The following is a 94121-nucleotide window of genomic DNA, read 5'->3' as shown; positions in this document are numbered from 1 at the left end:
CCCCGGGGTCGTCGCGCGGGGGCCCAGCGGGGCGCCCGGGGGGGCGGGGGGGCGGGGGGGGGGGGGGGGGGGCGGCCCCGGGGGCCCCCCCCCCCCCCCACCCTCCCACACCCCGTCACCGGGAGGTGCGCACCTTCATGCGCCGCATCCTCAAGGCCGCAGGAACCGCCCTGGCCGCCGTGGTCTGCCTGACCGCCGCGGTCCCCGCCGCCGCGGCCGCCCCGCCCAGACCCCACCCTGCCGCCGCCTGGGCCCCCGCCACCGCGTCCGCCAACCCCTTCGGCTACCTGGGGGCGCTCAGCACCGGCCTCGCCGCGATGGCCTCGCTGCCGGACCCCGACCGCTCCCCGGCCGGATCCAACGACTTCGGCTGCAAGCCCTCGGCCGCCCATCCCTATCCGGTGGTGCTGGTCCACGGCACCTTCGCCAACGCCTACGACAGTTGGAGCGGGCTCGCCCCGGTGCTCAAGAACGCCGGCTACTGCGTCTTCGCCCTCAACTACGGCGAGAGCAGGCCCCACGCCCTGATGAAGGCGACTGCCCATGTGCCGGTCTCGGCGAGGCAACTGGCCTCCTACGTCGACAAGGTGCTGGCCGCCACCGGCGCCTCGAAGGTCGACCTCGTGGGCCACTCCCAGGGCGGCGGTCTGACGCCCGAGTGGTATCTGCGCTTCAACGGCGGCGCCGCGAAGGTGCGTCAGCTCGTCGGCATCAACCCCAGCAATCACGGCACCAACGCATCCGGACTGGCCGACCTGCTGGACACGGCACTGGACGTGGCGGGCCGGGCCGGCAAACCGCTCGGCCTGGACAGCCCCGCCGTCAGGGACCAGACGACCGGCTCCCCGGTGCTCCAGCGGCTCTACGCCAACGGCGACACCGAGCCCGGCGTCACGTACACCACCCTCGTCACCCGCACCGATCTGGTGGTGACCCCCTACACCAACCAGTTCCTCAAGGCCGGCCCCGGCGCGACCGTCCACAACATCCTGCTGCAGGACAAGTGCCCGCTGGACCTCACGGGCCACGTGGGCGGCGTGTACGACCCGAACATCAACCGGCTGGTGCTCAACGCCCTGGACCCCGCGCACGCCGAACCGGTGCGCTGCGCGCTCATGCCGGTCCCGGTGTGAGCCCGACCGCGCCGCCGGGGCCTCGTCCGGGCCCCGGAGGCGTGCTCCGCGGCCGGGCCGTGACCCGTTGGACTGTCAGGGTGGTGGACGCGTCGCCCGGGCAGCGTGCGCCCGGGAAGCGCGGTGTCGGCTGCTAGCTTCCAGAGCTGTCGGAGGGTCCCGTCCATCTCGTACGGAGACGGGGCCATTGCTATGAGCTGAGGCGAAATTGACTGGTACGACAGAAGATTCGGACAGCCCGGCAGTTGCCCCCTTCAAGCGCAGGAGTTTCCTCGCCACGGCCGCCCTCGCGGCCGGCGCTCCGGTCGCGGCCACCGGCCCCGCACAGGCCGCGGCACGGCCGGCGAACACGGCGACCGCCGCACCCGGCCACCACTCCGTGGCACGTCTGCTGGCCGTACCCGAGGACGGCCGCGGAATGAGCTGGCTGCGCAACGCCCTCCAGGTCGCGGTCGCCCTCGAACTCGCCACGATTCCTCCCTACTTGTGCGGCTGGTGGTCCATCAAGGACCGCGGCAGCGAGGCGGCCCGGCTGATCCGGCGCATCGTCGGCGACGAGATGTTCCACCTCGGCGTGGTCTGCAACCTCCTGGTGTCCGTGGGCGGACGGCCGCGGATCAAGGCAGCGGCGTCCACCTACCCCGGCCCGCTGCCCGGCGGCGTACGGCCCGGAGTCACCGTGTACCTGTCGGGCCTGACCCGGTCCCTCGTGCACGACGTCATGATGGCCATCGAGGCCCCCGACCGACCGCTCGCCCGCAGCATCGCGGCCGAACCCAGCGTCGGGACCTTCTACGACGACATCCTGCGGGCCTTCCGCAGGGTGGCACCGGACCTCCAGGGACGAGGACAACTGTCCGCGCGCATCGGCTCCGACGTGCTGGAACCGGTGCGGACCCCGGACGACGTCATGCGCGCCATCGAGATCATCAAGGAGCAGGGCGAGGGCACCACCAGCTCACCCGCCACGGCCTTCGACGACGACTACCCCGCGCACTACTACGCCTTCGGCGAGATCTACCACGGCCGTCGGCTGCGCGAGAGCGACGGCGACTGGGAGTTCACCGGCGCGCCCGTGCCCTTCCCCGACACGCGCCCCATGGCCCCGGTCCCGGTCGGCGGCTGGTCCGACGCGCGGGGCGAGGTACGTCGGCTCCTGGACGGTTTCGACGCCACCTACCACGCCGTCCTGCAGAACCTGGAGATGGCCTGGGCCGGCGGTGGCCACCGCACCCTGCGCACGGCCATCCACACGATGCGCGGCCTGGAGCGCCCTGCCGTGGAGCTGATGGAGCGCTCGATCCCCGACGCGCCCGGCAACTACGGCCCCCAGTTCCGCCCCTTCTGACCGGTCCGGGCAACGCCTGCTCCGCCCGGTCCTGACCGGAGTCGCCCGCCCCGCTCTCTAGTGCTGCTCGCCGCCGACACGGCGGGTGCCGGTCGGAGCGGGGCGCAGCCGTGGCAGGAGCGCCGGGACGTCGGCGCGGTAGGCGTCGTAGGCGGCGCCGAACTGATGGGCCATCAGCTCGTCCTCCTTCCGCACCCGGCGCAGCAGCCACGGCACGGCGACCGCCACGCACGCCGTCCAGACGCCGAACCCGCAGGCCAGCATGGCGCCGACGAGCAGGCCGAGGAGGCCGGTGTATATCGGGTGCCGGACCAGCCCGTAGGGGCCGTCCGTACGCAGCTCGTGGTGCTCCTGGACCATCGGCACGCTGGCCCACATCGTGCCCAGGACCCAGCGGGCCCACAGCAGCAGAGCGGTGGACACGACGGCCAGCAAGCCGCCCAGAAGGGCGATTTCGGGCTGCCAGTACTGCAAGTGGTGCCAGAAGTCCTGCACGTGTCTGATCAGGGCGGCGAAGATCCAGGCGCCCGCGACCAGCGGTATCCGGCGTGGCAGCTCGCGACGCAGTCCGCGCGTCCAGCCCGGCAGACCGTGCCGGCTCTTCACGCCGAAGTACACGGCGCCCGTGAGCCAGGCCACGGCGAAGACCACGAAGCAGACGCCGATCAGGACGACGAGTGCCGAGTGCAGTGAACTCATGCCTCAAGGGTGCTCCGCGCGGTCGGCCGATCACCACCACCCACGGGTCGATGGACACGTCTCCACCCGGGGATGGAGGAAAACCCCCAGCCCCGGTGGCGGGCCCACCGGATGGTGACGATCACGCCGAGCCGGAACGCTGTACGTGATCGCTCCACGCGGCGTGATCACCACGCACGTACCGGCAACCGCCCACCGACCGGCGGCTGCGCTCGTGTCAGCCGGCTGCACTCACATCGACCAGCTGCGCTCGTATCGACCAAGGGGACCAGTCATGCAGACTCGCCGTTCCGTTCTGATGTCGGCCACCGCCGCCTTCGCCGCGTCCGCACTCCCGGCACGTGCCGCGTCCAGGCCACCGGCGTCCTCCGCGTCTCCCGCGACCCGCGCGTCGCGCGAGAACGGGCTGGTGCGGCTGACCCTGCCCGGGCCGAGTGGTCCGCACCCGGTGGGGACGGTCTCGCTGCACCTGGTCGACGGCACCCGTTCCGATCCCTGGGTCACCTCGCAGCCGTACCGGGAGCTCATGATCGACGTCCGCTACCCGGCCCGGACCGTCGCCGGACACCGGCGCGCGCCCCAGATGCTGCCCGGCGCGGCCGCCGGATTCGCCGCGCTGAACAGCTTCTCCGACGTGCCCGCCGACAAGGTCGACTGGGCGGCCACCCGCACCCATGCGCACGAAGGAGCCCCGGTCGAGCGCGGCAGCGGCCCGTTCCCGGTCGTCCTCCACTCACCGGGCGCCGGCGACCCCCGCACCCTGGGCACGACCCTCTGCGACGACCTCGCCTCGCGTGGCTACGTCGTGGTGAGCGTGGACCACACCTACGACGCGTCGGCCGTCGAGTTTCCCGGCGGCCGCGTCGAGGACTCCGTGCTGCCCGCCGCGTACGCCGAGGCATCCCCCGACGAGAAGCGCATCAGGGCGCTGCTCAAGAAGACGATCGGCGTACGGGTGGCCGACACCCGCTTCGTGCTCGACGCCCTGCCGAGCGCCCTGCCCCGGACCTTGCGCGGCATGCTGGACTTCGGTCACCTCGGCATGTTCGGCCAGTCGGCGGGCGGCTTCACCGCCCTGCAGGCGATGCACGACGATCCGCGCATCGCCGCCGCGGCGGACCTGGACGGCCTGCTCGCGCACCAGCAGGAGGACAGCACCCCCGGCCACCTCTCCACCGTGGCCGCCGACGGCGTCGACCGCCCCTTCCTGCTGATCGGCAAGGACGGCAACGACCTGCGGACCGTACCCTCCTGGAAGGCCGTGTGGCGGCACAGCCACGGCCGGCACCGGGGCCTGAGCCTGCGCGGGGCGGAACACGCCACGTACACGGACGCCGTGGCCCTGATCCCGCAGATCGCCCGCCGGCTGGGGCTGCCTCGCAAGACCGTCGTGAAGAACATCGGCACGATCGCGCCGAGCCACGCCATCGGTGCCGAACGGGGGTACATCGCCGCCTTCTTCGACCGCTGGCTGCGCGGCCGGGACGATCACGGGCTGCTGGACGGGCCCTCGGGCCGCTACCCGGAGGCGCGGTTCTTCTGACGGTCCGGGTCGCGCGAGAGCCGTTCAGGCAGTTCGAGCGGTTCGGGTCGTTCGAGCGGTTCAGGTGGTTCGAGCGGTTCGAGCGGGAGCCCCGACACGCCTCGCCGATCATCCGCCGGCCGCCATGTTGTGCTACGGTTTCCGAGTTGCAGTTGTGGTACCCATGAACCTATGTGCGCCTGACGGGAATGTTTCTCCTTCAGGCGCATAATTTGTTTTCCGGCATCTCCGGATGGGGCCATTGCCTACAGAAGGAGAAAGTCATGGCACAGGGCACCGTGAAGTGGTTCAACTCTGAAAAGGGTTTCGGCTTCATCGAGCAGGACGGCGGCGGTCCGGACGTCTTCGCCCACTACTCGAACATCGCGACCCAGGGCTTCCGTGAGCTCCAGGACGGTCAGCGGGTCTCGTTCGACGTCACGCAGGGCCAGAAGGGCCCGCAGGCGGAGAACATCGTCCCCGCCTGATCGCAGGACGCGTATCCGCTCACCGGGGTCCGCACCTTCATGGTGCGGACCCCGGTTTGTGCTGTTTCCAGGAAGGCAGACAACCGAATGTCCCGCAGGTCCCAGAAGCCGAATCGGCGCGCCTCGTCCCCCGCACCGTCCGCGCAGTCGCCGCGGGAATTCCGGCTGCCCGAAAGCATGACCCCCGCACTTCCCGCCGTCGAGGACTTCGCCGGTATGGACATGCCCGCGGGGCTGCTGAAGACCCTCACCGCACAAGGCGTGACGACCCCCTTCCCCATTCAGGCCGCCACCCTGCCGAATTCACTGGCCGGACGTGACCTGCTGGGGCGCGGACGCACCGGATCCGGCAAGACGCTCGCGTTCGGGCTGGCGCTTCTGGCCCGTACGGCCGGGCTGCGGGCGGAGCCCAAGGCGCCCCTGGCCCTCGTGCTGGTGCCCACCCGGGAACTGGCCCAGCAGGTGACGGACGCGCTGACCCCGTATGCGACGGCCGTGAACCTGCGGCTGGCCACCGTCGTCGGCGGGCTCTCCATCACCAAGCAGGCCGGTGCGCTCCGGCGCGGCGCGGAGGTGGTCGTGGCCAGCCCCGGCAGGCTCAACGACCTGGTGGAACGCGGTGACTGCGTGCTGGACCAGGTCGGCATCACGGTGCTGGACGAAGCCGACCAGATGACCGACATCGGCTTCCTGCCGCAGATCACCAAGCTGATGCGGCTGGTACGGCCCGACGGACAGCGGATGCTCTTCTCGGCCACCCTGGACCGCAACATCGACCGTCTGGTGAAGCAGTTCCTCAACGACCCCGTGGTGCATTCGGTGGACCCGTCCGCGGGGGCCGTGACCACCATGGAGCACCACGTCCTCCATGTGCAGGACGAGACCGACAAGAAGGCCGTCACCACGCGCATCGCGGCCCGTGACGGCCGGGTCATCCTCTTCCTCGACACCAAGAGGTCCGCCGACCGGCTCGCCAAGCGGCTGCTGGCCGTCGGCGTCCGTGCCGCGGCACTGCACGGCGGCCGCTCCCAGCCGCAGCGCAACCGCACGCTGGAACAGTTCAAGAACGGCCAGGTCACCGCCTTGGTGGCGACGAACGTGGCGGCGCGGGGCATACACATCGACGACCTCGACCTCGTCGTGAACGTCGATCCCCCCACCGACCACAAGGACTACGTCCACCGTGGCGGCCGTACGGCCCGGGCCGGCGGCTCCGGGAGCGTCGTCACGCTCGTCCTGCCCGAGCAGAAGCGGGACGTCACCCGGCTCATGTCGGACGCGAACATCCGCCCCCGGACGGCACGCATCAGATCGAGCGACGCCGAACTGGCCACCATCACCGGCGCCCGCGAGCCGTCCGGTGTGGCCGTCACCATCGAACTCCCCGAGCCGCCTCCGGCACCGAAGGCGTCCCGCCCGGACCGGAAGACCGGGACGAGGGCGAGCAGGCGGTCCGGCCGCCGCCGAAGCGGTGCGGCCGGGTCGATGACGAGTGCCGCCGCCGGTACGGAGGGCCGCGCGTCGGGCCGACGGGCCGCCGCCGGCACGGAGGTCCGGGGAGCGGGCCGGACCACCGGCGCCGGCGCCGACGGCCGCGGATCGGGTCAGAGCGCCGTCGCGGGCGGCGAGAGCCGCAGACCGGAACGGCGCACCACGGCCGACGCGGACAGCCGCGGAGCGGGACGACGCGCCGCTGCCGGTGCTGAGGACCGCGGGTCGGGGCGGCGCACCGCGGCCCGTGCCGAGAGCCGTGGATCGGGGCAGAGCGCTGTCGCCGGTGGCGAGAGCCGCGGCTCGGGGCGGCGCACCGCGGCCGATGGTGACCGCCGCGGAGCGGGACGTCGCGCCGCTGCCGGTGTGGCGGGGGGCGGGGGTGACTCCGCTCCCGGTCAGCGTGGTGCTGGACGCCGGGCGGGGGCCGGAGGGGGCGGTCGCGGCGCCGACCGCCAGGCCGCGGGCGACGCCGCGACCGGTGGCGCCACCGGCAAGGCCGGTCGCGGGTCCGGGCGGCGGCCGGCTGCCGGCGGGAGCGCGAGCGGTACCGGCAAGGCGGGCGGGCGCGGCACCGACCGTCGGGGCGGAAACCGCCGTACCTCCGCGACCTAGAGGGCGGAAGGCGGCGGCGCCGGGCTGGTCTGCCTTGGGCTCTGCGCCGCCGCGACCGGCAGGCCGCTCCCGCCGGAGCGGTCTGCCGGGAGCCGTGCCGCCGCGCCTTCCAGACGCAGCGGCGCGGCACCCGCGTCCATCGCCCGCACGCTCTCGCGGGCCCTCAGCTCCGGTCGAGCAGCCCCACGACCTTCCGGGCGGCCGACGATCCGGTGGTCGTCAGCCGGGCCCATGACCCGTCGCGGAAGCGGATCTTGACGTCGGACTCGTTCATGCTGAACGGCTTGACCTCCGCACCGGCCACGTCGTGCCGCGGCACCTCCCAGAGGACGGCCTCGGACCCCGGTACCCTGCCGCCGCCGCCCCATCCGAAGAAGCGGTTGCCGCGCGCCGTGTCCTCGTAGGACGTGATGCGTACGCACCCGTCGGAGTCGGCGAGTTCGAGCTCGGTGACGGTCCGCCAGGGCCGCCGGGAGGGATCGAGCTGCCAGGGCAGGGTGCGAGCCGTCTCGCCCCGGGCCGCCCACATCACGGGGAAGTCGTCTACCTCGTTCTCGCGTTCCTCCAGCCTTCCGCGCCTGTCGGGCGACGACGGGCTGTTGAAGAGGGCGGCGATGATGTGGAGAGGCAGCATCAGCGGGCCGCCGACGACGGTTCTCGTGTGCCGGCCCAGTCGGCCGAAGAACCCTCGGACCGCGAAGGGCCGTCCGGGGGGCCAGCCGGGCAGTTCCGCCTCTATGTCGTTGCGCTCGTGGTCGCGGAACGAGCGCCGATTCGCCACCGAGGCGGCCGTGCCGCCGGCGAACTCGATGCGGAACCGCTCGTGTTGCGCGTCCATCTGCCCCGTCTCTCCCCGGCCCGAAGTGGCGGGTCAACTATGCCAAGGAAAACGAGTTGCCTGCGGGGCCCGGCTTCGATCAGGATCGCCCGCATGGATCTGTAACCGCTGCCACGTACCCGCAGTCGACCTGTCGCGCGATCGCCTCGGAGCCTGACGACCCGGCCCCGGGGCGGCACCCGCGTCCTCGTGTGCACCCGTCAGATCCCAGGAGCCGCGGCCTGGGCCGCGTGAGCTTCTGCCGAGCCCGGAAATCAACCGCATCCATGAATACCGCCCGCAAGGCCCGCTGGGCCGTGCGTCAGTCCGCCCTGCCCACCGTCGTGAAACCCTGTCTGGACTGCGGCGGCACGCGTCACCGCCCCTCCGGCAAGTTCCGCGTCAACGCGAACGGCAAGCGCCTCGATGTCTGGCTGCTCCTGAACTGCGTTCTGTGCGACCGCACTTCGAAGGTGCCGGTCCATGAACGCACCCACGTGTCCTCGCTGGAGCCCGCCCGCCTGACGGCCTACGAGTCCAACGACCCCACCGCGGTGGGGCAATGGGCGATGAGTGCGGCGTTGGCCGCGAAGAACGCGTACCGCCTCGACTGGACCGGCACGTGGCACCTTCTGACCGACGCGCCTCTCCACGAACCCGACGCCCCGGCACCGCTCATGGTGACGGTCGGCTTCGAACTGCCCGCGCCGGTCCGCGTCGAACGGCTTCTCACACTCGGTCTCGGCGTCAGCCGGACCGAGGTACGACGGATGCTCGCCGCCGGCCGGATCCAGCTGCCGATGGCGCCCGGTGCCAGGACCCGTCGGGACTTCGAGTTCACCGTCGAGCGAGGTGGCACCGCCGGGCTCGCGGCGGACTCGGCGGTGACGGTCTCCGGCGCACCCCGGCGAGCCGTACCCGCGGCACACCACGCGAGTCCGCGTGCATCCGTGTGCCGCATGTGCAGCCGGGTGACGGGACTGCCCGGGGAAGGCGACCGATCGGCCGGCGGACGGGCGGGCAAGGGGCCGCCAAGATCCGGGAATCGGTGGCCCGAACCGACACCGCCCGCTACGTTGTCGCTTGCCACCAGCGGCGAGCAAGGAGCGTGTCATGCCTGAGGAGTCGGCCGACGATCGTGAGGCGGTGCTGGCGCGGCTGGATCTCAACACCCCGCATTCGGCACGGGTGTGGAACTACTGGCTGGGCGGCAAGGACAACTACGCCCCCGACCGCGCCATGGGCGATCAAGTCCTGGAGTACTTCCCGGAGATCGTCGACGCCGCGCGTGCCGACCGGGCGTTCCTCGGCCGGGCGGTGCGTCACCTGGTCGACGACGCGGGCATCCGCCAGTTCCTCGACCTGGGCACCGGCCTGCCCACGGCGGACAACACCCACGAGGTCGCCCAGCGGCTGGCACCCGACGCGCGGATCGTCTACGTGGACAACGATCCCCTGGTCCTGGTCCACGCCCAGGCGCTGCTCACCAGCAGCCCCGAGGGCGTCACGGACTACATCGACGGGGACGTCCACCACCCCGGCACGATCCTCGAAGGCGCCGCCCGCACACTGGACTTCGACCGGCCGGTCGCGCTCATGCTGCTGGGCATCATGCAGTTCGTGAACGACGACGAGGAGTCGTACGAGATCGTCGACCGCCTCGTCGCCGCCCTGCCGTCCGGCAGCTATCTGGCCCTCGCCCATCCCACCGCCGAGGTGCACACCGAGGCCATGACCGCGGCGGTCGCCAGCTGGAACGAACAGGGCTCGGCCCCGATGAAGCTCCGCAGCCGTGAGCAACTGCTGCGCTTCTTCCAGGGGTTGGAGCTGCTCGAGCCGGGTGTGGTGTCCTGCTCGCGCTGGCGTGCCGAGCAGCCGGAGATCGGCGAGATCGTCGACGTGACGCAGTTCTGCGGAGTGGCCCGCAAGCCCTGACGCACGTCGCGACGGCGAGCCGGCGGCCTCACACGGTGTGCGGGGCCGGGCTCGCCGTCGCGGCGGCCGTCGCGCGGTGGCTGCGGGTCAGCGCGCGGCGAGCAGTTCCAGCGTGTCGATGACGCGGTGGGAGAAGCCCCACTCGTTGTCGTACCAGGCGACCACCTTGACGTGGCGGCCGTCGACGCGGGTGAGGGCCGAGTCGAAGATGGACGAGGCCGGGTTGCCGGTGATGTCGGAGGAGACCAGGGGGTCCTCCGAGTACTCGAGGACGCCGGCCAGCGGGCCCTCGGCCGCGGCGCGGTAGGCCGCCAGGATCTCGTCGCGGGTCACGTCGCGGGCGACGGTCGTGTTGAGCTCGACGATGGAGCCGACCGGGACCGGTACGCGGATCGAGTCGCCGGACAGCTTGCCGTCGAGGCCCGGCAGGACGAGGCCGATCGCCTTGGCGGCGCCGGTCGTGGTCGGCACGATGTTGACGCCGGCGGCGCGGGCGCGGCGGGCGTCGCGGTGCGGGCCGTCCTGCAGGTTCTGCTCCTGCGTGTAGGCGTGCACGGTGGTCATGAACCCGTGCTCGATGCCCGCGAGGTCGTCGAGGACGGAGGCGAGCGGGGCGAGCGCGTTGGTCGTGCACGAGGCGTTGGAGACGACCGTGTGCAGCTCCGCGTCGTAGGCGTCGGTGTTGACGCCGTAGGCGAGGGTCACGTCGGCGCCGTCCGACGGCGCGCTGACGAGGACCTTGCGGGCACCCGCGTCGAGGTGGGCGCGGGCGGCCTTGGCCGAGGTGAAGCGGCCGGTGGACTCCAGCGCGATGTCGACGCCCAGTTCGGCCCAGGGCAGCTGCGCCGGGTCGCGCTCGGCGAGCACCTTGATGCGGCGGCCGTCGACGACGAGCGTGTCGCCGTCGACGCTCACCGGGCGGCCGAGGCGGCCGGCCGTGGAGTCGTAGGCGAGGAGGCGGGCGAGGGTGGCGGGCTCGGTGAGGTCGTTGACGGCGACGACCTCCAGGTCGCTGTCGCGCTCGAGCAGGGCACGCAGCACATTGCGTCCGATGCGGCCGAATCCGTTGATGGCGATGCGAGTCATGACTGTCCCTTGGTGTCCCTGTCATTCGGTACGTCACCAGCCTCGCGCGGCGGGTCCGGTCCTGGCCGTGGCGTGAGCGCCATGGTTCGCAAGGATCGCGCCAAGCCGCCGCCGGGCGGGCTACTCGCCGCGGGTGAAGGTGCGCCGGTACTCGCTGGGTGTCGTGCCGAGGATGCGCTGGAAGTGCATGCGCAGGTTGGCGCCCGTGCCGAGCCCGACGTCGTTGGCGATCTGCTCGACGCTGCGCCCGGAGCGCTCCAGCAGCTCGCGGGCCCGGTCCACGCGCGCCCGCATGACCCACTGCATCGGGGTGTATCCGGTGTCCTCGACGAAGCGCCGCGAGAAAGTGCGCGGTGAGACGGCCGCGTGCTGGGCGAGTGTCTCCAGGCCGAGGGGTTCGTCGAGGCGGTGCAGCGCCCACTCGCGGGTGGCGGCGAACCGCTCCCCGAGCGGCTCGGGCACGCTGCGCGGCACGTACTGCGCCTGGCCGCCGCTGCGGTAGGGGGCGGCGACCAGGCGCCGGGCCGCGTGGTTGGAGGCGGCCACTCCGAGGTCGGCGCGCAGGATGTGCAGGCACAGGTCGATGCCCGACGCGGCGCCGGCCGACGTCAGGACGCTGCCCTCGTCGACGAAGAGGACGTTCTCGTCGACCTGGACACGCGGGTGCTTGCGGGCGAGGGCGCGGGTGTAGTGCCAGTGCGTCGTGGCGCGCCTGCCGTCGAGCAGGCCCGTCGCGGCGAGCGCGAAGGCTCCCGTGGAGATCGCGGCGAGCCGCGCGCCCCGGTCGTGGGCGGCGATCAGCGCGTCGACGACGGTCCGCGGCGGGTCCTCACGGTCCGGGAACCGGTAGCCGGGCACGAACACGATGTCCGCCCAGGCGAGGGCGTCGAGACCGTCGGCGACGTGGTAGGCCAGCCCGTCACCGCCGGTGACCAGGCCGGGCGCCGCGCCGCACACCCGCACCTCGTACGGCATGCTCCGGCGGGTCGTGAACACCTGCGCGGGAATCCCGACGTCGAGCGGCTTCGCGCCCTCCAGCACCAGGACGGCGACGCGTTGCAGGCGGGAGGTGGGCACGAGGACAGGGTACGAGGGGTGCGGGGCGCAGACGATCATCCGGTGCCGGCCGCGGTCCGGCTCCGGCCGCCGTCCGGCACTCCGCGGTCTCGGCACTCCGCCACGGCACCCGGAGGCCGTGTCCGCGTGGCGCGGTCAGGACGTGCGGTCGCCCGCGTCGGCCGGCAGGCGCCGCAGGCTTCGGTCGACGACGGTGAGGAGGAGGTAGAGGACGCCCGCGCCGAGCATGATCCAGGCGAGGTGGTGCATGCCGGAGGTGCCGGCGCGCTGCCCGAAGGAGGCGGCGGTGGCGGACGAGGCGACCATCGAGCCCAGGTAGGCGAACGTCCGCAGCAGGCCGGCCGAGGAGGCGGTGCGCTCGGGGTCGGACTGGAAGTACACGGAGTTCTGCAGCGCCAGGCTGTTGGCGCCCTGCGGCACGCCGAAGATCACGGCCAGCAGGAGCAGCGTCCACACGGCGCTGTCCTCGGTGAGGGTGAGCATCAGGACGCAGGCGGCGATCTGGCCGGCGCCGCCGAGCAGGAGCTTGCCGAGGACTCCGTTGCTCCGGCCGACGGTGACGGAGACGGCGATGCCCACCAGGAACATCGGTATCTGGACCAGCCCGGCACGGAAGGGCGTGAGCCCGTAGCTCTCCTCGGTCCACTGGGTGAAGCCGTAGAGGAAGGCGTAGGAGACGACGTACGCCACGAGTGCGCGTCCGTAGGTGGCCAGCAGGGGTGGGTTGCCGCCCAGGACCCGCAGGTCGATGAAGGGGGTTTCGGCGCGCAGCTCCCGTACGGCGAAGCCCGTTCCGGCGGCGGCGGTGATCACCGGGAGGTACCAGGTGCCGGCGTGCGGGTTCATCAGGAACAGCAGGAGTGAGAAGAGCACGGCGGCGAACAGGGCCATGCCCGGCAGGTCGATCTGCGCGGCCAGGCGGCCCCGGACGGCCGCGCCGGTGCCCGGCTGCCCGGGCAGGCGCAGCGCGCCGAGGGTGACCGCGACGGCGGCGAGGGGGATGTTGAGGGCGAAGGTGGCGCGCCAGCCGCCCGCGCCGATCAGCAGGCCGCCGAGCAGGGGGCCGACCACGGCGATGGTCTGGTTGGCGACCGCCAGCGCGGTCAGCACGCCGGCGGGGCTGTCGCGCCCGGTGCGTGCGGCCTCGCTGCGCAGCAGGGCCATGGCGGCGGGGTAGCCGGCGCAGGTGCCGAAGCCGAGCAGGACCCGGGCCGCGATCAGGACGCCGAGGCCGGGGGCGAGGGTGCCGACGACTCCGGCGACGCCGACGAGGGCGGTGCTGAAGAGGAAGAGGCGGCGCGGCCCGAGGACGTCGATCAGGCGGCCGACGATCGGCTGCCCGAGGGCGGTGGCCAGGTAGAGGGCCGAGACCAGCCAGGCGGTCTGCGAGGGCGGCGCTCCGAACCCGGCGCCGATGGGCACGAGGGCGACCGCGATGACGGTGGAGTTGATCGGGTTGAGGACCGAGCCCAGGATCATCGGGGGTAGGAGCCGGCGGTCGAAGCCCGCCTTTCCGGTGTCCCCGCGTGTCGCGGTGGCCGGGTCAGTCATGGATGAGCCGCTTGAGTACGGCCATGGCGGCGATCACGCTCTGCCGCTCCTCCTCGGTGCACTTGCGCTGCAGCTGGTCGGCGAGCCATTCGCCGCGGGCCGCGCGGCCCTCCTCGGCCCGCCGGCGGCCGTCGGCGGTGAGCGCGATGAGCATGCGTCTGCCGTCGCCGGGGTCCCGGTGGCGTTCGACCAGTCCCAGGCCGTCCAGGGCGGCGACCGTGCTCGCCATCGACTGGTGCCGCATGCCTTCGACGGCGGCGAGATCGCTGACCGTGAGCCCCTCGGTGTCCGTCAGGCGGGCCAGCACCGACGCCTGGGTGAGGCTGATGTCCCCGGTGTCCGCGGCCGCGCGGATACGGCGGCGCAGGCGCCCGACGACGGACCGCACGTCCTGCGAGGCGCGGACGGCGGAGGGCGACGGCTCGGCGTGTGCGCTCACGGTCCCCACCGTAGAACCATCAGCTTTAACTGTCCAGTTTGCCTGCGCAGGTGACCTGTACGACTGCCGGACCGGAGCGGCACCCGGCGAACCCCTGACCACTTTCTTGCGGCGCTCTCACCTCCACCGGGTGAACCGGGCGCGCCCCGCTTACCTCTACATGCTGTAGTAGCCATGTGTGGAGAGGGCGGACATGAGGACGCACACCGTCGAGACCGACGTGCGGCAGCGCGACGCGCCCTCGTCCGCCGCCGCCCCGCCCTCGGCTGCCGCCGGCGAGGCGCCCCGGCAGTGGCACCGGGGCATGACCTTGCTCGCCACCATCAGCCTGTTCATCGGCACCCGCTCCGCCTGGACGCGGGCGATCCTCGACCACCCGCCCGCCGGCGCGGTCATCTCCGTCTGCTACGCCGGGATCCTCGTGTGCGGGGTGCTCGCCCTCGCGGTGCGCAGCCGGCGGGCCCTGGTCCGGGTGGACGCCGGCGTCCTGGTCCTCGCGATCGCGCTGGTGCTCTGCGGATACTGGCTGACCCACGGCGGCACCGACGAGGGAGTGCTGACCGCGCAGGCGGCGAACGAGATCTGGCACGGCCGGCCGGTCTACGGCCAGGCCTGGCCGTGGCTGTTCGGCACCGCGACGTCCGGCGTCACCAAGACCATGTCGGGCGGGGCGGATCTCACCTACGGATATCCGCCGCTGACCGCCCTGATCGCCGCGCCGGTCCACGCCGTGCTGCACTCGCCCGCGGCCGCCACCCTCGTCACCACCGGCACGCTGATCGCCGGCGCGGTCACGCTGTGGCTGCTCCTGCCGTCCCCCTGGCGGTCGGCGGCCACCGCCGTGTGCCTCGGCTTCGGCATCCTGCCGGGCTACGCCCGCTCCGGATACCCGGCCATCCTCGCGCTGGCCCTCCTCGTCCCGGTGGTGGTCCGCTGGCCGGCCACCGGCGCGGGCGGGCGGCTGGGACACCGCGGGGTGCTGCGGGGCGTGTGTCTGGGCGCCGCCTGCGCGGCCCAGCAACTCGCCTGGTTCTTCGCGCCGTTCCTGCTGATCGGCCTCCACGCGGTGCGGCGCTCCGAACTCGGGGCCCGGCCCGCGTCGGCCGTGGTGGCCCGGTTCGCCGGCGTCGCCGCCCTGACCTGGGCGGGCGTCAACGCCTACTTCGCCGCCCAGGGCTTCTCCGCCTGGCTGCACGGACTGCTGCTGCCGATCACCCAGAAGGCGATCCTGCACGGCCAGGGCCTGATGGGCATCTCCTACTACTTCACCGCCGGCAGCAGCCGCCTGGACTACTACTCCTACGCCAGCATGCTGCTCCTGGCGGGTCTGCTCGCCGCGACCGTGCTGTTCGCCCGGCGCCTGGGCACGGCCATCACCGTCCTGCCCTGGCTGTCGTTCTACCTGGCCACCCGCTCCCAGGACGGCTACTTCCTGATGATGACCCCGCTGTGGCTGGCGGCCGCGGCGACCGTCCCGGCCTCCTGGCTGGCCCACGCCTGGCAGCCCCGGCTGCCCCACCTCTCCGGCCGGCGCGCCAAGGCCGCCGTCGCCGCGGCCCTCCTCGTCCCGGCCCTGCTGTGCGCCACCGTCGCGGCCGCCAGCCCGCCCCCGCTGCGCATGACGCTCACCCCCCGGATCGGCGGCCGGACGCACTCGACCGTGACCGCCGTGACGGTACGCGCGGTCAACACCACCGGCACCGCCCTCGCCCCGCACTTCGCCAGCCGCGTCGGACAGGGCGCCTCCAACTGGTGGACGATCACCAGCGGACCCGCCACCCTCGCCCCGCACAGCAGCGCGGTGTACGTCGTGCGCCCGGCCGGCGGCCACCACTTCCTGCCCCACGGGCGCCGGCGCATGTACCTGATCGCGGTCACCGGAACGCCGATGACGATCAGCAACGCGCGTATCGAGGCCGCCGGATAGCCGCTCAGGTGCACGGCCGGGCGAGACCGTGGTCGTAGGCGAAGATCACCGCCTGGACGCGGTCGCGGGCGCCGATCTTGGCGAGGACGCGGCCGACGTGCGTCTTGACGGTGGACTCGGACAGGACGAAGCGGGTGGCGATCTCACCGTTGGTCCAGCCCCGGCCGATGGCGACGAGGATCTCGCGCTCGCGGTCGGTGAGGGAACCGAGCCCCGGGTCCTGGCCGGAGTCCGCGCGGTGGGCGGGAACGTAGCGCGCGAACTCGTCCAGGAGGCGCCGGGTCAGGGCGGGCGCGATGACCGCGTCCCCGCCGGCCACGGCCCGGATGCCGGCGAGGAGTTCCTCGGGGCGGGCGTCCTTGAGCAGGAAGCCGCTCGCACCCGCGCGCAGGGCGGCGTGCACGTACTCGTCGAGGTCGAAGGTGGTCAGCACGAGGACGCGTGAACGCCCGCCCGCGGCGACGATGCGGCGAGTGGCCTCGATGCCGTCCATGCCCGGCATGCGGACGTCCATCAGGACGACGTCGGGGCGCAGTTCGGCGGCCATGCGGACGGCCTCGGCACCGTGGGCGGCCTCGCCGACGACGTCGGTCTCGGGCAGGGACTCCAGCAGCAGGCGGAAACCGTAGCGCTGCAGCGGCTGGTCGTCGACGACGAGCACGGTGGTCACCGGACACCGCCTCGGGGGGTCAGGTCGAGAACGGCCTCGACGCTCCATCCCCCGCCGCCGGCCGGTCCCGCGCCGACGGTCCCGCCGTAGAGCGCCGCCCGCTCCCGCATGCCCACCAGGCCCTGCCCCTCCTCGTGCGGCCCGGGCCGCCGGTTCGGGCCGGTGTCCCGGACCCGGATGGTCAGCCGGGAGTCCGCCTCCACGATCGCCAGCCGCACCCGGGCGTCCGGGCCGGCGTGCTTGAGGGTGTTGGTGAGAGCTTCCTGGACGATGCGGTACGCCGCCAGCTGCACCCCGCTGTCGAGGGCGTCCATGTCGCCGGAGGTGCGGTAGACGACGTCCCGGCCGGCCGCGCGCACGGTGGCGCACAGGGCGTCGATGTCGCCGAGGCCGGGCTGCGGGCTGAGTTCGGGCCCGCCCGGAGCGGTGTCCGCGGGCTCGCGCAGCACGCCGAGCACGCGCCGCAGCTCGCCGAGGGCCTGGCGGCCGGTGTCACCGATGAGCTGGAGGGCTTCCTTGCCGCGTTCGGGTGCGGTGCCGGTGGCGCAGGCGCCCGCGTCGGCGAGCGTGATGATGACGGAGAGGTTGTGGCCGACGATGTCGTGCATCTCGCGGGCGACACGGGTCCGTTCGGTGGCCGCGGCCAGCCGGCTGCGCTGGTCGCGTTCGATCTCCAGCCGGGCGGCCCGCTCGCGCAGTCCGGCGAGCTGGGCCCGGCGGACGCGGACCATCAGGCCGAGCGCGACGGCCGCGGTCGTGGTGCTCAGCAGGAAGAACAGCGCGTCCCATACGGATACGGCCGGGGACACCCGTACGGCGACCAGCACCATGGCGCCCGCGGTGGTGGCGCACGCCCACGGCAGCTGCCGCAGCCGCCCGTGCAGGGTCAGGCTGTACAGGGCGACGAAGAGCGCGACGTCCGCGCGCAGCGCCGCGCCCAGGGACCACTGCAGGACGAACACCGCGGCGATGACGGCGAAGGCCGCCAGGGGCCTGCGCCGCCGCCACAGCAGCGGCAGGACGAGTCCCGCCTGCAGGACGAGCATGCCCGCGACGGGCAGCTGGGTGACGGCGAGCCGGAAGTGGCGTGGGGCGTCGCCGTCGCCGGCCCCGTCGTGCAGCAGGTCGGGCAGGCAGAACATCAGGAAGACCACGGCCACGACCGCGCTGTCCAGCACCCACGGGCGGTTCCGGTCGGACTGCCGCAACCGCCGGCCGCCCCGGGCGAGCCGGGCGACCAGCGGCTGCATCCCGCTGAGGTCTTCGGTGGTCACGGAGGTCACCTGTTCATGGTGCGGGGTACTGATTCCCGGTGCCGGGACCGATTCATGGTGCCGGGACCGATTCATGGTGCGGGGTGCCGACGGCACCCCCGGCGTGACGACGGTGCCGGGTCAGACGTCGCTGCGTGCCATCCGGTACGCCGCGCCGCCCAGCGCCAGCGCCGTCCAGCACAGGAAGACCAGCATTCCGGCGCCCGGCGACAGCGCGGTCGCGTCGTGGGTCAGGGCGAACATCGACTCCCCGGCGTTGGAGGGCAGGTAGGGGCTGATGTCGTCCTGCCAGGAGCTCGGCAGCAGCGAGACCAGTCCGGGGATCAGCATGAGGGTGGCCACCAGCACCGAGATCCCGCCGGCCACCGACCGCAGCAGGGCGCCCAGCGCGATGCCGATCACGCCGACCAGGCCGAGATACAGCGCGGCGCCCAGCAGGCTGCGCAGGACGCCCGCGTGCGAGAAGTCCATGGCCGCGGGCGTACCCGAGACGATCCCGCTGCCGAAGAAGAAGGCGACGAACGCCCCCAGGGCTCCCACCACCAGGGCGACCAGCCCGTACACGGCCGCCTTGGACCACAGCACGGGCAGCCTGCGGGGCACCGCCGCGAGCGTCGAGCGGATCATGCCGGTCGAGTACTCCCCCGCCGTGATCAGCACGCCGAGGACGCCCAGCGCCAGCTGCGCGAAGTTCGTGCCGAAGAGGGACAGGCTCACGGCCGTGGAACGGGCGAAGTCCCGGTCCATGCGGCCGGAGCCGATGCCCGACTTGTAGCGGGCGGCGGCGATCAGCCCGAAGCCCACCAGGAACAGCAGGCCCAGGCCCAGGGTGATCCAGGTCGAACGCAGGGACCACAGCTTGGCCCACTCCGAGGCCAGCACGCGCCGTCCCGTCACCCGGTAGGCGGGCCGGGCGGGGGCGGTCCTGGACTCCTCGGCGGTCGCGGTGAGTGTGCTCATGCCGGCCTCCCGACGGTCTCGATGCCGGTCGTGCCGTGGTACTCCACGGCATCCCTGGTCAGCTCCATGAAAGCCTCCTCCAGCGACACCGATCGCGCGGTCAGTTCGAACAGCGGGATGCCGTGCTCGGCCGCCGTCAGCCCGATCTGCCGGGCGGTCACGCCGGTCACGTGCAGTTCCTCGGAACCGATGCGGCCCGTGATGTCGACGCCGGGGCCGGCCAGCACCTCCCGCAGGCGCGCCGGGTCCTGCGTCGCGACCTTCACCGTGTCGCCGCCGGCGTCCCGGACGAGATCCCCCACGGTCGTGTCGGCCAGCAGCCGTCCCCGGCCCACGATGATCAGGTGGTCCGCGACCAGGGCCATCTCGCTCATCAGATGCGAGGAGACGAACACCGTGCGGCCCTCACCGGCGAGGGCCTTGAGCAGGTTGCGGATCCAGAGCACGCCCTCGGGGTCCAGCCCGTTGACCGGCTCGTCCAGCATCACCGTCTGCGGGTCGCCCAGCAGGGCGGCCGCGATGCCCAGCCGCTGGCCCATGCCGAGGGAGAAGGCACCGGCACGCTTCCTGGCCACACTGCCCAGCCCGGCCAGGTCGATGACCTCGTCGACCCGGCGGCGCGGAATGCCGTGGGTGAGCGCCAGGGCCCTGAGGTGGTGGTAGGCCGAGCGCCCCGGGTGGACCGACTTCGCCTCCAGGAGAGCGCCGACCTCCTGCAGCGGTGCGTGGTGGCGGGCGTAGTGCTGTCCGTTCACGGTGACGGAGCCGCTCGTCGGGGCGTCCAGGCCGACGATCATGCGCATGGTCGTGGACTTGCCGGCGCCGTTGGGCCCCAGGAATCCGGTCACCGTGCCGGGCTTCACCTCGAAGTCCAGCCCGTCCACGGCGGTCTTCTCGCCGTACCTCTTGGTCAACTGCCGTGCGTCGATCATGCGCGCTCTTCCTGTCGGCCGGCGGTGTCGGTCACCTGCGGCGCCTCACGACCACGCTAAGAGCCGGATCACCCCGAACCGGTGGTACCGGGAGGCTGGATTGCGCCGGGCGGGTGGTACCGCGGTACTACGCCGGTGCGGGCGCTGCGCGAGCGCCGGGCACGCAGCGGGGGGGGCGGGGTACTGCGCGGCGCCGGGCACGAGGGGGACCAAGCGGGGGCGGGCGGGGGGCCGGGGCCGTTCGCGCCCCGGCCGCGGGTGCCGCCCGTCGTGTCATGCCAGGGCGTCGCGCCGGACGTCCTTGCGGGAGGCGGCCACGTAGCCCACGAAGCCGAGGATGGCCACGGTCCAGGACAGCGTGACCGGTCCCAGGCCCAGGGCGAGCCCGCCGCGGGGGTGGCCGACGGCCATCCAGTCGGCGACGGAGGCACCGAGCGGGCGGGTGATGACGTACGCCGCCCAGAACGCGGTCACCGCGTTCAGGCTCCCCCAGCGGTGCGCGGCGGCCGGGACGGCGATCACGGCGGCGTACAGGACGGCGGAGCCCAGGTAGCCCAGGCCGATCGTGGCGGTGAGATCACCGGCGGCGGTGCCCAGTGCGAAGGTGGCCAGTACGGCGGCCCAGTAGAAGGCCTCGCGGCGGCGCGTGCGGATGCTGTGGATGGACAGGGTGCCTTCGCCGCGGTACCAGAGGACGAAGACGGCGGCGAGGGCCGCGAGGAAGAACGGGGTCGACAGCGTGTAGGGCACACCGAGGCCGACGTGCAGGACGTCGGCGGCCATCGTGCCGAACACGCTGACCATCACGATCGCCGTCCAGTAGATCCAGGCGACGTAGCGCCGGACGGCGAACTGCACCACCAGGGCGGCCGCCAGGGCGACGCCGCCGAGACCGACCGCGGGGACGGGGCCGAGCAGATGGGCCAGGAGGTCGGAGGCCGTCTCGCCCATCCCGGTCGTCAGCACCTTGATGATCCAGAAGTAGACGGTCACCTCCGGCACCTTGCTCGCCGCGTGTCGTACGGGGCGCGTGGGCCGGTCGTGCATGAGGTGATCTGTCGTCATGCGGGGCACGATGACACGGCGCCCGGTGATCGTCCCAGACCCCTTTGCCATTGTTTTGGCGCTTCCGGAGCGTGAGTTGGCCGAGGCGCCCACGGGCCTGAACGCAACCTGAACACCGAGGTCCGCGGGCTGGTCAGGGGCGTGCGGCGGGTGTTAGGGACGCTCGCCCGTCCTCATTCCCGCCGATGCCGCGCGCCGCCCCACGTCCGCTGGGATCCTGAGCGCACGGCGCGGAGCACACCCGCCGGCACGGCACACCGGCCGGAAGGAAGACACCCGGCGGGAAGGAGACAGCGATGGCGTACGACGAAGGACTCGCCGAGCGGATCCGGGAGCGGCTGCGTGCCGGTCCCGGGATCACCGAGAGACACATGTTCGGGGGCATCGCCTTCCTGTACCGCGGCAACATGGCCGTCGGAGTCTGGGGCGACGACCTCATGGTCCGGGTCGGCCCCGACGCCGCGGACGCCGCCCTGGCCCGGCCCGGCGCGCGGCGCTTCGACATGACCGGCCGGCCCATGCGCGGCTGGGTCGTGGTGGCGGGCTCCGTCGTCGCGGAGGACGAGGCGCTCGGCGGGTGGCTCGACGAGGGGCACGCGTTCGCGGCGGGCCTGCCGCCCAAGTAGCGCCGCCGCCAGGAGGCCGCGATGACTTTCGCCGGGGCCTCCGGTCTGCCCCTCCGACCCGTGCCCCGTACACGCGAGGAGATCATCATGACCGCCACCTACACCTTCGACGTCTTCTGCAGTCTCGACGGCTTCGGCGCCGCCGGCGGCGACTGGACCGGCTACTGGGGCAAGCAGGGCCCCGAACTCCTCGGCCACCGCCTCTCCTTGTACCGCGAGAGGCAACGGATGGTCTTCGGGGCCACCACGTACCGGGCGTTCGCACAGATGCTGGCCTCCAGCACCGAGGACTCCGAGGTGCGCGACCCCTGGGTCACCCGGATGAGGAACATGCCGGCCACGGTGGTGTCGTCCACCCTCGAAGGAGAGCTCGACTGGCCGGACGCGACCGTCGCCAGGGGCGACGCCGTCGACGTCGTCGCCCGGCTCAAGGAGGAGTCGGACGTGCCGCTGCGCTCGCACGGCAGCCTGTCGATGAACCGGGCGCTGATGGCCGCCGGCCTGGTCGACCGCGTCCAGGTCACGCTCTTCCCGGTCATCACCGGCGAGACCGGCCTCGACCCGATCTTCCGGAACGCGGCCGACTTCGACCTCGAACTGCTCGAAAGCCGCACACTCGACGGCCACATCCAAGAACTCGTGTACCGGCCCACCCTGCACGCCTGAGTCCGGCCGCGCGGGCGGTCACCCGCCGTGACGGCCGCGACGTCACCGTGAACGGCGCCGCCGCGGCGAGGCGCATCACCGTCGCCGTTGCGGGTAACCGCGGGTGCGTCACCACCCGTCCCCCTTCACCCCTACAGCGTGTAGGGTTCTCTGTGTCCTGCACGGTGTGGGGCGGGGCGGGTGGTGAGCGCACGGGAAGAGGCATGGACAGAGCGCCGGGCCCGGACGGCACGGTGCGCGCTCACGGGCCCGCGGGTGCGCGTGCGCCGGAATCATGCGTCGAGCCGTCGCCCGTCCGCCCTCCCCGGCCGGCCTCCGCATCGCGTACGGTGAGCCGGCCCCGCCTCGGGCATCGCGGACCTCCGTCCGGCGCTCTCCCGCACCGCGCCGCGCCGGAGGCCCGGCACGCGGCGACCCACCACGTGTCCCGTCCCCACCTGTCCCGAACCCTCCGCCCGCTCCCCAAGGTGACCGCCAGTCATGTCCGTCCAGCAGCAGTCGGCACCGATCCCCCGTCGGCGCACCGCTCCCGAACAGCCCTCCGCTCCCTCCCGAACACGAGCGCGGGCAGCCGCGTTCACCGTCTGGTACCTGCGGCTCATCGCCCTGGTCAACATCGCGGCGGTCATGTCGGTGCCCTTCCGCCGCGAGGTCGCCGAGCACAACACCGGCCGGATCTACGCCTCGCACACCGCCCACCGCTTCCACGCGCACCACGCGGGTGAGTTCTTCACGCCCTACCTGGCCACGGCCGGCCTGGTCTCGGCGGCACTCGCGATCTTCCTGTCGCTGGTGATGCGGCGCGGGAAGCGGGCCGCCTGGGTGGTCAACATGGCCCTGGCCGGGCCGCTGTTCGCGCTCTACGCCGTCGCCCTCACCCAGGACCCCTACCGCGCTCACCTCTTCAACTGGGTGTCCGCCGTGCTCACCGGCCTGTTCGTGGCCGCGCTGGTGATCGGGCGCCAGGACTTCGAAGCGGTCGGAGACCCGTCCAACCCGAAGCTGGCATTCGCCGTCGGCGCGGGCGGCCTCCTGGCCAGCGGCACCATCGGCACCCTGCTGGTCGGCGCGACCAACACGCTGCAGGGCGCCACCCTGTTCGACAAGGTCGCGTACACGCTGCTGCGGGGCATCAGCGTCGGCCCGCTCGCCGACCGCGTGTCGGCGGTGCACGCGCCGCGCTGGGTGGACGTGATCATCAACCTCCTGATGGCGGCGAGCTTCTGCCTGGTCCTGTACGCCGGATTCCGCTCGCCCCGCGGCCGCGAACTGCTCGGCGAGGACGACGAGGAGCGGTTGCGCGCGCTGCTCGACCGGCACGGCGAGCGGGACTCCCTCGGCTACTTCGCGCTGCGCCGCGACAAGGCCGCCCTCTTCTCCCCCACCGGCAAGGCCGCCGTCACCTACCGGGTCGTCGGTGGCGTCAGCCTCGCCTCGGGTGACCCGATCGGCGATCCCGAGGCATGGCCCGGCGCCATCGACGCCTGGCTCACCGAGGCCCGGCGGCACGCCTGGACGCCCGCCGTGATGGGCGCGAGCGAGGAGGGCGGCGTGGTCTACGCCCGGCACGGCCTGGACGCCCTGGAACTGGGCGACGAGGCCATCGTGGACGTCGCCGACTTCACCCTCGAAGGGCGCGCCATGCGCGTCGTGCGGCAGGCCCACAACCGGGTGCGGCGGGCCGGGTACACCGTGCGCATCCGCCGCCACGCCGACATCCCCGACGACGAGATGGCCACGCTGATCGACCGGGCCGACGACTGGCGCGACGGTGCGACCGAGCGCGGGTTCTCCATGGCACTCGGCCGCATGGGCGACCCGGGCGACGGGCGCTGCGTGATGCTGGAGTGCCGCGACGCCGAGGACCGGCCGCGGGCGCTGCTGAGCTTCGTGCCGTGGGGCGAGCGCGGGCTGTCGCTGGACCTGATGCGCCGTGACCGGGCCTGCGAGAACGGCCTGATGGAGTTCATGGTCGTCGAACTGCTCCTGCATGCAAAGGAGTTGGACGTACGGCGGGTGTCCCTGAACTTCGCCATGTTCCGCGCCGTCTTCGAGCGTGGCGCCCGGCTCGGCGCGGGGCCGGTGCTGCGGCTGTGGCGTTCGGTCCTCACCTTCTTCTCCCGCTGGTGGCAGATCGAGTCCCTCTACCGCGCCAACGCCAAGTACCGGCCCGTGTGGGAACCCCGCTACCTGCTGTTCGCCAAGAGCGCCGACATCCCGCGCATCGGTCTGGCCAGCGCCCGCGCCGAGGGCTTCCTCACCCCGCCGCGGCTGCCTCGGCTGGGGAACCGCCGTGCCCCGGAGGCGGGGGCGCCGGGCGGGGCCCACGGACCCTTCGCGCCGTAGGGTTTCGACATGGCAGGCACATCTCCCGGCGGCGGTGGGGAACGGCGCGGGGCCGGCGCGCTGGAGAGCGAGGTCCTCGCCACCCTCTGGTCGACCGAGGACGCGCTGTCCCCGGTCGAGATCCAGGACCGGCTCGGCGGTGGCCTCGCGTACAACACCGTGCACACCATTCTCAGGCGCCTGTACGACAAGGGGCTGGTGCGGCGGGACGTCGACGGGCGGCGCGGCGCGTACCGCCCGGCGAAGAACGCCGCCGAGGTCACGGCCGAGGCCATGCGCCGGGCCCTGGACCGCGGGCCCGACCCGATCGCCGCGCTGCAGCAGTTCGTGAGCGCGCTGACCCCGCAGGAGGAGCAGGTGCTGCGTGACCTGCTCGACGAGGAGCCGTGAGGGACCGGGCTCCCGCACCACGGCTCCGCGGCACCCTGCGATGTCACCCGACACGACGTAGGTTTGAGGGAGGGAGCCGGTGTCGTCCCGGTCCGGCAGCAGCGGAAGCCGCCGCGCCGTGGGCACCCGGGCACCGGCTTGCGCACCGGGGCGGTCCCGGCGCGCGCCCCGAGCCGGGAACGGCCGATGGGAACGGACCGATGCGAGACTTCGGACAGCAGGCGTCCCGGGTCGGACGCCGGACCGTGCTGCTGGCGGTGAGCGGTCTGGCGTTCGGCGCCGCGGGCTGTTCCACGTCCCGCCCGCGCGCCGCCGCAGCGGGTGCCCGCGGCACCGAGGCGCCCGGACGGCGGCCCTCCGCCGGGGCCGGCACGCCGACGGCGCTCCCGGGCACTCCGACCGCACTGCCGAGGGCCGTGGCCTGGCATCCGGGCCCCGGAGAAGTGGATCCGCAGGTCAAGCTCCGTGCCGTCCGGCTCGTCGAGGCACTGGGCAGCTGGCGCACCGGGGACGGCGGCACGGCCGCGGCACGGCGCCGGGTGTCCGCGCTCGGGCTCGATCCCGGCCTCGCCGACTCCGCGAAACCGCTGCTCGCCGCCGCCGACGAGGCCGTGCTGCGGGTGGTGGACGCCCAGTACGGCGGCATCCTCGCGGACGCGGGCAGCGTGCTGGTGGTCTGCCGGCAGTGGACCCGCGGCGCGGGCACCGTCACCGCGGGCGGCACCACCGTGGACGTACGGCTCAGCCGCGCCCGGCCGCGGTGGACGGTCACCGCCCTGCACCCGGCCGCCCCCGGCCCGGCCCTCTCGTCGCTGCCTGCGCCCGCGCGCAGGGTGCTGGACGACCCACGTGTCGGGCTGCCGCCCGCCGCACGGGCCGACGTGCGCAGCGGGCACATCCATCCCACCGTCCTGGGGGCACTGCTGGAGCTGTCGGGCACGTACCGGGTGAACGTGAGCGTGATCCGCTCCGGGCATCCGCTGTACGTCTTCGGCACCTCCCGCCGCAGCGACCATCCGCGCGGCCGGGCGTTCGACGTGTGGCAGATCAACGGCCGGTCCGTGGTCGATCCGGCCACCCCGCGCCGTCTGGTCGAGTCGTTCATGCGGGACGCGGCGGCGGCCGGCTCCTACAACGTCGGCGGCCCGGTACCGCTGAGCGGCGGGCCCCCGGGCCAGTTCTTCAGCGACCCCACCCACCACGATCATGTCCACGTCGGCTTCGTCACCTGACCGGCGACCGGGCCACCGCTCCCGTCGCACCCGCCGCGCCCTGACGGGCGAGATCGCGCGGTTCGCCGCGGTGGGCGGTCTCGGTGTGCTGGTGAACTTCGCGGTGTTCAACCTGTGCCGTGCGCTGACCCCGCTGCCGGTGGTGCGGTGCAGCGTCGTCGGCACCGTCGTGGCGCTGCTCGTCAACTACGTGGGCTTTCGCTACTTCGCCTACCGCGACCGCGACAAGCGCCGGCCGGCCCGTGAGTTCGCGCTGTTCCTCGTGTTCAGCGTCCTCGGCCTGGTCATCGAGAACGGTGTGCTGTACGCGGCGACGTACGGGTTCGGCTGGGACAGCGCCGTCCAGAGCAACCTGTTCAAGGCGGCGGGCCTCGCGATGGCCACCGCCTTCCGCTTCGCGGTGTACCGGACCTGGGTGTTCCGGCCGCGGGACCCCGGGGACGAGCAGGGACTCGGCCCGGGGGAAGACCCCGGCGGGGTCGGGGCGCGTCCGCGGTCGGCCGTACCGGCGCCACGGCCGGGTCAGGACGGTCGCCCCTGGCCCTGATCAGGGCCGCCCCCCTTCCCCGAGGGCGACGTGGAGCACCTGTCGGCGATGCGCGGCAGATCCGGTCCGCCGGGCGGCGCTGCGGCACGGCATGACGCGGTGACGCAGGTCACGCCCAGGGACCTGTCACAGGGCGTCGGTCCACCTGGTCAAGAGTGCGTATCCGCATCACGGCTAGGAGATCACCGTGGAACCACGTCTCGACTTTTTCACCCACCCCCTCGCGGGCAAGGTGCTGCGCCACATCAACTCCGCGAACAAGGTGGTGGCCGACTCGGCCCTGCCGCATGCGACGCAGGAGCTGGTGAAGATCCGCGCGAGCCAGATCAACGGCTGCGGCTTCTGCACCGACATGCACACCAAGGACGCCACGGCCGGGGGCGAGACCCAGCAGCGCCTCAACCTCGTCGCGGCGTGGCGGGAGGCCACGGTGTTCACGGAGGCCGAGCGCGCCGCCCTGGAGCTGGCGGAGCAGGGCACCCGCGTCGCGGACGCGGCCGGGGGCGTCCCGGACGAGGTCTGGGAGAACGCCGCCAAGCACTTCGACGAGGACCAACTCGCCGCGCTGGTGGGCCTCATCGCGATCATCAACGCCTACAACCGCGTGAACGTGGTCATCCAGCAGCCCGCCGGGGACTACCAGCCCGGCATGTTCGGCTAGGTGTATTGCCGAAGACCCGCCGCCGGAGGGACGGCGCACGCTCCCTCCGGCGGCGGGTCACGTCCCGGACCACCGCTGCCCATTGGCGGGGTCGACCGACCGCGTGTCCGGCAGCGGGCCGCACCTGCGTGAGGACGCGCCGTCCGCGTGGGCCACGTGGCGCCGCCCCTCACGTGCCGGGGACGGCTTGTAGCATGGTGATCCACTTCTGGAGGACTCACATGCGCGCCGGAGACGACCCGGACCCCCTCGCTCGGGCGACGAGGGAATTCATGGCCGCGCGCCCCCAGTTGTTCGGTATCGCCTACCGCGTGCTGGGCAGCGCCACGGAGGCCGAGGACGTCGTCCAGGAGGCATGGCTGCGCTGGCAGCGGACCGACCGCGCGGAGATCCTGGATCCGACCGCCTTCCTGGCAACGGTCACCTCGCGGCTGGCGATCAACGTCGCGCAGTCGGCGAGGAAGCGGCACGAGACGTACACCGGCCCCTGGCTGCCCGAGCCGGTCGACACCAGCAAGGACCCGCAGCTGGGCGCGGAACGGGCGGAGGCGCTCGACCTGGCGGTGCTGTTCCTCCTGGAGAAGCTGAACCCCGTCGAGCGCGCCGCCTACGTCCTCCGGGAGGCCTTCGACTACCCGTACCGGCAGATCGCGGAGATGCTGGAGACGAGCGAGGCCAACACGCGCCAGCTGGTCAGCCGGGCCCGCCGGCATCTGGCGAAGGAACGCAAGGAACCCGTGAGCCCCGAGGCCCACCGGCGGCTGCTGGAGGTGTTCCTCGCCGCCGCTCAGACCGGCGACCTGGCGGTCCTGGAGGACGTGCTCACCGCGGACGTGGTCAGCTACACGGACGGCGGAGGCATCCGCGGAGCGTCCAGGATCCCGGTCGTCGGACGTCTGCACGTCTCGAAGTACCTCGCCGCCTTCGCGCCGCGCTTCTGGCCGCGGTCGGAGGTCCGCCGGGTCGAGGCGAACGGCAGGCCGGCCGTCCTGGTCACCGTCGGCGGCGAGGCCGTGGCCCTGCTCAACATCGAGGCGTCGGAGCGCGGCATCGAACGCGTCATGTGGGTCATGAACCCGGCCAAGCTGGCCCCTTACGTGGCCTCGCTGGACAGCTGAGGCACCCCCTTACCCGGCCTTCCGCAGCAGGGCGATCGCCACCGAGCACGGCCCCGCCTCCCGTCCGCCGTACTGCCGCGGGTGCGGGGCGGCGGCGACCGCGGGACAATGTCACAGAAGCATCACCGGTTCGGTCGTACTGATGAAAGCGCAGGACAACCTCGGCGACCGGAGACGACCGTGGCTCTCACCGAACAACGTCTTTCGACCATGGTGCTGGTGATCGGCACCGGAGGAGCCGGCCTGCGAGCGGCGATCGAACTGGCCGAGGCCGGGGTCGACGTGCTCGCGGTCGGCAAGCGTCCCAAGGAGGACGCGCACACGGCCCTCGCCGCCGGCGGCATCAACGCCGCGCTGGCCACGATGGACCCCGAGGACAGCTGGCAGCAGCACGCGGCGGACACGCTCAAGGAGAGCTATCTGCTGGCCGATCCCCGGACCGTGGAGATCGTCACCCGGGGCGCCGCCCGCGGCATCGACGATCTGGAGCGGTACGGCATGGACTTCGCCCGCGAGGCGGACGGCCGGATCTCCCAGCGCTTCTTCGGGGCGCACAAGTTCCGGCGGACCGCGTTCGCCGGTGACTACACCGGTCTGGAGATCCAGCGCGCCCTCCTGGGACGCGCGCGGGAACTCCGCATCCCGGTGCTGGAGGGCGTGTACCTCACGCGGCTGCTGGTGCACGACGGCGCCGTCTTCGGTGCGTACGGCTTCGACCTGACGAGCGGCAGGCGCCACCTGATCCACGCCGACGCCGTCGTCCTGGCCGCGGGCGGCCATACCCGGATCTGGCGGCGCACCTCCTCGCGGCGCGACGAGAACACCGGCGACTCCTTCCGCCTGGCGGTGGAGGCCGGGACCCGGCTCCGGGACGCGGAGCTGGTGCAGTTCCACCCGTCCGGGATCATCGAGCCGGAGAACGCGGCCGGCACCCTGGTCAGCGAGGCCGCGCGCGGCGAGGGCGGCATCCTGCGCAACGCGCTCGGCGAGCGGTTCATGACGCGCTACGACCCCGAGCGCATGGAGCTGTCCACGCGTGACCGGGTGGCGCTGGCCTCCTACACGGAGATCAAGGAGGGGCGCGGGACGCCCAAGGGCGGCGTATGGCTCGACGTCTCCCACCTGCCCCGGCAGACGATCATGACGCGGCTCCCCCGGGTGTACCAGACGCTGCTGGACCTGCAGATGCTGGACATCACCCGCGAGCCGATCGAGATCGCGCCCACCGCGCACTACTCGATGGGCGGGGTGTGGGTGCGGCCCGAGGACCACAGCACCGACGTACGCGGCCTCTACGCCATCGGTGAGGCCTCCAGCGGGCTGCACGGCGCCAACCGGCTCGGCGGGAACAGCCTCATCGAGCTGCTGGTGTTCGGCCGGATCACGGGCCGGGCGGCCGCCGCCCACTCGGAGTCCCTGACCGCGCAGCCCCGGTCGGCGTCGGCGACCGCCGAGGCCCGCGCGGAGGTGGACGAACTGCTCGCGGCCGACGGTGCGGAGAACGTACGCGCCCTGCAGCGCGCGCTGCGCAACACCATGACCGAGCACGCCGGCGTCGTACGCGACGAAGCGGGACTGCGCGCCGGGCTGACGGAGCTCGCGGCGATCGAGAAGCGGATGGAGGACGTCGGCGTGCACCCGGACATCGCCGGCTATCAGGACCTCGCGCACGCCTTCGATCTCAAGTCCGCCGTCCTGGCGGCCCGGGCCACCCTCGAATCGGCCCTGGAGCGCCGCGAGACCCGGGGCTGTCACAACCGCGCCGACTTCCCCGGCCAGGACCCCGCGCTTCAGGTCAATCTCGTGTGGTCCCCGGACACCGGTGTCACCCGTGAGAGCATTCCGGCCGTTCCGGAAGAGATCTCCGCCCTGATGCAGGAGATCTCGACCGAAGGAAAGCTCGCCGAGTGATCCCGTCACAGGCACAGAGGCTGCCCGGTCTTCTCTTGTGCAGAGGATCGCTTTGTCCCTCCGAAAGGAATGCGTCATGAAGGTCGTAGTGATCGGTGGCACCGGGCTCATCGGCTCGAAGCTGGTCGCCCTGCTGAAGGAAGACGGGCACGAGGCGGTTCCCGCCTCCCCCAGGACCGGCGTCGACACCCTGACGGGCGAGGGCCTGGCCGAGGTGCTGGAGGGGGCTCCGGTCGTGGTCGACGTCTCCAACTCCCCCTCGTTCGCGGACGACGCGGTGATGGAGTTCTTCCGCACCTCCACCACCCACCTGTTGAAGGCGGAGGCCGAGGCGGGCGTGCGGCACCACGTGGCGTTGTCCGTGGTCGGTACCGACCGCCTCCTGGGGAGCGGCTACTTCCGTGCCAAGCAGGTCCAGGAAGACCTGATCAGGGCGTCGGACATCCCGTACACGATCGTCCACGCCACCCAGTTCTTCGAGTTCGCGAAGGGGCTGGCCGACGGGGTCACCGTGGGTGACACCGTGCGCCTGCCCGCCGCCAGGATCCAGCCCATGGTCTCCGACGACGTGGCCGCGGCCGTCGGCCGTGCGACGGTCGGCGACCCGGTGGGTGGCGTGGTGGAGGTCGGCGGCCCGGAGGCGTTCGAGCTCGAGGAGTTCATCCGCATGGGGCTGGCGGCCACGAACGACTCCCGCAAGGTCGTCACGGACCCGGACGCCACTTACTGGGGAGCCGAGTTGGAGGACGACACCCTCCTGCCCGGCCCGGACGCGCAGCTCGCCGGGACCAGGTTCGCCGACTGGCTCGCACAGCAGCGGTAAGGACACGGAGAAGTGGCCCCGGCCGGACGGTGGGGGCCACTTCTCCGTCCGCGGTTCACCCGCCGGCCGGCGGCGTGGGTCCGCCGGCGATCTCCCGGTGCTCCCTCGCGGGCGGCTCGTCGATCGGGATCTGGTCGCCGTAGAAGGTGCGGTTCAGCGCGGCGCGCACGCGGCGCACGGGACGGAATCCGCGGTCCGGTCCTCCCCCGTCGACCGCGCCATCGGGACCGTCGACCGCGGTGCCGGGACCGATCGGCTGGAAGGTGTCGCGCTGCGTGAGCAGGGCCAGCTCCTCCCGGCTGAGCGGCTCGTGGACCTCGACGAAGCCGCCGTTCGGCATGCGCTTGACGAGACCGGTCTCGCGGCCGTGCAGCACCTTGTCGCGGTCCTGGCGCTGCAGGCCGAGTGCCCAGCGCCTGGTGAGGACGTAGAGGAGGGGAGGTACGAGGACGAGGCCGATGCGCACCGCCCAGGTCACCGATTCGACGGCGACATGGAGGCGGGTGGCGATGATGTCGTTCGCGGCGCCGATCAGGGCCACCAGGTAGAAGCCGACCCAGGAGACGCCAAGTGCCGTGCGGACGGGGCGGTTTCGGGGCCGATCCAGCAGGTGGTGCTCACGGGTGTCCCCGGTCACCCATGCCTCGAGGAACGGGTGGACGCCCATGGCGACGAAGACGCCTACGCCCGCGAGCAGCGGGATCAGGTTGTCCAGCGCCAGCGTGTGGCCCCAGAAGGTGAGCTCCCAGCCGGGCATGACCCGCAGCAGGCCGTCGGCGACGCCCATGTACCAGTCGGGCTGGGAGCCGGCCGAGACCTGGTCGGCACGGTAAGGGCCGTACCGCCAGACGGGGTTGATCTGTGCGACCGCGGCGAGGGTGAAGATCACGCCGGCCACGAGGAGGAAGAAGCCCGCGGACTTCACGGCCCGCACCTTCGGCGGCAGGCCCACGACGTTCCTCTCGGTGCGCCCTGGGCCCGGGTACTGCGTGTGCCGGTGGGCGAACGCGAGGAACAGGTGGGCCAGCAGCAGTCCCACCATCAGGGCGGGGATGATCAGCACGTGGATCGTGTGGAACCGGGCCACCAGATCGGTCCCGGGGAACTCGCCGCCGAAGAGGAACATCGAGAGGTACGTGCCGACGATCGGGAGGGACAGGAGCGTGCCGTTCACGACGGCGAGCCCGGTGCCGGACAGCAGGTCGTCGGGCAGGTCGTAGCCGGTCAGTCCGGCGAACATGCCGAGGACCAGCAGCAGGAATCCGAGCACCCAGTTGAGCTCGCGGGGCTTGCGGAAGGCGCCCGTGAAGAAGACCCGCATCATGTGCAGCAGCAGGGCGGCGACGAAGACCAGCGCGGACCAGTGATGGGCCTGCCGGATGAGCAGGCCGCCCCGGACGTCGAAGGAGATGTGCATCGTCGAGTCGAAGGCCTCGGACACCGTCTGGCCGCGCAACGGTGCGTAACTGCCGTGGTATTCCACCTGGTTCATCGAGGGGTGGAAGAAGAGGGTCAGATAGACGCCCGTGATGACGACGACGACGAAGCTGTAGAGGCTGATCTCGCCGAGCAGGAACGACCAGTGGTCGGGAAAGGCCTTGCGCGCCTTTCCGCGCATCAGGCTGTAGAGGCCGAGGCGTCCGTCGGCCCAGTCGGCGGCCTTCTCGCCCCTGCCTCGTCCGGGTACGTCGTTTTCCCGGAGTCCGTCACCCACGCCCCCATCACCGCCATTCCGTGAAGTGTCAGAAGAAGTGCGCTCAGGCCGCAGCGGTGACCGAGTCCCGCGTCCGGCGAGCGTCGGGCCGGCTCATCGCCCGGCGTTCGCTCTCCGTGCTGCCGCCCCAGATGCCGTCCACCCGCCCCGCCTTCAGGGCCCAGCGGAGGCACTGCTCGGCGACCGGGCACCGGGCGCAGACGGCCTTGGCCTCGTCGATCTGGACGAGCGCGGGACCGCTGTCGCCCACGGGAAAGAACAGCTCGGGGTCCTGCCCCAGGCAGGCGGCCCGTTCGTGCCAGGGCAGGGTGGGGTCTCCTCGTACGGCCGTCATGGGAAGCGCGCCTCCAGCCTCGTCGGGGGTGGTACCGGTCTCTGTAGTGGAGACAGGCCGGCCGGCGCAGATGTGACACGGGGGCGAGTGTCGTGCGTCACCGAAGGGGTCACCCACGAGCGTCGAAGGGGGCGTCCGCGGGGAGACGCGTGTCACAACATGCGCCGGTGCCCGGTCAGACCCAGTGAACCGACGCGACGCAAGCGCGGTGCCGGCCGGACTCCGAGGCCGCCCAAGACCTGGTGCGGGAGGGAGGTGCGGTATGGACGAGGCGGACGCGATGCCGATCGCGGACCTGGTCGACGAACGCCGGTATCTGCTGGACGTGGCCCGCGGCATGCTCGGCGGCGCCGGGGAGGCGGAGCGGGTCGTCGACGAGGTCTACCGCCTCTGGTACGGGCTGTCGGACGAGGCGCGTCGGCGGATCGTCCGGCCGAGGGCCTGGCTGGCGGAGAGAGCGGGCCGCAGCTGCCTGCACCGCCTGGCCGGGACCGGGCAGGTCGGGGGCCGCGTCGGGCGGGGCGACGGCGGACCCGCCCTGGGCCGCGCGGCAGCGGAGGCGCTGTCGCCGCCCCCGCTGCGGGAGAGCGCGCGCAGGGGGCGGGCGCGCCGGACCGGCGAGCGGGAGCAGGATGCCGTGGTGCGCGCGGTGGGGCGGGCGTGTCTGGCAGGGAACGGCGAGCTGCTGACGTCGCTGCTGTGCGAGCGGGCGACGGCGTTCGTCGACGGGGGCGGCAAGCTCAGGGCGCCCGACCGGCCGGTCCACGGGCGCCGGCCGGTGGCCCGCACGCTGCTGGCGCTGCTCGCACCGCGGCCGCGCACCGCCTTGAGCGCGCAGTCCGTCAACGGGCGGACCGGTCTCGTCGTCCGCTACGAGCGCCGGGTCGCCGCGGTGATCTGCCTCGACGTCACGGATCACGGCGTCGCCCGGGTCTGGGTGGTCCTCAACCCCGACAAGCTCCGGTCGTGGAACCGGCCTCCGGGCCCCCGGCCCGCGCGGACGTGATTCCGCCCGCGCCGCCCGTCCGCTTCTCAGGACTCCGGGCGGCGTAGGAGTTCGGGCGCGGGGGCGACGCCGAGACTGCCCGTGGCGTGTCTCATGTGCTAAGGAAAGGGATGACCGATACCGAATCCGTGGAAACGCGGAGCGATCGCCCCTCGGGGCATCGCACGACGAACAACAGCAAGACCGACCTTCGGCGTATCGGGGCGCACCCCGACCACTGGTATCCCGTCGCGCTGTCCCGCGACGTGCGCACCGGGCGCGCCTTCGCGGCCACCTTCGCCGGTGAGCGCATCGCGCTCTACCGCGGGCGGAGCGGGACCGTCCACGCGCTGGAGGACCGGTGTGCGCATCGGCAGGTGCCGTTGAGCATGGGTGTCGTCGAGGGGGAGACGCTGCGCTGCTGCTATCACGCGTGGGCCTACCGGGGTGACGGCCGCATCTCGCAGATCCCGTATCTGTCGAAGGGCGACGGCAGGCCGCCGCGCGGGGTGCGCGGCTATCCGGTCCATGAGGCGTACGGCCTGGTGTTCGTCTTCCCCGGCGCCCCGGAGCGGGCGGCGGGCACGCCGCTGCCCGCGCTGCCGACCTTCGGCTCCGCGCGCTACCGGACCATGACGTACTCGCGGACCGTGCGCTGCCACTACTCGTTCATGCACGAGAACCTCCTCGACATGAACCACCAGTTCCTGCACCGGGGCGTGGTCGGCAGACTCCGCCCCGAGCTGCTGGAACACCGGGCGGACGCGCGCTCGGTGGAGGCCCGGTATCTGTTCACGCACGCGGGCGGGAAGCGGAATCGCGGGGCCGGCATCCTGGCCGGCGAGGGCCTCACCGGGCGTGGCTCCAGCGATGTCATGACCATTCGTACGGAGTATCCGTACCAGACGCTCGACCTGGTGCCTCAGGGCGCCGAGCGGCCGGCGTTCCGGCTGTGGGCCGCGTATGTGCCGCGGGACGCCGAGCAGCGGATCTGTCACACCTACGGCCTGCTGATGATCGAGAAGCCTCGGGTGCCGGGTGTGCTCCAGCTGGCCTGGCCGCTCATCAGGCGGTTCACCGAGCGGGTGTTCGCCGAGGACCGGATGGCCGTCGAGGCCGAGCAGCGGGCGTGGGACGAGCAGGGCGGGGACCGCAACCACGAGGTCTTCCCGCTGATCCTGGACGTCCGCGAGGTGCTGCGCGGCAACGGCGTCCCGCTCGGGGCCGCGGGCGGCCGAGCCGCCGCCCCGGTGTGCGGCGGCCCGGCGGCGGCCTGCCACCGGCACGGGGAACCGGGCACTCCGGCCGGCTGACGGCGCACGGCCCCGGACGACGGTCTGGGACGACCGCCGCGCACGACCGCCGCGCACGACCGCTCCGGACGGCCGCCCCGAAAGGCCGCTCCGGACGGCCGCCTCAGGCGACGAGGAAGTCCGCCTGGCCGGCCTTGGCCCCCCGCAGGAAGGAGATCATCTCGTCACGGGTGTAGACGAGCGCGGGCCCTTCGGGGTCCGCGGACTGGCGGAAGGCGACGCTGCCGTCGGGCAGCCGTTTCACCTCGACGCAACTGCCGCCGTTGGTCCCGCTCCAGGGCTTGTGCCAGCCCTCGGCTCCCAGGTCGGCGGCGGGCACACCACTGCGGACGCGGCTCTCGGCTCCCATGGTCACAGCTCCTTGCGCAGGTCACCCAGGATCTCCCTGGTCCGTGTGGCCGGCTCCGCCTGCACGGACATCCGGTCCAGGACGTCGAGATGGGCGGCGACGTCTTCGGGCCGGTCCACGTAGACGGCGCCGGTGAGGTTCTCGGCGTAGACGACGTCGGGCAGTTCGGAGAACTCGAAGCGGAAGTGCTGGAAGGGACCGAAGGCGCCGGGGTGGGCGCCCACGGAGAGGGGCATGATCTGGATACGGACCCCCGGCCGGGCCAGGGACTCGATCAGCCGGTCGATCTGAGCCCGCATCACCTCGGCCCCGCCGACGGGCCGGCGCAGCACGGTCTCGTCGAGGATGGCCCACACGGCCGGTCCCTCCGGCCTGTCGAGAAGGTCCTGGCGCCGGAGGCGCAGGGAGACGCGGCGGTCGATCTCCTCCGTCGACGTGCCGGGGAAGCCGGTGCGCAGGAGGGCGGCCGCGTAGTCGTGCGTCTGCAACAGGCCCGGGACGTAGTGGGGTTCGTACAGGCGGATGACGCCGGCATCGCTCTCCAGGCTCACATAGGCGCTGAACCACTCGGGCAGCACGTCCCGGAAGGCGTGCCACCATCCGGGGCGGTTGGCCTCCCTGGCGAGGGACGCGAAGGCGTCGATCTCCGCCACCGGGACCCCGTAGCGGCGCAGCAGTTCCCGCACGTACGGGATCCGCAGGCCGACCTCGGCCTTCTCGATCCGGCGGACCGTCAGCGACGTCACGCCGAGGACCCGCGCCGCGTCGTCGAACGACACACCGGCCCGCACGCGCAGGGTCCGCAGGCGTCTGCCGAGGACGATCCGCAGGACCGTCGGCGCGCTGCCGCCCGAACGGCTGTCCCCCACATCCACCTCCCGGAAGGGTGGTCACGCTCTGCAGTCTGCCACGGACGCCATGACGCCGACAGAACGATGCGATAGATCTGAAATTATCGGAACGAAGGTTGCGGGCTGCGTTTGCCGGACGTCATAGTGATCGGGTGACCTGTCGCACTGAGCGCTTACGTGGTGCCCAACTGCCGTTGGTGCCAAGGGAACTGATGTTCCGACGGGTCGGCCGGTTCACCTCACCTCCGGACCTCGGCACACCGGCCCGCCGCCGGCGCCGCCGACGGCCACCGGGGCAGCCACCCCACAACAGGGCTGCGTACGAAGGAGGTTCGATGACGGCCTTCAGGGCATCATCGCGCCACATGCCGTCACCCCCACCCGCACCCGACGCGGACACCGCCGTCGCCTCCGTGCCGACCGCTCAACTGCCGCCCTCCAGACCCGTGGTGGACGAGCTCCTGCGCTCCACCTTCCCGGCCGACCCCTCGTGGGGCACCGCGGTACGGCGCCTGGTCACCGAGCGTCTGGCCGCGCTGCTGCCGCATCCCGAGCGGCTCGACGACGCGGCGACGGCGACCGGCGAGCTCTTCGCCAACGCCGTGCGGCACGCCAGCCGCGGCCCGGACGACACGGTCACCGTCGCCATCGAGTGCACCGAGCACACGCTCCGCGTCCTGGTCGCCGACCGCTCCCCCGTGCCGCCGCGGCCACGGCCGGCGGACGAGGTGGCCGAGTCGGGCCGCGGGCTCGCCATCGTCTCCGCGCTGACCGACGGCTGGGGGACGGCGCCACCCGAACCGGGCGCACCGGGCAAGCGGGTGTGGTTCGCGATCGGACGAAGGGGAGCGGCACCGTGAAGGGCACGGCAGGGCGCGTGGGCAGCGGCGTGGACGGCCTCACGCACGGTGACGGACTCCGCGACACCGCACCGCCGAACGCCGCGGCGCCCACCGGGTCCGCCGCAGCCGCTCCCCTGCTGACGGCCTCGGACCTGGCCGCCGAGTTGTCGCGCCGGGCGGACGAGGACCGACGGCTGACGCGCCAGGCGCAGGCCGACCCGACACCGCTGCGCAAGCACCGCATCGCCCAGTGCCACCGGGACAACGCCCAGGCGCTCGCGGCGATCGTCGAGCACCACGGCTGGCCGCACGCCGCCCTGGTCGGCTCGCCCGCCTCGACGGCGGCCCTGATGATCCTGCTGCACGCCCCCGACCTGGGCTTCCGGCTGAGGTGCCGCGACCTGATCGCGCACGCCACCGCGGACGGGTACGTCCCGGCCATCCACCTCGCGTACATCGCCGACCAGTGCGCCGTCGACCTGGGGCAGCCGCAGTTCTACGGGACGCGGATCAATCCGCACACGCTGCGCCCGTACCCCATCCGCCGTCCGCAGAGCGTCGACGAGCGCCGCGGGGACGTCGGCCTGGGCCCGCTCCAGGAGCAGCTGCGGGCCCTGCGCGTCACGGGCTGACACCCGCCGGGCCGCCCGCCTACCACGCCGGGCCGGACACCCGCGTGCGGGGCCCGTTCGACCTGGGCGCCCCAGTTGTGGAGAATCAGGGCCATGAGCGAGAACGTTTACTTCGAGATTTCGGCCAATGGCGAGAAGCTCGGCCGCGTCGTCTTCCGGCTGTTCGACGACGTCGTGCCGAAGACCGCGCGTAACTTCCGTGAGCTGGCGACCGGCCAGCACGGCTACGGCTACAAGGGTGCGCCCTTCCACCGGGTCATCCCGGAGTTCATGCTGCAGGGCGGTGACTTCACCAACGGCAACGGCACCGGCGGCAAGAGCATCTACGGCGAGAAGTTCGCGGACGAGAACTTCCAGCTGAAGCACGACCGGCCGTTCCTGCTCAGCATGGCCAACGCGGGTCCCGGCACCAACGGTTCGCAGTTCTTCATCACCACCGTGGTGACGCCGTGGCTGGACGGCAAGCACGTCGTCTTCGGTGAGGTCGTCGAGGGCGAGGACGTCGTCAAGGCCGTCGAGGCCCTCGGCAGCCGCTCGGGAGCGACCGCCAAGAAGATCATCGTCGAGGACTCGGGCGTCGTCGCCTAGGGCGGGTTTCGAGAGCGGCGTCGCCCGCCCGCCGGGCAGACGGGACTTTCGAAACCCATTCCGGTCCCCGCCCCTCGCGCCGCCCGCATAAGGACGGCGGCGCGGTGGCCCAAGGCCAGGCAGCTCGTGCTGCCTGGCCTTTGATCGTCCATGGTGAGCCGGTACGAGGAGGCCGGCCACTTCGTACACCCGTTCGGGGATGACGGCGTCGCCGACCACCGCCGCGCGGTCCACCGGGTGCTCGGCCCGGCACGCGCCGGGGCGTTCACCCGTGTGTGCCGCTCCCGGCCTGCTCCTCGAAGACCAGGCAGAAGCCGTCGTGGCCGGGCAGTTCGACGTTCAGGGCGTGCAGGTCGTCGACGACGCCGATCTCCGTGCCGGTGAGGGCGTCCCGGGCCCGCGCGCCCGGCCGGAAGTGCTCCGAGGCGACCGATCCGGCGACCGGTGTGGAGCCGAAGTTGAGGACCGTCGCCTGGATCCCCCCGCTCTCGGGGATGCGGTGGACCATGACGAGCAGCGCGGGGTGCGGCACCGCCGGGATCTCCAGCTGGTCGGCGGTGGCGATCCCGGTCTCCTCGCGCACCTTCAGCAGGTGTTTCAGGCTGGACGCGAAGGAATTCGGGTCCGCGAGCTGGGACGGAAGGCTGCCGTAGAGGCTGTGGCCCTTCGGCATGCCGGAACCGGACGCCGTCGCCTCGGGCCGGTAGTCCATCAGGTCGTAGGCCGCCCGGTGGATCCATCGGGTGTCGCCGGTCGCCAGCAGAGCGCCCACCTGCGCGCGCGGAAGCGTCAGCATGCCGCACAGATCCCAGCCGGAGAGCGAGAACACCCCCGGCTGAAGGGCGTTGAACATCGCCAGGAGCAGATGCGCCCTCCGGATCTCCCGCATGTCCTGGCCGGAGAGGCCGTCCAGGGACGTGTGCCCGAGCGCCGCGGCGATGACCGTGGCCGTGGTGGAGGCGATGCCGTTCGTGGTGAAGATGGCGTTGTAGGGCGCGTCGGGGCCGGTCAGTGCCTGCACCAGCTCGGCGCGGATGTGCTCGGCCAGCTGGCCGCCGGTGACGTCGACGCCGTGGTAGGTGAAGTGGTCGTCCTTGTGCAGCGTCGCGAAGTGGACCAGCTCGTAGGTGAGTTCGTCGTGGTTCTGCAGGGCGTGCACGAGACTGGCGGCCGCCACCCCGCCCTCCAGCGCGATGTTGAGGGTGAGCCGCAGGAACTCGGTGTCCTCGGTGGCCAGGGCATGGTGGTAGGCGGGCCGGTTGACGAAGTCGTACGACAGGTCGGCGCCGGCCTCGGAGGTGATCCTGATGTCGTCGACCGTCAGGTTGAGCTCCTGGAAGGTGAAGCCGCCCAGCTTGCGCACCATGCTGGCGATGAGCTGGTTGGCGGCCTCCGACAGCGGGTGTCCCTCCGACCAGGCCGGCAGGCCCTCCGCGCTCTTCTCGACGCCGAGGAATCCGTTGGCGTCCAGGCGCAGCGCGCCCGAGCCGAGGTCGCCGATGGAGTGCAGGGCGTCGCCGATGACGAGCCGCATGCCGGCGAAGGTCGGGTCGAGCCAGTTGATGGAGGGCTGGCCGGCCTTGAAGTAGTGCAGGTAGACCCAGCGCCGTTCGATGCCGTCGGGTCCGACGACGGGGGCCGTCGCGCTCCAGTTGGTGTCCTTGACGCCCGGGTCGTGGAAGATCACCCGCTGCAGGGCGCCGATGATGTAGCCGGCCTTCGCCAGTGCCTCCTCGGCCTCGGTGTCGAGGTTGGCCGAGTCGCGTCCCGCCGGCACCTCGGGCAGCAGGTGCCAGTCCTCCGGCTCGATCTGGACCATGTGGTAGATGCCGGGATAGTCGCCGACGTTCATCTCGGCGAGCCGGAAATCGGGCCCCTTGCCGGTGTGGCCGGGCACGATGTCGTCGATGATGGTGCCGCCGTGGTCGGCGGAGACCTGGCACATCCGCCGGAAGTCGTCCTCCGTGCCGAACGCGGCGTCTATGGCGGTGCTGATGCGGTCGAAGTGGCCGTCGACGCTCGGGGTCGGGTCCCAGCCCGAGATGCCGCCGGCGCGCTTGACGGGGCCGGTGTGCACGGCCCGGATCCCGATGTCGGCGAAGGTGCGCCACAGCTCGGGGTCGGCCAGCGTGCCGAGGAAGCTGTCGCCGGGGCGGGTGATGAGAGAGATCGGATACGCCGTGAACCACACCGGGGCGACGCTCACGGCGGACTTGGGATCGGGCCGGGCGAAGGGGTTCTGCCACATGCTGCCCTGGCCGGTGAGCTGCACGGCGAGGTCCCGGGCGTCCTGGAGCATCGAGGTGCGCAGCAGCCATGACACATAGTCGGGGTTGGTGCCGACCGGGTCTCCGGTGCGCTCGTGCGGCCGGGGCTGTCCCTGCGGCCTCAGGCGCGCTCGGGGGCGCAGGGACCGTGGACGTGCCGGATAGAACTGTTCGGAGTAGGTGATCTCTGTGGGTCCGTGCTGACCCTGGTCGTCAGCCGCCGCCTGCTCGTCTGTCATGGATGGGCATCTCCCTGCTGTTTCAGTGCATATGAGACGGCTGCCCCGGAAGGGACCGGGGATGCTCATCTGTACCCGCTCCAGCCTTCCGGCCGCCCCGTTCCAGCCGGTATTTCCGGAGCCGGTGCGTGGTAGCGTCCGTATACAGGCTGTATGCGAGAGTGGGGGGTCACCGTGGCGTCCGGTCGGGAGAAGGCGTACGCGTATCTCAAGGACACGGTGCTGACGGATCCGGGGACGCAGGGGGCCTTCCTCTCGGAACAGGACCTCGCCGACCGTATCGGGGTCTCGCGCACACCCGTCCGCGAGGCGCTGCTGCAGCTCGCCGCCGAGGACCTGGTCGAGCTCGTGCCCAAGCGGGGCGCCCGGGTGGCGCCCCTGACGGGGCGGGAGATCCGCGAGCTGATGGAGCTGCGCGGCATCGCCGAGCGGTACGCCGCCGAGCAGCTGGTCTCCGCCGGGCGGGCGCCCGTGGCGGAGCTGCGGTCCCTGCTGGACCGGCAGCGCGAGCTCACCGGCGCCGACGACGCCAAGGAGTTCATCCACGTGGACCACCGGTTCCACGCCGTGCTGGTCCACGCCGTCGGCAACACCCTCCTGGACCGCCACTACGACGGTCTGCGCAGCCGCCAGGTCCGCGCCGGAGTCGTCGCGCTCTTCAACCAGCAGGGCCGCCAGGAGGCGGTGATGGAGGAGCACGAGGCGATCGTGGACGCCTTGGCCGCCGGCGACGCCCGGGCCGCCCGCGCCGCGATCGACCACCATCTGGAGTCGACGCTCAAAGTGCTGCTGGCCGGCTGAACGCACGGATCACGAGCGTGGCCGGCGGCCGCCGGGCGCGCGGGACCGGCACAACAGGCCCTGGACGGGCCGTACACGACAAGGGGGCGGCGTGCGGAAGATCTTGAGCAGCTGGTGGGCGGGGCTCGCGTTCTGGCTGGCCGTCGGCGGGCTGACGTCGGTTGCTCTCACCTGCCTGGTCTCGCTGTATCTCATGGGCCTGCCGCACGGCTGGGACACGGCGACCTCCTGGGACGACGTCCGGATGCGCTTCTCGTGGATCGCCTTCGTCCTCCTGCCGACCGCCGCGACCGTCCACCTCGTGGTCTGGCTCTGCACCCGGGACCGCAGCCGCGCGCCCGGGGCCGCCGGAGCCCGTCCCGCGCCCAGCCGGCGCCCCGGGGGCAGCGCCCCCGCACCCCGGGCCGCCGAAGGCCGTCCCCCGTCCTACCGGCGCGGAGGCCGGCACCGGTGATCGCTCACGGGTAGGTGATCACCAGCATGGTGACGCCCTCTCCGGAGCTCCAGGGGCCGTGGGGCATGCCCGGTGGGCGGCAGGCGTACATGCCCGTGGTGAAGGTGCGGTCCAGGGTCAGGTCGTGCAGGCTGCCCTCGACGAGGTAGACCTCCTCCCAGAAGTCGTGGCGTGCCACGCCGCCGGCCGACGTGTCGGTGCCGGGAGCCCAGCGGACGAGCGCGGTACGGCAGCCGCGCTCGGGGTCGTCGGCCAGGACACGCTCCTCGACGCCGGGGCCGGCGCCCGCCGGAGTGCTCCACGGGCCGTCGGGGAGGTGGAACTCCCGCTCGGGCTTGCTCATCGCCACACCTCCGGACGCCGGTTGGCCAGGACGGACGTCTTCTGCCGGACGGCGGCGACCTCGTCGAGGTCCAGGTCGGCCACGAGCAGGTCGGGCCCGGCGCCCAGGGCGTGCCGGACGGTGCCGTCGGGTCCGGCGACGCGGCTGTGCCCGATGCCCGTCGGCGCGGAGCCCGGCTCACCGCCGGGGTCGGCCTGGTCGACGGCGGCGAGCCACACCGTGGCGTCCAGCGCACGGGCCCGCACCAGCAGCTCCCACTGTTCGAGCTTGCCGGGCCCGGCGCCCCAGGACGCGGCCAGCAGCGTACCGACGGCCCCGGCGTCGGCCTGGGCCCGGAACAGCTCGGGGAAGCGGACGTCGTAGCAGGTGGCGAGGCCCAGCCGCACGCCGTCCACGTCGATCACCGTCGGGGCCGATCCCGCCGCGACGGTGTCGGACTCGCGGAAGCCGAAGGCGTCGTAGAGGTGGATCTTGTCGTACGACGCCTCGACGCCGGGTCCGGTGGCCAGCAGGGTGTTGGTGACCCGGCCGCCGGGTGCCGGGGTGAACATGCCGGCCACGACGACCGTGCCGGTGGCCTGCGCGATCTCCCGCACGCCGTCGGCCCACGGTCCGTCCAGGGGCTCGGCGAGCGGGGCGAGCGGCGTGCCGAAGCAGGCCATCGACGCCTCCGGGAAGACGACGACGCGGGCTCCCGCGTCCGCCGTGCGGCGCGTCCAGTCCTCCAGGAGCCGGAGGTTCTTGTCGGGGGCCGGTCCGGTGGTGAGCTGGCTCAGGGCGATCCGCATGACGCGGTTCCTCCTTCTTCGGGCGTTCGCGGTCAGTGGGAACGGGCGGCGTCGGCCGTGGCCGGCGTCTTCGGTGCGGCGAGGGCGGCGTCCTCGTCCACGGCGGCCCCGGCGGAGTGGACGGCGAAGTCGTACCACTCCAGTGCGGTTCCGGTCAGACTCGCCACGAAGGCCCGGCGGACGCCGGAGTGCCTTCCGGGCGCCTGCGCGCCGTCCTGCGGGGTGTCGGGCATGGTTCCCATCCTGGTTCCTGTCCTCGCTCGTCCTTGCTCGGGGCGGTCGACCGACATCGACCTTCCGGCATACTTCTTGTATACAGGTCGTATGCGCAAGCCCTGCGCGAGAAGTCGACCGTGGAGAAGTCCGGACCGCCCGCGGTCCCGCCACCGATTCCTGGGAGTGCCCTCATGGCCGTGCTGACCTTCGAACTGCCCGACGGATCGATCCGCGAGGTCGACGTCGTCCAGGTCCTCAACGCCGGGTACGCCGGGCGCAGCCGGCAGGACGTCGCCGCGCACGTCGCGGAACTGGCCGAGCTGGGGGTGCCCGGCCCGTCGGTGACGCCGGCCCTCTACCCCGTCTCCCCCTACCTCGCCCAGCAGACCGACCGGGTCCAGGCCCAGCACGGGCGCACCTCGGGCGAGGCCGAGTGGGCGCTGGTCGTCGCGGACGGCGGGGAGCTGCTGCTGACGGCCGCCTGCGACCACACCGACCGCGACCTGGAGGTGCACGGCGTGGCCTGGAGCAAGAACGCGGGACCCGACGTCCTCGCCCGCCGCGCCTGGCGCCTGGCCGACGTGGAGTCCCGCCTCGACGACCTCACCCTGTGCGCCTGGGTCACCCACGGCGACACGCGGACCGAGATCCAGCACGGCACCCTCGCCGAACTCCTCGCCCCCGCCTACTGGGTCGACGTCCTGCGCTCCCGCGGCGCCCTCACCCCGGGCACCGTGCTGATCTCGGGCACGATCCCCATGGCACCCGGCGTCGACCAGTTCGCCGACGGCTGGACCGTGGAACTGGGCGATCCCGTCAGCGGGGACACCATCCGCCTCGACTACGCCGTGCAGCCCATGCCGGTGCCGATCGGCTGAGGCGGGGACGGGCCCCGGGCAGGGTCCGTCAGCGGTCCGGGCCGGGCTCGGCGGCGCCGTCCGAGGGCGCCTCGGGCCGGGTATGGAGGACCTCACGGGCCTGGTCGGCGGCGCGGGCGATGCTCTCGGAGACGAAGTCGACGAAGCGGGCGATGTTCTCCAGACGGGTCGCGGCCGGGGTGCCGCGGCCGAGGACGCCGACGCCCTGCCGCGCGGTCTCGCCGAGCTGGGCGGTGCCGCGGGCGCTGGCCATCATGGACTGGTACCAGACGTCGTCGTCGACGACGTAGCGCTCGCGGCGCCGTTCGTCGCGCTCCCGGCGCACCAGCCCCTGGCCCTCCAGGAAGGCGATCGCCTTGGAGATGGACGCCGGACTCACCTGGAGGCGCCGCACGAGGTCGGCCGCGGTGAGGCTGCCGGCGTCGGTGGTGTAGAGACTGGCCAGCACCCGGGCCATCATCCTGGGCGCGCCCGAGCCCATGAGCACGGTGGTGAGCGTCTCCTCGTACTCCCGCACGGCCCCGGCGTCGCGCCCGTGCGTCTGCGGGGGCGCCTGCACGTGTCCCGGCGCGGCCCGCCTGCGGCGGCGGGCCCGGCGCTCGGTGGCACGGTGGGCGAGGTCGGCGCGGTAGGCGGTGGGGCCGCCGTTGCGCATGACCTCGCGCGTGACGGTCGAGGTCGGACGGTCCAGGCGCCGGGCGATCTCCGCGTAGGCGAGGCCGTCGGCCAGTCCCAGCGCGATCTGCTGACGTTCGGGCTGGGTGAGTCTGCCTCCCGGCATCCAGGGCTCCTTCGCGCGTCGTGACCGCCTCCGAGCATAGCGTTCACTCCCATCTCATTGCAACGCAAGCCGGGGAGATTGTTGCGTTAGGCGCGAGGCGATTGCAATGAATTTGCGGCTTTGAGCTGCATAAATGCTCTGCCGGCGCAATATCTCTGTTCCCATATCCATGAATGCAACGTAGCGTTTCTCTCATCAGAAACGACGGGCCGAAGAGCCCGCGAAACGGATGAAGGAGAGCACGATGCAGAAGTTCGACACCCTCGCCCCGATCACCGCCGTCCTGGACATCCCCGCCGGGCGCATCCAGTTCATCGCCGCGGACCGCGCCGACACCACGGTCGAGGTCCTGCCCGCCAGCCCCTCCAGGAACCGCGACGTCCAGGCCGTCGAGCAGACCACCGTCGTCTACGCCGACGGCGTCCTGCGGATCGGCGGCGCCGGGCCCGAGCACCGGTTCTCGGGCACTTCCGGATCCGTGGAGATCACCGTCCAGCTGCCCGCCGGATCCCGCGTCGAGGCCAGGACCGCCAGCTCCGAGCTGCGCAGCGTCGGCCGCCTGGGCGACGTCACCTTCGAGGGCGCGTACCACCAGATCAAGATCGACGAGGCCGCGAGCGTCCACCTCACCGCGACCGACGGCGACGTGGAGATCGGCCGGCTGGGCGGCTCCGCGGACATCAGCACCGCGCGGGGCGACATCCGGATCGCCGAGGCCGTGCGCGGCACGGTCGTCCTGCGGACCCGGTCCGGGGACATCTCGGTCGGCGCCGCCGCCGGTGTCTCGGCCACCCTGGACGCCGACACCGCCTACGGCCGCGTCGGCAACTCCCTGAAGAACGACGGCACCACCGGACTCGACATCCGCGCCACGACCTCCCGGGGCGACATCACCGCCCGCAGCCTCTGAACCGAGCGCAACGGGGCGGCCCGGACGGACCGCCCCGGGCTCCGCTCCCCGGGAACGGACCCGCAGAACCCGCCGTACGGAACACCCGACGCGACCCAGGAGACGACATGACGCGCCCCAGCTCTTCCTCGACCGGCCCGCGGTGGACCGGCATGGTGCCGGTCGACGACACGGCCCTCGCGGTCACCGACACCGGCGGCCACGGCACTCCCGTGATCTACCTCAACGGCCAGTTCGCCACGCAGGGTTACTGGCGACGCGTGATCGCCGGACTGGGCACGGGATGGCGGCACATCACCTACGACGAACGGGCCCGCGGCAGGAGGTCGGGGCGCTCGGCGGACTACTCGTTCGAGGCGGCCGTCCGCGACGTCGACGCCGTTCTCGCGGCCCGGGGCGTCGACCGGGCACTGGTGGTGGGCTGGTCGTACGGCGCGTTCGTCGGAGCGCACTGGACCGCCCGGAACCCGCGGCGCGCCGTGGGAGCGGTCCTGGTCGACGGCGCCTTCCCCTACGACTGGCTGGACGAGGCCATGGAACGGCGCATCCGGAAGCAGTTCCGGCAGTGGGGCGGGTTCATGCCGCTGCTGCGCCCGACGGGCCTGACGCCGCGGATGACCGCCGGCGAGATGGCGGACTGCAACATCGAGCTCGGCAGGCTCTCCCGCGAGAGCGAACTGGCTCCCGTTCTGGACGGCATCACCGTCCCGGTGCGGTACGTGGTGGCCTCGGGGACGTCCCTGGGCAGCCGCGGTGACGAGCAGGAACGGATTCGCACCAGCCTCGACGCGGTGACCGCCCGCAACCCGCACATCAAGGTGAGCGCGAAGGTCGCCAGCAATCACGGCGCACTGCTGAAGAAGGACGCCCCGGCCGTCGTGACCGCCGTCCGCGAGGTCGCCGCGCTCGGCGGCGGGGGCGCAAAGGACGCATGAGCGTGGGGCGTTCGCGGCCTGCCGCGGGGAGGGTGTCTCAGGGCTCCCCCACGTGCGGGCCGCCGCCGAGCCACTCGATCAGGCCGGACGCCGCGATCTCGTCCTCGTGTACCCCGTTGCGGCGTGCCGCCATTCCTGCCCGCCTCCCCGGCGAAGCCCCGGATTCACCCGGCTCGGGGCACGGGTTCCCGGGGGACGGGTCGCACACGCCACGGTCTGTGCCGACGCCGCCGGCTTCCCCCGGATATCCCATACGGGCCGGGGTACCCGCCGAACAGCACGCCCCACGGAGTCCGGTACGCGGTGACAGCAACGGAGAGCAGATGAACGTCCGCCGATCAGCAGCCCTCCCGGCTCCCGCGCCGGAGACAGGGGATGCGCAGTCCGCCCAAGTCCTCTCCGGGCGCTACCGGTTGGGCGTCAGGATCGGCTCGGGCGGCATGGCGGACGTCTACGAAGCCATCGACACGCGCCTGTGCCGGCCCGTGGCCGTCAAGGTCTTCCGGCCCGGCTCCGGCCCGGCGACCGAGGACCGTCTCGCCGCGGAGGCCGTCCTCCTCGCCCGCCTGGAACACCCCGGACTGGTCGGCGTCTACGACTCCGGGTGCCACGACGACCGCGGCTACCTGGTCATGCGGCTGATCGACGGCCCGACCCTGCGCGGCCTGCTGACGCGCGGCTCGCTGACCGAACAGCGTGCGGCCGAGCTGGGCACCGCCCTCGCGCGAGCGCTCGCCCACGTCCACCGGGCCGGCATCGTGCACCGTGACGTCAAACCGTCGAACGTCCTGCTCGACACGGCCGGCAACCCCCACCTGGCCGACTTCGGCATCGCACGCCTGACGAACGCCACGCGCCGCACGGAACCGGACGCCCTCACCGGCACCGCCGCCTATCTGGCGCCGGAGCAGGTCGAGGGCCGGCATGTCGGACCGCCCACGGACGTCTACGCGCTCGGTCTGGTCCTGCTGGAGTGCCTGAAAGGGGAACTGGAGTACCAGGGAACCCCGTTGGAGGCCGCCATAGCCCGGCTCCACCGCCCGCCCACGTTCCCCGCCTGGCTCGCCCCCGACCTGGCGGACCTGCTGCACGCCATGACCGCCCGGGCCCCGGAGGCGCGCCCGGACGCAGAGTACTGCGCGATGCTCCTCGGCTCGCTGAACCTGGAGCCGGAGGGCGGGACCGAGGACGCACGCAACCGGACGACGGCCGTCACCGCACCCCGTGTTCCGGACCGCCCCCGGCCCCGTCGCCGGCTGGCCCTCGGCACCGCCCTGGCAGCCCTCTCCGTGGCCCTGGGCACGGCCTTCACCGTCGCCGCGGGCACCGGTGAGCACCACGACGACCACGCGGACGCCACGTCCTCCGCCGCCCACCCGCCCGCCGGTACGGCGGCCCCCGAAAGCGGACGCGGCCCCGGCTCCCCTCCCGGATCCGCCCGCACCGCCACCCCGTCGGCCGGCTCCCCCACGGACCCCGCCCTCGCGACCGCGGACGCCTCCGGCGGGGCGGCCCTGACGCGGCAGGGATCAGCGGGACACCGTGGCGCCGGCGCCCCCGGCCAGGCCGCTCACGGGCCCGGGGGCAAGAACGACCCCGCCCGTCCCACGCCGTACGGCGCCGCCGTCCGGCCCGACGGCACGCCGCCCGCCCGGACGGCCCACGCGCAGGGACGGCTCGGCCGGTGAGGGCGTACGGGACACCGCCCCGCACCGAGGCGAGACGTGGAGACCTGAGCGCCTGAGGGCCTGAGGAAGCGCAGAAGGGGGGCGCTTGACCCTCGACCTGGTGCAGGGCCCAGAGTTCCCGGTGTGGAGAGCGAGATGCGCAGCATTGGTGAGATGAGCCGGGACAGCGGGCTGGGCGTGAGCGCCCTCAGGTTCTACGACCGTACCGGTGTGCTGGTGCCGGCCCGGGTGGACCCGGTGAGCGGTTATCGCTGGTACGGCCGGACCCAGCTCGCGGAGGCGCGGCTGCTGGCCCGGTTGCGCCGGGCCGGCATGTCGCTGGCGGACGTCCGGCTCGTCCTGGCCGGCTGGTCCGGAGCGGACGACGATCTGGTGCGTGAGCTGCTGCAGGCGCACCTGCGCCGCCTCGAACGCGACCTGTCCGATGCGCGCGCCGAGTTCTCCACGCTTCAGGAACAACTCGCGCGTAAGGAGAATCCCTTGGCTCCCCGACCCACCACCACCGCTCGACTGACCGCCTCGGCCCCGGAGTTGGCGGCCGCACTGGACGCGGTGCGCTTCGCGGTCAGTGCCGATCCGGAGCTGCCGATGCTCGGTGGCGTCCTGTTCGACGCCGACGACCAGGCGCTTCGCGTCGTGGCCACCGACCGGTACCGGATGGCGGTCGCGTACGCCGGTGCCGGCGGCCACGACGGACCCGCCGTGCGGGTCATCGTGCCTGCCCCGCTCGCCGACGCGATGCGGGCGTTGCTCGGCGGCGAGGACTCCGCACGGCTCTCCGTGGACGGCGACCGGGTCACGCTGGAGACGGAGGACGGGCAGACCGCGGGCCGGCGGCTCGAACACGACTTCCCCGACTACCGTCGCCTCGTCCAGCTGCCGGCCGGGCGCCGCGCCTTCGTCGACACCGCGGTTTTCCGCAAGGCGGTCGAGGACGGTCCCGTCCGCGAGGGCGACGTGCGCGATCAGGACGGGGCGTCCTGCGACCTCACCGTGCTGAAGGTGTCCGACGACGGCGCCGTGGTCGTCTGCGACGACGGCGACGACGACGCGGACCAGGTGGCCCTCAACCGCGCGTTCCTGCTGGACGCCCTGGCCGCCGGGGACCGGGACCGGCTGATCCTCGAATTCGGCGTCCCGACGGCACCCGTCGCGATCCGCCGGCCCGACGACGAGGAGTCGTTCTCACTGCTGATGCCGGTGCGCCTGGAACACTGACCGCGCCGTGGCACCTCCGGACGCGGAGGATCTGCGAGGACCGATGAGTTTCGCCGCGCTCTCAGGTCACCCCTGTGTCGAAGGAGATGCCATGTCGGACGGTGAACCGGATGTCGTGCTGGGGCCCTTCTCGTCGCCGGGCGCGCGAGCGACGCCGTGGGCGTCCGCCCTGGCCGTCCTCGGTGAGGCCGAGGTGTTCTGGCTGTCCACCGTGCGGCCGGACGGGCGACCGCACGTGACGCCCTTGCTGGCTGCCTGGAGCCTGGACGGCCTGTGCTTCACCACCGGCGGCGAGGAGCGCAAGGCACGCAATCTTGAGCACGATCCCCGGTGCGTGCTGACGACCGGCACGAACACGCTGACGGGCATGGACGTCGTCATCGAGGGCGTCGCGTCCGTGGTGGGCGGGCGCGCCGGACGTGAACAGGCCGTCGCGGACTTCGAGCGGAAGTACGGCCCGCACCTGACCAGCCCCGGGGGCGTCTGGTACCGGCTGGGCGAGGCCGTCGTCGCCGGCGACGTCCGGCTGTACCGGGTCGCGCCGACGGTCGGATTCTCCTTCGCCAAGCTGCCGGCCTCCAGCCAGACCCGCTACACCTGGCCGGACCGGTGACGACGATGTCCTCATTGCAGCGCAAGGTCCAAGGCGTCCTCGACGAGCTCGTCGGCGGCGGAGCCGAGACCGGCTTGCAGGTCGCCGTCTTCCACCGGGGTGCTCTCGTCGCGGACGCCGTCGCCGGAGTCGCCGACAGCCGCACGGGGCGCGGGGTCACCCCTCGGACCCCGTTCTTCAGCTTCTCCGCCGGCAAGACGATGACGTCGTTGATCGCGCATCTGCTCGTCGGGACCGGTGCCGTCGCCTACGACACGCCCGTGGTCGACCTGTGGCCCGAGTTCGGGGCGCACGGCAAGGCGAACGCGACGCTCCGGCACGTGCTCACCCACTCGGCCGGCGTGCCGGGCATGCCGCGTGGCATCGGCCCCGCCGGCCTCACCGACTGGTCGCGGGTCTGCTCCGCGCTCGCGGACGCAGAACCGCGGTGGCGACCGGGGACCGCGACGGGCTACCACTCGTTCACCTTCGGCTTCCTCGTCGGCGAGCTCGCACGCCGGGCGACGGGCAAGCCGATGCGGCAGCTCCTGCACGAGTGGGTCGCCGCGCCGCTGGGCCTGCCCGGCAGCCTGTACTTCGGTGTGCCCCGGCCCGAACTGCACCGGCTGGCCCGGCTCGAGGACGCCGCACCGCCTCCGGACTCCCCTCCTGACGGCGATGCCCTGCTTCAGCCCTGGGAACTGCGGCCGACCGCCGCGATGGGCAATGATCACGGGATCCTGCAGGCCGACATCCCCTCGGTCGGCACCTTCACGGCACGGGGCGTCGCGGCGATGCATGCCGCGCTCCTCGACGGCCGGCTCACCGGGGCCGATCAGCTCCGGGAGGTGACGGCGGTGGCGTTCGAGGGCACCGACCAGGTCTTCGGCACCCCCGCACGACTGGGCCTGGGCTATCCGCTCGGCCGCATCGGCACGGCGCCGGACGAAGCGCCGACCACGTTCGGCTGGATCGGTGGCGGCGGCAGTTACGTGTACGCCGACACCGCCACCGGCGTCTCCTTCGCCCTGACCAAGAACCGCCTCACCCCCCACTTCGGCACGGCACGACGACTCGCAGACCTGACCGCGGCCGAGCTCAGCGGGTGAGGTCCGAAGGCACCGTCCGGCCCCGGCCACCCCGCGTACGGTCCGCGCGCGCCGGCCGCACCGGCAGCCTCGCCGACCACCGATGCCCGGGATGCAGCCGCTCCAGCCACCCGCCGAGCCGCTCGCGCCGCCGCCGGTCCAGCAGCGGCAGCACCCCCGCGAAGTCCGCCTCGTCCTTGGGCCGCGGCGCCTTCGCCTTGAACAGGAGCACCACCTCCGGTGCCAGATAAGGGACTTCGTCCCGGGTCCGCTCGACGATCGCCTTGTACGGCAGGCGCAGGTTCTCGTCCCGCCGGCAGATCCACGTGTCGCCGTCGTGCGGTTCGCGGAACACGTCCAACAGGAAGCGGCCGGTCGCCGGATCGCGCAGCCAGGTCTGGTGCGTGGCCGCCAGGACGTCGGGCCCCGCCTGAGCCCAGATCCACCCCGAGCCGACCGCGTCCCAGGCGTACTCCGGGAAGCGGTCCCGTACCTCCGCGAAACCCGCCGCGGGCACGGCGATCTCCAGGTCGTCGTGTGGCCGGGTCTGCGCCCCGCGGAACAGATCCAGCGCCCAGCCCGCCGCCACGCACCACGGTGCACGGACCCCGGCCAACCGCTCCGCGACCTGTTCCGGGCGCCAGGCCCGCGCCCAGCGGCCGGGCAGTTCAGCCTCGTCCAGCAGGGTGCCGCCCGGTGGCAGGATGTCGGCCATCTCCTCAACGTAGCCGAAGGGCCCGCGCGTTCGCCCCTGCGCGGGCCCCTCGCCGGTGCACCGGCCTGTTACCGGTACCCGACGGTCACCGCGCCGCGGATGCTGTGCGAGGGCGTCGTGATCCGCAGGACGTGGGTGTCGGCGTTCCAGTGCCACGCCGACGCGGCCGCCTTCCGGCCGCCCGTCGTCACCTGCTGCGGCGCATGTTCCACGCCGAGGAAGGAGACCGTCCAGGTGCGGTGGCTCGCCCGGCCCCGGAAGCTTCCCTTCGCGGGCCCGATCCTCAGCAGGTGCGCGCCCTCGTGTTCCACGTAGCGGAGGCGTGTGGTGGCGGTACGCCCGGAGGAACTCGTGCCGTCGTCCTCGTAGAGGCAGAAGGCGCCGGAGGCACCCGGAGCGACCGTCACGGTCACCTTGTCGAGCGGGCTCCGCGCGTCGTTCGGCACCTCGTCCGACCGCGTCGTGACGATGCCGCCCGCCCGGACGAAGACCGGCATGGTGTCCAGGGTGGTGGTGATGGCGTACGTGGCGCCGCCCGCGGGGGCGTCGTAGCGGCGTCCGGTGAAGTAGTCCGTCCACCGGCCGGGCGGGAACCACACCGAAGTGGTGGCGCGGGCACCGGGCTCGGTGACCGGGGCGACCAGCATGTCGGGGCCGTAGAGGTACTCGCTGCCGGCCTTGGTGTAGGCGGTCTCCTCCTCCGGGTACTGCAGGTACAGCGGGCGGACGATCGGCGTTCCGGTGGCGCCGGCCCGCTCCGCCAGGGTGTACGTGTACGGCACGAGCGCCTCGCGCAGGCGCAGGAACTTCTCGGCGGACTTCCGCGCGCCGGGACCGTACTGCCACGGCAGGCGGTCGCTGTGGTTGCTGTGCAGGCGGTCGACCGGCTGGAAGGTGCCGAACTGCACCCAGCGGGCGTACAGGTCGTCGGGCAGCTTGGTGGTGCGGCGGGTCTGGCCGTTGGACGTGTACGTCTCCGCCCCGGGGATGCCGTATCCGTCGTTGTGGCCGCCGATGTCATGGCTGATGTTGGTGAGGCCGGTGGCGGCGGACTCTCCGGGGGTGTAGCCGATCTCGGCGCGCAGGGTGCCCCAGTTCGAGGTCGTGTCGCCGGAGAAGTGGAGGGTGCTGCGCTTGTCCGCCCAGGGGCCGGTGGGCAGGCCGACGCCGCCGCTGTAGCCGCCGGCCTGGAGGGAGCCGTAGGCGCGGGACAGGACGAAGCCGCGCTCACCGGTCTCGGAGGTGAGGTCGGCGTACTGCTGGTTGATCCACGCGTCCGGGGTGACGCCCGGCCGCGAGGAGCGGGAGGCGTCGCAGCACCAGTCCAGCCACCAGAAGTCGTTGCCCGCCCGGTCCATCGGACGGTGCAGGTCGAGATAGGCCTTGAGCTGGTCCGGATCGCCGAAGTCGAAGGTGTAGCAGTCCGAGCCCGCGCTTCCGGCGCAACCGCCCTTGCGCAGCTTGCCCTTGGCCGTGCTCCAGGCCTTCGCGAACTGCGGGTCGGAGCCGAGGATGCTCGGGTGCACGTTCAGGGTGTTGTGCAGACCCTGAGCGGTGGACCAGTCGAAGAAGCCCTTGGGATCGGGGAACTTGTCCGGGTCGAAGTTCCAACCGCTCCATGTGTTGGGCGACTTGAAGTCGGTGTCCGTGACCAGCACGTCCAGGGGTACGTCCGCGGCACGGAACGCGGGCAGGATGGTGTTCTCGTAGTCGCTCGCGGTGCGGTCGATGTATTCGGAGTACCAGACGCCGTAGGCCCAGCGGGGCAGCAGCCGGGACGGCCCGGTCAGCTTCGCGAGGTCCGACAGGCCCTGCCGGTAGTCGTGTCCGAAGCCGAAGAGATAACCGTCCTGGTAGGGGCGGCCGGCGTGGGCGGGGCGCGCCGTGGCCTTCTTCGCGGCGGCGTCGTGGAGCGCGGACGGGGTGTCGTCGAGGAGGTACCAGCCGTCGCGGTGCAGGAGGCCGGGGGTGGTCCACGGGGTGGGATCGTCGTCGCCGTTGAGGCCGTCCAGGCTGCGCCGGTAGCCGCCGAGGGCGAGGTGGGGTGCGGGGGCCGTCTCGCCTTGCCGGCTCAGGGCCAGGGTGTCCACGTTGACATGGCAGCTGGTGGACTCCGGGCAGCTCAGTGTGAGGTCGTCGGTGCCCGCCCGCAACTCGACGGGGACGGAGGCCGATTGCCAGGTGTCCCAGTTGTCGGTGGCCGGGAGCGTGAGGGTGCGGGAGGCGCCGCCGCCCGTGGCGACCTCCATCGTGCGGGGCTGGTGCAGGCCGTCGCTGCCCGTCCCGTTGGCGTAGCGCAGGTTCAGCACGTACGTGCCGTCCTCGGGTACGCCCGTGATGCGGTCGGAGATGCGGGAGCCCTGGTTCAGTTCGGCGGCGAATCCGTAGCCGGCGTGGTTCCTGTGGTCGGTGGCGATGGTCGCGGAGCCCGCCAGGAGGGCGTCCTCGGCCTCACAACTGGTGCCGAGGCGGCAGCCGTTGACCGTGCTCCGCGCTCGGGAGGGGTATGTGGCTCCCGGGGTCAGCAGGGCGAGGCTGTCGATGTTGACGTTGCCGGAGTCGGCGGCGGTGCGGTGCAGCCGGACCGTGTGGGGGCCGGCTGCGAGCGTCAGCGGCAGGCGGGCCACGCCCCAGGCGTTCCAGTCCGGCGTCGCGGGCAGCGTGAACGTCCTGTCGGCGCCGCCGTCCACGCCGAGGCTGAGCGTGCGGGCCTCGTGACGGCCGTCGCCGCCGACGGCGTTGGCGTAGCGGACGGCGAGGTCGTAGCCGCCGGACGCCGGTGAGTTCACGTCCGCGGACAGGGAGTTGTTGTCGACCTCGAAGCCGGCGAGGAAGCCCTTGCCGGTGAATCCGCCGTGGTCGGAGGCGAGGCCGGGACCGTCGTACTGCTGGTCCTCGGCCTCGCACAGGGCGCCGACCGCGCAGACGTCGTGCCGCCAGGGCGCCGCGAGCACGGGTGCCCGGCCCGCCGTGAGGGACGTGGTGAGGTTGCCGGCGTCGAAGGGGCCGGAGCCGACCCGGTAGCGCAGGGTCATGGCGCTGGTGGTGACGGTCAGGACGCCGTCGTCGACGGACGAGGTGTAGGGGGGCGGGGTGAAGGCGTCCCGGCCGATCGCGTTGAAGGTGGGCCGGTCCTCGAAGCGGCCGTCCCCGGCGTACTCGGTTCTGATCAGCGTCGGTGACAGGACCTCGAAGCGGGCGTCCCGCACCGTCACCGTCGCGGTGCGGTGCCCGTGGTGCGCGGTGCCCGCCGTGGCGGTGCCCGGGCTGCCCAGGCACAGCCCCGCCACCGCGGCGGACGCGACGACAGCCGCCATGCGGCGGGATGTTGACGAGAAGGGTTTCACAGCACTCTCCGCCTCCGGCCCAGCCATGTCTGGGCGACGACCACCACGGCCAGAAAGGCACCGCTGACGACCTGCTGGTACGCGGAGTCGAGCGAGCCGATCTGGTTGATCACGTTCTGGATGACCTTCAGCAGCATCACGCCCACCAGCGAGCCGCTGATGAAGCCGAAGCCGCCGCTGAGCAGGGTGCCGCCGATGACCACGGCCGAGATCGCCTCCAGCTCCATGCCGGAGCCGAGGATGGTCACGCCGGACACCAGCCAGGCCGCGTTGAGGGCGCCGGCGAACCCGGCGCACAGGCCCGACAGCGTGTAGACGGAGATCTTCGTACGGGCCACGGGCGCGCCCATCAGGGCTCCCGCGTCCTCGTTGCCGCCGACGGCGTACACGTACTGCCCGAATCTGGTGCGGCGCAGCACCACGGCCCCGAGCACGAACAGCGCCACGGTGATCCACACGGGCACACCGACGCCGAGCAGAGAACCCTGTCCGAGGGTGGCGAAGAACGAGTCCTTGTCGACGAGATACGTCGTCGAGCCCTCGTCGGTGATGGCCAGCAGGATGCCCCGGGCGCCCAGCATCGCCGCCAGGGTGACGATGAACGGCGCCAGCCGGACGCGTGCGATGAGCAGCCCGTTGACCAGGCCGATCAGTCCGCAGACGGCCAGCGGCAGCAGCAGTGCCACCACGGTGCCGTACTGCGAGCCCCACGCGGCGAGCACGCCGCCCAGGGCGAACAGGGAGCCGACCGAGAGGTCGATGCCGCCGGTGATGATCACGAAGGTCATGCCGAGGGCGACCACCGCGAGGAACGCAGAGGACAGCGCCATGTTCTCGAGGTTGTCGCCGGTGAGGAACGTGTCGAAGCTCAGCGACGCCACGGCCATGGCGATCACGAGGGTGACCAGCGCGCCGTGCTGCTGGGCGAGCGCGCTCAGCCGCTCGGAGCGGTTCGGGCGCGCGGGATCGTCGTCCGCGGCGCTCACGGTGTCCGCCGGCATGCCGGCCTCTTCGGTGTGCGTGGTCATCTCCTGCCTCGTTCCCGGGCCGCGTAGACGGCGAGGACGATCACCACGGCCTGGGCGATCTGGGTCCACGACGGCGGCAGATCGTGCTTGATGAGCGTGGTGGTGAGCAGCTGGATGAGGACGGCGCCCGCGACGGTGCCGCCGATGCGCACCCGTCCGCCGCTGAGCGGGGTGCCGCCGACGACCACGGCGGTGATCGCGGACAGCTCCATCAGGGTGCCGAGGGAGGTGGGGTCGCTCGCGCTGAGGCGGGCGGTGGCGAGGACGCCGGCGATCGCGGCGAGGGCACCGGAGCAGACGTAGACGAGGACCAGGACCCGGCGGACCGGGAGGCCGGCGAGGCGGGCGGCCGGGCGGCTGTCGCCGATGGCCAGCACCTGGCGGCCGAAGGTGGTGCGGCGCACCACGAAGGCGACCAGCAGGGCGAGTGCCGCGGCGATGAGGACCAGGTAGGGCACGCCGAGGACGTCGCCGGAGCCGAGTGAGGCGAGCCCGGGATCGCGCACGTCCTTGAGCTGGGGCAGCAGGACGAGGGCGAGTCCGCGTCCGGCGACCATCAGGGCGAGGGTGGCGACGATGGGCTGGACGCCGACGAAGGCGATGAGCGCGCCGCCCGCGACCCCGACGGCGATGCCACCGATCACCGCGACGAGGGCGGCGATCCAGGCGCCGTAGCCGAGGTAGAGCGAGAGCAGGGAGGTGGACAGGGCCATCACCGAGCCCACCGACAGGTCGACACCCTCGGTGCCGATCGCCAGTGCCATGCCGAGGGCGACGATGAGGACCGGGGCCACCTGGACGGCCTGGGTGCGGAAGTTGGCCGCGGAGACGAAGTGCGGGGTGAGGGCGAAGTTGAACAGCAGCAGCACCAGTACGCCGGCGTAGACACCGTAGTCCTGGAGCAGGCGCAGCAGCCGGTCGCGGTCCAACGATCCGCGTGTGAGGGTGAGTTCAGCCATCCTTGCCTCCAGCGGGTACGGCCGCGATGGCACGCATCAGCGCGTCCTCGGTGACGGCGTCGCCGGTGAGTTCGCGGACGACGACGCCGTCCTTGAGGACCACCACGCGGTCGCTGCCCTCGATCAGCTCCTCGGTGTCGGAGGAGATCAGCAGCACGGCGAGGCCGTCGTCGGCGAGTTCGTCGACGAGTGCCTGCACCTCCGCCTTGGCGCCGACGTCGATGCCGCGGGTGGGCTCGTCCAGCAGCAGCACCTTGGGGTGCAGGGCGAGCCAGCGGGCCAGCAGCACCTTCTGCTGGTTGCCGCCGGAGAGTTCGCCGACCTTCTGGTGCGGTCCGGCGGCCTTGATGCGCAGGCGCTTCATGAACGTCTCCACGATCCCGTCGATGCGGGAGTCGTCGACGAGGCCGAAGCGGGAGAGTCCGGGCAGCGCGGCGAGCGCGATGTTCTCGCGCACCGAGAGTCCGGGGACGATGCCCTCGGCCTTGCGGTCCTCGGGCAGCAGGCTGATGCCGGCGCGGATGGCGGCCGCGGTCGAGCCCGCCCGTACCGGGACGCCGGCGACGACGACCCGGCCGGTGTCGGTGGGCAGCGCCCCGGCGATGGCCTTCGCGGTCTCGCTGCGGCCGGAGCCCAGCAGCCCGCCCAGGCCCACGACCTCGCCGGGGCGGATCGACAGGGACACCTCGCGCAGCCGGTGACCTACCGTCAAATCGGTGGCGTGCAGCACCGGTTCGGCGGTGGTTTCGTGGGAGCCGGAGAACTTGGTCAGGCCCTCCGCGCGCACCTCGCCGATCTCCCGGCCGAGCATCATGGCCACCAGCTTGAGCCGGTCGAGGCCGGCCAGTGGCCCGGTGTGCACCAGGCGGCCGTCGCGCAGCACGGTGACCGTGTCGCAGATCTCGTAGAGCTCGTCCATGCGGTGACTGACGTAGACGACCGCGACGCCGCGCTCGCGCAGCATGCGGATCACCCCGAACAGGGTCTGGACCTCGCGGGGTTCGAGGGAGGAGGTCGGCTCGTCCATGATGACGACGCGGGCGTCGACGGCGACGGCACGGGCGAGGGCGACCATCTGCTGGGCTCCGACGCCGAGTTCGCGCAGCGGCCGGCGCACGTCGACCCGGAGGCCGAGGCCGCGCAGGGCCTCGTCGGCCTCGCGGTGCATGCGCCGGAAGTCGATCAGGCCGAACCGGCCGAGGGGTTCGCGGCCCAGGAACAGGTTGCGGGCCACGCTCATCAGCGGGACGAGGTTGACCTCCTGGTAGATGGTGGAGATGCCCGCCTGCTGGGCCTGCAGGGGGGTGGTGAAGCGGACCGGTTCGCCGTCGTACGTCACCTCGCCGGCGTCGGGCCGGTAGACGCCGGTGAGCAGCTTGATGAGGGTCGACTTGCCCGCGCCGTTCTCACCGACGAGTGCGTGCACCTCCCCGGCGCGCGCGGTGAAGTCCACGTCGGACAGTGCGCGCACCCCGGGAAAGGTCTTGGACAGATGGGTGACCGAGAGCACGTCAGTAGGCCTTGTCGAGGTCCGACCGGGCGTTGCTCCTGGCGTAGGCGCTGTCCTTGATAACGATGTCCTGGCCCACCTCGTCGCCCTTGGTGAAGGTGTCGAGGGTCTGGAAGGCGAGCGGCCCGAAGCGCGGGTTGGACTCGATCACGCCGTAGATCCAGCCGTCGACGATGCCCTGCACGGCGTTGCGGGTGCCGTCGATGGTCACGATCTTGACGTCGCCGGGCTTCTTGCCCGCGCCCTTGAGGGCGTTGACGGCGCCGAGGCCCATCTCGTCGTTCTCGGCGTAGATGCCGGTGATGCCGGGCTTGGACTGGATGAGGTTCTCGGTGACCGACTGGCCCTTCTCACGGGCGAATTCGCCGGTCTGTCTGAACACGATCTTCAGGCCGGGGGCCTTCTCCTTGATGCGGTCCTCGAAGCCCTTGGTGCGCTCGGTCGTCACGTTGTTGCCGGCCGCGCCGAGCAGGATGGCGATCTCGCCCTTGCCGCCGGTCGCCTCGATCATCGAGTCGGCGGCCCGCTTGCCCTGCTCCACGAAGTCGGAGCCGATGAAGCTCACGTAGTCCTTGCAGGCGGTGGCGTTGATCTTGCGGTCGATGGTCACGATGGGGATGTGCTTGGCGGCCGCGGTGCGCAGCACCGGTTCCCAGCCGTCGGAGTTGAGCGGCGCGATGACCAGCAGGTTCGCACCCTTGGCGATGAGGTCCTGCACATCGCTGATCTGCTTGGAGAACTGCGACTGGGCGTTGGCGGTGAGCAGCTTCACGCCCCGCTTCTCGGCCTCGGCCTTGATGGAGGCGGTCTCCGCGATCCGGAAGGGGTTGGCCTCCTTCTCGGACTGGGAGAAGCCGACGGTGGCGCCCTTGAGGTCGAGCTTCTGGCCGCCGTAGGCGTCGATGGTGCAGGTGGGTCCCGACCCGGTGCCGGGCGAGGCGACCACCTGGCCGGCGTCGTCCTGCTTCGAGGCGGGGGTCTTCCTGCCCGAGTCGTCCTCGGACTTGGTGCATCCGGTCGCGAGCGCGAGGCTCGTCACGAGGCCGGCGGCGAGGAGGGTTCGTGCGGAGGTGCGACGGACAAGTGCGGTGGGCTTCATGGCTGTCCCCAAACGGCGCGGGCCCCGGGAGGTGAGAGCGCTCTCGGGGAGGCTGGCTCTTGCGGTCAACTCGGCGTGCACGTCGTTCAGGGGAGGTTTTTACATCGTTGGAAGGGGCGTGTAAAGGCTTCCGTCCGAAATCTCGTCACCGTCGGCCGAGCGTGCTCTCCCGCTCAACCAGCGTGAAATGCGCGGTCAGTTCGCGCCCACCAGGCTCCTCGCGGCCCGACAGGCTGCGCAGCAGCGAGCCGACGGCCATCTTCGCGATCGCCTGCTTGTCCGGCGAGACCGTCGTCAGGGTGACGGCGCCGAACCGCCCCTCCGCGATGTCGTCGAACCCCACCACCGCCACGTCCCAGGGCACCCGAAGACCCCGCTCGTGCAGCACCCGCATCGCCCCGATCGCGATCAGGTCGTTGAAGGCGAAGACGGCGTCCGGGCGCACCCCGGCGTCCAGCAGCTCGGCCATCGCCCGCGCCCCGTCGTCCCGGTCCCAGCCGCCGACCGGCACCACCAGACTGTCCGGCGCGGGCACCCCGGCCTCCGCCAACTCCGCACGCCAGCCGTCCAGTCGCAGATGGGCGGGCCGGTTCACGGAGTCGGTGCGCGCGCCGAGGTAGGCGATCCGGGTGCGGCCGCGGCCGAGCAGATGGCGTACCGCGCAGCGCGCCGCGGCCACGTTGTCGATCGCGATGTGGTCGAAGGGCAGGTCGTACTCCCGCTCGCCGAGCAGCACCAGCGGGACGTCGTCGGCGCGGCCCCGCAGATCCTCGGCCTCCAGGGCCAGCGGACTGAGGATCAGGCCGTCAATCACCCGGCCGCGGAAGCCCTGGCTGACCAGGATCTCCTGCTCGCGGTCGCCGCGCGTGTGGTCGAGCAGGACGGTGAACTCGTGCTCGGCGGCCGCGTCGATCACGGCGCCGGCCAGCTCGGCGAAGTAGGGGTTGCCGAGTTCGGGCACGGCCAGCGCGATGATCCCCGTACGGCCCTTGCGCAGGTGACGCGCGGTCAGGTTCGGCCGGTAGCCGAGCTCGTCGATCGCCGCCTGCACCCGGGACCGCATCCCCGGCGTGACGTGCGGATAGTTGTTCACAACGTTGGACACGGTCTTGATCGAAACGCCCGCGCGTTCCGCCACGTCCTTCAGGCTGACCCGCAAGGGATCTCCTCAGCGTCGATGGGTGCCTCGTCCACGAGGCTTTGTCATGCCCCCTGGACAGCGGCCGGGAGCCGTGCTCTCATGCCAACTGCCGTTCCTTCCAACGTTGTACAGACTGAAGCAACGAGCCGCCACCCTTCCTCAGCCAAGGAGGATTCGTGCGCATCAGCCCCGTCCACAGACCCGTCCGTCAACGCCTCGCCCTGCTGCTCGCCGCGGCACTGGGGGCCGCGGGCCTCGCCGCGGCCCCCGCCGCGACCGCGGCCGACGACCCCGTGGAGGTCCACGGCCTGAAGGGCGAGTACTACACCCAGTCCGCCCCGGGCGCCTTCGATTTCGACCAGCTCAAGTCCACCGGATTCGACCCGAACCTCGACTTCGACACCCTGGAGCCGCGCCTGGACTTCGCCACCGGCCAGTCGGACGACGTGAGCGTCCGCTGGACCGGCAAGATCGTCCCGGAGAAGACCGGGCCCACCACCTTCTCGATCACCGGCGACAACGGCTTCCGGCTGTGGGTCGACGGGAAGACGGTGATCGACCACTGGGTCGACGACTGGGACCGTGAACAGACCGGTGCGCCGGTCGACCTGACCGCGGGCAAGGCCTACGACATCAAGGTCGAGTACTTCGAGCACTACGGCGGCTCCAACCTCCACCTGCGCTGGACCCCGCCCGGCGGCACCAAGACCGCCGTACCGCAGTCGGCCTTCCGGCTGCCCGACGGCTGGGCCTACGACGGCGCCGTCTCCACCACCGTCCTCACGAGCGGCCGCACCCTCAAGCTCGACTTCGCTCAGCCGCTGAGCGCGCCACCGGCCGGTCTGAGCGGCCATTTCGACGCCGTGATCGGCGGCGCCACCTGGCCGCTGGGCGGCGCGAAGCTCGATCCCGCCGACCCCCGGACCCTGCTCGTCGCGCTCAAGGAACCCGTGGTCGGCAACAAGACCGGCACCGCGCCCGGCCTCGCCGACGTCCGCTACGACGGCAAGGGCGGTCTGACCGGCACGGACGGCAACGTTGTCAGCAGCTTCTGGAGCAGCGGTGCCAACCGGTCCACCTACGAGCTGCGCACCCGGTGGGCCGACGACGTCTCCCCGCGCAACGCCCACCCCGAGTACCCGAGACCGCAGCTGACCCGCGCGTCCTGGCGGAACCTCAACGGCTCCTGGCAGTTCGCCGCGGCCGAGGCGGGAGAACAACCGCCGGTGGGCAAGGACCTCGGCGAGAAGATCCTCGTCCCCTACCCGGTCGAGTCCCAGCTGTCGGGGATCGAACGGCACGAGGACCGCATGTGGTACCGGCGTACCTTCACCGTGCCGCGCGGCTGGAAGGTCGGCTCCGGCAAGCGGCTCCAGCTGAACTTCGGCGCGGTGGACTGGCAGTCCGAGGTGTACGTCAACGGCACCAAGGTCGCCGAACACAAGGGCGGCTACGACAAGTTCAGCGCCGACATCACCGACGCGCTCAAGCCCGGGCGCACCCAGGAGCTGATCGTCGGCGTCTACGACCCGACGGACGCGGCGAGCGGCGAGAACCCGCCGGTCGGCAAGCAGCGCCTGGACCCCAGCGGCATCTGGTACACGCCGACCTCGGGCATCTGGCAGACGGTGTGGATGGAGCCGGTCGCCTCCGACCACGTCGACCAGCTCAAGCTCACCCCGGACGTGGACGCCGGCACGCTCACCGTCGAACCGCAGGGCGTGCGCGCCGGGTTGCCGGTCACCGCGACGGCCTACGACGGCAGGCGCAAGGTGGCCACGGTCACCGGCCGCAGCGGCGGGCCCCTGACCCTGCACCTGCGCAGGCCGCACCTGTGGTCGCCGGACGACCCCTTCCTCTACGACCTCAAGGTCACCGTCGGGGCCGACCACGTCGGCAGCTACTTCGGCATGCGCTCCATCGAGGTCGAGAAGATCGACGGCGTTCCGCGCACCGTCCTGAACGGCAAGCCGATCTTCATGATGGCCACGCTCGACCAGGGCTTCTGGCCGGACGGCCTCTACACGGCCCCGACCGACGCGGCGCTCGCGTACGACCTGAGGATGCACAAGAAGATGGGCTTCAACTCGGTGCGCAAGCACATCAAGGTCGAGCCGGACCGGTGGTTCTACTGGGCGGACCGGCTGGGCCTGATGGTGTGGCAGGACATGCCGGCGACGACGGCCGGCGTGAACCCGTCCACCGCGGCCCGCGCCGAGTACGAGCGCGAGATGAAGCAGATGATCGACGAGCACATCAGCAGCCCGTCGGTCGTCATGTGGGTCACCTTCAACGAAGGCTGGGGCCAGTACGACATGGCCCGCATCGCCGACCAGGCCAAGTCCTGGGACCCGACCCGGCTGGTGAACTCCATGTCCGGGCTGAACCTCGGGGCCGACGGCGGCACCGGCGACATCATGGACGAGCACGGCTACCCCAGCCCCGCCCTGCCACCGCATCCGGACGGGGAACGCGCCCTGGTCAGCGGCGAGTACGGCGGTCTGGGGCTCGCGGTGCCCGGACACGCCTGGTCGGTGCAGCAGTCGTACGTGGACGTCGATCCCTCGACCTACACGGACGACTACCTGGCCAAGCTCGCCGAGGTCCACGCGCTGGCCTGCGAGGGCGGCAACGGCGCGGTCTACACCCAGATCTCGGACGTCGAGGGCGAGCTCAACGGCCTGATGACGTACGACCGCAGGGTGGTCAAGCCGGACGTCAAGCGGCTCAGAGCGGCCCAGCGGGCGCTGATCTCCGACGCCTCCCGGGCCACTCCGGCGGGGTGCGCCTGACCTGAGCGGGTGCGGTCCGCCCGTCCGGGCCACGGGCGGGCGGACCGCATCGCCGCGGCACACGGGGCCTGGAGGGGGAATGTTAACATTCCGACATTGAGGGGGTGAAGGCGATGGGCGAACCGGGTCGCGTCACGCCCGCCCGGCGCCGGGGGCTGGCCGACGAGGTCGCCGACCGCATCCGCGAGGCCATCTTCGACGGCACGTACGAGCCCGGCGCGCAGTTGCGCGAGGTGGAGCTGTCCGGCGACATGGACGTCAGCCGCGGCCCGGTGCGCGAGGCCCTTCGGCTGCTGGAGCGGGAGGGGCTGGTCCACTGCGCCTGGCACCGCGGCACCACGGTGACCTCGCTGTCCGCCGACGACGTGGCCGAACTGGCCGGCCTGCGCGGCGCGTTGGAGGACCTGGCGGTCCGCGAGGTGATCGCGCGCGCCTCGGAGGAGGACCTCGCCTCCCTCGCGAAGACGGCCGGCCTGACGGAACGGTCCGGCGACGCGCACGAGACGGTGCGCCGCGACATCGCCTTCCACGACGCGGTGTTCGCCGCCTCCGGGCACCGGCGCCTGACCGACGCCTGGGACGGCATCCGCTGCCAGGTGCACCTGGTCCTGCTGTCCCGGATCAGCCACGGCGGCGAGGATCACCTCGGCCGCATCCCGCACGAGCACCGGGAGCTCGCCGCCGCGCTGCGCACCCGCGACACCGACACCGCCCGCTCGCTCTTCGCCGCCCACCGGCGCCGCACCGCCGACGCCATCTCCGTTTCACCGGAGCCGGGTTGAGCGGCGCGCAGCACATCCTGGACGAGCAACCGGCACACGAGGAGACACCAGCGTGACCCGAACGACGACGTGGACCCCGGCCTCGGCCACCGGAGTGTGGTCACTTCTGGGCGCCGCCACGGCGGAGGCCGTCAGCCACGGCCGTCCCGGCTGGATCGGTCTCGACGCCCAGCACGGCTTCCACGACGACCAGTCGGTGCGCGACACCCTGCATGCCGTCACCGGGGTCGACGTGCTGGTGCGGGTGCGCTCGCTCGACGCGGGCGAGATCGGCCGGGCGCTGGACGCCGGGGCGCGCGGGGTCGTCGTCCCCATGGTCGAGAGCGCGCAGGACGCGGCCCGCGCGGCGGCCGCCGTGCGCTACCCCCCGGCCGGCAGCCGCAGTTGGGGGCCGTTCGCCCCGTACTGGGGCCGCCCGGAGGTCGGCGCCGAGGAGGCCGACCGCCAGGTCGTCTGCGGTGTCATGGTCGAGACCCGTCTCGGCCTCGACCACGTCGGGGAGATCGCCGCGACGCCCGGAGTCGACATGGTCTTCGTCGGCCCCTACGACCTCGCCCTGTCCCTCGGCACGGCACTGGACGACCTGCTCGCCGGCGACGGCGGAGAGCTCCGGTCGATCGTCTCCGCGTGCCGGGCGAACGACGTCATCCCCGGCGTGTACGCGGGCAGTCCCGCGCGGGCACGGCAGCTCGCCGAGATGGGGTTCGAGGTGCTGGCGGCCCGGTCGGACCGGGATCTGCTGATCGACGGGGTCGCGTCGCTCGGCCGGAACGTGTCCCGAACGTAGCGCCGTCCGCCCGCCGGGCAGCCGGGACTCGCGCAACACGTCCGGGTGCTGTCCGGGCGCTCCGTGCCGCCGCCGGCCCCGCCGGTCAGCCGTGCAGCTCCCGATAGGCCGCGACCGCCCCCGGGTGCAGGGCGATGCTCCCCGTGCCGATCAGGCTGCGGACGTCGAGGAACTGGGCGCCGACCGCGCTGCCGGGCACGAGTTCCCCGGCGCGCTGGACCAGCAGGCGGGTGATCGCCTCGGCCACGCCGCTGTCCAGATCGGGCCGGCACACCAGCAGGTTGGAGACTCCCACGGTGGCGACGCCGGCGGCCGCGCGATACGCGCTGTCCGGGAAGGTCACCTCCTCCAGGCCCGAGGCGGCCGGCCCGTCTCCGCCCCCGCGCCGGGGCAGCAGATCGGTGAGCGGCAGGAACCGCAGACCCGGATCCTCGTCCAGGTCGGTGAGGGTGGGCAGGGGGACGCCACCGGCCACCAGCAGCCCTTCGACGGTTCCCGCCCGGACGGCGTCGGCCGCGGCGGCCAGCCGGAGATGGCGTACCGGGACGTCGGTCCCGGGCGTCAGGCCCGCGGCGCGCAGCAGCCGCTCGCCGAGCAGGGCCGCGCCCGAGCCGACGGCGCCCAGGGAGACGGTGTGTCCGGCCAGCCCGGAGACCGTGCGCACGGTCGAGTCCGCGCGGACGGCGAACTGCAGGTACGTCTCGTACAGCCGGCCGATCGCCCGCAGCGGCACCGGCCGCGGGAAGAGGGTGGTGCCCTGGGCCTCCCGCGCGGTGTCGGTGAGGACGAGCGCGAGGTCGACGTGGCCGTCGCGCAGCAGCTCCAGGTTGGTGACGCTGCCCGCGGTGGTGCGGATACGGCAGCTCAGGCCCGGGTACGCGGCTTCGATCTCGGTGGCGAGGAGGCGGCCGAAGGCGGCGTAGAACGCCGTGGGCTCACCGGTCGCCAGACGCAGGACCCCGCTGGGCCCGACGCCCCGCCGCGAGGCGTCGCCGTCGAGGGCGCCGCCGAGGGCCGCGGCGGCCGCGAGCCCCACGGCGGCCCGCACGGCGGTACGGCGGTCGACCACGGGGCCGGTCATCGCGCACCTGCCTCGGTCCGGGTCCCGGACCCGTGCCCGGGACGGAACGTCATCGCGCACCCCCGTCGCCCGTGCCCCGCGGGACGTACGCCGCCACCCGCAGCCCCCGCGGCCGTGCGTGCCCCAGCTCCAGTCGGCCTCCCCGGCCGGCCAGCAGCTGCTGCGCGATCGCCAGCCCCAGGCCGGTGCCGCTCGTCCCGTTCTGCCGGGACGAGCGCCAGAAACGCTCCGTGGCCCGGTTCAGCTCCTCGGGCGTGAGGCCCGGCCCGGTGTCCGTCACCGTGAGGACCGCCCAGGGGCCGTCGGCGGCGCAGGACAGGGTGATTCCGGCGCCCTCTCCGGCGTATTTGATGGCGTTGTCCAGCAGGATGTCCGTGATCTGGGCGAGTTCACGCTCCGTGCAGACCGCCGGGACGGGGGCGTCGGCCGCGGTGGTGAGGCGGAGGCCGGCGCGCTCGGCGACCGGCTGCCAGAGGCGGTCCTGGGTCCGGGCGACCTCGGCGGCGTCGCAGCGCGCGTCCGCCTCGTCGGTCACGGTCAGTTCACCGGCCCGGTGCTCCGCGGTGGCGAGGGCGAGCATGTCGTCCAGGAGGGTTTCCAGGCGGTCGAGTTCGGTGGTGACCCCGGTGTAGGCGCGCTCGGCGGAGGCGGGCAGATGGGTGCGCAGCGCGTCCACGCGCAGCCGCAGCGCGGCCATCGGGTTGCGCATCTGGTGGGAGGTGTCGGCGACGAGCCGGCCCTGCTGCTCCAGGGCCGCCATCACGGTGCGCGCCATGCGGTTGAACCCGGTGGCCAGCTGGCGCAGTTCCGGCGGGCCGGAGGCACGGGTCCGGTCGGGCGGCAGGCCCGCGGCGAGCCGCCCGACGGCCCGGTCCAGGCGGCGCAGCGGGCTCACCACCCAGCGGGTCGCGGCGCGGGCGAGGGCGGTGCAGGCCAGGGCGACCAGCGCCGTCCCGGCGAGGACGGCGGCCCAGCGTCTGGTGACGTCCGCCGCGGCCGTCGTCACCGAGGCGCGCAGCACGACGGCCCCGGTGACCTGGGTGCCGGTGCCGGCCGGGGCGGCGAACATCCGGTGCTCCCGGGACCAGGGGCGCAGCGCCGCCGCGGGCCGGGCGCTCTGGTTGCGCAGGGCGGCGTCGATCAGCCGGGCCACGGCGGGCTGGGCCGCCCGCATGCCGCCGGTCTGCACGACGGGGGTGCGCCGCAGGTCGGTCACGACGAGCGGTTCGCCGTAGAGCTGCGTGTAGCGGCGCGCCTCGGCGACGACCTGGGAGGTGTCGCCGGTTCTGGCCGCCTGGTCCATCAGGGAGGCGAAGCGGTCGAGGTCGGAGCTGCGGGCGAGGACCAGTTGCTGGGTGCGGTCCGAGGCGGTGAACAGCAGCAGCGGGACGGCGAAGGCCGCCGTCGCGAGGATGCCGAACAGCAGCAGTACGGCCTGCACCCGGGTCCGCACGGCTCAGTCCCCGAAGCGGTAGCCGAAGCCGCGGATCGTGGTGAGCAGGTCGGGGCGGCCCAGCTTGGCGCGCAGCTGGGTGAGATGGACGTCCAGGGAGCGGGAGGTGGCGTGGCGGGCGTCGCCCCACACCTCGTCCAGCACCTGCTCGCGGCTGACGGCCGTGCCCGCGCGCCGGGCCAGCACCGCGAGGACGTCGAACTCCTTGGCGGTCAGCTCGACCTCCGCCCTGCCGACCCGGACCCGGCGGGCGTCCAGGTCGATCTCGACGTCACCGGCCCGGACGGCCCGCGCACCGGCGGCCGGCTCCTTCGCCCGCGTACGCCGGGTGACGGCGTCGATGCGGGCGAGCAGCTCGGTCAGCCGTACGGGTTTGACCAGGTAGTCGTCGGCGCCGAGCCGCAGCCCGCGCACCACCGAGCGCTCGTCGCCGCGGGCCGTGAGGATCACCACCGGCAGGTCGCTCACCGCACGCAGCGTGCGCAGCACCTCCAGGCCGTCGATGTCGGGCAGACCGAGGTCGAGCAGCAGCAGGTCGGCGCTGCGGTGGTAGGTCATGACGTCCTTGCCGTGACGGAGACGCCGGGTGTCGTGTCCATGGTCGTAGAGGACCTCCACGAGGGCCGCCGCCACCCCGTCGTCGTCCTCGGCCAGCAGCAGCTGCATGTGCCCACCTCCTTCCGCCTGCCGTCCCGCTGCCGAATGTAGACCACGAGGTCAGGAGGGTGTCGCCAATGTTAAGCGGACGTTAGTTCCCTGCCGGGGCGGATCCCCGCCCCGGCGGCGCGGAGCCAGGCTGCCCCGGTCAGCGACGACGTACGACCGCGAACGGGTGCAGCAATGATCATCGACTGCCACGGCCACTACACGACCGCGCCCCCGGCCCTGGCCGCCTGGCGGGAGCGGCAGATCGCCGGGCTCGGCGATCCGGCCGCCGCTCCCGCCCGCGCGGACCTGCGCATCGGCGACGACGAGCTGCGCGAGACGATCGAGGCGAACCAGCTGCGGATGATGGACGAGCGCGGCATCGACATGACCGTCTTCTCGCCCCGCGCCTCGTTCATGGCGCACCACATAGGCGGTTTCGAGACATCCGCCGAGTGGGCCTCGATCTGCAACGAACTGTGCCACCGCGTCGGCCTGCTGTACCCGCGGCGCTTCGTCCCGGCCGCGATGCTGCCGCAGTCGCCCGGCGTCGACCCCGCCACCTGCCTGCCCGAACTCACCCGCTGCGTCGAGGAGCTGGGTGCGGTCGCGGTCAACCTGAACCCGGATCCCTCCGGCGGCCGGTGGACCGCCCCGCCGCTCACCGACCGGTCCTGGTACCCGGTCTACGAGAAGCTGGTCGAGTACGACGTCCCTGCCATGGTGCACGTCAGCACGAGCGTCAGCCCGGCCTTCCACACCACCGGCGCGCACTATCTCAACGCCGACACCACGGCGTTCATGCAGCTCGTGCAGGGCGACCTGTTCACCGACTTTCCGACGCTGCGGCTGATCATCCCGCACGGCGGCGGCGCGGTTCCCTACCACTGGGGCCGCTTCCGGGGGCTCGCGACGGCCCTCGGCAAGCCGGAGCTGGAGGAGCACGTCCTCGGCAACGTCTTCTTCGACACCTGCGTCTACCACCAGCCCGGCATCGACCTGCTCCTCGGCGTCGTCCCCGCCCGCAACATCCTCTTCGCCTCGGAGATGATCGGCGCCGTCCGCGGCATCGACCCGCGTACCGGCCACCACTTCGACGACACCCGCCGCTACGTGGAGAAGGCCGGCCTGAGCGCGGCCGACCTGGCCTCGGTCCAGGAGCGCAACGCCCGCACCGTGTACCCGCGCCTGGACGCGCTGCTCAGGCGCCAGGGCCGCTGACCCACCCATCCCCCTCAGGAGAAATCGTGCCCACCGCTGTCCCCAACTCCCCTGTCACCGAAGGCTGGTTGGACTGGTACCACAACCCGTCCACGCCGCGTTTCACTCTGCCGCCCGGCACGGTCGACACCCACTGCCACATCTTCGGCCCGCAGGACGTCTTCCCCTTCGCGCCGGAACGCAAGTACACGCCCTGCGACGCGAGCAAGGAGCAGCTCTTCGCGCTCCGCGACCACCTGGGCATCGCCCGCAACGTCGTCGTGCAGGCCACCTGCCACGGCGCGGACAACACCGCCGTGGTCGACGCCCTGCGGGCGTCCGGCGGGCGGGCCCGCGGCATCGCCACCGTCCGCCCGGACATCGGTGAGCGTGAGCTGCGCGCACTGGACGCGGCGGGCGTACGGGGCGTGCGCTTCAACTTCGTACGGCGGCTGGTCGATTCCTCGCCCGAGGACGACCTGCGCGTGATCGCGAAGAAGATCGCCCCGCTGGGCTGGCACATCGTCCTGTACTTCGAGAGCGCCGACCTGCCCGACCTGGAGGGCTTCTTCGCCTCGCTGCCCACTCCCCTGGTGGTCGACCACCTGGGCCGGCCGGACGTGACCCGGCCCGCGGACGGACCGGAGTTCTCCCGCTTCCTGCGCTTCGTCGCGGCCAACGACGTCTGGGTGAAGGTGACGTGCCCCGAGCGCCTGAGCGTGTCCGGCCCGGCCGCGCTGCACGGTGAACGCCGTCCGTACGCCGACGTCGTCCCCTTCGCCCGCCGCGCCGTCGAGGAGTTCCCCGACCGCGTGCTGTGGGGCACCGACTGGCCCCACCCCAACCTCACCGGACACATGCCCGACGACGGGCTCCTGGTCGACCACGTCCCGCGGATCGCGGTCACCGCCGCGGCGCGACAGCGTCTGCTCGTCGACAACCCGATGCGCCTGTACTGGCCGAGCGAGAAGGTCTGATCCCCGTGGTGCACTCCAACGCCCTCAACAGGCTGAACCGGCTGCCGATCGGCCGCTTCCACAAGGTCACGCTGCTGGCCGTGTCCTTCGCGTACTTCTTCGAGTTCGCCGACATCAACACGTTCGCCACCACCGCCCCCAAGCTGATCAAGCTGTGGGGAGTGACGATCGACCAGATCGCCTACGTCACCTCGCTGTCCTTCGTCGGCATGTTCCTCGGGTCGATCGTCGCGGGGGCCCTGGCCGACCGGTGGGGCCGCAAACGCGCCCTGCTGCTCACCACGTTCTGGTTCGGCGTCTTCTCCTTCGCGTCGGTGTTCTCCTGGAACATCGTGTCCCTCGGCGTGTTCCGCGTGCTGACCTCGGCGGGGCTCGCCGCCATGACCGTCGTCGCGGTCATCTACGTCAACGAGCTGTACCCGGCCGCCGTCCGCGGCAAGTACCAGGCGTACGCCATCGTCGTCGGCATCTGCGGCACCCCGGCCACCAACCTCGTCGCGAGCGCGGTGGTGCCGCTCAACGACTGGTCGTGGCGGCTGATCTACCTCTGGGGCGCCCTGGGCATCCTGCTCGTCCTGTTCACCCGCCGGCTCAAGGAGTCCCCGCGCTGGTACGAGAGCCGCGGCGAGCACGCCAAGGCGGACGAGGTGCTGCGCGAGATCGAGGCGAGCGTGGCCGCCGAGAAGGGCCCGCTGCCCGAGCCGGCACCTCCGGTGGACGAGGCACCGCAGACCCGGGCCCCGTTGAAGCTGCTGCTGCAGAAGAAGTACCTGTTCCCGACCCTGCTGCTCACGGTGCTGTGGGTGACCCAGACCATCGGCTTCTTCGGCTACTCCAGCTGGGCGCCCACCCTGCTCGCCAAGGAGGGCTTCAGCGTCGGGAAGTCCGTCTTCTACGTGGCGCTCACCACGGTCGGCGCGCCGCTGGGCTCCTACCTGGCGTCCCTGGTCACCGACCGCTTCGAACGCAAGTGGTGCCTGGCCGCGTTCGGCACCGTCATCGCTCTGTGCGGCCTGCTGTACGGCCTCACCTTCAACCCGGTCCTGATCATCGTCTTCGGCTTCCTGGTCAACATGTTCGAGCGCGGCTACACCGCTCTCGCCTACGCCTACTCGCCCGAACTCTTCGACACCCGCGGCCGATCGCTGGGCACGGGCGTCTCCTACGGACTCGGCCGCCTGTCGAACGCCGCGGGCCCTTTGATCGTCGCGTCGCTGTACCAGAACAGCGGCTACCGGAGCGTGTTCTTCTTCATCGCCGGAACCTGGCTCGTCGGCGCCGTGGTGCTGGCCGTCTTCGGTCCCCTCACCCGCCAGGCCCGCAGGGCCGCGCAGGAGGCGCGTCAGGAGGTCGTGCAGGTGCCCTGAGCACGCACCCGAGGTAACGCCGGGCCGTGCCGCGGTGCGCGAAGCGCCGCGGGACGGCCCGGCGTCGCCACCGCGTGACCGCGGTCGTCCATGGAGCGGCACCGTGCCGGGGCACCCGAGGCCGTCGAACCCGTTTCCGAAGCGCGGCCCGACCGCCTGAGCCGCGCCGACCGCGCGGTCTTTCATCCGAATGCCCCGACATGCACGATCCGTCCCGTGTGGCCAAGACCGGCCCTACATATGCGGAATCCTTTCGTCTGCGCGCGGGGCGAAAGTATGGTGATCGCGTGAAGGCACTCCTGTTGTCCGGTGGCTCAGGTACCCGATTGCGCCCCATCACTCATACATCGGCGAAACAACTTGTACCGGTGGCGAACAAGCCGGTGCTCTTCTACGGTCTGGAAGCGATCGCCGAGGCGGGCATCACCGAGGTCGGGATCATCGTCGGGGAGACGGCCGAGGAGATCCGTGAGGCGGTCGGCGACGGCTCGGCGTTCGGCCTCGACGTCACCTACCTCCCGCAGGACCAGCCGCTGGGCCTGGCGCACGCGGTGCTGATCGCCCGGGCGTATCTGGGCGACGACGACTTCGTGATGTATCTCGGCGACAACTTCGTCGTCGGCGGCATCACGGACCTGGTGGACGCCTTCCGCGCCGAACGGCCCGCCGCGCGGATCCTGTTGACCCAGGTCGCGGACCCGGCCGCCTTCGGTGTGGCCGAACTCGACGCGGAGGGCCGCGTGGTCGGCCTGGAGGAGAAGCCCGAGCACCCCAGGAGCGACCTGGCGCTGGTGGGGGTGTACCTGTTCACTCCGGCCGTCCACGAGGCCGTTCGCGCGATCAAGCCCTCCTGGCGCGGCGAGTTGGAGATCACCGACGCCATCCGGTGGATGATCGACGCCGGCCGTGACGTGCGCTCCACGACGATCTCCGGCTACTGGAAGGACACCGGGAACGTCACCGACATGCTGGAGGTCAACCGCTCGGTGCTGGAGACCCTGGACGGCGGGGTCGACGGCACGGTCGACGACGCCAGCGAGATCGTCGGCCGGGTGCGCGTCGAGGCCGGCGCGACGGTGACCGGCAGCAGGGTCGTGGGTCCGGCGGTGATCGGCGCGCACACCGTGATCGCCGGCTCCTACATCGGCCCGTACACCTCGATCGCCGGCGACTGCCGGATCGAGGACAGCGAGGTCGAGTACTCCATCGTGCTGCGCGGCTCCTCGGTCAGCGGCGTCCGCCGGGTGGAGGCCTCCCTCATCGGCCGCGACGTCGAGATGACTCCGGCGCCCCGCCGGCCCGCGGCCCACCGTTTCGTCCTCGGCGACCACAGCAAAGTGCAGATCGCCTCATGACGAGCGGGACCCTGGTGGCCGGAGGGGCGCCGGAGGCGGCTTTTCCCGCTCAGATCGACGAGAAGAAAGGTTCAGCCCGGTGAGCTTCAGGATCCAGCCGACCGCCCAGGTCGACGAGACGGCCGTGATCGGCGACGGGACCACGGTCTGGGATCTGGCCCAGATCCGCGAGGACGCCCGGCTGGGCAGCGGGTGCATCGTGGGCCGGGGGGCCTACGTCGGCCCGGGCGTCCGCATCGGCGACAACGTCAAGCTGCAGAACTACGCGCTGGTCTACGAGCCCGCGGTCCTGGCGGACGGCGTGTTCGTCGGCCCCGCGGCGGTCTTCACCAACGACCACTTCCCGCGCTCGGTGGACCCGCAGGGCACGTTGAAGCGCGGTGGCGACTGGGAGGCCGTGGCCGTCGTGGTGGCCGAAGGGGCGTCGGTGGGGGCCCGTTCGGTGTGCGTGGCGCCGGTGCACATCGGTCGCTGGGCGCTGGTCGCCGCGGGCGCCGTGGTGACCCGGGACGTCCCCGACTTCGCTCTGGTGGCGGGAGTTCCGGCGCGCCGTATCGGCTGGGTCGGCCGGGCCGGCGTGCGGCTGGCCGAGCGGGAGGGCGAGCCGGGCGTGTGGGAGTGCCCCGGGACGGGAGCGCTGTACGACGAGAAGGACGGCCAACTCGTCGAACGCGCGTGATGTCCTGTTTCCCCCAAACCGCAAATCTTCGAACATCTCCCGGCATAACATGTGTGTGAAGTGTGCAGAGCAAGCACAATGAGCACACGAACCCGAAGTACCCAGGGGGGGTTACAGGGGTGGGGACAGCTGTGTCTGAAGTCCGGAGCGATCGCGCTCCGGTGCCCGATGTCTGACGGCCGGGCCGTCCGACGTCCGCCTTACGCCGCGTGACCATCCGCTCTGCGGCGATCATCAAGTCTGTTCACAGGACCCAGGGGGGTTGGTGTGTCCAAAAGATGACCACCACACGTCTGGCGGCACTCGGTCATGAGGAACCGCCGCTTCTCGCGCTCGCCCAACGACTCCTCAAGGTCGCGGAGTCGGGACTTCCATCGATGCTGCTGCCCGGCAGCGAGGCCTTCGTCTTCACCATGGCCGGACAGCAGGCCCCCGACGGGTCCTGGACCCTGGAGCGGCGCGGTGCCAGCACCCGCTACGGGGCCATCACCGCGCTCGGGGTCCGCTTCCTGCCGGAGGAGCGCCAGCGCGCGGTGCTCGGCGGGCGTACGGCCCAGGAGTTCGCGGGCCTGCTGGTCGAGTCGCTGCCCGCGGTGACCAATCTCGGCGACGCGGCGCTCATCGCCTGGGCCGCGGCCGAGACCGACCACCCCAAGCTCTCCGACGCGCTCGCGCGGGTCTACGCGCTCGACGAGGCCGGCCGGCCGCAGTACACCGTCGAAGCGGCGTGGGTGCTGTCCGCCCTCGCGGCCGCGCGTGAGACGGTCGACGTGGAGGAACGCTTCGGTGCGGCCCGGGACCGCCTGCTGCGCGCCCGTGTCGGCGACAGCCCGCTCTTCCCGCACGCCACCGGCCCCGGCCTGGTGCCCTGGTACCGGGCGCACATCAGCTGCTTCGCCGACCAGACCTACCCGCTGCAGGCCCTGGCCCGCGCCCACGCGAGCGCCGACGGCGGCGACACCGAGGCCCTGGCCGCGTCCGACGCCTGTGCGGCGCGCATCTGCGAACTGCAGGGCGAGGGCGGGCAGTGGTGGTGGCACTACGACGCGCGCACCGGCGGCGTCGTGGAGGGCTACCCCGTCTACAGCGTGCACCAGCACGCGATGGCGCCGACCGCCCTGTTCGACCTCGCGGACGCGGGCGGCACCGACTTCGGCGCGGCGATCCGCAAGGGACTGCGCTGGATGACGGACGTACCCGAACTGACGGGCTCCGAGCACCGGGAGCCGATGATCCTGGACGAGCTCGGCGCCACCTGGCGCAAGGTCTACCGGGGCGACCCGAAGAAGGCCGTACGCGCCGCCCGGGGACTGTCCACCCGTGTCGCGCCCGGCCTGCGGCTGAAGTCCCTGGACCGGATGTACCGCCCGCTCTCCGTGGACCGCGAATGCCGGCCCTACGAGTTCGGCTGGATGCTGCACGCCTGGCAGGGGGGCCGAATATGACCCGGCGTCAACAGCTGTTCGGTGTCGAGCTGGACCCACTGACCATGGACGAGACCGTCGAGCGCTGCCTGGAAGCGGTCCGCGACGGACGCCAGTTGGAGATCGGCGTGGTCAACGCCGCGAAGCTGGTGAACATGCGGCGCGACGACCGCCTCGCCAAGGCCGTCTCCGGCTGCGACCTGGTGCTGGCCGACGGGCAGGCCGTGGTGTGGGCCGGCCGCATCCTGCGCGCCCCGCTGCCCGAACGGGTGGCCGGCATCGACCTGTTCCTGCGTCTGCTGGCCGAGGCGGAGACCTCGGGCATCCCCGTGTACTTCCTCGGCGCCAGGCAGGAGGTGCTGGAGCGGATGCTGCGGCAGGTGGCCGACCGCTTCCCCGGCCTGAAGGTGGCCGGCAGCCGCAACGGCTACTTCGACGACTCCGAGCAGCAGGAGATCGCCGACGGCATCGCGCGAAGTGGCGCCCAGATGCTCTTCCTTGGCATGACCTCGCCGAAGAAGGAGATCTTCACCGCCGCCTACGGCACCCGCACCGGCGCCCGCGTGGTGCACGGCGTCGGCGGCTCCTTCGACATCCTGGCCGGGGTCACCAAGCGGGCCCCCGCGTCCTGGCAGCGGTGGGGCATGGAGTGGCTCTACCGCGCGGTGCAGGAACCCCGCCGGCTGGGCCGGCGCTATCTCACCACCAACGCCTCCTTCCTTCTCATGACGGCGCGCGAGCTCTTCCGGCTCACCCCGTCGGCAGCTCCCGCGAACAGGAGTCACTGATGCGCGTCGTCGTCGTGGGACAGGGATACGTCGGGCTCCCGCTGGCCGTCAGAGCCGCGGAGGTCGGACACGAGGTGATCGGCTACGACGTCGACACCCGCAGGATCAAGAGCCTCGCCGCCGGTGAGTCCTTCGTCGAGGACGTCTCCTCCGAGCGGATCCGGGCGGCCTTGGACAACGGCACCTACCGGGCGAGCGACGCGGCCCGCGACTGCGGCGGCTTCGACGTCGCGGTGGTGACCGTGCCCACGCCGCTGCACGAGGGCATGCCCGACCTCCGCTACATCAGGGAGTCGGCCGTCACCCTCGCCCGCTACCTCCGCCCCGGTGCCACGGTCATCCTCGAGTCGACCACCTACCCCGGCACCACCCAGGAGATGTTCGGCCCGATCCTGGAGGAGGGCTCGGGCCTGGCCGCGGGGTCCGACTTCCACCTCGGCTACAGCCCCGAGCGGATCGACCCCGGCAACGCCGTCTGGGGCTTCAAGGAGACCCCGAAGGTCGTCTCCGGCGTCAGCGAGGCGTCCCTGAAGGCGGTCGAGGGCTTCTACGGCCAACTCGTCGACACCACGGTGCCGGTGGGCTCCCCGAAGGAGGCCGAGCTGGCCAAGCTGCTGGAGAACACCTTCCGGCACGTGAACATCGCGCTGGTCAACGAGGTGGCGATGTTCGCCCACCACCTGGACATCGACATCTGGCAGGCCATCGACGCGGCCTCCACCAAGCCGTTCGGCTTCATGAAGTTCACTCCCGGACCGGGCGTCGGCGGCCACTGCCTGCCGATCGACCCCTCGTACCTGTCCTGGCGGGTGCAGCGCGAACTCGGCCAGAGCTTCCGCTTCGTGGAGCTGGCCAACGACATCAACAACCACATGCCCGAGTACGTCACGCGCCGTATCACCGACCTCTTCAACGAAAGACGCCGGTCCGTGAACGGCTCGCGCATCCTGCTGCTCGGCCTCGCGTACAAGAAGAACACCGGCGACGCGCGCGAGTCGCCCGCCCTGCGCATCTCCCAACTGCTGCTCGACATGGGGGCCCAGGTCAGGGCCGCCGACCCGCACGTCGTCGAGAGCCTGCCGATGGACACCCGTCTGGTGCGGGTCGAACCGACGCCGCAGGAGCTGGCGGACGCCGACGTGGTGGTCCTGCTCACCGACCACGACGGCTTCGACTACGAATGCGTCGCCGAACACGCGCCCTTCGTCCTGGACTGCCGCCGGCGGCTCCCGGCCGGGCCCACGATCGAGGTGCTCTGACCCATGCCGCGCATCGTCTGCGTCGCCGGCGCACGCCCCAACTACATGAAGATCAAACCGGTGATGGACGCCCTGGAGGCCCGGGGCGCCGAGGTCCTGCTCGTCCACACCGGCCAGCACTACGACCCGGCCATGAACGAGGTGTTCTTCGCCGACCTCGGCATCCGCCCGCCCGACCGCCACCTCGGCGTCGGCTCGGGCAGCCACGCCGAGCAGACCGGACGCGTGATGACCGCGTTCGAACCGCTCCTCGACGAGGTGGACCCGGACATCGTCGTCGTGGTCGGCGACATCAACTCCACGCTGGCCTGCGCCCTGGTCACCGCCAAGGCCGGACCGCTGCTCGCCCACGTCGAGGCCGGCCTGCGCAGCCGCGACTGGAGCATGCCGGAGGAGGTCAACCGCGTCGCCACCGACCGCGTCTCCGACCATCTGCTGGCCCCCTCCCCCGACGCCGTGGACAACCTGCGCGCGGAGGGCTACCGGGAGGACCAGGTCCATCTCGTCGGCAACGTCATGATCGACACGCTGCTGGCCAACCTGGAGCGGGCCCGCGCCTCGGACGTCCTCGGCCGATACGGCCTGTCCCAGGGCGAGTTCGGCCTCGTCACCCTGCACCGCCCGGCCAATGTCGACGACCCCGAGATCCTCGCCGGGCTGCTGAAGGCGCTCGGCGAGATCGCCGGGAGCTGTCCGCTCGTGCTGCCCGTGCACCCGCGGGCGGCCGGGAAGCTGGCCGAGATCGGTGTCCCCGGCGGCATCCGGCTCGTGCCGCCCGCAGGGTACCTGGACTTCATCGCCCTGCAGGACGCCGCCCGCGTCGTCCTCACCGACTCCGGTGGCGTCCAGGAGGAGACCACCGCGCTGGGCGTGCCCTGCGTGACCCTGCGCGACAACACCGAGCGCCCGATCACCGTCGAGCAGGGCACCAATGTGCTGGCCGGCCGGGACCCGGAGCGCATCGTGGCCACCGTGCACGGCGTGCTGGACGCTCCGCCCGCGCCGCGCCGGCCCGAGTTGTGGGACGGCCACGCGAGCGACCGCATCGCCGACGTCCTGCTGGCGGGAGGCACCGCGGCCACCCATCCGCGGCCGACCGACCTGCCGGCATCGGCCGACCGGCCGAGACGCGTCGGCCCGGACACACCCGTCGACCGGACGAGCCCCATGGACCGAACGTTCCCCATATGATCCGCTTGCAACACATGCTCGTCGAACGTCTGGTCGCAAGGGGGGACCACCATGGATCTCGCTGAGATCTTCCGGGTGATGCGCAGGCGCTGGTACGTCCTGCTGCCGGGACTGTTGCTGACCGCCGGCCTGGTCGCCGGCGTGCTCACGCTCGTCCCGGTCACGTACCAGTCGCAGAGCACGGTGGTCCTCCTCAACTCCCAGAAGGCCACCGTGGCCTATGACGGCAACCCCTTCCTCAGCACCCAGACCTCGCTGACGGGCATGGCCGACAGCCTGGCGCGCAATCTCAACTCCGACGACTCCCTGCGGGACCTCAAGTCCCGCGGAGCCAAGGGCACCTTCGAGGCCAAGCTCGCCGACAACGCACAGGGTCCGCTGATGTGGCTCACGGTCACCGGCACCGACAAGGCCTCCGTCCTCGCCTCGGACAGGATCCTGACGTCGTACGCCAAGGACCGGCTGGACCAGTTCCAGAAGGAGCAGAAGGTCGACGCCAAGGCCATGATCCGCATGACGACGATCGTGCCGCCCCAGAATCCGGTCGCCCAGACCAAGACGCGGCTCGAATACATGGTCATGGCCGCAGCCCTGGGACTGGTGCTGAGCCTGGTCGGCGTCTTCTACGTGGAGGCACGCCGACGGACGCGCACGGCCTCCGCGCCGGAAGAGGCCGAACAGCCCGAAGAACCCGCGGAGCCGGTCACCGTCCGCGAGCCGGCGGCCGGGGAGCCGGTCGCGGAACAGACGATCGCCCTCCGGCGCCCGCCCGCCTGGTCGCGGGCCGCCGAGAACCGGCGCGCCGCACAGCCGGGGGCCGGCCGGTCCGCCACGGCCGTGGCGCCCGCCGAGCCGCTCGACGAGGAGTCGACTCATGGACAGCGTTCGCACACCCGACAGCGAGAGATCTGAGGCGAGCGGGACATCTGCGGCGCACGGGACGGCGACGGCGAGCAGCCTTCCCCCAGCCGGTGGCACCGCTGAGGCGGGCGACGGCGCTCCCGATCCCGCCTCCCTCGGTACGAAGGTCCGTTCGGCGGCCCGCTGGAGCCTGATCAACACCGTCGTCATGCGCCTGGGCAACTTCGCCACCGGCATCCTGCTGGCGCGCTTCGCCCTGGGACCGGCCGAGTGGGGCGTCTACGGCATCGCGCAGACGGTGCTGCTGGTGCTGCTCTCGGCGAACGAACTCGGTGTCAGCCTGGCCATCGTCCGCTGGGACGGCGACCCGCGCCGCTTCGCGCCGACCGTGCTGACCCTGGCCACCGCGACCAGCGGCCTGCTCTACGTCGGCCTGTTCCTCTCGGCGCCGACGGTGGCCGGGCTGCTCGACTCGCCGCACGCCACGGGCGTGCTGCGGGTCATGTGCCTGTGCCTGATCATCGACGGGATCGCCCAGGTGCCCGCGAGTTTCCTGACCCGGGAGTTCGCGCAGGGCAAGCGGATGGTGATCGACGCGGTCAACTTCGTGCTCAGCACCGCCGTGACCCTGCTGCTGGCCTTCGCCGGCTGGGGTGCGATGAGCTTCGCCTGGGGCGCGGTCGCGGGCAACGTCGCCGCGCTCGTCGGCTGCGCCCTCGCCGCCCCCGGCAGCCTGCGCTTCGGCTGGGACCGCGAACAGGCCCGCGCCCTGCTGCGGTTCGGCCTCCCGCTGGCCGGGGCCAGCCTGCTCGCGCTCGCGGTCGTCAACGTCGACACCATGGTCGTCGGCTCCACCCTCGGCGGGGTCGCCCTCGGCTTCTACGTCCTGGCGTTCAACATGTCGGGCTGGCCGGTCCGCGTCATCTCCGAGGCGGCCCGACGCGTCTCCTTCGCCGGCTTCTCCCGCCTCGCCGACTCCCCGCAGGCCCTCGCCCAGGGCTTCAGCCGCGCCCTCGGCGTCCTGGTCACCGGCACCGTGCCGCTGTGCGTCCTGCTCGGCGGACTCGCCGGCCCCGTCGTCCAGCTCATCTACGGCGACAAGTGGCTGCCCGCCGCCCACGCGCTGCCCTGGCTGATGGCCCTGGGCCTCATCCGCATCGGCTGCGAACTCGCCTACGACTGCCTGGTCGCCACCGGACAGCGCCGCTCCCTCATCCTCGTCCAGGGGCTGTGGGTCGTCGCCCTGATCCCCGTGCTGATCGCCGGCGCCCGGGCGGGCGGCATCGTCGGCGTCTCCCAGGGCCACGTCCTGGTCGGCGCCCTGCTGGTCGTCCCGGTCTTCCTGCACGCCCTCGGCCGGGCCGGGATCGGCCTCGCCCACATCGCCAGAGCCTGTGCCTGGCCCTTCCTCGGGGGAATCGTGATGTCCCTGGTGCTCCTCACCGCGAAATGGCTTCTCGGCGGCGGTGTGCTCGCGCTGCTCGCCATCGGCACGGTGGCGCTGGCCAGTTACACGGTGTGCGTGCTGCCCAGCCGCGGCTTCCTGCGCGGCTCCTCCCGCACGCCGGAGGCCGTATGACCAGGCTCCGCGCGTGTGTGGCTGGCCTGGCCCTGCTGCTGGCCGCGGGCTGCTCCGGTTCGACCGGATCCTCCTCCGCCCGTCAGACCCCCAGCACCCACGACCGGCCCCCGGCGGCCGCCGCCGACCCGTCCGGCGCCCCGCCCTCGGCCCGGGCGACGCCCGGCGCGAGCCCGTCCCGTTCGGCGTCGGCCGGCCACGGCCCCAGTGCGACGCCCTCGGCCCGCGCCACCACCGTGACGTCGCTGGAAGCCGGGTTCCCCAATTCCCGTACCACCGGGCCCCGTACCGGCCTCGAACCGCACGCCACGGGAAACATGAGCATCAGGACCGACGGCGCGGTCATCAAGGGCTGGGACATCAAGGGGTCGCTGGACATCTACGCCGACGACGTGACCATCATCGACTCCCGGATCACGTCCACCAACTGGTGGGGGGTCAACCTGCGGCCCGGCTTCAGCGGACTGCGCATCCTGCACACCACCATCACCGCCGTGCCCGGCAAGGGCCCCGACAACGGCGGCGTGGACTACGCCGTGTCCAACATGGGCGCCAGCTCCATCGAGGTCGGCTGGTGCGACATCTCCGTCTTCGGCAACGCCCTGTCCATGGGCCAGGGCCACATCCACGACACCTACGTCCACGGCCTCGTCCCCTTCCGCAACGCCGGTGGCGAGTGGCAGCACACGGACGCGGTGATCAGCGGCGGCGGCAACAGCGGCCGGCTGATCATCCGTCACAACACCCTCCTCAACCCGGTCGACGTCCACCAGGGCGCGTCCGCGAGCGTCGGCCTGTTCGCCGACACCGGCCATGTCTCCAACACCGTCATCGACAACAACCTTCTGGCGGGCGGCGCGTACGCCCTCTACGGCGGCGGCGAGGGAGCAACCGGAATCACGGTCACGGACAACGTCTTCTCCACCCGTTACCACAGCAACTCCGGCGTCTACGGCTCCGTCACGGCCTGGAACGCCGGTTCGGGGAACGTCTGGCGCGGCAACCGGTACGCCGACGGCACCCCGGTCACACCCGAACCGACCGGCTGAGGAGAAGAGTGATGAGACGCGTCGTCCGCCTCCCGTGGGACATCCTCAAGCGCGCCTTCGGCTGGCTGGTCCTGTTCGAACTCCGCAACAAGGTCCTGCTGGCACCCTCGGCGGTCCGGCTGCGCCGCTTCGAATCGGCCGAGGTCCACCGCCTCGCGCCCACGACCGCCGCGGCGCCCGCCGCACGCGTGGCGACGGTCATCGCCACGCACCGCCGCCCGCAGGCGCTCAGGACGGCGGTGGACTCGGCCCTGTCCCAGACGGTCGGCGACCAGATCGTCATGGTCGTGGACGACGGCGCCGGTCTGCCCGAACTCCCGGACGATCCACGCCTGTTCGCCGTCTCCCTGGCCCGCAACACCGGCGTGGCGGGCGTGGTCCGCAACGTGGGCATCCGCCTCACCCGCTCGCGCTACGTGGCCTTCCTGGACGACGACAACGTCTGGGAACCCGACCACCTGGAACGGGCGCTGGCGGTGCTGGACTCCCCGGAAGACCCCGACGCCCCCGACGGCATCTACACGGCGCTGCGCCGAGTCCTCCCGGACGGCACCGACCACGACATCCTCTCCGTCCCCTTCGACCGCCACCGCGCCGCCCGCGAGTCCTTCCTGGACACCAACGCCTTCGTGGCCCGCCGCGACGCCAGCCTGCGCTTCAGCCGCCTCCGGCGCACGCCGAAGGTCCTCCCGCGCGAGGACTGGGAGCTGATCCACCGCTACAGCCGCGGGCACGAGGTGCGCCATGTGCCGCACGCCACGGTGCGGTACCTGGTCAACCCCGAGAGTTTCTACACGACGTGGTCGGGCTGAGCGTCACCGGCCGCAGGTCCACGGAGGGCGCGCTCAGAACCAGTGCAGGCAGTGCGGAGCCCGCTCCGCACGGAACAGGGCGTCGGCGGCCGTGGCCGCGTCCGGGTGGTGGGCCTCGATGTGGCCCGCGCGGACCAGCGTGCTCGGGGTGGTGCCCCCCAGGTAGATCGAGCCGAGGTCGCTCACGTCCAGGGACAGGTCGGGGGTGCGGTCCGTGGGGGTGCAGTCGGCCTTGCCGTCGCGGACGGTCAGGAGGTGGCGCTCGTGCTCGTCGAAGAGCGGATCGCGGACGTCGAGGACCAGTTCGCCGTCCGTGAACCAGCCGCGCGCGGTCAGCGCACGGGGGACGTCCAGCAGCCGTACCCAGAGCCAGTCCGTGTCCCCCGCCACCTCGCCCGCGCGGAAGTCGGCCAGTTGCCAGCGCAGCGGGTGCTCGGGCGGGAGGTGCTTGAAGACGACCTGCTCGACGAGGTCGTGCCCGAGGACGAAGCGGGCCAGGGCCGTGAAGGCGGCGTCGTCGGCGGTGACGGTCTCGTCGACCGTCAGGGTCCGGGAGTCGCCGATCGAGTAGCCGGCGTACCCGTCGGGGACTCCCGACGCGTCCCGGTGCAGGGCGACGTAGCGCGACGCCGGTGCGATCGGCGGCCGGCCCGCGCCGGAGGCCCACCAGCGGTGCGGCCGGGACAGGGCGCCGGGCTGGGCCCGGCGGTAGCGGTCGTAGACCTCTTCCAGGACGTCGGCGCAGTCGGCGCGGCGCAGTACCTCGACCGTGCCGGCCGGCGGAGCGTCCGCCTCGCGTGCCCGGAGCCCCGCGAACGCTCCCCGGTGCCGCGGCACCGTCAGCCGCCGCGTGTACGTCGCCGGGCCGTAGCCGAACCTGCGGTAGATCACGGCCTCGGAGGCCAGGAGGACGGAGAGGGCCTCCCCGCGCGCCCGCAGCCCGGTGAGCTGGTGCCGCATCATCGCGCTGAGCACGCCCTGGCGCCGGTGGGAGGGCAGGACACCGACGGCGGTCACACCGCCGACCGGGACAAGGGCCCCGCCGGGCAGGGTGAGTTCGAAGGAGTACGCACCCGCCGTGCCGACGGGCCGTCCGTCCGCCGTCACGGCGAGCAGGTTGCGGTCCATCTCGAGCGCCGCCCACCACACCCCGCCGCCGTCCTCGGCCGGGGTTTCCGGGAAGCGTCCGAACGCGGCATGGAGGGTGTCGACGAAGACGTCGCGGTCCTGGTCGGTCGTGGGACGAATCTCCATTGCTGCGGCTGCCTCCCCGGGACGACGGCGCCACGGTTCGTGGTGCCCCGCGACAGTGCAGCCCCACCCCGTGCTCAGGTCAAGCGAATTACGGCGGGTCCCGGCCCGGTCCGTTCCTCCGGGGCTACTTGGTCTCGACCCGTCCCAAGGGGGCGGCACCGGTGGCCAGTTCCTGGCACGCCGTCTCCCAGGCGTCGTCGCCGGGCCGGAGCCGGCTGCGCAGGTAGGCCGCGGTGAGGCGTCCGAGGGCGGCGACCTGACGGGGGTTCTCGTCCGACAGCTGCGCCGCCTCGGCGGCGTCGTATCCCGAGATCCCGCCGAGGATGTGCCCGGCGTCCGCCAGGGTGAGCAGGGACTTGGGCGCGGGAGCGAGGCGGTAGGGGTCGGTGTGCCAGTCGGGGCCGACGTCGGTGAAGTGCCGCGCGTCGTCCCTGTCGCCGGCGACGACCAGGGCCGGCGCGGTCATGGTGGAGAAGTCGGTGGTGCGCATGAAGGGGACCGCCTCGGCCATCGGCCCGTTGAGGACGTCACCGCCCCTGCCCGGTGCGGCGAGCAGCACGCCCGCCTTGATCCTGGGTTCGAGCAGGTCCACGTCCTTGCCCGTGTCGGGATCGGTGAGGCGGGCGCCCAGCAGGAGCCCCGCGGTGTGGCCACCGAGCGAGTGTCCGGCCACCGCGATCCTGTCGTGGTCGATGCGCCCGGCGAGCAGCGGTACGGTCCGCTCGATCTCGCCCAGCCGGTCGAGGATGCGGCTCATGTCCTCGGCGCGGGAGCGCCAGAACAAGGGGGCGCCGGGAGCACCGGCGACCTGGTCGCTCAAGGTCGCGGAGTCGAGGTGGGTGGGTTGGACGACGACGAATCCGGCCGCCGCCCAGAGGTCGGCGAGGGGTGCGTACCCGTTCAGCGACGAGAGGTTGCGGGAGGCTCCGTGCCCGTGCGAGAGCAGGACGACGGGCAGGCCGGTCCCGGTCGCGGGCGCGGAGACGCGGACCTGGAGGTGCACGGGCCGACCGGGCACGGGCAGGACCAACGGGGCGTAGGACAGGACGGGGGTGGGGGATCCGGAGGCGGTGTCGGCGGAGTCGGACATGGGTGGGCGTTCCCTTCCGGCGTCGGTGCCGCCGGCGGCTCGCGGCGAGGCGGCGGCAGGCGGGGGCAGGCGTGTCCGGCCTCGGCCCGACCGAAGCGGAACATCGCTCCGATCAGTATGCGGAACGCTGTTCCGCTTCGTCAAACACGCGAGGTCGCGTCAGCCCCCGGGCCGCGCCGTCACCCGCGAGCGGGTGCGGAAAGGGCGCGCAGATCGTCGAACGCCTGAAGGAGGTGCGCGTCCAGACTCCGCGCGGGGTCGTCGATCCAGGCCTGGGCCGCGTGATGGAAGGCGGCCCAGCCGGTCTGGGCGGCCAGATCGGCCAGCCGGCCGGCGACCCCCCGCCGCACCAGTGCCTCCGCCACGGCCTCGGTGAGCGACGCGGCCTTGGCCAGATCGCGTTCGCGCAGCGCCGGCGTGACCGCGATGACCGCCAGTCGCGGCTCGGAGAACGGACGGTTCTCCTCCAGGACGTGTGCGGCCTCCCGGAAGGCACGGAGCAGCACCTCGAACGGCTGCAGCCCCTCGGGAGCCTCGGTCACCGCTCGCGTCAGCGCGGCCCGAAGGTCGGCCTCCCCGTCGAACAGCACCTCGCGCTTGTCCGGGAAGTGCCGGAAGAACGTGCGCTCGTTGACACCGGCCCGGGCCGCGATCTCGGCCGTGGTGGTCCGATCGAATCCGCGTTCCCGGTACAGCTCCAGCGCCGCCTGCTGAAGGCGGCGGCGCGCTTCCGCTCCGCTCCGTGGCACCTCGCGAGGATACCCCACACGCCAGTCACTGACGCTACTTGACGCCAGTCACTGGCACTACTTAACGTCAGTGACTGGCGCTACCCAGTGCCGGACACCGACGCCGAACGGAAGTGGATGCTCATGCACGTCTTCGTCACCGGGGGTTCCGGCCAGACCGGTCCCGCCGTGGTCGCCGAGCTCGTCGCAGCCGGCCACACCGTCACGGCCCTGGCCCGCTCGGACACCGCCGCCGCGCGGCTGGAGGCACTGGGCGCCACACCGCACCAGGGCTCCCTCGACGACCTCGACAGCCTGCGCGACGGCGCGGAGGCCGCCGAGGGGGTCCTGCACATGGCCTACGGCGGCGACTTCTCCGATCTCGACGACATGATGCGGCGCGACCGCACCGCGATCGAGACGCTGGGCCGGCCGCTCGAGCACTCCGGCAAACCCCTGGTCGTCACCTCGGGCACGCTGGTCATGCCGGCCGGCCGGGAGAGCACCGAGCACGACGAGCCCGACCCGGCCGGGATCGCCGCCTTCCGCATCGCGGGCGAGCGGGCATGCCTGGGCTTCGCCGACCGGGGAGTACGCGCGAGCGTGGTCCGTCTCGCTCCCACGGTCCACGGCCCCCAGGACCACGGCTTCATCCCCATGCTCATCGCCACCGCGCGGAAGACCGGCGTCTGCGCCCACGTCGGCGACGGCACCAACCGGTGGCCCGCGGTCCACCGCCTCGACGCGGCGGTCCTGTTCCGCCTGGCCCTGGAGGAGGCCCCGCCGGGCAGCGTTCTGCACGGCGTGGGTGAAAGCGGTGTCACGATGAGGAGCATCGCCCAGACGATCGCCCGCGGTCTGGAACTGCCCACCGTCGCGCTGACCCCCGACGAGGCCGCCGGACACTTCGCCAACCCGTTCATGGCCACCGTCTACGGCTTCGACGGTCCGGTCTCCAGCGCGTACACCCGGGAACTGCTCGGCTGGTCCCCCCGGCACGCGACCCTGCTGGAGGACCTGGAGCACGGTGACTACCTCACCGCCCCGGCCCCCTGACGGCCCCGCCGGCGTGATCCCCCACACGCACGCCGACCGGATTAGCCTGGAATGCGTGAGTACCGAGAGTGACATCCGGGAATTCCTGGCCTCCCGCCGCGCCAGGATCACCCCGCAGCAGGCGGGCCTGCCCGCCTACGGCGGAAACCGGCGCGTGCCCGGCCTGCGCCGCGAGGAAGTCGCCCTGCTCGCCGGTGTCAGCATCGACTACTACGTCCGCCTCGAACGCGGCCACCTCGCCGGCGCCTCGGAGACGGCCCTGGACGCCCTGGCGCACGCCCTCCAGCTCGACGACGCCGAACGTGCCCACCTCCACGACCTGGCCCGCGCCGCCGAACGCCCCGCCCGCCGCGGCAAACGGGCCCGCGGCCCCCTGCCGGACAGCGTCCTGCGGGTGCTCGCGTCGATGGCCGACTCGCCCGCCTTCATCCGCAACGGCCGCCTGGACATCCTGGCCGCCAACCGCCTGGGCCGCGCGCTCCACTCTCCGCTGTTCACCGACCGGACCACCCGGCCGGCGAACATCGCCCGCTTCCAGTTCCTCGACCCGAACGGCCACGACTTCTTCCCCGCCTGGCAGGAGTCCGTGCACACCACCGTCTCCCTGCTGCGCACCGAGGCGGGACGCGCCCCGCACGACGGCGAGCTGACCGGGCTCATCGGTGAACTCGTCACCCGCAGCGAGGAGTTCCGCACCGCCTGGGCCAAGCACGACGTGCGGCTGCACCACACCGGCCGCACCTCCTTCCGGCACCCCGCGGTGGGCGTCCTCACCCTCGACCTCGACGCGACGGAGCTGCCCGCCCGGCCCGGTCTGACCCTCACCGCGTACAGCGCCGCACCCGGCACCCCCGACCACGACGCCCTGCGGCTTCTGGCGGCCTGGGCGGTGACGGAGGAAGCCCGGCACACCGCCGGTCCCGCCGTCTCCAGCCCCTGACGGCAGCGGCCCCGGTGCCTCCCGCCGCGCGGCAAGCGGCCGGCAGGCCGGAGCCGGTGGCGGCCGCTTCCTCGTCCGGTCACGGTCCGGGCGTCACCCGCAGCGCCCCCGGTCTCAGCAGCGCTGCCGCGGCCGCGCGGCTCGCCTTCCTGCCGAGGGCCGCCCGTGACGCCTCGCGCAGCAGCACCGCGCCGCGGAAACAGAGCGTCGCCACGGCGCCGTGGCGCCGCCCGTACAGCCGTACCCGGTTGAGCGTGAGCAGGGTCCACAGCCGCGGAGAGACCTGGGAGTCGCCTCCCAGATGCACGGCCTCGGCCGCCGGCTCCAGTTGGGTCGCGTAGCCCGCGTCCCGCGCCCGCAGGCAGTACTCCGTCTCCTCCGAGTAGAGGAAGAACGACTCGTCCCAACGGCCGCACGCCGCAAGGCAGTCGGCGGAAACGGCCATGAGCGCACCGGTCGCCCAGTCCGCACGCGTGGGACGTCGGTAGGCGGCGGGATCGGTGACCAGTTCGCTCAACGCGGGGAAGCGGCCGGCCCGGCGGTTGCCGATGACCGCCTCGCCGAGGGCCCGCGGCACGCTCGACTCACGGCGCAGTGAGGGGTGAGGGGTGCCCTGTCCCTCTTCGTAGAGCAGAGGTACGGCGATTCCGACCTCCGGCCCGAGGCTGTCGACGAGCCGCTTCGCGCACCCCTGCCGCATGCGGATGTCGGGGTTGCAGATCAGCGCGGCCCGCATGTCACCGGCCGCGTCCAGTGCCGCGTTGACCCCGGCCGCGTAACCGGCGTTGCGGCCGGTCCGTACGACGGTGGCGTCGGGGGCCAGCGTCTTGAGGACGTCGACGGTGTCGTCGGCCGAGTCGTTGTCGGCCACCACGAGGCGCCAGTCGAGGCCGGTCATGCCGTCGGGGAGGGCGGCGAGGAAGCCGGGGAGCACCGACGCGCTGTTCCAGGTGACGACGACGACGGCGACGGTCGTGCCGGTCGCGGCTCCGCGCACGGAGACTCCACCGTCCGGGACTCCACTGCTCATCGGGCCTCCACTGGTTCTGGAAGCTCGGCTTCCGGGATCGTGCGCGGACGGGGGACGCCGGCGGCCGCCGCCTCGCGCCGGATGAAGCCCAGGTAGCTGGCGCCCGCTCCCAGCATCAGGAAGAACATGCCGGCGAACATGGGGAAGCTGAGCGAGTCGAAGGTGGCGCTGCTGACCATGGCGACCAGGGCGGAGGCGAAGAAGGCCTGACCCAGTTCGCGGTCGGCGTCGGTGCGGGCCAGCCGCCGGATCGCGCCGCCCTGGTGGATGCCCGTGATGAAGAGGACGAACAGGGCGACGAGCCCGAGCAGGCCCATCTCGGCCAGGCCCAGCATGTACTGGTTGTCGGTGAAGAAGTACAGGTCCGGCGTGAAGGTGCCGAAGCCCCGCCCGAACAGCGGATGTTCCTTCAGATAGGGCACGATCGCCGAGTACTTGACCGTACGGGCCTGGGTGCTGCTGTCGGAGTTGGACAGGAACGACGCGAACAGGCCCGTGATCGTGCCGATCAGTCCGGGGACGAGCACCTTGAAGACCGCGACGGACGCGGTCAGCACGCCGATGGCGGCCCAGCGCCGGGCCGGCTTCCAGCGCGGCACCATCACCAGCGCCACCAGCAGCAGCCCGATGATCGAGGTCCGGGACACCGACAGGGGCAGCGCCCCGGCCATGAGGACCACCGGGCCCCAGCGGCGCAGCACGTGCAGCCGGCGGCGGACCGGGTCGAAGGCCTGCTGGACGGCGAAGGGCAGCAGGATCGCCAGCATGCCCGCGAACTCCAGGGGCTGGGCCGTGGTGGCGCGGGGCCGGGTGAAGGCGCCCCGGTCCATCACGCTGACCTGGGCGACGCTGGTCTGCAGGCCGGGGATGTGGATGGAGTCGGCGATGTTGGTGGCCGCGAAGAAGTCGTAGAAGCCGATGGCGGCGACGACGGACGCCATGACGACCACGCGGCGCATCAGCACGTCCAGGCGGCCGCGCTGCTGCATGGCGGCCGACGCCAGGACGACCAGGGAGACCCACACCAGGTAGCCGATGAGCCCGCGGTCGGCCCCGAGGACCTCCTGGTGGGAGCTCTCCCGCAGCGCGTCGGAGATGTACGCCGCGAGGACGGCCAGGCCGAGCACACACAGCGAGACCCGGACGAGCCGGGTGCCCGGCGCGGGCAGGATGCGGCCGCCGAGCCAGGTCGCCAGGTACCACATCAGGCCGAGCAGGGCGAAGACGTTGGCCGGGGTGCCCACACCGCCGAGCGCGGGCAGGGCGAGGTTCGAGGGGATGAAGAAGGCGAGCACCAGGTAGACGGTGAGGATCGCGGTGGCGTCGACGCGGCGGCTGAACATGCCCGCGCGCGGCCGCTTCGGGGTGCGGACCCGTTTGGGGGTGCGGGCCTTCTTCGGCCGCGGTGTCTCCCGGTAGCGGCGGCGGACCACCGAGACACCCTCCATCAGGATGGAGAGCAGGAACGCGCTGACCACGCCGAGGATGAGGACGGCCGCGACGCCCTGGTAGCGGCTCTTGGACTTGGCCACCGGGGTCTGCGGGAGCACGACGGGCGCGGTCTGCACCGCGTACGCGGGCGGAACCTTGGCGGCCTCCTGCAGGGCGCTGAGCTGCTCGCCGGCGAAGTCGGTGAGGGTGTTGGTCTCCTTGAGCACCTTGTCCCGGTCGGTGCCGGTGACGCTGAGCACGACCAGCGGGCTGTCGCTGGCCGGCGCGAAGCCGGCCGAGTAGACGTCCGTGACGCCGCGGCCGCGCAACTCCTTCGCGGCGTCGGCCGATTCGAGCGTCCTGATCAGCACGTCGGCGGTCACGATCAGTGAACCGCCCGCGTTCGAGATGGGGTTGCCGAAGGTCGGGGCCAGCCGGGCGACGGCGGAGGAGTCGAGCAGCGCGACCGAGCTGTGGGACTCGTAGGAGACCGGGACGGTCACCCACAGATATCCGCCGCCGATGAGGCTGAGGATGGTGAAGGGCACCATGAAGTACCAGCGTCGGCGCAGAATTGCCCATATCTCACCAAGACTCATGATGCGTCCCTCCTTTCGGTGGCATCCCACCGTGTGCCCTGCCAGTATCGGGAGTGACGGAAGGAACTCGTATGTCGCCTGGGAACGTCGCCGACGCACTGCTGCGCCGCTGGTACGTCGTGCTGGCCGCACTGCTGCTGACGACGGCCGGGGCGTACTTCGTGGTCCGGCCCACCCCGCAGTACATCGGCTCGGCGGTGGTCGTCCTCAAGCCGCCGGTCACGCGCAGCCAGCCCAACCAGTACACCAACCTGCAGCCGCCGCTCGCCGTGGTCTCCTACGGCGTCGTGCAGCAGCTGCGGTCCCCCGCCGGGACGAAGGAGTTGCGCGCGGCGGGCGTCACCGGGAGCTACCACCTCATCCCCCGCAACAGCGGCACCAGCGCGACGCCCCAGTATCTGATCCCGTCCCTGCAGGTGCAGTCCCAGGCGGCCAGCGCGGACGCCGCGGTGACGTCGGTGCGCCGCATCGTCGACGTGTACTCGGCGCACGTCAGGCAGATGCAGAGCGCCGAGCAGGTGCCGGCCGAGGCGCGGATCACGCCCTCCGTGCTGACCTCTCCGAGCGCCGCCGAGGTGCAGGGCACCAAGAGCCGGGGGCTTGCGGGCACGGCGCTGCTGGGACTGGCGGCCGGGGTGATCGGCGCTCTGTGGCTCGACCGGTACGCGATGAGCCGCCGCAAGACCCCGCAGGGCCGCCGGCGTAGCTCCGGTCCCCTTCCGGTGGCCAACTGACCGGGCCACCGGGCTGAACTGATCACTCATCAGATACCGCGGCGCTTCCAGGACTCCCACCACAGCCACTCCCGTCCGCGCTCGGCCACGGCCGACCACACCAGCGGCTGCAGCCAGGGCATCGCCTCCGGCCCGATCCGTCTGCGCAGCCGCAGGGCGCGGTATTCGGGCAGCGCACGGTATCCGGGCAGGCACTGCTCGGCGAACGCCACGCATTCCTCGACCGGTACGACACCGGTACGGCCCCGGTCGTAGGCCCGGTAGGCGCGGCGCAGGGCGAAGCGGGCGAGGCGGGTGTGGACCTGCTCGGCGAGGTGGTCGGCGTTCGGCAGCCGGTCGGCGCACTTGCCGAGCACCGAGTCGAAGGCGACCAGGCGCTGGCGCAGGTCGTCGAGCTGGCCGCCGAAGTCGACAGTGGACATGTTCTTGCCGTGGACGCGATAGAAGGCCTGGTCGGCGCCGCGGACGTAGCCGACGTCGGCGTGCGCGGCGAGCCGCATCCACATCTCGATGTCGCCGGCGTGGGGCAGGTCCGGGTCGTAGCCGCCGACCTTCTTCTGCAGGCCGGTGCGGACCACGACCTCCGGCGAGGTGATGCAGCCGGTGCCCTCGCGGAAGCGCCGCTCCAGCCACCACCGGCCGGGGTAGACGACCGAACCGGTGCTCCGCGTACGGGCCTTGGGCAGCGGACCGCCGTGCTGGAAGCGCAGCGGGCGGCCGTAGGCGAAGCCCGCCTCGGGGTGGGCGTCCAGCAGCCGGGCGGCCCGGACCAGTGCGCCCGGGACCAGCCGGTCGTCGGCGGACAGCAGGGCCACGTAGTCGCCGTCGGCCCAGTCCAGCAGGCCTTCGTTGTAGGTGGCGATATGGCCCTTGTTGGTCTCGTGGACGAGGACCTCGATGCGCGGGTCGCAGGCCGCCAGCTTCTGCGCGGCCTCCGCCGAGTCGTCGGGCGAGGCGTCGTCGATGATGAGTACGCGGACGTCAACGCCGTCCTGCTCGTCCAGGACGCTGCTCACGCAGTCGGCGAGGAAGTGGCCGTACTTGTAGCAGGGGATCACAACACTGACGCTGCTCATCGGTCAAAGCCAATCCCCGTCGGGGGGGGGCGCCCCCCCGGGGGGGGGGCCCCCCCCGGGGGGGGGGGGGGGGGGGGTGGTTTTTTTTTATTGGCCCGGTGTGGGGGGGGGGGTGGACCCGGGGGGCGTCACCCTGTGGGGGGGGCGG

General features: G+C 72.4%; 87 protein-coding genes. 51 read left to right on the top strand and 36 right to left on the bottom strand.

The window, feature by feature from the left end:
• The first annotated feature begins 137 nt into the window (after nt 1-137).
• Nucleotides 138-1133, top strand: coding sequence for an esterase/lipase family protein (locus ACIRPX_RS10070; protein ID WP_404190938.1), 996 nt, complete (start codon nt 138-140; stop codon nt 1131-1133).
• Between the two features lie 208 nt (nt 1134-1341).
• Nucleotides 1342-2481 (top strand): ferritin-like protein, encoded by a 1140-nt coding sequence (locus ACIRPX_RS10065; protein ID WP_404190935.1) that lies wholly within the window; start codon nt 1342-1344, stop codon nt 2479-2481.
• Between the two features lie 57 nt (nt 2482-2538).
• On the opposite strand, the gene ACIRPX_RS10060 is transcribed toward ACIRPX_RS10065, so the two are convergent.
• Nucleotides 2539-3180, bottom strand: a complete 642-nt coding sequence (locus tag ACIRPX_RS10060) for a methyltransferase family protein (protein ID WP_404190932.1) — start codon at nt 3178-3180, stop codon at nt 2539-2541.
• Nucleotides 3181-3454: 274 nt separating this feature from the next.
• Here ACIRPX_RS10060 and ACIRPX_RS10055 point away from each other — a divergent pair, with 274 nt between their 5' ends.
• The 3 genes from ACIRPX_RS10055 to ACIRPX_RS10045 all read left to right on the top strand — a co-directional run bounded on the left by ACIRPX_RS10055 (nt 3455) and on the right by ACIRPX_RS10045 (nt 7296).
• Entirely contained in the window at nt 3455-4723 is a 1269-nt protein-coding gene (locus ACIRPX_RS10055) for an alpha/beta hydrolase family protein (protein WP_404190929.1), read from the top strand.
• Nucleotides 4724-4986: 263 nt separating this feature from the next.
• Nucleotides 4987-5190 carry a cold-shock protein gene (locus tag ACIRPX_RS10050; protein WP_384266744.1) on the top strand — a complete coding sequence of 68 codons (204 nt, stop codon included), beginning with the start codon at nt 4987-4989 and terminating at the stop codon, nt 5188-5190.
• An 87-nt stretch (nt 5191-5277) separates the two neighbouring features.
• Complete coding sequence (locus ACIRPX_RS10045) at nt 5278-7296, top strand: DEAD/DEAH box helicase (protein WP_404190926.1); 2019 nt, start codon at nt 5278-5280, stop codon at nt 7294-7296.
• A gap of 163 nt (nt 7297-7459) precedes the next feature.
• On the opposite strand, the gene ACIRPX_RS10040 is transcribed toward ACIRPX_RS10045, so the two are convergent.
• Nucleotides 7460-8134, bottom strand: a complete 675-nt coding sequence (locus tag ACIRPX_RS10040) for a hypothetical protein (RefSeq protein WP_404190923.1) — start codon at nt 8132-8134, stop codon at nt 7460-7462.
• A gap of 266 nt (nt 8135-8400) precedes the next feature.
• Here ACIRPX_RS10040 and ACIRPX_RS10035 point away from each other — a divergent pair, with 266 nt between their 5' ends.
• Both ACIRPX_RS10035 and ACIRPX_RS10030 read left to right on the top strand, forming a co-directional pair.
• Entirely contained in the window at nt 8401-9234 is an 834-nt protein-coding gene (locus ACIRPX_RS10035; protein WP_404190921.1) for a DUF1062 domain-containing protein, read from the top strand.
• Complete coding sequence (locus ACIRPX_RS10030; RefSeq protein WP_404190919.1) at nt 9227-10048, top strand: SAM-dependent methyltransferase; 822 nt, start codon at nt 9227-9229, stop codon at nt 10046-10048. Before ACIRPX_RS10035 ends, ACIRPX_RS10030 begins: the two co-directional genes overlap by 8 nt.
• A gap of 87 nt (nt 10049-10135) precedes the next feature.
• Here the strand turns inward: ACIRPX_RS10030 and gap are convergent, their stop codons facing one another.
• The 4 genes from gap to ACIRPX_RS10010 form a co-directional block, all read right to left on the bottom strand.
• Nucleotides 10136-11134 (bottom strand): type I glyceraldehyde-3-phosphate dehydrogenase, encoded by a 999-nt coding sequence (gene gap / locus ACIRPX_RS10025; protein WP_404190916.1) that lies wholly within the window; start codon nt 11132-11134, stop codon nt 10136-10138.
• Between the two features lie 120 nt (nt 11135-11254).
• Complete coding sequence (locus tag ACIRPX_RS10020; protein WP_404190913.1) at nt 11255-12211, bottom strand: GlxA family transcriptional regulator; 957 nt, start codon at nt 12209-12211, stop codon at nt 11255-11257.
• Nucleotides 12212-12346: 135 nt separating this feature from the next.
• The gene (locus tag ACIRPX_RS10015; protein ID WP_404190911.1) at nt 12347-13762 is read right to left on the bottom strand and encodes an MFS transporter; all 1416 of its coding nucleotides are present in this window, start codon (nt 13760-13762) and stop codon (nt 12347-12349) included.
• Nucleotides 13755-14201, bottom strand: coding sequence for a MarR family winged helix-turn-helix transcriptional regulator (locus ACIRPX_RS10010; RefSeq protein ID WP_404190908.1), 447 nt, complete (start codon nt 14199-14201; stop codon nt 13755-13757). The genes ACIRPX_RS10015 and ACIRPX_RS10010 overlap by 8 nt, the downstream gene beginning before the upstream one ends.
• Before the next feature lie 193 nt (nt 14202-14394).
• Here ACIRPX_RS10010 and ACIRPX_RS10005 point away from each other — a divergent pair, with 193 nt between their 5' ends.
• Complete coding sequence (locus tag ACIRPX_RS10005) at nt 14395-16128, top strand: hypothetical protein (RefSeq protein WP_404190905.1); 1734 nt, start codon at nt 14395-14397, stop codon at nt 16126-16128.
• Between the two features lie 4 nt (nt 16129-16132).
• Here ACIRPX_RS10005 and ACIRPX_RS10000 read toward each other — a convergent pair whose 3' ends face one another.
• From ACIRPX_RS10000 to ACIRPX_RS09980, 5 genes are all read right to left on the bottom strand, one after another.
• A complete protein-coding gene (locus ACIRPX_RS10000; protein ID WP_404190902.1) occupies nt 16133-16798 on the bottom strand; it encodes a response regulator in 666 nt (221 codons plus the stop codon).
• The gene (locus ACIRPX_RS09995; RefSeq protein WP_404191230.1) at nt 16795-18048 is read right to left on the bottom strand and encodes a sensor histidine kinase; all 1254 of its coding nucleotides are present in this window, start codon (nt 18046-18048) and stop codon (nt 16795-16797) included. The genes ACIRPX_RS10000 and ACIRPX_RS09995 overlap by 4 nt, the downstream gene beginning before the upstream one ends.
• Nucleotides 18049-18192: 144 nt before the next feature.
• Nucleotides 18193-19032, bottom strand: a complete 840-nt coding sequence (locus tag ACIRPX_RS09990) for an ABC transporter permease (protein WP_404190900.1) — start codon at nt 19030-19032, stop codon at nt 18193-18195.
• Nucleotides 19029-19964 carry an ABC transporter ATP-binding protein gene (locus ACIRPX_RS09985; protein WP_404190897.1) on the bottom strand — a complete coding sequence of 312 codons (936 nt, stop codon included), beginning with the start codon at nt 19962-19964 and terminating at the stop codon, nt 19029-19031. Before ACIRPX_RS09985 ends, ACIRPX_RS09990 begins: the two co-directional genes overlap by 4 nt.
• A 273-nt stretch (nt 19965-20237) precedes the next feature.
• A complete protein-coding gene (locus tag ACIRPX_RS09980; RefSeq protein WP_404190894.1) occupies nt 20238-21029 on the bottom strand; it encodes a hypothetical protein in 792 nt (263 codons plus the stop codon).
• Between the two features lie 296 nt (nt 21030-21325).
• On the opposite strand from ACIRPX_RS09980, the gene ACIRPX_RS09975 reads away from it, so the two are divergent.
• The 10 genes from ACIRPX_RS09975 to ACIRPX_RS09930 all read left to right on the top strand — a co-directional run bounded on the left by ACIRPX_RS09975 (nt 21326) and on the right by ACIRPX_RS09930 (nt 31349).
• Nucleotides 21326-21655, top strand: a complete 330-nt coding sequence (locus ACIRPX_RS09975; protein ID WP_404190891.1) for a TfoX/Sxy family protein — start codon at nt 21326-21328, stop codon at nt 21653-21655.
• 87 nt (nt 21656-21742) lie between these two features.
• Nucleotides 21743-22321 carry a dihydrofolate reductase family protein gene (locus tag ACIRPX_RS09970; RefSeq protein WP_404190888.1) on the top strand — a complete coding sequence of 193 codons (579 nt, stop codon included), beginning with the start codon at nt 21743-21745 and terminating at the stop codon, nt 22319-22321.
• A gap of 480 nt (nt 22322-22801) precedes the next feature.
• A complete protein-coding gene (locus ACIRPX_RS09965) occupies nt 22802-24667 on the top strand; it encodes a phosphatidylglycerol lysyltransferase domain-containing protein (protein WP_404190885.1) in 1866 nt (621 codons plus the stop codon).
• Between the two features lie 9 nt (nt 24668-24676).
• Entirely contained in the window at nt 24677-25057 is a 381-nt protein-coding gene (locus tag ACIRPX_RS09960; RefSeq protein WP_404190882.1) for a BlaI/MecI/CopY family transcriptional regulator, read from the top strand.
• A 200-nt stretch (nt 25058-25257) separates the two neighbouring features.
• Nucleotides 25258-26289 carry a hypothetical protein gene (locus ACIRPX_RS09955; protein WP_404190879.1) on the top strand — a complete coding sequence of 344 codons (1032 nt, stop codon included), beginning with the start codon at nt 25258-25260 and terminating at the stop codon, nt 26287-26289.
• 52 nt (nt 26290-26341) lie between these two features.
• A complete protein-coding gene (locus tag ACIRPX_RS09950) occupies nt 26342-26836 on the top strand; it encodes a GtrA family protein (protein WP_404191227.1) in 495 nt (164 codons plus the stop codon).
• Between the two features lie 187 nt (nt 26837-27023).
• Nucleotides 27024-27497, top strand: a complete 474-nt coding sequence (locus ACIRPX_RS09945; protein WP_404190877.1) for a carboxymuconolactone decarboxylase family protein — start codon at nt 27024-27026, stop codon at nt 27495-27497.
• Between the two features lie 221 nt (nt 27498-27718).
• Nucleotides 27719-28615, top strand: a complete 897-nt coding sequence (locus tag ACIRPX_RS09940; protein WP_404190874.1) for an RNA polymerase sigma-70 factor — start codon at nt 27719-27721, stop codon at nt 28613-28615.
• A gap of 210 nt (nt 28616-28825) precedes the next feature.
• On the top strand, nt 28826-30526 hold the full coding sequence (locus ACIRPX_RS09935; RefSeq protein ID WP_404191224.1) for an L-aspartate oxidase: 1701 nt from the start codon (nt 28826-28828) through the stop codon (nt 30524-30526).
• Nucleotides 30527-30602: 76 nt separating this feature from the next.
• Entirely contained in the window at nt 30603-31349 is a 747-nt protein-coding gene (locus tag ACIRPX_RS09930; RefSeq protein WP_404190871.1) for an SDR family oxidoreductase, read from the top strand.
• Nucleotides 31350-31404: 55 nt separating this feature from the next.
• Here ACIRPX_RS09930 and ACIRPX_RS09925 read toward each other — a convergent pair whose 3' ends face one another.
• Nucleotides 31405-32967, bottom strand: coding sequence for a cytochrome bc complex cytochrome b subunit (locus ACIRPX_RS09925; protein WP_404191222.1), 1563 nt, complete (start codon nt 32965-32967; stop codon nt 31405-31407).
• 139 nt (nt 32968-33106) lie between these two features.
• Nucleotides 33107-33370 carry a WhiB family transcriptional regulator gene (locus ACIRPX_RS09920; protein WP_404191219.1) on the bottom strand — a complete coding sequence of 88 codons (264 nt, stop codon included), beginning with the start codon at nt 33368-33370 and terminating at the stop codon, nt 33107-33109.
• Nucleotides 33371-33659: 289 nt separating this feature from the next.
• Here ACIRPX_RS09920 and ACIRPX_RS09915 point away from each other — a divergent pair, with 289 nt between their 5' ends.
• Nucleotides 33660-34403 (top strand): RNA polymerase subunit sigma, encoded by a 744-nt coding sequence (locus tag ACIRPX_RS09915; protein WP_404190868.1) that lies wholly within the window; start codon nt 33660-33662, stop codon nt 34401-34403.
• 110 nt (nt 34404-34513) lie between these two features.
• A complete protein-coding gene (locus ACIRPX_RS09910; protein ID WP_404190865.1) occupies nt 34514-35695 on the top strand; it encodes a Rieske 2Fe-2S domain-containing protein in 1182 nt (393 codons plus the stop codon).
• A gap of 103 nt (nt 35696-35798) precedes the next feature.
• Here the strand turns inward: ACIRPX_RS09910 and ACIRPX_RS09905 are convergent, their stop codons facing one another.
• Together ACIRPX_RS09905 and ACIRPX_RS09900 are read right to left on the bottom strand one after the other, a co-directional pair.
• Complete coding sequence (locus tag ACIRPX_RS09905; RefSeq protein WP_404190863.1) at nt 35799-36044, bottom strand: DUF397 domain-containing protein; 246 nt, start codon at nt 36042-36044, stop codon at nt 35799-35801.
• 2 nt (nt 36045-36046) lie between these two features.
• Nucleotides 36047-36913, bottom strand: a complete 867-nt coding sequence (locus ACIRPX_RS09900) for a helix-turn-helix domain-containing protein (protein WP_404190861.1) — start codon at nt 36911-36913, stop codon at nt 36047-36049.
• A 347-nt stretch (nt 36914-37260) separates the two neighbouring features.
• On the opposite strand from ACIRPX_RS09900, the gene ACIRPX_RS09895 reads away from it, so the two are divergent.
• From ACIRPX_RS09895 to ACIRPX_RS09885, 3 genes are all read left to right on the top strand, one after another.
• A complete protein-coding gene (locus ACIRPX_RS09895) occupies nt 37261-37755 on the top strand; it encodes an ATP-binding protein (RefSeq protein ID WP_404190859.1) in 495 nt (164 codons plus the stop codon).
• On the top strand, nt 37752-38369 hold the full coding sequence (locus ACIRPX_RS09890) for a DUF6624 domain-containing protein (RefSeq protein WP_404190856.1): 618 nt from the start codon (nt 37752-37754) through the stop codon (nt 38367-38369). Before ACIRPX_RS09895 ends, ACIRPX_RS09890 begins: the two co-directional genes overlap by 4 nt.
• Before the next feature lie 93 nt (nt 38370-38462).
• A complete protein-coding gene (locus tag ACIRPX_RS09885) occupies nt 38463-38957 on the top strand; it encodes a peptidylprolyl isomerase (RefSeq protein ID WP_384255447.1) in 495 nt (164 codons plus the stop codon).
• 265 nt (nt 38958-39222) lie between these two features.
• On the opposite strand, the gene treS is transcribed toward ACIRPX_RS09885, so the two are convergent.
• Nucleotides 39223-41463 (bottom strand): maltose alpha-D-glucosyltransferase, encoded by a 2241-nt coding sequence (gene treS, locus ACIRPX_RS09880; protein WP_404190852.1) that lies wholly within the window; start codon nt 41461-41463, stop codon nt 39223-39225.
• A 153-nt stretch (nt 41464-41616) separates the two neighbouring features.
• Between treS and ACIRPX_RS09875 the strand changes: the two genes are divergently transcribed.
• Together ACIRPX_RS09875 and ACIRPX_RS09870 are read left to right on the top strand one after the other, a co-directional pair.
• Nucleotides 41617-42264 (top strand): GntR family transcriptional regulator, encoded by a 648-nt coding sequence (locus ACIRPX_RS09875; protein WP_404190850.1) that lies wholly within the window; start codon nt 41617-41619, stop codon nt 42262-42264.
• 91 nt (nt 42265-42355) lie between these two features.
• Complete coding sequence (locus ACIRPX_RS09870; protein ID WP_404190847.1) at nt 42356-42718, top strand: hypothetical protein; 363 nt, start codon at nt 42356-42358, stop codon at nt 42716-42718.
• Nucleotides 42719-42722: 4 nt separating this feature from the next.
• Here ACIRPX_RS09870 and ACIRPX_RS09865 read toward each other — a convergent pair whose 3' ends face one another.
• Genes ACIRPX_RS09865 through ACIRPX_RS09855 form a run of 3 tightly spaced genes read right to left on the bottom strand, consistent with a single transcriptional unit; the run spans nt 42723 to nt 44082 of the window.
• Nucleotides 42723-43061 carry a cupin domain-containing protein gene (locus tag ACIRPX_RS09865; RefSeq protein WP_404190844.1) on the bottom strand — a complete coding sequence of 113 codons (339 nt, stop codon included), beginning with the start codon at nt 43059-43061 and terminating at the stop codon, nt 42723-42725.
• On the bottom strand, nt 43058-43849 hold the full coding sequence (locus ACIRPX_RS09860) for a carbon-nitrogen hydrolase family protein (RefSeq protein ID WP_404190842.1): 792 nt from the start codon (nt 43847-43849) through the stop codon (nt 43058-43060). The genes ACIRPX_RS09865 and ACIRPX_RS09860 overlap by 4 nt, the downstream gene beginning before the upstream one ends.
• A gap of 32 nt (nt 43850-43881) precedes the next feature.
• Nucleotides 43882-44082: a hypothetical protein gene (locus tag ACIRPX_RS09855; RefSeq protein WP_404190839.1), complete on the bottom strand. Its 201-nt coding sequence runs from the start codon at nt 44080-44082 to the stop codon at nt 43882-43884.
• Between the two features lie 174 nt (nt 44083-44256).
• Here ACIRPX_RS09855 and ACIRPX_RS09850 point away from each other — a divergent pair, with 174 nt between their 5' ends.
• Entirely contained in the window at nt 44257-44943 is a 687-nt protein-coding gene (locus ACIRPX_RS09850) for a DUF2848 domain-containing protein (protein WP_404190836.1), read from the top strand.
• A 28-nt stretch (nt 44944-44971) separates the two neighbouring features.
• Here ACIRPX_RS09850 and ACIRPX_RS09845 read toward each other — a convergent pair whose 3' ends face one another.
• Nucleotides 44972-45724, bottom strand: coding sequence for a helix-turn-helix domain-containing protein (locus ACIRPX_RS09845; RefSeq protein ID WP_404190833.1), 753 nt, complete (start codon nt 45722-45724; stop codon nt 44972-44974).
• A gap of 244 nt (nt 45725-45968) precedes the next feature.
• Between ACIRPX_RS09845 and ACIRPX_RS09840 the strand changes: the two genes are divergently transcribed.
• From ACIRPX_RS09840 to ACIRPX_RS09815, 6 genes are all read left to right on the top strand, one after another.
• Nucleotides 45969-46634 (top strand): DUF4097 family beta strand repeat-containing protein, encoded by a 666-nt coding sequence (locus tag ACIRPX_RS09840; protein WP_404190830.1) that lies wholly within the window; start codon nt 45969-45971, stop codon nt 46632-46634.
• Nucleotides 46635-46741: 107 nt separating this feature from the next.
• The gene (locus ACIRPX_RS09835; protein ID WP_404190827.1) at nt 46742-47569 is read left to right on the top strand and encodes an alpha/beta fold hydrolase; all 828 of its coding nucleotides are present in this window, start codon (nt 46742-46744) and stop codon (nt 47567-47569) included.
• 323 nt (nt 47570-47892) lie between these two features.
• Nucleotides 47893-49257, top strand: coding sequence for a protein kinase (locus ACIRPX_RS09830; protein WP_404190825.1), 1365 nt, complete (start codon nt 47893-47895; stop codon nt 49255-49257).
• A 135-nt stretch (nt 49258-49392) separates the two neighbouring features.
• Nucleotides 49393-50475: a MerR family transcriptional regulator gene (locus ACIRPX_RS09825; RefSeq protein ID WP_404190822.1), complete on the top strand. Its 1083-nt coding sequence runs from the start codon at nt 49393-49395 to the stop codon at nt 50473-50475.
• Between the two features lie 91 nt (nt 50476-50566).
• The gene (locus ACIRPX_RS09820; protein ID WP_404190819.1) at nt 50567-51088 is read left to right on the top strand and encodes a pyridoxamine 5'-phosphate oxidase family protein; all 522 of its coding nucleotides are present in this window, start codon (nt 50567-50569) and stop codon (nt 51086-51088) included.
• A 5-nt stretch (nt 51089-51093) separates the two neighbouring features.
• Nucleotides 51094-52176, top strand: coding sequence for a serine hydrolase domain-containing protein (locus tag ACIRPX_RS09815; RefSeq protein WP_404190817.1), 1083 nt, complete (start codon nt 51094-51096; stop codon nt 52174-52176).
• Here ACIRPX_RS09815 and ACIRPX_RS09810 read toward each other — a convergent pair.
• The 7 genes from ACIRPX_RS09810 to ACIRPX_RS09780 all read right to left on the bottom strand — a co-directional run bounded on the left by ACIRPX_RS09810 (nt 52166) and on the right by ACIRPX_RS09780 (nt 61972).
• A complete protein-coding gene (locus ACIRPX_RS09810; protein ID WP_404190814.1) occupies nt 52166-52870 on the bottom strand; it encodes a nucleotidyltransferase domain-containing protein in 705 nt (234 codons plus the stop codon). The genes ACIRPX_RS09815 and ACIRPX_RS09810 overlap by 11 nt on opposite strands.
• 68 nt (nt 52871-52938) lie before the next feature.
• Complete coding sequence (locus tag ACIRPX_RS09805; RefSeq protein WP_404190811.1) at nt 52939-56187, bottom strand: TIM-barrel domain-containing protein; 3249 nt, start codon at nt 56185-56187, stop codon at nt 52939-52941.
• A gap of 26 nt (nt 56188-56213) precedes the next feature.
• A complete protein-coding gene (locus ACIRPX_RS09800; RefSeq protein WP_404191216.1) occupies nt 56214-57218 on the bottom strand; it encodes an ABC transporter permease in 1005 nt (334 codons plus the stop codon).
• A gap of 23 nt (nt 57219-57241) precedes the next feature.
• Nucleotides 57242-58204, bottom strand: a complete 963-nt coding sequence (locus ACIRPX_RS09795; RefSeq protein WP_404190809.1) for an ABC transporter permease — start codon at nt 58202-58204, stop codon at nt 57242-57244.
• Nucleotides 58197-59714: a sugar ABC transporter ATP-binding protein gene (locus ACIRPX_RS09790; protein ID WP_404190806.1), complete on the bottom strand. Its 1518-nt coding sequence runs from the start codon at nt 59712-59714 to the stop codon at nt 58197-58199. Before ACIRPX_RS09790 ends, ACIRPX_RS09795 begins: the two co-directional genes overlap by 8 nt.
• A gap of 1 nt (nt 59715) precedes the next feature.
• Nucleotides 59716-60813 carry an ABC transporter substrate-binding protein gene (locus ACIRPX_RS09785; RefSeq protein ID WP_404190803.1) on the bottom strand — a complete coding sequence of 366 codons (1098 nt, stop codon included), beginning with the start codon at nt 60811-60813 and terminating at the stop codon, nt 59716-59718.
• A 145-nt stretch (nt 60814-60958) separates the two neighbouring features.
• A complete protein-coding gene (locus tag ACIRPX_RS09780) occupies nt 60959-61972 on the bottom strand; it encodes a LacI family DNA-binding transcriptional regulator (RefSeq protein WP_404190800.1) in 1014 nt (337 codons plus the stop codon).
• A 164-nt stretch (nt 61973-62136) separates the two neighbouring features.
• On the opposite strand from ACIRPX_RS09780, the gene ACIRPX_RS09775 reads away from it, so the two are divergent.
• The 3 genes from ACIRPX_RS09775 (at nt 62137) to ACIRPX_RS09765 (ending at nt 66315) form a co-directional block, all read left to right on the top strand.
• Entirely contained in the window at nt 62137-64746 is a 2610-nt protein-coding gene (locus ACIRPX_RS09775; RefSeq protein WP_404191213.1) for a PA14 domain-containing protein, read from the top strand.
• Nucleotides 64747-64859: 113 nt separating this feature from the next.
• Nucleotides 64860-65528: a GntR family transcriptional regulator gene (locus ACIRPX_RS09770; RefSeq protein ID WP_404190797.1), complete on the top strand. Its 669-nt coding sequence runs from the start codon at nt 64860-64862 to the stop codon at nt 65526-65528.
• Nucleotides 65529-65580: 52 nt separating this feature from the next.
• Entirely contained in the window at nt 65581-66315 is a 735-nt protein-coding gene (locus tag ACIRPX_RS09765; protein WP_404190794.1) for an HpcH/HpaI aldolase/citrate lyase family protein, read from the top strand.
• An 85-nt stretch (nt 66316-66400) separates the two neighbouring features.
• On the opposite strand, the gene ACIRPX_RS09760 is transcribed toward ACIRPX_RS09765, so the two are convergent.
• From ACIRPX_RS09760 to ACIRPX_RS09750, 3 genes are read right to left on the bottom strand one after another with little or no spacing between them, the layout of a single operon-like run.
• Nucleotides 66401-67396: a TAXI family TRAP transporter solute-binding subunit gene (locus tag ACIRPX_RS09760; RefSeq protein WP_404190791.1), complete on the bottom strand. Its 996-nt coding sequence runs from the start codon at nt 67394-67396 to the stop codon at nt 66401-66403.
• A 49-nt stretch (nt 67397-67445) separates the two neighbouring features.
• On the bottom strand, nt 67446-68849 hold the full coding sequence (locus ACIRPX_RS09755; protein ID WP_404190788.1) for an ATP-binding protein: 1404 nt from the start codon (nt 68847-68849) through the stop codon (nt 67446-67448).
• A 3-nt stretch (nt 68850-68852) separates the two neighbouring features.
• A complete protein-coding gene (locus tag ACIRPX_RS09750) occupies nt 68853-69515 on the bottom strand; it encodes a response regulator transcription factor (RefSeq protein WP_404190785.1) in 663 nt (220 codons plus the stop codon).
• A 174-nt stretch (nt 69516-69689) separates the two neighbouring features.
• Between ACIRPX_RS09750 and ACIRPX_RS09745 the strand changes: the two genes are divergently transcribed.
• From ACIRPX_RS09745 to ACIRPX_RS09685, 13 genes are all read left to right on the top strand, one after another.
• Nucleotides 69690-70715: an amidohydrolase family protein gene (locus tag ACIRPX_RS09745; protein ID WP_404190782.1), complete on the top strand. Its 1026-nt coding sequence runs from the start codon at nt 69690-69692 to the stop codon at nt 70713-70715.
• A 26-nt stretch (nt 70716-70741) separates the two neighbouring features.
• Nucleotides 70742-71671, top strand: a complete 930-nt coding sequence (locus tag ACIRPX_RS09740) for an amidohydrolase family protein (RefSeq protein ID WP_404190779.1) — start codon at nt 70742-70744, stop codon at nt 71669-71671.
• Between the two features lie 5 nt (nt 71672-71676).
• On the top strand, nt 71677-73038 hold the full coding sequence (locus ACIRPX_RS09735) for an MFS transporter (RefSeq protein ID WP_404190776.1): 1362 nt from the start codon (nt 71677-71679) through the stop codon (nt 73036-73038).
• A 287-nt stretch (nt 73039-73325) separates the two neighbouring features.
• On the top strand, nt 73326-74393 hold the full coding sequence (locus tag ACIRPX_RS09730) for a glucose-1-phosphate thymidylyltransferase (protein ID WP_404190773.1): 1068 nt from the start codon (nt 73326-73328) through the stop codon (nt 74391-74393).
• Nucleotides 74394-74472: 79 nt separating this feature from the next.
• Entirely contained in the window at nt 74473-75072 is a 600-nt protein-coding gene (locus tag ACIRPX_RS09725) for an acyltransferase (RefSeq protein WP_404190771.1), read from the top strand.
• A gap of 278 nt (nt 75073-75350) precedes the next feature.
• Nucleotides 75351-76517 carry a hypothetical protein gene (locus ACIRPX_RS09720; RefSeq protein WP_404190768.1) on the top strand — a complete coding sequence of 389 codons (1167 nt, stop codon included), beginning with the start codon at nt 75351-75353 and terminating at the stop codon, nt 76515-76517.
• Nucleotides 76514-77284, top strand: coding sequence for a WecB/TagA/CpsF family glycosyltransferase (locus tag ACIRPX_RS09715; protein ID WP_404190765.1), 771 nt, complete (start codon nt 76514-76516; stop codon nt 77282-77284). The genes ACIRPX_RS09720 and ACIRPX_RS09715 overlap by 4 nt, the downstream gene beginning before the upstream one ends.
• A complete protein-coding gene (locus ACIRPX_RS09710) occupies nt 77284-78543 on the top strand; it encodes a nucleotide sugar dehydrogenase (RefSeq protein WP_404190762.1) in 1260 nt (419 codons plus the stop codon). Before ACIRPX_RS09715 ends, ACIRPX_RS09710 begins: the two co-directional genes overlap by 1 nt.
• A gap of 3 nt (nt 78544-78546) precedes the next feature.
• The gene (gene wecB, locus ACIRPX_RS09705) at nt 78547-79734 is read left to right on the top strand and encodes a non-hydrolyzing UDP-N-acetylglucosamine 2-epimerase (protein ID WP_404190759.1); all 1188 of its coding nucleotides are present in this window, start codon (nt 78547-78549) and stop codon (nt 79732-79734) included.
• Nucleotides 79735-79785: 51 nt separating this feature from the next.
• Complete coding sequence (locus ACIRPX_RS09700) at nt 79786-80646, top strand: chain length determinant protein (RefSeq protein WP_404190756.1); 861 nt, start codon at nt 79786-79788, stop codon at nt 80644-80646.
• A complete protein-coding gene (locus tag ACIRPX_RS09695) occupies nt 80609-82174 on the top strand; it encodes an oligosaccharide flippase family protein (protein ID WP_404190754.1) in 1566 nt (521 codons plus the stop codon). The genes ACIRPX_RS09700 and ACIRPX_RS09695 overlap by 38 nt, the downstream gene beginning before the upstream one ends.
• A complete protein-coding gene (locus ACIRPX_RS09690; RefSeq protein ID WP_404190751.1) occupies nt 82171-83223 on the top strand; it encodes a hypothetical protein in 1053 nt (350 codons plus the stop codon). The genes ACIRPX_RS09695 and ACIRPX_RS09690 overlap by 4 nt, the downstream gene beginning before the upstream one ends.
• An 11-nt stretch (nt 83224-83234) precedes the next feature.
• The gene (locus ACIRPX_RS09685; RefSeq protein WP_404190749.1) at nt 83235-84035 is read left to right on the top strand and encodes a glycosyltransferase family 2 protein; all 801 of its coding nucleotides are present in this window, start codon (nt 83235-83237) and stop codon (nt 84033-84035) included.
• 33 nt (nt 84036-84068) lie between these two features.
• Here the strand turns inward: ACIRPX_RS09685 and ACIRPX_RS09680 are convergent, their stop codons facing one another.
• From ACIRPX_RS09680 to ACIRPX_RS09670, 3 genes are all read right to left on the bottom strand, one after another.
• Nucleotides 84069-85289 carry a GNAT family N-acetyltransferase gene (locus ACIRPX_RS09680; RefSeq protein ID WP_404190746.1) on the bottom strand — a complete coding sequence of 407 codons (1221 nt, stop codon included), beginning with the start codon at nt 85287-85289 and terminating at the stop codon, nt 84069-84071.
• A 124-nt stretch (nt 85290-85413) separates the two neighbouring features.
• Nucleotides 85414-86379 (bottom strand): alpha/beta hydrolase family protein, encoded by a 966-nt coding sequence (locus ACIRPX_RS09675; protein ID WP_404190743.1) that lies wholly within the window; start codon nt 86377-86379, stop codon nt 85414-85416.
• Nucleotides 86380-86558: 179 nt separating this feature from the next.
• Nucleotides 86559-87128: a TetR family transcriptional regulator gene (locus ACIRPX_RS09670; RefSeq protein WP_404190740.1), complete on the bottom strand. Its 570-nt coding sequence runs from the start codon at nt 87126-87128 to the stop codon at nt 86559-86561.
• Nucleotides 87129-87251: 123 nt separating this feature from the next.
• Here ACIRPX_RS09670 and ACIRPX_RS09665 point away from each other — a divergent pair, with 123 nt between their 5' ends.
• Together ACIRPX_RS09665 and ACIRPX_RS09660 are read left to right on the top strand one after the other, a co-directional pair.
• The gene (locus ACIRPX_RS09665; protein ID WP_404191209.1) at nt 87252-88163 is read left to right on the top strand and encodes an SDR family oxidoreductase; all 912 of its coding nucleotides are present in this window, start codon (nt 87252-87254) and stop codon (nt 88161-88163) included.
• 55 nt (nt 88164-88218) lie between these two features.
• Complete coding sequence (locus tag ACIRPX_RS09660; RefSeq protein ID WP_404190738.1) at nt 88219-89103, top strand: helix-turn-helix transcriptional regulator; 885 nt, start codon at nt 88219-88221, stop codon at nt 89101-89103.
• A gap of 79 nt (nt 89104-89182) precedes the next feature.
• Here ACIRPX_RS09660 and ACIRPX_RS09655 read toward each other — a convergent pair whose 3' ends face one another.
• Nucleotides 89183-90133: a glycosyltransferase gene (locus ACIRPX_RS09655; RefSeq protein ID WP_404190735.1), complete on the bottom strand. Its 951-nt coding sequence runs from the start codon at nt 90131-90133 to the stop codon at nt 89183-89185.
• Entirely contained in the window at nt 90130-92163 is a 2034-nt protein-coding gene (locus tag ACIRPX_RS09650; RefSeq protein WP_404190732.1) for an O-antigen ligase family protein, read from the bottom strand. Before ACIRPX_RS09650 ends, ACIRPX_RS09655 begins: the two co-directional genes overlap by 4 nt.
• A gap of 71 nt (nt 92164-92234) precedes the next feature.
• Here ACIRPX_RS09650 and ACIRPX_RS09645 point away from each other — a divergent pair, with 71 nt between their 5' ends.
• Nucleotides 92235-92897, top strand: a complete 663-nt coding sequence (locus ACIRPX_RS09645) for a hypothetical protein (protein ID WP_404190728.1) — start codon at nt 92235-92237, stop codon at nt 92895-92897.
• 29 nt (nt 92898-92926) lie between these two features.
• On the opposite strand, the gene ACIRPX_RS09640 is transcribed toward ACIRPX_RS09645, so the two are convergent.
• Nucleotides 92927-93973, bottom strand: coding sequence for a glycosyltransferase family 2 protein (locus tag ACIRPX_RS09640; RefSeq protein ID WP_404190725.1), 1047 nt, complete (start codon nt 93971-93973; stop codon nt 92927-92929).
• Nucleotides 93974-94121 lie beyond the last annotated feature (148 nt).

This window comes from Streptomyces sp. NPDC101225, from assembly GCF_044767585.1.
In the GTDB taxonomy this organism is placed as follows: domain Bacteria; phylum Actinomycetota; class Actinomycetes; order Streptomycetales; family Streptomycetaceae; genus Streptomyces.
Note: the sequence above shows the minus strand (reverse complement) of the source record. Positions and strands in the feature narration are given on the sequence as shown.

What these genes read in the sequence shown, in the direction of transcription:
- ACIRPX_RS10070 (WP_404190938.1), top strand. Translation starts at nt 138, where the DNA reads ATGCGCCGCATCCTCAAGGCCGCAGGAACCGCCCTGGCCGCCGTGGTC.
- ACIRPX_RS10060 (WP_404190932.1), bottom strand. Translation starts at nt 3,180, where the DNA reads ATGAGTTCACTGCACTCGGCACTCGTCGTCCTGATCGGCGTCTGCTTC.
- ACIRPX_RS10055 (WP_404190929.1), top strand. Translation starts at nt 3,455, where the DNA reads ATGCAGACTCGCCGTTCCGTTCTGATGTCGGCCACCGCCGCCTTCGCC.
- ACIRPX_RS10050 (WP_384266744.1), top strand. Translation starts at nt 4,987, where the DNA reads ATGGCACAGGGCACCGTGAAGTGGTTCAACTCTGAAAAGGGTTTCGGC.
- ACIRPX_RS10045 (WP_404190926.1), top strand. Translation starts at nt 5,278, where the DNA reads ATGTCCCGCAGGTCCCAGAAGCCGAATCGGCGCGCCTCGTCCCCCGCA.
- ACIRPX_RS10040 (WP_404190923.1), bottom strand. Translation starts at nt 8,134, where the DNA reads ATGGACGCGCAACACGAGCGGTTCCGCATCGAGTTCGCCGGCGGCACG.
- ACIRPX_RS10035 (WP_404190921.1), top strand. Translation starts at nt 8,401, where the DNA reads ATGAATACCGCCCGCAAGGCCCGCTGGGCCGTGCGTCAGTCCGCCCTG.
- ACIRPX_RS10030 (WP_404190919.1), top strand. Translation starts at nt 9,227, where the DNA reads ATGCCTGAGGAGTCGGCCGACGATCGTGAGGCGGTGCTGGCGCGGCTG.
- gap (WP_404190916.1), bottom strand. Translation starts at nt 11,134, where the DNA reads ATGACTCGCATCGCCATCAACGGATTCGGCCGCATCGGACGCAATGTG.
- ACIRPX_RS10015 (WP_404190911.1), bottom strand. Translation starts at nt 13,762, where the DNA reads ATGACTGACCCGGCCACCGCGACACGCGGGGACACCGGAAAGGCGGGC.
- ACIRPX_RS10005 (WP_404190905.1), top strand. Translation starts at nt 14,395, where the DNA reads ATGAGGACGCACACCGTCGAGACCGACGTGCGGCAGCGCGACGCGCCC.
- ACIRPX_RS09995 (WP_404191230.1), bottom strand. Translation starts at nt 18,048, where the DNA reads ATGCAGCCGCTGGTCGCCCGGCTCGCCCGGGGCGGCCGGCGGTTGCGG.
- ACIRPX_RS09990 (WP_404190900.1), bottom strand. Translation starts at nt 19,032, where the DNA reads ATGAGCACACTCACCGCGACCGCCGAGGAGTCCAGGACCGCCCCCGCC.
- ACIRPX_RS09985 (WP_404190897.1), bottom strand. Translation starts at nt 19,964, where the DNA reads ATGATCGACGCACGGCAGTTGACCAAGAGGTACGGCGAGAAGACCGCC.
- ACIRPX_RS09980 (WP_404190894.1), bottom strand. Translation starts at nt 21,029, where the DNA reads ATGACGACAGATCACCTCATGCACGACCGGCCCACGCGCCCCGTACGA.
- ACIRPX_RS09975 (WP_404190891.1), top strand. Translation starts at nt 21,326, where the DNA reads ATGGCGTACGACGAAGGACTCGCCGAGCGGATCCGGGAGCGGCTGCGT.
- ACIRPX_RS09970 (WP_404190888.1), top strand. Translation starts at nt 21,743, where the DNA reads ATGACCGCCACCTACACCTTCGACGTCTTCTGCAGTCTCGACGGCTTC.
- ACIRPX_RS09965 (WP_404190885.1), top strand. Translation starts at nt 22,802, where the DNA reads ATGTCCGTCCAGCAGCAGTCGGCACCGATCCCCCGTCGGCGCACCGCT.
- ACIRPX_RS09960 (WP_404190882.1), top strand. Translation starts at nt 24,677, where the DNA reads ATGGCAGGCACATCTCCCGGCGGCGGTGGGGAACGGCGCGGGGCCGGC.
- ACIRPX_RS09955 (WP_404190879.1), top strand. Translation starts at nt 25,258, where the DNA reads ATGCGAGACTTCGGACAGCAGGCGTCCCGGGTCGGACGCCGGACCGTG.
- ACIRPX_RS09940 (WP_404190874.1), top strand. Translation starts at nt 27,719, where the DNA reads ATGCGCGCCGGAGACGACCCGGACCCCCTCGCTCGGGCGACGAGGGAA.
- ACIRPX_RS09935 (WP_404191224.1), top strand. Translation starts at nt 28,826, where the DNA reads ATGGTGCTGGTGATCGGCACCGGAGGAGCCGGCCTGCGAGCGGCGATC.
- ACIRPX_RS09930 (WP_404190871.1), top strand. Translation starts at nt 30,603, where the DNA reads ATGAAGGTCGTAGTGATCGGTGGCACCGGGCTCATCGGCTCGAAGCTG.
- ACIRPX_RS09925 (WP_404191222.1), bottom strand. Translation starts at nt 32,967, where the DNA reads ATGCGCGGAAAGGCGCGCAAGGCCTTTCCCGACCACTGGTCGTTCCTG.
- ACIRPX_RS09915 (WP_404190868.1), top strand. Translation starts at nt 33,660, where the DNA reads ATGGACGAGGCGGACGCGATGCCGATCGCGGACCTGGTCGACGAACGC.
- ACIRPX_RS09910 (WP_404190865.1), top strand. Translation starts at nt 34,514, where the DNA reads ATGACCGATACCGAATCCGTGGAAACGCGGAGCGATCGCCCCTCGGGG.
- ACIRPX_RS09905 (WP_404190863.1), bottom strand. Translation starts at nt 36,044, where the DNA reads ATGGGAGCCGAGAGCCGCGTCCGCAGTGGTGTGCCCGCCGCCGACCTG.
- ACIRPX_RS09895 (WP_404190859.1), top strand. Translation starts at nt 37,261, where the DNA reads ATGCCGTCACCCCCACCCGCACCCGACGCGGACACCGCCGTCGCCTCC.
- ACIRPX_RS09885 (WP_384255447.1), top strand. Translation starts at nt 38,463, where the DNA reads ATGAGCGAGAACGTTTACTTCGAGATTTCGGCCAATGGCGAGAAGCTC.
- treS (WP_404190852.1), bottom strand. Translation starts at nt 41,463, where the DNA reads ATGACAGACGAGCAGGCGGCGGCTGACGACCAGGGTCAGCACGGACCC.
- ACIRPX_RS09875 (WP_404190850.1), top strand. Translation starts at nt 41,617, where the DNA reads ATGCGAGAGTGGGGGGTCACCGTGGCGTCCGGTCGGGAGAAGGCGTAC.
- ACIRPX_RS09865 (WP_404190844.1), bottom strand. Translation starts at nt 43,061, where the DNA reads ATGAGCAAGCCCGAGCGGGAGTTCCACCTCCCCGACGGCCCGTGGAGC.
- ACIRPX_RS09860 (WP_404190842.1), bottom strand. Translation starts at nt 43,849, where the DNA reads ATGCGGATCGCCCTGAGCCAGCTCACCACCGGACCGGCCCCCGACAAG.
- ACIRPX_RS09855 (WP_404190839.1), bottom strand. Translation starts at nt 44,082, where the DNA reads ATGCCCGACACCCCGCAGGACGGCGCGCAGGCGCCCGGAAGGCACTCC.
- ACIRPX_RS09850 (WP_404190836.1), top strand. Translation starts at nt 44,257, where the DNA reads ATGGCCGTGCTGACCTTCGAACTGCCCGACGGATCGATCCGCGAGGTC.
- ACIRPX_RS09845 (WP_404190833.1), bottom strand. Translation starts at nt 45,724, where the DNA reads ATGCCGGGAGGCAGACTCACCCAGCCCGAACGTCAGCAGATCGCGCTG.
- ACIRPX_RS09840 (WP_404190830.1), top strand. Translation starts at nt 45,969, where the DNA reads ATGCAGAAGTTCGACACCCTCGCCCCGATCACCGCCGTCCTGGACATC.
- ACIRPX_RS09835 (WP_404190827.1), top strand. Translation starts at nt 46,742, where the DNA reads ATGACGCGCCCCAGCTCTTCCTCGACCGGCCCGCGGTGGACCGGCATG.
- ACIRPX_RS09830 (WP_404190825.1), top strand. Translation starts at nt 47,893, where the DNA reads ATGAACGTCCGCCGATCAGCAGCCCTCCCGGCTCCCGCGCCGGAGACA.
- ACIRPX_RS09825 (WP_404190822.1), top strand. Translation starts at nt 49,393, where the DNA reads ATGCGCAGCATTGGTGAGATGAGCCGGGACAGCGGGCTGGGCGTGAGC.
- ACIRPX_RS09820 (WP_404190819.1), top strand. Translation starts at nt 50,567, where the DNA reads ATGTCGGACGGTGAACCGGATGTCGTGCTGGGGCCCTTCTCGTCGCCG.
- ACIRPX_RS09815 (WP_404190817.1), top strand. Translation starts at nt 51,094, where the DNA reads ATGTCCTCATTGCAGCGCAAGGTCCAAGGCGTCCTCGACGAGCTCGTC.
- ACIRPX_RS09810 (WP_404190814.1), bottom strand. Translation starts at nt 52,870, where the DNA reads ATGGCCGACATCCTGCCACCGGGCGGCACCCTGCTGGACGAGGCTGAA.
- ACIRPX_RS09805 (WP_404190811.1), bottom strand. Translation starts at nt 56,187, where the DNA reads ATGGCGGCTGTCGTCGCGTCCGCCGCGGTGGCGGGGCTGTGCCTGGGC.
- ACIRPX_RS09800 (WP_404191216.1), bottom strand. Translation starts at nt 57,218, where the DNA reads ATGCCGGCGGACACCGTGAGCGCCGCGGACGACGATCCCGCGCGCCCG.
- ACIRPX_RS09795 (WP_404190809.1), bottom strand. Translation starts at nt 58,204, where the DNA reads ATGGCTGAACTCACCCTCACACGCGGATCGTTGGACCGCGACCGGCTG.
- ACIRPX_RS09785 (WP_404190803.1), bottom strand. Translation starts at nt 60,813, where the DNA reads ATGAAGCCCACCGCACTTGTCCGTCGCACCTCCGCACGAACCCTCCTC.
- ACIRPX_RS09770 (WP_404190797.1), top strand. Translation starts at nt 64,860, where the DNA reads ATGGGCGAACCGGGTCGCGTCACGCCCGCCCGGCGCCGGGGGCTGGCC.
- ACIRPX_RS09760 (WP_404190791.1), bottom strand. Translation starts at nt 67,396, where the DNA reads ATGACCGGCCCCGTGGTCGACCGCCGTACCGCCGTGCGGGCCGCCGTG.
- ACIRPX_RS09750 (WP_404190785.1), bottom strand. Translation starts at nt 69,515, where the DNA reads ATGCAGCTGCTGCTGGCCGAGGACGACGACGGGGTGGCGGCGGCCCTC.
- ACIRPX_RS09745 (WP_404190782.1), top strand. Translation starts at nt 69,690, where the DNA reads ATGATCATCGACTGCCACGGCCACTACACGACCGCGCCCCCGGCCCTG.
- ACIRPX_RS09720 (WP_404190768.1), top strand. Translation starts at nt 75,351, where the DNA reads ATGACCACCACACGTCTGGCGGCACTCGGTCATGAGGAACCGCCGCTT.
- ACIRPX_RS09715 (WP_404190765.1), top strand. Translation starts at nt 76,514, where the DNA reads ATGACCCGGCGTCAACAGCTGTTCGGTGTCGAGCTGGACCCACTGACC.
- ACIRPX_RS09710 (WP_404190762.1), top strand. Translation starts at nt 77,284, where the DNA reads ATGCGCGTCGTCGTCGTGGGACAGGGATACGTCGGGCTCCCGCTGGCC.
- wecB (WP_404190759.1), top strand. Translation starts at nt 78,547, where the DNA reads ATGCCGCGCATCGTCTGCGTCGCCGGCGCACGCCCCAACTACATGAAG.
- ACIRPX_RS09700 (WP_404190756.1), top strand. Translation starts at nt 79,786, where the DNA reads ATGGATCTCGCTGAGATCTTCCGGGTGATGCGCAGGCGCTGGTACGTC.
- ACIRPX_RS09695 (WP_404190754.1), top strand. Translation starts at nt 80,609, where the DNA reads ATGGACAGCGTTCGCACACCCGACAGCGAGAGATCTGAGGCGAGCGGG.
- ACIRPX_RS09690 (WP_404190751.1), top strand. Translation starts at nt 82,171, where the DNA reads ATGACCAGGCTCCGCGCGTGTGTGGCTGGCCTGGCCCTGCTGCTGGCC.
- ACIRPX_RS09685 (WP_404190749.1), top strand. Translation starts at nt 83,235, where the DNA reads ATGAGACGCGTCGTCCGCCTCCCGTGGGACATCCTCAAGCGCGCCTTC.
- ACIRPX_RS09680 (WP_404190746.1), bottom strand. Translation starts at nt 85,289, where the DNA reads ATGGAGATTCGTCCCACGACCGACCAGGACCGCGACGTCTTCGTCGAC.
- ACIRPX_RS09675 (WP_404190743.1), bottom strand. Translation starts at nt 86,379, where the DNA reads ATGTCCGACTCCGCCGACACCGCCTCCGGATCCCCCACCCCCGTCCTG.
- ACIRPX_RS09665 (WP_404191209.1), top strand. Translation starts at nt 87,252, where the DNA reads ATGCACGTCTTCGTCACCGGGGGTTCCGGCCAGACCGGTCCCGCCGTG.
- ACIRPX_RS09655 (WP_404190735.1), bottom strand. Translation starts at nt 90,133, where the DNA reads ATGAGCAGTGGAGTCCCGGACGGTGGAGTCTCCGTGCGCGGAGCCGCG.
- ACIRPX_RS09650 (WP_404190732.1), bottom strand. Translation starts at nt 92,163, where the DNA reads ATGAGTCTTGGTGAGATATGGGCAATTCTGCGCCGACGCTGGTACTTC.
- ACIRPX_RS09645 (WP_404190728.1), top strand. Translation starts at nt 92,235, where the DNA reads ATGTCGCCTGGGAACGTCGCCGACGCACTGCTGCGCCGCTGGTACGTC.
- ACIRPX_RS09640 (WP_404190725.1), bottom strand. Translation starts at nt 93,973, where the DNA reads ATGAGCAGCGTCAGTGTTGTGATCCCCTGCTACAAGTACGGCCACTTC.